The organism is Salinarimonas rosea DSM 21201, from assembly GCF_000429045.1.
In the GTDB taxonomy this organism is placed as follows: domain Bacteria; phylum Pseudomonadota; class Alphaproteobacteria; order Rhizobiales; family Beijerinckiaceae; genus Salinarimonas; species Salinarimonas rosea.
The window spans coordinates 1-91,898 of record NZ_AUBC01000020.1; the positions used below are offsets into that span (position 1 = coordinate 1).

Below are 91,898 nucleotides of genomic sequence, written 5' to 3' on the forward strand. Positions count from 1 at the left end.
CCGCCTTCGCCGATGCCCACGCCGGCTGGCGCGCGCTCCCGCCGCTCGCCCCCGCGGCGCCGTCGGAGGGCTGGGCCGAGGCCGCACCCGCCCTCGCCGCGCTGGCGCAAGAGATCGGGCGGGCGCGCGCGGCGGTCCGCGAGGCGATGCGCCGGGCGGACGTCCTCCGGGGCGAGATCGAGCGCGAGCGCGCCGCGCGGGACGCGGCGAGCGCGGCGATCGAGGCCCGCCGCGCCGAGCGGGAGGGCCACGACCGCGACGCCGCTTGCGCCCGCGAGATCGTGGCGCGCGCCGCCACCCGCCTCCCCGATCTCGCCGATCGCCGCGCCTCCATCGACCGTGCGTGGGCGCGCGGTCTCGCCGCGACGGGCATCACGCCGGCCGATCTCGACCGCGACGGAGCCGGCGCCCTGCGCGTCCTGGAGAGCCGCGCAGCCGACTACCGCGCACGCGCCGCACGGCGCGAGGATCTCCGCGAGCGGATCGCCGCCGACCGGCTCGCAGCGGCCGCCGCGACGACGTCCGCCGAGAGCGCACGCACCGCGGCCGGGACGGCGCGCGAGGCGTTCGCCGAGGCGGAGGCCGCGCTCTCCGCGCTCCTCTCCGAGCGCGCCGGCCTCCTCGACGGAGAGGCGACGGACGCGCATCGCACGCGCCATCGGGACGCGGCCGCGGCGGCGCGGGAGGCGTACGAGACCGCCCGCACCGCCTGCGAGGCCGCGCGCAGCCGCGCCGCCGTCGCCGTCGCGGCGGTGCGCGCGGGCGAGGACGCGCTCGCGAGGGCCGCGCAGCGCCGGGACGCGGCGGGCGCCGCCTTCGCCTCCGCCTGCACCGCCGCCGGCATCCCCGAGGCCGACGCGCTGGCCCTCCTCGCGGTCGACGCGCGCGAGCGCGAGGCACTGCGGACCCGGCTCGCCGCCGCCGACGACGCCGTGCGCGAGGCGAGCTCACAGCTCGGATTCTGCGAAGCGGCGCTCGCGGACGCCCTCGCCGCCGGCGTGCCCGAGGAGGAGGCCGAGACGCTGGCCACCCGCCGCGGGGCGCTCCTCGACGGCTTGGCCGCCATCGACGAGGCGCTCGTCGCCGCGCGGGTCGCGCTGGAGCAGGACGACCGCGCCCGCACGCAGGCGGGCCGGCTCGAGCAGGAGATCGCGGCGGCCGCCGTGGTGGAGACGCTCTGGCACGAGGTCTCCGATGCGATCGGCTCCGCCGACGGCTCGAAGTTCCGGCGCTACGCGCAGTCGGTCACGCTCGACCACCTGGTCGCCCTCGCCAACCGCCACCTCGCCGCCCTGGCCCCGCGCTACCGGCTGGAGCGGGCCGGCGGCGAGAACGGCGGTGGCGACCTCGGCCTGCAGATCCTCGACCGCGAGCTCGGCGACGCGCGCCGCTCGACCCGCTCGCTCTCGGGCGGCGAGCGCTTCCTGACCTCGCTCGCGCTCGCGCTGGCGCTGTGCTCGCTCGAGGGCCGCGGCTCCTTCGTCGACACGCTGTTCATCGACGAGGGCTTCGGCACGCTGGACGCCGCGACGCTGGACGTCGCCATCGACGCGCTGGAGACGCTGCAGGCGCAGGGGCGCAAGGTCGGCGTGATCAGCCACGTCGAGGCCATGCACCAGCGCATCCCGGTGCAGATCCGGGTGGAGAAGGCCGGCGGCGGCAGGAGCCGCGTGCGGGTGACCGGAGCGGGGCTGCTGGGGGCTTGAGGTGTCATCCCGGATTGCGAAGCAAGTCCGGGACCCAGAGCCACAGGTGCTCTTCGAGCGGCGCGTGAGCGCCGTGGCGGGGACGGCCGGCGGCAGCGTGCGTGGACGCGCGCGCTGGCGCGCACGCTGAGAGATGAGTCGGCGGATCTGGGTCCCGGATCGGCTTCGCCGTCCGGGATGACACGAAAAACCCCGCGGCCGTCTCCGGCCGCGGGGCTCTCGTGTCGGTACGGCGGGCCGCTCAGGCCGCGAGCGAGCGCAGCACGTAGTGCAGGATGCCGCCGTTCTTGTAGTACTCGAGCTCGTCGAGCGTATCGATGCGGCAGACGAGCGGCACCTCGATCGTCGAGCCGTCGGCGCGGGTGATCTCGGCGGTGACCGTCTGGCGCGGCTTGACCTCGGCGAGGCCGCGCAGGCTGACCTGCTCGGCGCCCGTGAGCCCGAGCGACTGCCAGGACGTGCCCTCCTCGAAGACGAGCGGCATCACGCCCATGCCCACCAGGTTCGAGCGGTGGATGCGCTCGAAGGACTGGGCGACGACCGCGCGCACGCCGAGCAGCTTCGTGCCCTTCGCCGCCCAGTCGCGGGACGAGCCCGTGCCGTATTCCTTGCCGGCGAAGACGACCAGCGGCACGCCCTCCTCGGCGTAGCGCATGGCGGCGTCGTAGATGTACATCCGCTCGCCGGAGGGGTGGTGGATGGTGTAGCCGCCCTCGACGATGGCGCCCGTGTCGTCCTTCACCATCTGGTTCTTGATGCGGATGTTGGCGAAGGTGCCCCGCATCATGATCTCGTGGTTGCCGCGACGGGTGCCGTACTGGTTGAAGTCCGCGACCGCGACCTGATGGGACTGCAGGTACGAGCCCGCCGGAGAGGCGACGCGGATGTTGCCGGCCGGCGAGATGTGGTCCGTCGTGATCGAATCGAGGAAGAGGCCCAGGACGCGGGCGTTCTCGATGTCGGTGATCGGCTCCGGCTCCTTGGTGATGCCCTCGAAGTACGGCGGGTTCTGCACGTAGGTCGAGCCCATCTGCCACTCGTAGGTCAGCCCGCCCTCGACCTCGACTGCGCGCCAGTTGTCGTCGCCGGTGAAGACGTCGGCATAGCGCTCGCGGAAGAGCTTGCGCGTCACCGTGCGGTCGATGAACTCCTGGATCTCGGAGGCCGAGGGCCAGATGTCCTTCAGGTAGACCGGCTTGCCGTCCGAGCCCGTGCCGAGCGGCTGGCTCGCGACGTCGACCAGCATCGACCCGGCGATGGCGTAGGCGACGACCAGCGGCGGCGAGGCGAGGTAGTTCGCCCGCACGTCGGGATTGACGCGGCCCTCGAAGTTCCGGTTGCCCGAGAGCACCGAGACGGCGACGAGGTCGTTGTCGTTGATCGCCTTGGAGACCGGCGGCGGCAGCGGGCCGGAATTGCCGATGCAGGTCGTGCAGCCGAATCCGACGAGGTTGAAGCCGAGCGCGTCGAGGTCGTCCTGCAGGCCCGCGTCCTTCAGGTACTCGGCGACGACCTGCGAGCCGGGCGCCAGCGAGGTCTTCACCCACGGCTTCACGGTGAGGCCCTTGGCGACGGCGTTGCGGGCGAGCAGCCCCGCGCCGATCATCACGCTCGGGTTCGAGGTGTTGGTGCACGACGTGATCGCGGCGATCACCACGTCGCCGTGGCCGACGTCGAAGTTCGTGCCCTCGACCTTGTAGCGCTTGCCGTCGAGCGCGGTCTTGAACTCGCTCTCCATGGCGCCCTCGAAGGCGGGCTTGGCGTTCGTCAGAAGCACGCGATCCTGGGGACGCTTGGGACCGGCCATGGAGGGCACGACGTCGCCGAGCTCGAGCGCGAGCGTGTCGGTGTAGACCGGGTCCGGCGTGTCCGCCGCGCGCCACATGCCCTGGGCCCGGGCGTACTCCCGCACCAGCGCGATGCGATCCTCCTCGCGGCCGGAGACCTCGAGATAGTCGATCGTGCGCTGGTCGATCGGGAAGAGGCCGCAGGTCGCGCCGTATTCCGGCGCCATGTTGCCGATCGTCGAGCGGTCGGCGACGGGCATGTCCTCGAGCCCGGGGCCGTAGAACTCGACGAACTTGCCCACCACGCCCTTCTTGCGCAGCATCTCCGTCACGGTGAGCACGAGGTCGGTCGCGGTGACGCCCTCCTTGAGCTTGCCCGTGAGCTTGAAGCCGATCACCTCGGGGATGAGCATGGAGACGGGCTGGCCGAGCATGGCCGCCTCCGCCTCGATGCCGCCGACGCCCCAGCCGAGCACGGCCAGCCCGTTGACCATCGTCGTGTGCGAATCGGTGCCCACCAGCGTGTCGGGATAGGCGACGTCCTCGCCGGTCTCGGGGTCCTTGCGCACCCAGACCGTCTGCGAGATGTACTCGAGGTTGACCTGGTGGCAGATGCCGGTGCCCGGGGGGACGACGGAGAAATTGTCGAAGGCGGACTGGCCCCACTTGAGGAAGCGGTAGCGCTCGCCGTTGCGCTGGTACTCCAGCTCGACGTTGTGCGCGAAGGCCTTGGGCGTGCCGAACTCGTCGACGATGACCGAATGGTCGATGACGAGGTCGACCGGCACGAGCGGGTTGATCCGGGCCGGATCGCCGCCCAGCGCCGCGATGCCGTCGCGCATGGCGGCGAGGTCCACCACCGCCGGCACGCCGGTGAAGTCCTGCATCAGGACGCGGGCGGGGCGGTAGGCGATCTCGCGCCCGGCCTTGCCGCGGTCGTCGAGCCACTTGCCGACGGCCTCGATGTCGTCCTTGGTCACCGTGCGCCCGTCCTCGTGGCGGAGCAGGTTCTCGAGGAGCACCTTCAGCGAGAAGGGCAGCCGGGTCACGCCCGCGAGGCCGTTCTTCTCGGCCTCGGTGAGCGAATAGTAGGTGTAGGTCTTGTCGCCGACGGTGAGAGTGCGGCGGGCGTTGAAGCTATCGAGCGACGTCACTGGCGAATCCTCGCGTGCGCGTTGAACGGACGGTTGGTTTCGGCCTGATGCGCGGGTTGCGCGCGCCGCTCCGGGGGCGCCCGGACTTCTCATGCGCGCGAAAACGGTTAGGACGTCAGTCACGCGGCACGGCGCAGCCAAGGGCCATATAGTGCATTTGCGCGCGCCGCGCTACACGTCCGGGGTCCAGTCCGGACTAATGCTGAAGTGGATTTTCGCCGTTGCGTCTCGTCGCCGAGGATCTGGAGAGCCGCCGCTCTGGCCGGCGCATCTTCGAGGGGGTGTCCTTCGCGCTCGACCCCGGCGAGGCGCTGGTCGTGACCGGGCGCAACGGGGCGGGCAAGTCGACGCTGATCGCGATCCTGTCGGGGCGCCTGCGGCCCGCCGCCGGCCGCGTGACGCTGGAGGGCGCCGGCGAGCGCACGCTCGCCGAATGCCTCCACCTCGTCGGCCATCGCGACGGCCTGAAGAGCGCGCTCACCGCCGGCGAGAACCTGACCTTCGCCGCCGACCTGCTCGGCGCGCGCGGCCTCTCCGCGCGCGAGGCGCTCGAGCGGGTCGGTCTCGCCCATGCGCACGACCTGCCGGTCGCCTATCTCTCCGCCGGGCAGCGCCGGCGCACCGCGCTCGCGCGGCTCCTCGTCGCGCACCGCCCGCTCTGGCTCCTCGACGAGCCGACCTCGGCGCTCGACATCGCCTCGCAGGAGACGCTGGCCCAGCTGATGCGCGCACACCTCGCGGGCGGCGGCATGCTCGTCGTCGCCACCCACCAGGCTTTGGGCCTCGAGAGCCCGAAGCGCCTCGTCATCGAGCCCGCCGTGGCGCGCTCCGAGGCGGCGGACCTCGACGCGGAGGGCGGCTGGTGAGCGCCTTCCTCGCCCTCGTCCGCCGGGACCTGAAGCTGTCGGCCCGCGTGGGCGGCTCCGGCTGGCTCGGCCTCGTCTTCTTCCTGATGATCGTGACGCTCGTGCCCTTCGGGCTCGGGCCGGACCTCAACCTGCTCTCGCGGATCGGCCCGGCCATCCTCTGGATCGGCGCGGTCCTCGCGACGCTGATCGGCCTCGATCGGCTGTTCCAGGCCGACGAGGAAGACGGCTCGCTCGACCTGATGACGGCCTCGCCGCTGCCGCTCGAGCTCGTCGTGCTCGCCAAGGTGATCGCGCACTGGCTCACCACGGGCCTGCCGCTGGCGCTGGCCGCGCCGCTGTTCGGCCTCCTCGTGGCGCTCGACGGCGTGGGGATGGCGGCGGTGAGCGTGACGCTTCTCGTGGGCACGCCGGCGCTCACCTTCATCGGCGCGGTCGGCGCGGCGCTCACCGCCACGATCCGCCGCGGCGGGCTGATCCTGGCGATCCTGGTCCTGCCCCTGATGATCCCGACCCTGATCTTCGGCGTCTCGGCGGCCAACGCCGCGCGCGGCGGCGACATCCCGTTCGGGACGCCGCTCATGATCCTCGCCGCGATCACGCTCGTGACCGCGGTGGTGGGGACCGTGGGAGCGGCGCTGGCGCTGAGGCAGGGGGAGTGAAGGCCGGCGTCAGCCGTCGGCCTTCCCCTCGCCCTTCTTCTGCTCCACCGCCACGATTGCGGGGTAGGCCAGATCGAAGGCCTTGACCTCCTCGATCCGTGCCACGAGCGGACCGAGCCAGACGTAGTCGAGCGGATGGAACAGCCAGAGCCGGCTCTCGGTGCGCACGGCGATCGTGCCGTCGACCTGCTCCATGGCGACGATGTCGTCCCCCGCCTCGAGCTTCGCCTCCCAGGCCTGCTTCACCGGGTGCCAGACCCAGACCTCACGGGCGGAGCGGGCGACGATGAAGTCGCGGCTCGCGGTGGCCACCTTCCAGCGGCCGCCCGGAGGCGCCTCGGCCTTCGCGGGATCGATCGCACCCGACGGCTTGGCGCCGCCCCCCGAGCCGCCGCCCGGAGGCGCCGGGAACGGCGGGAAGGGCCACCACGGCGGCCACCAGGGCGGCGAGGCCGGTGGAGGCGGCGGCGCGGGCTCGAAGCCGCGCGGGTTTCGCGCCAGCCGACCGAGGATCGTCAGCTCGTCCTCGAGATCGTCGATCTTGGCGTCGGCGATCTCCTTCTTGCGCTCGTTGAGCGTCTTGCGCGCGGACTGGAGTTGCTGGCCCAGGCTCTGCGCCTTGCCCGCGTCGAATCCGCCGATCTGCTCGATGATCCCCTCCAGGATCGCGATCTTCTTCTCGATATCGCGTTCCTGCGCCTGCAGCTCCTCGACATAGGGATCGAACGGTCCCCTGGCCTCTTCCGCCATGACGGGCCCCCTTCACGCTCCGTTCCCGGAGACTCCCCAGGGTGGAGCGTACGGCGATGCTCGACAAGCGTAGAAAACCGTAGCCGTCGCCTCCCCTCACCGCATGGGGAGGGCGGCGGGCCTGGGCGGCGGCGGCGGATCTCACCCCACCTGCGCCTCCAGCGCCTCCATGTCCTCGTCCGACAGCCCGAAATGATGGCCGATCTCGTGGATCAGGACGTGGGCGATGATGGCGCCGAGCGTCTCGTCGTGCTCGGCCCAGTAGTCGAGGATGGGGCGGCGATAGAGCCAGATCATGTTGGGGAACTGCCCGGACATCGGCTCGCCGGCCTCGGCGAGGCCGATGCCGCGGAAGAGGCCCAGCAGATCGTATTCGCTCTCGGCCTCGAGCTCGGTGAGCGTCTCCTCGTCCGGCCAGTCGTCGACGCGCACGATCACGTTCGCGGCGAGGTCGCGGAAGGTCCGCGGCAGGCGCGCGAAGGCCTCCTCGGCGAGGCGCTCGAACTCGTCGAGCGCGGGGGCCTTGAGCGCGAGCAGGTCGTCGCCGGGATGCGCCATCGTCGTCAGTACCAGCCCAGCGTCGAGCCGAGCCACACGAGGAGGAAGACGAAGAACGGCACCGCGAGCGCCCGCCCGATCCGCCGCCCCCAGACCTCCATCGGGTCGACCTCGCCGTTCGGCCCCGCGCCGGGCGCGTCGCGCCCGCCGAAGTGATCCGCCATGCGCTTGCCGATCCTGGCTCCCGCCGAGCGGCCGATCGTCTCGGTGTCCTGGTCGACGCGCTCGAGCGTGCGGCGGGATTCCGCCGCGCGGGCGTCGTCGTCGGGGTGCGGGCGACGGGTCGGGGTGGTCGGCGGGGGGATCGGCGGGGTGGTCGGCACGAGCGCCTCCTAGCGGCGGCGCCTCACTGCGCCGCCGTCTCCATTCCCGCCATCTCCCGCACGTCCACGAACCGCCCGGCGATGGCGGCCGCGGCCGCCATGGCGGGTGAGACGAGATGCGTGCGGCCCTTGAAGCCCTGGCGGCCCTCGAAGTTGCGGTTCGAGGTCGAGGCGCAGCGCTCCTCCGGGGAAAGCCGGTCGGCGTTCATGGCGAGGCACATGGAGCAGCCGGGCTCGCGCCACTCGAAGCCGGCGGCGAGGAAGATCTCGTGCAGGCCCTCGGCCTCCGCCTGCATCTTCACGAGGCCGGAGCCCGGGACGATCATGGCCGACACCGTGTCCGCCACACGCTTGCCCTCGACCACCTTCGCCACGGCCCGCAGGTCCTCGATGCGGCCGTTGGTGCACGAGCCGATGAAGACGCGGTCGAGCGTGATGTCGGTGATCCGGGTGCCGGGCTCGAGGCCCATGTACTGCAGCGCCCGCCACTTCGAGGCCCGCTTGTTGGCGTCCGCGATCTCGTCGGGGTTCGGCACGACGCCGGCCACCGAGACGACGTCCTCCGGCGACGTGCCCCAGGAGACGATGGGCGGCAGGTTCGCCGCATCGAGCACGATCTCGCGGTCGAAATGCGCGCCCTCGTCGGTCTTCAGGCTCTCCCAGTAGGCAACCGCCCGGTCCCAGGCCTCGCCCTTGGGGGCCTTGGGGCGGTCCTTCAGGTAGGCGTAGGTCTTCTCGTCGGGCGCGATCAGCCCGGCGCGGGCGCCGCCCTCGATCGACATGTTGCAGATCGTCATCCGGCCCTCCATCGAGAGCTGGCGGATGGCGGAGCCCGCGTACTCGATGACGTGGCCGGTGCCGCCGGCGGTGCCGATCTCGCCGATGATGGCGAGGATGATGTCCTTGGCGGTGACGCCGGCGGGGAGATCCCCCTCGACGCGCACGCGCATGTTCTTCGCCTTGCTCTGGATCAGCGTCTGGGTCGCGAGCACGTGCTCGACCTCGGAGGTGCCGATGCCGTGGGCCAGCGCCCCGAAGGCGCCGTGGGTCGAGGTGTGGCTGTCGCCGCACACGATCGTGGTGCCCGGCAGGGTGAAGCCCTGCTCCGGCCCGACCACGTGGACGATGCCCTGGCGCGCGTCGCGCTCGTCGTAGTACTCGACGCCGAACTCGGCCGCGTTGGTGGCGAGCGTCTCGACCTGGATGCGGCTCTCGGGATCCGCGATCCCGGCGCTGCGGTCGGTCGTCGGCACGTTGTGGTCGACCACCGCGAGGGTACGGCTCGGCTGGCGCACCTTGCGGCCGGCGACGCGCAGGCCCTCGAAGGCCTGGGGCGAGGTGACCTCGTGCACGAGGTGGCGATCGATGTAGAGGAGGCAGGTCCCGTCCGGCTGGGTGTCGACCACGTGGTCGTCCCAGATCTTGTCGTACATCGTGCGGGGCTTCGTCATCGTCTCGACCTCGTGGATACCGTGCCGCCCGAACTTAGCGACGCGCGCGCGCCGTGCAAGGCGTCCCGCCGTCGCGTGGGGCATCCGAAAAACGAAACAGCGCGGCCTCTGTGGGGCCGCGCTGCGCACACGCCTGCCGCGCCGGAGCGCGAGAGCCGGATCACTCCGCGGCGGTGCCCGCCGCGGACGCCTGCTTGGCGGCTTCCTTGGCCGCCTTCTCGGCGGCGGCCTTCTCGGCGCGGGCCTGGTTCTCGACGTCGCGCTGGCGCTGGGCGCGGCGGTCGGTGCGCTCGGCGATGCGGGCCGACTTCCCGCGGCGATCGCGCAGGTAGTAGAGCTTGGCGCGGCGAACCTTGCCGCGGCGCACCACGTCGATCGACTCGATCATCGGCGAGTAGATCGGGAAGACGCGCTCGACGCCCTCGCCGTACGAGATCTTGCGGACCGTGAAGCTCTCCTGGATGCCGCCGCCGTTGCGGGCGATGCACACGCCCTCGTAGGCCTGCACACGGGTGCGGTCGCCTTCGCGGACGCGCACGTTCACGATCACGGTGTCGCCCGGCTCGAAGTCCGGGATGGTCTTGCCGAGCTTGGCGATCTGCTCCTGCTCGAGCTGCTGAATGATGTTCATCGGTCCAACTCCTGCCGTTGCGCGGCCGTGACGACCGGCGCGGGATTTCGGCGTCCTGTTTTGAATTGTGGGGCGCTTTAGCCGATGGCGGAGGGTTTGTCGAGAGGGGTGATGCGGCTAAGCTCTCGCTGACGGGGCGGCCTCCGACGACGAGCGCTATCACGTCCGCCGCCCGCTGCAGGAGGCGTTCGCTGAGCCAGACGCGCGCTTCGTCGCGATGACAGCCGACGACGTCCGCCGGCTTGCGGCGGCTCGGCTGGGCTGAGCGGCGGGTCAGCCGAGGCCGAACCGCGATGTCGTCCGCTCGGGTCGCATCCGGCCGTGCTCGACGGCGCGGATGCGCGCGAGCGCGTCCTCGAGCTCCGCGACGCGCAGCTCGTCGAGATCGCCGCTGCGCATCCTCATCAGGCTCTCGGAAGCAAGGCCGGAAGATGTCGCCGCGTGCTGCGAGTCAGCTGGATCCCGCTCAAGGTACGACAGGATCGCCGAGGCGAGGTCCGCCTTGCGCAGCAGGACCTCCGGCTCGGGCAGGTTGAGATCCTCGAAGACGTTGCCGGTCCCGAAGGCGGCGTCCTTCGCGTCCATGAGCTCATCTCCCTCGGCCACCGAGGCCACGTTCGGCACGAGACCGATCGGCCTCGTCCAGCATAGCACGAATTTCTTGGCGACCCTCTTCGCTCTCACGAAAAGCACGAAGCCGCGCAAGCCGCGAGACAATGCGATCCAGATCCTTCTTCGGCGTTCCGACTCCCGAACTCGCCCGCTTCTCGAAGACGTCGATCACCCACAGGCCTTCCGGGAAAGAAGCGGCTACGGCCGTTCGATAGGTGTTGCCGTCTTCCCCATCGGCAACGAGCTTCACGATGCCCCGAAGTCGCCTATCCTCTCCGAATGCCCTGATGTTCTCGTCGTGAGCCTCTTCCCCGTTCTGCAGGCGCCGGAGGCGAAAGCCGATCCGCCGCTTCACATCGTCCGGAAGTGCACCGACTTCGCGACGCGACGGCCCGAACCATCGTAGCGGCCTGAGTTCAGGCATCCGTCTCCGCTCCCGTCCTGAAGGTTCACGGGGCAGAACCGACGGCAATGACCAGAACGAGCCTACCGCAGTCGATGAATGAATGCAATCTCTAATTGCTAGTTGTTGCTTCGTGTAGCCTTAGACCACCCGCGGGCGTATGGAGGGCCGTCCCGGGTGACGAGACGGCCCTCCCCTGCCCGCTCAATGCAGCGCGGCGCCCGTCGGCTTCAGCCGCGCCGCGCGGTCCTCGCCGGCCGCGTACTCGCCGATCATCAGCCCGAGCGGGCCGACGGTCACCGGCACGGTCTCGCCGTCCTTCACGGCGCCCGACAGGATCAGCTCGGCGAGCGGGTCCTGCACGGACTTCTGGATCACGCGCTTGAGGGGACGCGCGCCGTAGGCCGGGTCCCAGCCCTTCTCGGCGAGCCAGTCGCGGGCCTCCGGGGCGAGCTCGACGACGATCTTGCGCTCCTCCAGCAGCTTGGCGAGCCGGCGCATCTGGATGTCGACGATGGCGCCCATCTCGCTCCTCTGGAGCCGGTGGAAGAGGATGATCTCGTCCACGCGGTTGAGGAATTCCGGCCGGAAGGCCGAACGCACCACCCCCATCACCTCGTCGCGCACGGCCTCGGAATCCTGGCCCTCCGGCTGGTTCACCAGGTACTCGGCGCCGAGGTTCGAGGTCATCACGATCAGCGTGTTGCGGAAGTCGACCGTGCGGCCCTGCCCGTCCGTCAGGCGCCCGTCGTCGAGCACCTGGAGGAGGACGTTGAACACGTCCGGATGCGCCTTCTCGATCTCGTCGAACAGCACGACCTGGTAGGGCCGCCGGCGCACGGCCTCGGTGAGCGCCCCGCCCTCCTCGTAGCCGACGTAGCCCGGAGGCGCGCCGATCAGGCGGGCGACGGAGTGCTTCTCCATGTATTCCGACATGTCGAGCCGCACGAGCGCCGTCTCGTCGTCGAACAGGAACTGGGCCAGCGCCTTGGTCAGCTCGGTCTTGCCCACGCCCGTCGGGCCGAGGAACATGAACGAGCCGATCGGTCGGTTCGGGTCCTGGAGGCCGGCGCGGGCGCGCCGCACCGCGGTCGAGACCGCGATCACGGCCTCCGCCTGGCCGACGACGCGCTTGGCGATCGCCTCCTCCATGCGCAGGAGCTTCTCGCGCTCGCCCTCGAGCATCTTGTCGACGGGCACGCCGGTCCAGCGCGAGACGACGGAGGCGACATGGTCGGGCGTCACCGCCTCCTCCATCAGCCCCTTGTCCCCGCCATCGGCCTCGCCGCCCTTCGCCTCGATCTCCGCGAGCTCGCGCTCGAGCTGCGGGATCTCGCCGTAGGCGAGCTCGCCGGCGCGCTGGTACTCGCCCTTGCGCTGCGCCTGGGCGAGCTCGGTGCGGGCCTCGTCGAGGCGCTTCTTGATGTCGGCGGCGCGGCCGAGCTTGTTCTTCTCCGCCTGCCAGCGCTCGGTGATCGCGGCCGACTGGGACTCGAGATCGGCGAGCTCGCCTTCGAGCTTGGCCAGCCGATCCTTGGAGGCCGCGTCCGTCTCCTTCTTGAGCGCCTCGCCCTCGATCTTCAGGCGCACGATCTCGCGGTCGATCGAGTCGAGCTCCTCGGGCTTCGAATCCACCTGCATGCGCAGGCGCGCCGACGCCTCGTCGACGAGGTCGATCGCCTTGTCCGGCAGGAAGCGGTCGGTGATGTAGCGGTTCGACAGGGTCGCGGCGGCGACGATCGCGGAATCGGTGATGCGCACGCCGTGATGCTGCTCGTACTTCTCCTTGAGGCCGCGCAGGATCGAGACCGTGTCCTCCACGGTGGGCTCCGACACGAACACCGGCTGGAAGCGCCGCGCCAGAGCCGCGTCCTTCTCGACGTGCTTGCGGTACTCGTCGAGCGTGGTGGCGCCGACGCAGTGCAGCTCGCCGCGGGCGAGCGCGGGCTTCAGGAGGTTCGAGGCGTCCATCGCCCCGTCCGCCTTGCCGGCGCCGACCAGCGTGTGCATCTCGTCGATGAACAGGACGATGCCGCCCTCGGCCGAGGTGACCTCCTGCAGCACGGCCTTCAGCCGCTCCTCGAACTCGCCGCGGTACTTCGCGCCGGCGATGAGCGCGCCCATGTCGAGGGCGAGAAGGCTCTTGTCCTTCAGGCTCTCGGGCACGTCGCCGTTGACGATGCGCAGGGCCAGCCCCTCGACGATGGCGGTCTTGCCGACGCCGGGCTCGCCGATCAGGACGGGATTGTTCTTGGTGCGCCGCGACAGGACCTGGATCGCGCGGCGGATCTCCTCGTCGCGGCCGATGACCGGGTCGAGCTTGCCCTCGCGCGCCGCTTCGGTGAGGTCGCGGGCGTACTTCTTGAGCGCGTCGTAGGCGTTCTCGGCGGACGCGCTGTCGGCGGTGCGGCCCTTGCGGATGGCGTTGATCGCCTGGTTCAGCGAGGCCGCCGTGACGCCGGCCTTGGCGAGCGCCTTGCCGGCCTCCGTGTCCTTCTCCACCGCGAGCGCCAGCAGCAGCCGCTCGACGGTGACGAACGTGTCACCCGCCTTGTCCGCGGCCTTCTCGGCGGCGTCGAAGACGCGCGCGAGCGCCGGCTGGAGATAGAGCTGGCCGCCGCCGCCCTCGACCTTGGGCATGCGCGCGAGCGCCTGCTCGACGAGCTGACGCGCGACCTTGGCGTCGCCGCCGGCGCTGCCGATCAGCCCCGACGCCATGCCCTCGGGATCGTCGAGGAGCACCTTCAGCACGTGCTCGGGGGAGAATTGCTGGTGGCCCTCCCGCAGGGCCAGGGTCTGGGCGGACTGCAGGAAGCCCCGCGTGCGCTCGGTGTACTTCTCGATGTTCATGGCGCAAACCTTCATGACGGGCGGCGGGCGCCCTCCAGGGAGGCACGCGCGCCGCAGGACGCATCATCCGGCCCTCGCGACGAGCGACCGGCTCCGCTCTCACATGGGTGTGACATTTCTGCCGCGCAAGCCGGTGCGGGGCTTTACGGAGGGGCGCTCGCCCCGCCCGGCGTCACACCGTCTTCCACAGCAGCGCGCCCACGCCGGCGACGATGAGCGCCATCCCGGCGAGCTCGCGCCGGCTCGTCGCCTGCGCGAACAGGCGCCGCGAGACGATCTGGGCGAAGACGACCTCGACGAGGGCGAGCGTGCGCACGTTCGCCGCCGAGGTCAGCGCGAAGCCGAGGAACCAGAACTGCGAGGCGAGCGCGCCGAGGAAGCCCGCGCTCGCCGACCCGCGCCATTCCCGCAGCGAGCCCACGAGCGCGCGCCGGTCGAAGAGCGCGAGGTAGACGAGGAGGATCGCCGTCTGGAGCAGGAGCGCCGCGACCAGCGCGGCCGACGCGCGCACCAGGAAGCCGCCGTCCTCGAACGCGAGGATCGCGCCGCGGTATCCCACCGCCGAGAGCCCGAACCCGGCCGCCGCCAGCAGCCCCAGCAGGGCGGGGCGCAGGCCGCCTGCGGTGAGCTTGCCCGGCGTGTGCGAGACGAGGATGACGCCCGCCGTCGCGACCGCGATGGCGGCGAGCATCGGCCCGGTGACGGGATCGCCGATCACCGCGATGGCGAAGAGGGCGGTGAGCACGGGCTCGGTCTTCAGGTAGGCGGTGACGACGGAGAAGGCGCGCTCGCGCATGGCCGCCAGCATCAGCGCGGTCGCGGCGATCTGGGCCAGCGCGCCGACGACGAGGAAACCGGCGAACCCCTCGCCGGGGCGCGGCAGCGACTCGCCGGTGGCCGCGAGCGCGACGACGAGGAAGAGCGCGGCGAAGGGCAAGCCGAAGAGGAAGCGCACCTGCGTCGCCCCGATCGTGCCGATTTTCGCCGTGAGATCGCGCTGGAGCGCGTTGCGCCCCGTCTGCGCCACGGCGGCGGCGAGCGTGACCGGGATCCACAGGAGAGTGATGTCCATCGCGCGCGTCCGTCGTCCCACGCGCGGCAGGATGCGCGCGTTTCTCGCGTGCGTTCCTGTGAGCACGCGCCCGTGCGCCGGCGCAAGTGCGCAGCGGGGAGGAGAGGAATGCATGCCTGCGTCGGCCAATTCCCGCCACGATCTGGAATTAGGCGGCACGTTTCGGTATGGTCCCCTCCAGCCGCCGGTCGCCGTCGCGTCCGTCTCCCGCCCGAAGAGCCCGGAGCCCGACCCCTGCTCATGCGTGCGCCTCTCCAAGCGATCGCCGCGATCTCGCCCGCCGCGACCACCCGTGGCCTCCTCGCCGCGATGCTCCTCGTTCTCGCCACACTCGGCCCCCTCGCCGGGCCGGCGCGCGCGCAGATCGACGACGCGCCGCTGCTGCTCGCCGACCTCGACAGCGGCGCGGTCATCTTCGAGCGCAATGCCACGATGCCGTGGTATCCCGCCTCCCTCACCAAGATGATGACCGCCTACGTCGCCCTCGACGCGGTGCGCAACGGGCGCGCGGCGATGAACTCGCTCCTCGTCGTCTCGGAGAAGGCGGCCTCGATGCCGCCGTCGAAGATGGGCTTCGCGCCCGGCTCGCAGATCACCCTCGACAACGCGCTCAAGATCATCATGGTCAAGTCGGCGAACGACGTCGCCTGGACCATCGCCGAGAATCTCGGCGGCGGCTCCGTCGACACGTTCGTGGCGGAGATGAACGCGACCGCGCGCCGGCTCGGCATGACCGACAGCCGCTTCACCAACCCGAGCGGCCTGCCCGATCTCTCCAAGCGCACGACGGCCCGGGACATGGCGATCCTGGCCCAGGCCCTGTGGCGCGACTTCCCCGGCCAGCGTGCGCTCTGGGGCATGGACGCCATCACCTACGGCTCGTCGGTGATGAAGAACCACAACGGCATCATCGGCCGCTATGCCGGCGCGACCGGCATGAAGACCGGCTATGTCTGCTCGTCGGGCTTCAACGTCGTCGCCACCGCAGAGCGCAACGGCCGGCGGCTCGTCGCCGTGGTGCTCGGCCAGATGTCGTCGCACGAGCGAACGGCGCTCACCGCCTCGCTGCTCGAGCACGGCTTCCAGTCGCGCGGCCTGTTCGGCGGCTTCGGCGGCGGGCGCTCGCTGGCCTCGCTGCCGCGCTCGGCCGTGACCTCGCCGCCGGACTTGCGGCCGATCGTCTGCGATCCGAACCGGCGCCGCGGCGGCGAGAGCGACGACGACACGGACGCGATCGTCGTCGCCGGCGCGCCCCCCGGCGCCTCCGACGCGCTGGCCTTCTTCGCCCAGCAGCGCACGACGCTGCCGCGGGTCGACCTGCCGGAGCGCCGGGCGGCCGAGCCCGTGCGCGTGTTCCTCGGCCTCCCGGAGGGCGTCTCCGCGCCGCCGACGCTGGCTGCGAGCGCGACCGCGCCGCGTCCGCTCGGCGCGGGCCTGCCGCTCGACATCCTGCCGCCGCCGCGCAACGTGCCGCTGATCCCCGGCCTGCCGCCGCCGGAGGCGCCGCCCACGGTCATGACCCGGCTGCCGCCCCCGCGCCCGGCGTTCTGACGGGGCGCGGCGGCAGCCGGTGCGCGGCCTCAGAGCGGCCAGCGCTCCAGCCGGTACGCGCCGTCCCAGAACAGGTACTCGAGCCGGGTCGCGGCCGTGTAGGCCTCGTGCATGCGCGCGACGAGCGCGGGCGAGGCGTCGCCCGCGGCCTCGTCGGTCGCCTCGATCATGCGGGCGACCGCATCGTGGAAGTCCTCGCCGGCATAGGTGTCGATCCAGGCCTGGTAGGGATTCTCCGGCGCCGCGCGGCCGTGGATGTCGCGCCCGACCTCGGCGTAGATCCAGAAGCACGGCAGCAGCGCGGCGAGCACCACCTCGTAGGGCTCCGCGAAGGCGGTGGCCGTGAGGTAGGAGACGTAGTGGTGCGCGCTCGGCTGGACCGGCGTCGCCCGGAAGGCGGCGGCGTCGATGCCGTATTGCTCGAAGAACGAGCCGTGCAGCGCCCGCTCCACCACGATCGCCCCCTCCGCCGCCTTGGCGAACTGCACGATCCGCTCGGGCTCGCGCGCCTTCGCGGCGGCGAGGGCCAGCGCCCGGCCGAAGCCGATCAGGTAGTGGGCGTCCTGGACGATGTAGTGGACGAAGCGCTCGCGCGAGAGCCGGCCCTGCGCCAGCTCGGCGTTGAAGGGCATGGTGCGGATCGTCTCGTAGGCGGCGCGGTTGTGCGCCCAGGCGTCCTCGGAGAAGGGCATGACGGTCGGCTCCTCGCGGCTGGTGATCGGCGTCCCCCGCACCTCGCGCACCCGCACGGCGATTTCCAGCCCCGTCGGCGCACGCCCCGGTGGGCTCACTCCACGACGCGCAGGGCCTTGCCCTCGAGCACCCGCAGCACGCGGCCGAGCTCCTGGCCGCGCTTCATCACGAGCCCCGAGGCGGCGACGACCGCGTAGGCGCCCTGACGGCGGGCGAGCCTGGGGTCCTTCTCGATGCGGTAGAGCGGCATCTCCGAGGCGCGGCGGAAGACGGCGAAGACGGCCTTGTCCTTGCGGAAGTCGATCGCGTAGTCGCGCCACTCGCCGGCGGCGACCATGCGGCCGTAGACGTTGAGGATGGTGCGCAGCTCGTCGCGATCGAAGGATACCCGGGCGTCCTGGCCATGCGCGGCGGGGAAGGACACCACCGTCCCGCCGCGCTTCGGCTGCGCCGTCTCGCCGTCGCTCATCGCGCCTCCTCGCCTCGGCGGCCGCTCTCTCCGGCACCGCTCGGGTCGTCCGTCGTGCTCCCGTCATGATGGAGACGGCGGGCCCGCCGTGCAAGCGTGGGCGGGCCTCGCGGCCGGCGCCGCTCAGCGCTGCGGCGCGGCCGCGGCGATGGCGAGGAAGTCCGCCGCCTTCAGGCTCGCGCCGCCGACGAGCGCGCCGTCGACGTTCGCGACCGCGAGGATCTCGGCGGCGTTCCCGGGCTTCACCGAGCCGCCGTAGAGGATGCGCATGGCCGCGACCTCGTCCGCCGGCGCCTTGGCCGCGAGCGCCTCGCGCACGGCGGCGTGCATCTCGCCGATATCGTCGAGAGTCGGCACGAGGCCGGTGCCGATCGCCCAGACGGGCTCGTAGGCGATCACGGTCGTCGCGGCGGCGAGCCCCTCCGGAAGCGATCCGTCGAGCTGGCCCCGCACGACCTCGAGCGCGCGGCCGGCCTCGCGCTCCTCCCGGGTCTCGCCGACGCAGACGATGGCGACGAGCCCGGCGCGGTGCGCGGCGGCGAGCTTGGCGCGCACGTCGGCGTCGCTCTCCGCGTGGTCGGCGCGGCGCTCGGAATGGCCCACGATGACGTGGGTCGCGCCGGCATCCGCCAGCATCTCCGCCGAGACGTCGCCCGTGTGCGCGCCCGCTGCCTGCGGATGGCAATCCTGGCCGCCGACGGCGACGCCCGACCCGCTCAGCCGCTCGGCCATGCGATGGACGAGGGTCGCGGGAGGGCACAGCGCGAGGTCGACCCGCCCGGCGAGCGCGCCCGCCTCCGCCGCGACGGCGTCCGCCTCGGCGAGCGCGGCGGCGAGGCCGTTCATCTTCCAGTTCCCGGCGACGAAGGGACGGGGCTGCGGCATGTCGTGCTCCTGTTCGGCTGGTCGGGCGTCGCCGCCGTTCCTACAGCCTCTCGCGCGCGGGCTCAAATCGACGCGGCGCGCGCATCGCGTTGATTTGCGTCCGCGCCGATGCTACCTCGGAGCCGTGGCCCCTGTGGCGGAATTGGTAGACGCGCTCGACTCAAAATCGAGTTCCGCAAGGAGTGCTGGTTCGATCCCGGCCAGGGGCACCACGGCTTTCGAGGGCCGTCGGATTTCTCGCGTCTTCGGGCCGTTCGGCCCGCCTCGTCTTTTTCTACACGTGGGACAGCATTGTTGCCCGTCCGGCCGGGGACGACGCTTCGCATGGCGCGAGCACCCGTCGGCGGACACGCTTCGCTCGATCCGGGAGTGTCCGCGCGCCCCGGACGCCGCGCCCGCCGCCCGCCACGGCTCCCGGTCCCGGTTCGTGCCGGGTCGCGGGATCGCGCGGCGTGAGGCGCCTGGAGGGCGAAACCGACGTAGCGTCGTTCTCGCGTTCGAAGTACGCTTCTGGATATGCGCTTCCGCCCCTCGCTCGGCCGGCACAAGGGTCTTCCGACGCTCCTGGCGGGCCAGGTCCCGGCCGATTTCGCCGACTGGCTGGATTTCGTCGCGATCGGGGCGCTGCTCGGCTTCGTCTGGCAGGTCGAGCCGGTGGTCTTCGCCTGGCTCGGCGTGGCGATCGGGCTGCCGTACCTGATCGTCGGGCCGGTCGCCGGCGTTCTGGCCGACCGGTGGGACCTGCGGCGCGTGCTGATCCTCAGCAATCTCGGACGGGCGGTGGCGACGCTGGCGCTGGCGTTCGTCGGGTCGGTGCCGGCACTCCTCGCCGTGGCCTTCCTGCGCGGCAGCATCGATTCCTTCTTCGGCCCCGCCAAGCAGGCGGCGATCCAGGCGATCGTCCCCGAGGACGACCGGCTGGCCGCCAACGGCGTCAGCCATGCGATCAACCAGGCCTCGAAGGTCGTCGGCCCGTCGGTCGGGGGCGCCCTGCTGATCGGTCTCGATCCGCAGGCCGTGTTCCTGGCCAATGCCGTCGTGTCGGCCGTGGCGGCGGCGATCCTGATCGGGCTGCCCCGGTCGCTGAAGCCCGCTGCCCCGCCCGGCGGCCCGGACCCGCGGTCGATGATCCGCGAGCTGCGCGAGGGTTTCGCCGAGGTTCGGACGAAGCCGGTCGTCGCGGTCAGCCTGTCGCTGATGGCGGCCGGCTACTTCGCGATCTCCGTCTACGACGCGTTCATTCCCTTGCTCGTCCGCGCCTACGGCTTCGAGGAGGGGGTGTTCGCCCTGGCGATCGCCGCGGTCGGCGCCGGCGGCGTCGCCGGTGCGCTCGCGGTCGGCGCGCTGGGCCGGGCCGGCGGCGGCTTCGGCCTCATCGGTGCCGGCTGCGTCGTCGCGGGTGCGCTGGTCATGGGGCTCGGCGTGGCGCCGCTGATCGACGTGGCGATGCCGTCGGCGACCTTCGTCGGCGTCTTCGCGCTCGTCGGCGCGGCGACCGCCGTCGTCATCGTACCGTTCCGGACCCTGCTGCAGCGGCATGCCGAGCCCTCGCGCATGGCGCGCGTCTTCGCCGCCAGCGAGGCGTTGAACGTCACCGCCATGCTGGGCGCACCGTTCATCGGCGCCCTCGTCGCCGACATCGCCGGAACCGGCGCGCCGTTCGTCGCCGGCGGCGCCGTGATGATGCTTCTTGCGGTCGCGGCGGGGATCGCCGCCCTGCGATTTCGCTGACGGCGGTCCGGCGGCGCGCCGCGGAGGCGCACCGATCGCGCATCGGAGCGGCCGCTCCGTCCGCTTCCCGGATCGACTTGCCGGGTCTACCTGCCGGCCGCCTCGCAGGCGATCACGCCGCGAACACCACCTTCACGCCGCGCTGCCTGAAGTAGGCCTGCATCGTCTTGCGGCCGGACCGGTTGTTCTGCGGCAGGCGGGCCGGGTCGAACCGGGCCTCGCCGGCGCCGGCGGCGGCGAGCGCCTGCTTGAGCCGGGCGATGTGGTTGTCGATGTCCTCGTTGTCGTGCTCGAGCGACTTGTAGATGTCCTCGGTCACCGCCGCGATCGTGTCGGCATTCATCCGTGTCGTCTCCCTGGAGCCCGTGTGCGGTCCGTCGCCCCTTCTAGCCCGCTCCGCTGACCGGGGCGACCCCCGGCGACGCGGTCGCCGCTCACGCGCGCCAGCAGGCGACGGCGTGCCCCGGCGCGACGTCCGCCAGGGGCGGCACCGTCTCCCGGCAGCGATCGACGGCGAGCGGGCAGCGCAGGTGGAACGCGCAGCCGGGCGGCGGGTCCGTCGGGTCCGGCACCTCGCCGTGCGTCGGCGCCGCGAGACCGCCCCCCGCTCGCTTCGACGCGACCACCTCCTGGACCGGCCGCGGCACCGAGGCGAGGAGCGCGCGCGTGTAGGGATGGCGCGGCGCGGCGAACAGCGCGTCCGCCGGCGCGAGCTCGACGAGCTTGCCGAAATACATCACGCCGACCCGGTCGCTGACGTGGCGGACGACGGAGAGATCGTGGCTGATGAAGATCATCGACAGCCCGAGCCGTGCCCTCAGCGAGACGATCAGGTTGATGATCTGCGACTGGATCGAGACGTCCAGGGCCGAGACCGGCTCGTCGGCGATGATCAGCGCCGGCTCCAGCGCCAGGGCCCGGGCGATGGCGATGCGCTGGCGCTGTCCGCCGGAGAACTCGTGCGGATAGCGCGCGGCGGCATCCGCGGGCAGGCCCACGAGATCGAGGAGCTCGGCCACGCGGGCGCGCACGCCCGGGACGCCGTGGACCACGAGCGGCTCGCCGACGATCGTGCCGACCGTGTGGCGCGGATTCAGCGAGCCGAACGGGTCCTGGAAGATCATCTGCACCTGCCGGCGCGCCGCCTTCAGCGCGCGCCCGGAGAGGGCGGCGAAATCGACCCCCTCCATGTGGATCTGGCCCGACGTGGGCTCGATCAGCCGCATGATGGCGCGCCCGAGCGTGGTCTTGCCGCAGCCCGACTCGCCCACGACGCCGACGACCTCGCCGCGCCGGACCGTGAGGCTGACGTCGTCGAGGGCGCGCAGCGTCGCGCCGGATCCGTCCCGGTAGTGCTTGACGAGGTGGCGCACCTCGAGCAGCGGAGCGTCGGTCGCGGTCATGCGGGGTTCCAGCAGGCGAAGGCGCGGGCGCCGTCGCTTTCCCAGGGAGGCGGCTCCGAGCGGCAGCGGTCGAGCGCGGCACCGCAGCGCTCGGCGAAGGCGCAGCCCGCCGGGCGCGCGCCCGGCGGCGGGACGTTGCCGGGGATCGAGGGCAGCGGCCGTCCCGGCGGGTTCGAGGAGGGGATCGTGTCGACGAGCGCGCGGGTGTAGCGGTGGCGCGGGGCGCCGAGCGCCGCCTCGATCGTGCCGGCCTCGACGATGCGCCCGGCATACATCACGCAGACGCGGTCGCAGATCTCGGCGACGACGCCGAGGTCGTGCGTGATCAGCAGGCAGGCGAGGCCCATGTCCCGGCGCAGCCCGTCGACCAGGGCGAGGATCTGCGCCTGCACGGTGACGTCGAGCGCCGTCGTCGGCTCGTCGGCGATGAGCAGCTTCGGCGAGCAGGCGAGCGCGATGGCGATCATCACCCGCTGGCGCTGGCCGCCGGAGAGCTGGTGCGGATAGCGCGCGAGCTGCGCCTTCGGGTTGGGCAGCCCGACGCGGTCGAGGAGATCCGCGGCCCGGGCGAGCGCCGCCTTCTCCGAGAGGCCCTCGTGGATGCGGATCGGCTCCGCGATCTGGCTGCCGACGGTGAAGACCGGGTTGAGCGACGTCATCGGCTCCTGGAAGATCATGCCGATCTCGCGCCCGCGCAGGCGCCGCATCTCGGACTGGGGGAGCCGGGCGAGATCACGGCCCTCGAACAGGACGCGCCCGCCGGAGACCGCGATCGGCGGGGTCGGCAGGAGGCCCATGACCGAGAGCGCGGTCACGCTCTTGCCGCAGCCGCTCTCGCCGACGAGGCCGAGCATCTCGCCGGGGGCGACGGTGAAGGACACGTCCTCGACGAGCGGCGTCCCGCGCAGCGACAGCGAGAGGCTCTCCACCGACAGGATCGGCGCCCGCGCGCCGGCACGCGCCGAGGCGTGCTCGAGAGCGTGCTCCGGGGAGCCGTCGGCGCCGCGAGGAGTCCCGAGAACCATTCAGAGCGTCTCCGTGACCTTCTCGAGATGCGGCGGGGCGTCGGGATCGTAGCCCATGGCGCGGGCGGTGCGGGCGATCATCATATAGGCGGGCGCGAGAAACGCGATCGCGTCGGTGACGGGATGGTCGTCGCCGATCCAGGGCAGGCGCGTCGCCGGCCCGCCGGCGAGGTGGGGCGGCAGGCCGGCGGCGTCGAGCGCACCGACGAGGGCGTCCACCGCCGCCGCGGTCTCGTCTCCGACCCGCAGGGCGAGCACCGGCGTGCGCGGCCCCACGGCCGCCCGCGGGCCGTGCGGCAGCTCCGCCGCGGAATAGGCGAGAACCGGCAGCCGCAGCACCTCCATCGCCTTGAGGGCGATCTCGCGCGCGGCGGGAAAGCCGTAGCCGCGCCCGGTGACGAAGGCGGCCGACGCGCCCGCCAGCGCCGCGCCGGCAGGCGACCAGTCGAGCGCGCAGGCGTGCTCGAGCCGCTCGGGAAGCCGACCGAGCGCCGCGCGGAGCGCCTCGTCCTCGCCGACGCGCCCCACGAGGAGCGCGCCGAGCGCCATCGCGCCGACGACGGTCTTGGTCGCGGCGACGGAGCGTTCCTGGCCGGCCGCGATCGGCAGCACCCATTCCGCCGCCTCCGCCGCCGGGGACGCGTCGTCGTTGACGATGGCGACCGTCAGCGCGCCCGCCGCCCGCGCCGCGCGCGTCGCGGCAACGAGGTCGGGGCTGCGGCCCGATTGCGAGATCACGACGAAGAGCGCCCCCGCGAGATCGAGCGACCGGCCGAGCGCAGTGACCACGGACGGCGCGGTCATGGTGACGGGGATGCCCAGCCGCGCCTCGATCAGGTAGCGCAGATGCACCCCGGCATGGCCCGAGCTTCCCCGCCCGCAGATCGCCGCGAGGCGCGGCCGTCGCGCCGCGAGCGTTGCGGCGAGGGGGGCGATCCGGCCCGGATCGGCGAGCATCCGGGCGACGACGCCGGCGGCCTCGCGGGTCTCGCGCACGAGGGCGCTGGTCTCGACGTCGTCCGTGGCGCCGCCCGCGGTCACGAGCCGGTCCTCGGCTGCGGCCCGGAGCGCACGTCCCGGACCTCGGCGACGAAGTCGTAGCGGTCCCCGCGATAGGCGGACCGGGTCAGCTCGACAGCGCGCCCGTCCGGCAGGTAGGCCCGCCGCTCGATGCGCAGCACGGCGGCGCCGGTGGGGACGCCGAGGAGGCGCGCCTCCTCGCGGGTGGCGAGCGAGGCCTGGAGCCGCTGGAGCCCGCGGGCGGGCTCGAAGCCGCGCGCGGCGAGCGCCTCGTAGAGCGAGTGCGCGACGCTGTCGGGGCCGGGCAGGAAGGCGGTCGGGACCGTCGCGCGCTCGATGGCGAGCGCCTCACCGTCGGCGGTGCGCACCCGCGCGAGGCGTACGACGGGCGCGCCGAGATCGAGGCCGAGCGCCATCGCCTCCTCGGGCGTCGCCGTGCCCGCCGTGCGCTCGATCCAGACGGCGCCGGGCTCGAGCCCGCGCCCGCGCATCTCCGCCGAGAAGCCGGCGAGCAGCGCCGCGGATTGCTGGATGCGCGGCGCGATGTAGGTGCCCGAGCCGCGGCGACGCGAGAGCAGGCCCTCGCGCAGGAGGAGATCGAGCGCCTTGCGCACGGTGACGCGGGAGACGCCGCCGATCAGGCTCAGCTCGCGCTCGGAGGGCACGGCCTCGCCCACGCGGATCGCGCCGTCGGCGACGCGCGCGCGGATCTGCTCGGCGAGCTGGAGGTAGAGCGGCGTCGGGCTCGCCTGGTCGAGGGCGAGGACGAGGCCGTGCCGCAGTCCGGGTACAGGCGCTGGCGCCGTCATTGCAGGTCCGCGAGCGCGAGGCGCAGGTTGCCGGCGCTCGCGGCGAGCCGCGCGCGCGCCGTCTCCGGCCCGGCGCCGAGCACGACGAGCACCGCGACCTTGATGTCGCCGTCGGCCTCGGCGAGGGCGGCGCGCGCGACCTCCTCCTCGCAGCCGGCGATGCGCGCGACGATCACCTCGGCGCGGCGCCGGAGCTTGGCGTTGGCGGCGCGCATGTTGACCATCATGCCGCGATAGACGCGGCCCATGCGCAGCATGATGCCCGTCGAGATCAGGTTGAGCGCGACCTTCTGCGCGGTGCCCGCCTTCATGCGCGTGGAGCCGGCGATCGGCTCGCCACCGGTCTCGAGCAGGATCGCGCGTTCCGCCGCCGCGAGGAGCGGGGCGTCGGCATTGCTGGCGATACCGATGGTCAGCGCGCCGGCGGCGCGGGCGCGCGCGATGCCGGCGATGGTGAAGGGCGTCGTGCCGCTCGCGGCGACCCCGATGGCCACGTCCGCCGGCCCGAGCGCGGCGGCGTCCATCGCGGCGATCGCGGCGTCCTCGTCGTCCTCCGCGCCCTCGGCGCTGGCGACGAGCGCGCCCTCCCCGCCGGCGATGGCGAAGACGAGCCGCTCGCGGGGCCAGTCGAAGGTCGGCGTGAGCTCGGCGCCGTCCTGCACCGCGATGCGCCCCGACGTGCCGGCGCCGAGATAGACGAGACGCCCGGTCTCGCCGAGCCGCGCCGCCGCGTCGTCGACGGCGCGCCCGATCGCCGGCAGCGCAGCGCGCACGGCGGCGACGGCGGAGAGCTGCCCCTCGAGCATGGCCTCGAGCGCCTCCCCCGTCTCCCAGGCGTCGAGATCGACGTAGCGCGCGCTGATTCGCTCGGTGGACATGATCGGCTCCCCTGCGGATGAGACCAATCTAGTGCCTTTGCCCGCCGCGAACAATACCAATAGGTGCCGAGCCCACCCGCACTCGTCCAGGCTCCCAGCCGCGGGCGCCCGAGGCAAGCCCCGCTGTCTCAGATCGTGCCCGCCTCCGCCAGCCGCGCGACCTCTCGATCGTCCATCCCGAGCCATTCCGCCAGCACCTCGGCGGCGTGCTCGCCGAGCCCCGGGGCGCCGCGGCGGATGGTGGTGGGGGTGGCGTGGAGCTTCATTGCCGGGGCGGGGAACGGGACCGAGCCGAGCGCGGGATGAGGCACGTCGACGATCATGCCGCGGGCGGCGACCTGCGGGTTCTCGACCACGTCGCCGATCGTCGCGACGCGCTCGGCGGTGACCTCCGCCTCGTGGAGGCGATGCAGGATCGTCTCGCCGTCGAGACCGGCGGCCCAGTCCTCGATGATGCGTTCCAGCGCGGCGACATTCTCGTTGCGTGCGGCGAAATGCGCGAAGCGCGGATCGGCGGCGAGCCCGGGCATCTCCATCGCCGCGGCGAGGCGGGGGAAGTGCGCGTCGCTGCCGGCGACGACGTAGATCCACGCCCCGTCCCGCGCCTGGAAGCAGTGGGAGGGCGAGAGATAGCGGTCGCGGTTGCCGCGCCGGTCGGGCTCGCGGCCGAAGAGGATGCGCTCGGGGATCGCCGTCGTCAGCATCGACAGGCCGGAATCCATCAGCGTCGCCTCGACCACCTGGCCCCGGCCCGTGCGGGCCCGGGCCTGGAGCGCCGCGAGCGCCGCCATGGCGCCGTAGAGCGCCGTGGCGTAGTCGCAGACGAAGACGCCCGCCATGGTCGGCGGCCCGCCGGGCGCCCCGGTCATCGCCATGATGCCGGAATGCGCCTGCGCCGCGCCGTCGAAGCAGGGATGGCGCGCGAGCGGCCCCTCCTGCCCGAAGCCGGAAATGCGCACCATGACCAGTCCCGGGTTCTCGGCCGCGAGCGCGTCCCAGCCGAGGCCCATCGCCTCCATCGTGCCGGGGCGGAAGTTCTCGACGACGATATCCGCCGCGAGCGCCAGACGCCGCACCAGGGCGAGGCCTTCGGGATCGCGGAAGTCGACGGCGACGCCGCGCTTGTTGCGGTTCGTCGACAGGAAGAACAGCGTGTCGCCCTCCACCGTCTCGCCGACGCGGCGCCCCTCCTCGCCGCCGTCGATGCGCTCGACCTTGACCACGTCGGCGCCGAGATCGCCGAGCGCCTGGGCGCAGAAGGGGCCCGCGATGTAGCGCGAGAGATCCAGGACCTTGATGCCGTCGAGCGCCGCGCTCATGCCGATCTCCCCATGTATAGGCCGCGCCGGAACGGAAACATGTTCCGACGATCGCTTGACATATACTGTAATTATACTTCAGGATGCCGCCGATGGGAGGTCTCCATGAAGGTGTCCTACTTCTCCTGGCTGCGCACCAAGACGGGTGTCGCCTCCGAGGACGTCGCGCCGCCGGACGGCTGCCGCACGGTGGCCGATCTCGTCGCCCACCTCGCCGGCCGGCATCCGTCGCTGGCCGAGATCGCGGACGCGCCGGGCGGCATGCGCTTCACGGTCAACCGGCGCTACGTCGAGGCGCATCACGAGCTCTCCGCGGGCGACGAGGTGAGCCTGTTCCCGCCGGTGACGGGCGGCTGAGGGGCGTCGCAGACGGGGCAGCCGGCCCGGCGCGGCAGCTGCGTGTGCGCCACCTCGTGGCGCCAGGCGTCGACCATCAGCAGCGTGCCCGAGAGCCCGGGCTCGTCCTCGAGGATCTCGCGGATCACCGCCGTCGCCTGCATCGAGCCGAGGAGGCCGAGCGCCGGCCCGAGCACGCCGATCTCGGCGCACGACGGGGTGAGCGCCTGCGGGGGCGCGTCCGGGAACAGGCAGCGGTAGCAGGGGTGCGGCGGGCCGAGCCAGGCCTTGAACGTGGTCAGCAGCCCGTCCGTCAGCTGCGCGGCGGCGCTCACCAGCGGCACCCGCGCGGCGAGGCAGGCGGCGTGGACGGCGTCGCGCGTGGCGAAGTTGTCGCTGCCGTCGGCGACGATATCGTAGGCGGCGACGAGATCGGCCGCGTTGTCCCGTCCGATGGCGCAGTCGTGGCGCACGATCGTCACGTGCGGGTTGAGCGCGCGCAGGGTCGCCTCGGCGCTCTCGGTCTTGAGCGTGTCGAGACGGTCGGCGCGGTGGAGGATCTGCCGATGCAGGTTCGAGACCTCGACGAGGTCGAAGTCGACGATCCCGAGCGTGCCGACGCCGGCGCCGGCGAGATAGAGGAGCAGCGGCGAGCCGAGCCCGCCGGCGCCGATCACGAGCACGCGCGCGCCCTTGAGCCGCTCCTGCCCGGCCTCGCCGATCTCCGGCAGCACCGTCTGCCGGCGGTACCAGAGCCGCTCCTCGGCGGTCAGCGGGAGGGACCGGGTCACGGCGCGGCTCCGGATGCGAGGTGATCCCGCGCCGCCGCGCGAACGCGGCGCACGACGAGGTGCAGTCCGTTGGCGCGGCTCGGCGCGAGGCTGCGCCCGGTGAGCAGGCGGTCGATCACCGCCGGCTCGTGGGCGAGGACCTCAGCGGGCGGACGGTCGTCGTAGAGCCGCAGCACGAGGGCGAGGAGCCCGCGCATCAGGGCCGAATCCGAGTCGGCCGCGACCCTCAGGCGCCGGGTCTCGGGGTCCGCCCGGGCGACGACCCAGACGAGCGACTGGCAGCCGGCGACGCGGTTGTCCTCGCAGCAGGCCTCCGCCGGCAACCGCTCGAGCGCCCGGCCGAGCGCGACGAGATGGGCGGCGCGGGCGGAGAACTCGCACAAGGCGTCGAACTCCGCCTCGATGGCGCGCTCCACCGCCTCGATCGGCTGCGCCTCGGCGATCGCGCCCATCGCCGCCGCCCTCAGCCGCGCGCCGCGCGGGCGATGCGCCCGCCGGTCATCGGCTCGGGCGCGCCCGTCGTCGTCGGGAACGAGAGCGGCAGGCCGCGCAGCGCCCGTACCGCGAGATAGGCGAAGCACTCCGCCTCGACCGCGTCGCCGCGCAGGCCCACGTCCTCGGCGGGGACGATCTCCGCGCGGGTGCGGCGCTCGAGCTCGCGCATCAGCGCCGGGTTCTTGCGCCCGCCGCCGCACACGACGAGGCGCTCCGGACGCGTCGGCAGGATGTCGAGGCCGGCCGCCACGGTCCCGGCGGTGAAGGCGGTGAGCGTCGCCGCCCCGTCCTCGAGCGAGAGGCCCTCGGCCATGTCGGCGGTGAAGTCGTAGCGATCGAGGGACTTCGGATAGGGCGCGGCGAGGAACGGGTGCTCCAGCGCCCGGGCGAGCCGCGCCTCGTCGACCCGGCCCGCCAGCGCCAGCGCCCCGTCGACGTCCATCTCGCCCCGCTCGTGGCGGATGATCCAGTCGTTGATGGGCCCGTTGGCGGGGCCGGTGTCGAAGGCGTGGAAGTCGTCCGCGCCGTCCCACCAGGTGATGTTGGCGACGCCGCCGAGGTTGAGCGCGGCGGTCCGCGGCCCGGCGCCGATGTTGCGCAGCAGCGCGGCGTGGTAGCTCGCGGACAGCGGCGCGCCGTGGCCGCCGGCGCGCATGTCGGCGGTGCGGAAGTCGTAGACGACGTCGACGCCGAGCCGCTCCGCCATCGCGCCGCCGTCGCCGAGCTGGCGGGTGTCGCCGTGGCGCCCCGGCTCGGGTGCGCGGTGGAGGACGGTCTGGCCGTGGAAGCCCACGGCCGCGACGTCCGCCGGGTCGAGCCCGGTCTCGGCCATGAAGTCCGCCACCGCCTCGGCCTGGGCGAGGGTGAGCGCGCGCTCGGCCTCGGCGAAGATCGCGGGCTCGGGTCCCTCGAAGCGCCAGGCGAGAGCCGCGCGGGTCGCCTCCGCGAGAAGCGTGCGGATGTCGGTCTTGTAGGGCGCGAGCCGCCACGCCCCGAACTCCACCGCCCGCTCGCCGTCGGTGCGGACCGAGGCGACGTCGATCATCCCGTCGAGAACCGTTCCCGTCATCAGGCCGATGGCCCAAACCGGCTGCATGCGCGTCTCCCCAGACCGTGCCGCCTCGCGACTGGAAGGCGCCCGGCCGCGGCGGCATGCGGCCGGGCGCCGAACGGGTCACGCCGCCGCGAGGCGGTGCTTGGCGTGGATCGCCCCCTCCGGCTTGCGGCAGGTCCGGCAATGGCCGACGGCGCAGCGCCCGTCGCCGTCGAGCCGCGCGCGGAAGGCGAGCCCGCGGGCGAGGACGGCCTCGGCGCTCTCCTCGAAGAGGTTGCCGATCACGCCCTCGCGGCCGTGGCTGATGACGCAGATCGAGACCTTGCCGTCGGGCGCGAGGCACATCGTGTGGCCGGCCCAGAAGCAGGCGCCCGGCGGCACCGGCAAGCGCGGGTTGACGTCCTGCATCATGCGCTGGTGGAGGCGGTCGTCCGTCTCCAGATCGGAGAGGCTCATCACCGGGTGGTGCGCGCCGCCGGGCAGGAGCGGCGTGACGAGCACGTGGTCGTCCACCCGCGAGAGCAGCGAGACGAAGCGCGGGTCCCAGCTGTCGCGGGGCTCGCCGAGGTCGATCTGGTAGACGCCGATCTCGACGTGGTCCGCGACGCGCCTCGCCCCGCGCGCCGCGTCGAGCAGCGTCTCGAGCCCGCGCAGGGTCTTCTCGAAGGTCCCGGCGCCGCGGTTGAGGTCGTGCGAGAGGGCGTTGCCGCCGTCGATCGAGACGAAGATCTTGTGGCGCACCGGCACGGCCAGCAGGCTCGCGACGCGCTTGCCCGTCAGCATCGTGCCGTTGGTGTGCCATTGCAGCTTCGCGTCCGGCAGCGCCGCGCGGGTCACCGCCAGCAGCTCCTCGAAGCGCGGGTTCATCAGCGGCTCGCCGCGCCAGTTGAGGTGGATGCCCTTCACATCCAGCGCCGCCGAGGCGGCGAGCTTGGCGAGCGCGGCGTCGAGATCGTCCGGCTCGAGATCGAGCTTGCCGTGGCTCTGCTTGGTGTAGCACAACCGGCATTCGAGGTTGCAGCGCGTGGTCGGATCGAGCCACAGCCAGATCGGCTGCGGATCGCGATGCCGGCCTCCGTCGGCGTGGGACATGCGTCCGTCCTCCGCATCAGAGTGGTGCCATACTGGTATGATCCTACCCGGATGGCAAGATGATCCCGGCGCGCGGCGCATCGCCGCCGCACGCGCCTGCTCGTCGCCGGCTTCGCCCCTGATTGTTCTCTTGGTCCGTGAGCGTACCCCGCGCCGGAGGCGGGCGCCGTGCGCGGCCGCTCCCCCTTCCGGACTTCACGCGCATTCACTTGTCTTTTGCGCTTAACTCTACCTTGACTAGGTTACCGGACATGTACCACTACGTCAACCCGGAGATGCGGCAGCGATGCCGTCCTCCGCCCGGCCCGACAGTGCGTCGCCCCCGACGACGACACCGGTGGCGATGCGCTCGGCCGCGGTCCGCGGGTAGTAGAGCGGCACGCACCAGTGGTTCTCGGCGACCCAGTCTGTGTTCGGCAGAGCGACGTCCCGACCGAAGATCCGGTGGCAGGGCAGCTCGTAGACCCGCCCCGTGGAGCGGGCGATCGGCTCGAACACGACATACTTGTAGAGCCCGCTCGTCATGCCCGCGGGCAGGCGCACGCGGCTCGGATGACGCGGGTCGAGCACCGCGCGCGCATAGGCGTTCTTCCAGGCCACGATCTCGGGCAGGCGCCGCGCCTGCACGACCCCGAGCGCGGCGCGGAACTCGTCCATTCGGTGGTTCATGCCCTGCACGCGGTAGCGCGAGCCGCGCCCGTAGTCGCGGTAGGAGCGCAGGTGCGCGATCAGCCCCTCGTCGGCGCCCACCGCGATGCCGCCCTCCCCCGTCGAGACGGTCTTCGTGGCGTAGAGCGAGTAGATCCCCGCGAGGCCCCAGCTCCCCGGCTTCGCCCCGTTCCAGGACGCGCCGGCCGCATGCGCGCAATCCTCGAGCAGGACGATGCCCTCGGCCCGGCAATAGTCGGCGATGCGGGCGACGTCGAAGGCGATGTGGCCGCCGATGTGGACGATCCAGGCGGCCTTGGGACGCGCGGCTTGCGCCTTGGCGACGAAATCCTCGTAGGAGCCGCACAGGTCGGACCGGTTGCAGTCGTAGAAGACGACCTCGGCGCCCGCGGCGAGGGCCGACCGGGGCGTCGCGAGGAAGGTGTTGGAGGGGCACAGCACGGTCTCGCCCGCGACGCCGACATAGTCGAGCACCGCCGCGGCGGCGCCGGCCCAGTTGTCGAACGCGACCGCCGGCAGGTCGTTGAGGGCGCTCCAGGTCGCCTCGAGCTCGGTGATCTCCTCGCCGTGGCTCCAGCGGCTCGAGCGCAGCACCCGGCGCCAGCGCGCCATCACCTCCTCCTCGTCGCGCTCGTCGAAGGCGACGGTGAAGGGCAGTTCCGGCGGGGCCGTGTCGTCGATCATGCCGCGATGCTCCGATGCGCGCCCGGTCACAGGACGGTGTCCTCGCCGCCGACGCCGAGCAGCGCCGCGCCGAGCGCGCGGGCCTGGGCCTCGACCTGGTTCGCGGCGTGCTGGCGCGCGGCGGCGATGTCGGCGGTGTAGCGGCCGAACGGATGCGCGCGCGACAGGCCGGACGCGCCGCAGGCCTTGAACAGGCGCGCGGCCAGGAGCGTGCAGCGCTCGGCGCACTGCGTCGCCTGCAGCCGGTAGAGCATCCGGTCGGCGACGGGCGCCTGCCCGCCCCGCTCGGCATGCGCCATCAGGCGCGCGAAGTTGATCCGCAGCATCGCCGCCATCTCGTCGATCGCCGCCCGGGTCTCGCCCGCGACCTGCTGCGCGACGGGATCGTGCGCCACCGCCTGCCCGCCGACGGCGACGCGGGCGCGCGAATGGTCGAGGAAGGCGTCGAGAAAGCCGGCGAGCGCCCCGATCGCCGGCGTCCCGATATTGCGGAAATTGAGCTGCGGCAGCGGCAGCCGGTAGAGCGGCGCCGCGTTGACGGCGAGCCCGGGGCTCGTCCCGGCGAAGCGGTCCGCGTGGCGATGCGCCCGGTGAGCAGGGACGAAGACGTCCGCGACGCTCACGTCCTGGCTGCCCGTGGCGCGCAGGCCCGTCGTGTCCCAGGTGCGGTGGATCGCGACGTCGCGCCGCGGGACGAGAAAGACGCGCAGGTCCGGCGGGCCGTCCGCCCGCGCGACCCTGCCGGCGAGGAGGAGCCAGTCGCAATGGTCGGCGCCGCTGGCGAAGCCCCACCGCCCGGAGAGGCGCACGCCGCCGGAGACCGGCTCGGCCACGCCGGTGGGCATGTACGAGCAGGCCATCAGCGCGTCCGGGTCCGCGCCCCAGACGTCGTCCTGCGCCGCCTCGTCGAAGAGCGCGAGATGGAAGGCGAGCGTGCCCATCACCCCCTGCAGCCAGCCGGTCGACATGTCCGCCTCGGACAGCGCCATCTGCACGGCGAAGAAGGTCTCCGGCGCGGCCTCGGCGCCGCCCCAGCGCGACGGCTGGAGGAGCCGGAACAGTCCCGCGTCGCGCATCCCGGCGATCACCCGGTCCGGCAGGCGCGCCGCGCGCTCTCCCTCGGCGACGCCCTCGCGCACGAGCGGGAGGAGCGCGCGCGCCCGCGAGACGGGGTCGTCGGCGGCCGGGCCCGGAGAAGCGGGATGCGTCATCGTGCACCTCCTGCCGCGGGCGCCGCGCCGATGAGCACATCCCATCGGCGATTGCGCCATTCCACAACGACGGCGGGCGATTGCGGCGATCTCGAGGCGTGCTCGCGCGCAGACGACCGACTGTCGGTATACTACCTCCACAGGACCATTCGGTCTATGCTGGCGCCTCGACCCCTCTGCGGGAGGCCGCCGCCGTGCCCAGGTTCGCGCTCAAGGGAGCCCTCGCCGACGTCGCCCAGCTGGAGGCGCGCGCCGCCGCGCTCGTGGCCATGGGCCGCCCCGTCGTGCTGGAGCTCCACACCTTCGGCGCCCGCGACGTCGACACGGCGGAGGGCCGCGCCGCCTCCCGCGCCGCGATCGCGCGGCTGCGCGAGACCGCGCCCGACGCGCGCCTCGTCCTGCACGTGCCCGTCCAGCAGGTGCCGATCGTCACCGAGGCGTTCTTCGACGTCGGGCAATGCGCGCGGTCGATCGCGCTCGCCGGCGAGATCGGTGCGCAGGCGCTCGTGATCCACCGCTACGGCGCGCTCGTCGCCGGGAGCCGACCGCCGCGGATCGGCTCGAAGGCGGAGGCCGTCGCGCGCTTCGAGGCGATCGTGCGCGACCTCGCCCGCAGCGCGCCGGACCTGACGCTGCTCGTCGAGAACGTCGGCCACTATGCGCTCCTGCCGCGGGACGGGACGAGCTTCCTCGCCGGCCCGCTCGACCATTTCTTCCCCTGGGAGATCGCCGCCTTCCGCGCTTTCCTGGCGCGCGAGGGGATCGGCAACGTGGCGCCCTTCGTCGACGTGGCGCACGCGACGCTCTCCGCCAACCTGTTCAACCGCAAGCGCGTCTGCCCCGCCGCCTGCGCCGGGGACCCGCGCTGCGCCTGGATCGACGCGGACGATCTCGACCGCGCGGCGCGCCTCCACCCGTTCGACTTCGTCGACCCGGCCATGCCCTGGCTCCACGTCTCGGACGCGGTGCTCCTCGGCGAGGCGGAAATCGCCGACCCGCGTCTTGCGGAACCGAGGCTCGTCGAGAGCATCGTCTCGGAAGGCCTCGAGATCGGGACGGGCGACCTGCCCTTCGCGGCGCTCGCGCCGCGGCTCGGCCCGGCGACGACGCTCGTGCTCGAGGTCGAGCCCGGGCCGGGCGAGAGCCACGTTGCGAACGGCGCGCAGGTGCGCTCCCTCGCGCGGCTCGCGGCCCTGCTCGGGGAGGCGTGATATTCGGGACGGATGATGCTAGGCCGGAACGGGGGAGCGGGCGGGCGCGCCGCAGGGCGCACGGAGGCACGATGACGAGCACGGCGCGCGCGGCGCGGGCGCGACCCGACGGCGGGGCGAGACCCGACGCCAAGGCCGAGATCCTCGCGGCGCTCGACGCCCGCACCGACGCGACGCCGCGCTATCTCCAGCTCGCGAGCGCGCTGCGCCGGGCGATCCAGCGGGGCGTCTTCCGCGCCGACGAGGCGCTCGCCTCCGAGCGCGACCTCTCCGCCTGGACCGGCTTCGCCCGGATCACGGTCCGCCACGCCATCGAGGTCCTCCTGCGGGAAGGCATCCTCGTTCGCCGGCAGGGGTCGGGCACCTTCGTCACCCGCCGCATCGAGCAGCCGCTCTCGGTGCTGGCGAGCTTCAGCGAGGAGATGTCGACGCGCGGGCGCCGGGCGGGCTCGATCTGGCTCTCGAAGGAGGCCGCGCGCGTCTCCCCGGCCGAGGCGCTGGCGCTGGGGCTCGGCCCGCACGAGACGGTCGTGCGCCTCTCGCGCGTGCGCACGGCGGACGACGAGCCGCTCGCCATCGAGACGGCGGCGGTCCCGACCTGGGCGCTCGCCGGTCCGGACGCGGTCGGCGTCTCCCTCTACGCCGCGCTCGCCGCGGCCGGCTGCCGCCCCGTTCGCGGCGTCCAGCGCCTGCAGGCGTCCCTCGCCACGGCCGAGGAGGCGCGCCTGCTCGCGGTCGAGCCGGGCTGCGCCATCCTGCGCATCGAGCGCCGCGCCTTCCTCGCCGACGGGCGCCCGGTCGAGCTCACCGTGTCCGCCTATCGCGGCGACCGCTACGACTTCGTCGCGACGCTGCGCGCGACCGACCAGGACGGGGGCTGATCAGGCGAGGCCGCGCACCGGCGCCCAGTGCGGCGGCGGGACGACGGGCGCCGTGTCCGCCGCCTGGTCGGCGAAGCCGCGGGTGTGCGTGCACACGCAGCCCTCCCGCGCGCGCTGCGGCCGGTCGACCGCGCCGAGGCAGTCGCAGACGAGGTCGAGCTGGAGGCGCTCGAAGCGCGGATCGAAGCGTCCCGTCAGCCAGCCGATGGCGAAGCCCGCCGCGAGCGTGCCCCCCGTCGTCGTGATCCACGACACGGTGTCGATCTGCGGGATCGCGGTGGCGATCGGGTCCGGCCGCTCGCCCCGCGCCCGCGCCGCCTCGGCCTGGGCCTGCGCGGAGAGCCGCTCGTCCGGCGACATCAGCTCCTGGGCGACCCGTACCTCGCTGATCATGCCGCGGCAGCGCGGGCAGGGGTCGTCCGGAAGGAAGCGCACGAGCTGCACGAGCTGACCGGTGACGACGCCGTCCGCGCCCTCGATCAGCCCGCCGATGTCGATCGCCGGGATGGCGAAGCGCCGGGCGACGTCCGCCACCGCGAGGCGGCTCGAATGCTGGTCGGTGCAGCCGAGCAGCAGGTCCGCCCGGATCACCGCGTCGACGATCTCGGGCTGCGGCAGCTTGCCGATATGGGCTTCGACGACGACGTCGGGCGCGAAGGCGGCGACGTGCCGGCGCGCGATGGCGACCTTCGGCACGCGCTCGACCACGTCCTGCGGCACGCTGCCGTGCAGGCGTTCGAGGTTCGAATCGGTCGCATGGTCCGCGTCGACGACGATCAGCCGGCCGACGCCGGCGCGGGCGAGGATCGGGATCGCCGCCGAGCCCGTCGCGCCGGCGCCGACGAGGGCGACGGTCGACCGCGCGAGCCGCTGGTAGGCCTCGCGGCCGAAGGCGCTCGTGAGCCGTGCCACGCGCTCGGGCGGCATCGGCGCGGGCGCGGGACGTCGGCCCTCGGGCCAGCACACGACGTCGGGACGGCGCGCCGCCGCGACCCGCGTCACGGGGCGCCAGGCGTCGCCCGTCCGCACCCGTCCCGCGAGCGCGATCTCCGGGCCGGTGTCGCCGGCGACCCGCGACAGGATCAGGCTCGCGAAGGGACGGCCGGGCGCGAAATCGGCGAGATAGTCCCCGAGATAGGCATCCATCTCGTCGTCGGCGGCGCTCGGCCGCGGCTCGGCGCCCGCGGGATGGGCGTGGACGAGCCCGACGGCGAGCGGATGGCTCTCCGCCGCCAGCGCGACGGCACGCAGGTAGCGGCCGTCGATGCGCACGGCGTCGGCGCCGCCGGCGACGGCGCCGTCCGGCGGCGGGTCGACCCCGGCCAGCGCGAGCACGAGCCCCTGCGGCGTCTCGCGCCAGCCGAGCCGGACGAAGGTGGCGCTCTCGCGGGCGTCGTCGGCGAGGAGGCGGCGCTCCAGCGCGTCGAGCTCCGGCGCGCAAAGGCGGACGAGCACGCCCGCGCTCATCGGCCGTCCGCGGCGGGCGCACCGCCCATGACGTATTGCCGCGTGACCAGGAACTCGACGTGCGGCGCGAGCGGTGCCGGGGCGTCGAGCGCGCAGGCGACGAGGGTCCCGTCCGCGCCCTGCGCCTCCACCACCGCGTTGTCGGCGGGAACCCCGAGAAGCGCGGCGATCTGCGCTCCGGTGACGCCGGGCGCGACCGAGAAGGGCCTGCGGTTGACGCGGATCGGGACGATTGCGGCCGTATCGCCGGCCGGGGCGGGCGTGCTATCCATGTGGTCCTATTCCGCGAGGGCGCCGGATGCGGCGCGTGGTCGCGAGGGTACAACCATCGGCGGTCGTGCGCCATCCTCGCGAGAGGACCGGCGGCGCCGCAGGGGAGTGACGCGATGAGCTCGACCGGCCCCGCCGCTGACGCGCCGCCGCTCTATCTCGGCGTCGACGGCGGCGGCACCGGCTGCCGCGCCCGCGTCGAGACGGCGGAGGGGACGGTGCTCGGGCAGGGCCTCGCCGGGCCGGCGGCGACCCGCTTCGGCATCGAGCGCTCCTGGGCCGCCATCCTCCAGGCCGCCGAGGCCGCCGTCGCCGAGGCGGAGCTCGGCCCGGCCGACATCGCGCGGATCCGCGCCGGGATCGGCGTCGCCGGCATCGGCCGCAAGGGGGCGCGGGAGGCCTTCGAGGCGCTGGCGCACCCCTTCGCGGCGATCGCCTTCGCCACCGACGGTCTCGTCGCCTGCCTCGGCGCGCATGCCGGCGGGGACGGCGCCATCGTGATCTGCGGGACGGGCTCCTGCGGGCTCGGGCGCGTCGCGGGCCGCGACCTGCGCGTCGGCGGCTACGGCTTCCCGATCTCCGACGAGGGCTCCGGCGCCGATCTCGGGCTCCAGGCGATCCGCGTCGCCCTGCGCGCCGCGGACGGCCGCCACGAGGCGAGCCCGCTGACCCGCGAGGTCCTGGCGCGCTTCGGCGACGATCCGCTCGAGGCCGTGGCCTGGATGGACCGCGCCACGGCGACGGACTACGCCACCTTCGCGCCGCTCGTGATGCGCCATGCGGATGCGGGCGACCCGGTCGGCCGGCGCCTCGTCCAGGCGGGCGCCGAGCAGATCGACGGCCTGGTGCGCGCGCTCGTCGACCGCGGCGCGCCGCGGGTGAGCCTGATCGGCGGGCTGTCGAGCGCCATGGAGGCCTGGCTCGCGCCGGACGTGCGCCGGCGCCTCTCGCCGGCGCTCGGCGACGCCGTCACAGGCGCGATGCACCTCGCCGGCCGCCCCGCCGGCGACGCTTCGGCCTAGCGCGGCAAGTGGCTTGCAATTGGTATTATAGCGGACTACCAATAAAAGGGCAGGCGGCCGGGATCCGCCGACAACGGGAGGACGAGACGATGAAGCGTTTGATCTCGACGGCGGCCCTCGTCGCCGCGATGAGCGTAGGCGCGAGCGCTGCGGGCGCGCAAGTGCTCGAGCTCGCGGTGGCGGATTCCCCCGCGGGTCTCGACCCGCACATCGTGACCGCCTTCACCTCCTTCCAGGTGGTCAACGGCACCGTCTACGAGGCGCTCACCGAGGTGGGTCCCGACCTGCGCATCCGCCCGTCGCTGGCGGAGAGCTGGGAGGTCTCCGACGACGGGACGACCTACACCTTCACCCTGCGCGAGGGCGTGAGCTTCCACGACGGCTCGGCCATGACGGCGGAGGACGTCGTCGCCTCGATCGAGCGGGTGAAGGCCGAGGCCATCGGCTCGCCGCTGGCGAGCCGCGTCGCCGCCGTCGCGAGCGCCCGCGCCGTCGACGAGCGCACCGTCGAGGTGACGCTCTCCGAGCCCTCCGCGCCCTTCCTGACGCAGCTCGCCTCGATCGCCGTCGTGCCGAGCGAGTTCGAGGGCGACGCGGAGTCGCTGCAGCAGCAGCCGGTCGGCACCGGGCCGTTCGCCTTCGAGGAGTGGCAGCCGAACAACTACATCCTGCTCGGCGCCAACGAGGATTATTGGCGCGACGGCGTGCCGAAGCTGGACGGCGTGCGCTTCAACATCGTGCCCGAATCCGCGACCCGTCAGGTCGGCATCGCCAGCGGCCAGTACCAGATGCTGCCGAACATCGACGCCGCGACGGCACTGCAGCTCCAGGGCCGGCCCGGCGTGGCGCTGCAGGACACGCTCGAGCTGTCCTACACGCTTCTCGGGATGAACACGTCGAAGCCGCCCTTCGACGACCCGCTGGTGCGCCAGGCGGTGAACTACGCGCTGGACCGCGAGGCCATCGTCCAGGCCGCCCTGTTCGGGTCGGGCGTCGCCGCCGGCCCGCTCTCGCCGGCGCTGGAGGCGTGGGCGCGCGACGTCTCGGAGTTCCCCTGCTACCAGCACTCCCCCGAGAAGGCCCGCGAGCTCCTCGCCGAGGCCGGCGTCGAGACGCCCGTCAAGGTGACGATGCTGGTGCTGCCGCGCCAGGACATCCGCGACATCGCCCAGGTCGCGCAGGCGCAGCTCAACGCCGCGGGCTTCGAGGTGGAGCTCAACATCCCCGAGCTCGGCACCTTCGTGCAGGACTGGCGCAACTCGAACTTCGACATCTTCGCCTCGGCGAACGCCGGCTCGGTCGATCCGGACGACTTCTTCTACCGCGCCTTCCGCAGCGGCGGCTCCACCAACGTGTTCAAGTATTCCGACCCGCGCGTGGACGAGCTGCTCGAGACCGGGCGCACCGAGCTCGACGAGGCCGCCCGCAAGGCAGCCTACGACGAGCTCCAGGGCATCCTCGCCTGCGAGGGCCCGGTGGCGCATGTCGCCTACGGCCAGCTCTACACCGCGACGCGCGAAGGCCTCACGGGCTTCGAGATCATCGCCAACCGCTCGCTGTCGACCCTCGCCGAGACGTCGACCGCGCAGTGACGAACGGGCCTCGCGCCCAGGAGCGGCCGGGCGGCCTCGCGCCGGCCGGCCGCCTCTCTCGCCGGGACACGGGATGCGCCGCTCCTACCTCCTCTCGCGCCTGACCGACCTCGTCGTCGTGCTCTTCGGCGTGTCGGTGATCACCTTCCTGATGATCCGCCTCGTGCCGGGCGACGCGGTCGCGATCATGCTCGGCGCCAACGCCGAGGTGACGCCGGAGCGGATGGACGAGCTGCGCGCCCGGATCGGCCTCGACCAGCCCATCGTCGTGCAATACCTCGACTGGATCGGCGGCGTGCTCACCGGCGACCTCGGCCAGTCCTTGTGGACGCGCCGCCCGGCGATCGAGGAGATCGCCGGCCATATCTGGCCGACGATCCAGCTCGCGACGCTCTCCCTCGTCATCGGCGCGGCGCTGGCCGTGCCGCTCGGCGTGCTGATGGCGCGCCTGCGCGGGCGCGGCTGGGAGGTCGGGCTGCAGATCGGCTCCGTCGCGGGGCTCACCGTGCCCTCCTTCTGGCTCGGGATCATGATGATCCTGGCGCTGACCACGCTCGCGCCGGGCGTGCAGATGCTGGGCTACGTACCCTTCTCGCAGGACCCGCTCGGCAACCTCGCGCGGCTGATCCTGCCGGCGATCGCGCTCGCCCTGCCGATCCTCGCCAACCTCGCCCGCCTCGTGCGCTCGGCGATGCTCGACGCGCTCCAGCAGGACTACATCCGCACGGCCCGGGCGAAGGGCGTCTCGGAGCGGTCGATCCTCTACAAGCACGCGCTGCGCAACGCGCTGATCCCCTTCGTCACCTCGGTCGGCATCATGACCGGCTACCTGCTCTCCGGCGCCATCGTCGTGGAGCAGGTCTTCGCCATACCGGGGCTCGGACGGCTCCTGCTCGGCGCCATCGCCGAGCGCAACTATCCCCTCCTCCAGGCGACGATCCTCCTCGTCACCGTGGTCTTCGTCGCGGTGAACTTCGTCGTCGACCTCGTCTACGCCTGGATCGACCCGCGGGTGAAGACCTGATGGCCACGGCTGCTCCCGCCACGGCGCGGCGCCGGCCGCCGACCGTGCTCCTCGTCGCCGGCGGCTTCCTCGCCGCGACGGTTCTCGTCGCGCTCGCGGCGCCGCTCGTCGCGCCCTACGACCCGCTCGCCCAGAGCGTGATGGCGCGGCTGCGCGGCCCGGGCGCCGCGCATCTCCTCGGCACCGACCAGTTCGGCCGCGACCTGCTCTCGCGCATCCTCTACGGCCTGCGCGCCTCGCTCGCGATCTCCTTCGGCGCGGTCGGGCTCGCACTGCTGGTCGGCGGCACGCTCGGGCTGATCTCGGCCTACTACCGCGGCTGGACCGAGCGCATCGTCATGCGCGTCATGGACGTGCTCTTCGCCTTCCCGGTGATGCTGCTCGCCATCGGCATCATCGCCGTGCTCGGCCCCGGCGCCACGACCACCGCGGCGGCGATCGCGATCGTTTACACGCCGATCTTCGCGCGCCTCCTGCGCGGGCCGGCGCTCGTCGTCGCGACGAGCGACTACGTGCTCTCGGCGCGCTCCATCGGGGCGTCGGACGCGCGCATCATCGCGCTGCACATCCTGCCCAACCTCGCGAGCGTCGTGCTCGTGCAGATGAGCCTCTTGATGTCCACCGCGATCCTGGTCGAGGCCTCGCTCTCCTTCCTCGGCCTCGGCACCCAGCCGCCGACGCCCTCGCTGGGCATGATGCTCTCGGAGGGGCGCAACTTCCTGCTGCTGTCGCCCTGGTCGGCGGTGTTCTCGGGCCTCGCGATCCTGTTCGTCGCCTTCGTGCTCAACTTCTTCGGCGACGTGCTGCGGGACCAGCTCGACCCGCGGCTGCGCTGACACGCACGGCGATGTGAGACTGCGATCGGAGGGCGCAGAGCGCCGACGGCCTCCCCGTCTCCCGCGTGCTGGTCGCCCGCCTGTCACTGCGCAGTCGGCGGCCCGGCACGATGGCGTCGAGGAGCGTTCCCGCCCGCCGGGCGAGGCCCTTTCCTTCCCCTCCAGGGAAGGAGAGCGCCCGTGGCGACCCTCGGCGCGAACCCGCGCGTGCGGGTGCCGCGGGACTTCCGTTCACGCCCGCGTCTCCCGCCGGATCGCCGCGCCGCAGCGCACGAGCTTGCGGTCGAGCTCCTCGTAGCCACGGTCGAGGTGGTAGACGCGGCTCACCACCGTCTCGCCCTGCGCCGCGAGCCCCGCGATCACCAGGCAGACGGAGGCGCGTAGATCCGTCGCCATCACCGGCGCGCCCTTCAGCTTGCGGCCGCCGCGCACCAGCGCCGAGGTGCCCTCGAGCCTGATGTCGGCGCCGAGCCGGGAGAGCTCGGGAACATGCATGAAGCGGTTCTCGAACACCGTCTCGCGCACCAGCGCCGCGCCTTCGGCCACGCTCGCGAGCGCCATGTACTGCGCCTGCAGGTCGGTGGGAAAGCCGGGATAGGGCTCCGTCGTGACGTCGACCCCGCGCAACGGCCCGGTCCCGTCGACCATCAGCCCGCGATCCGTGGGGAAGAGCCGTACGCCGGCGCTCTCCAGCACCTCGCCCACGACCGCGAGGTGCTCGAGATGCGCACCCGAGAGTTCGAGCCGTCCACCGGTGATCGCGGCGGCGATGGCGTAGGTGCCGGCCTCGATCCGATCGGGGACGATCTCGTGGCGGGCCGCACGCCAGGTGGTCGGGCCGGCGATGCGGATGCGGTGCGTGCCCGCGCCCTCGATCGTGGCGCCCATGGCGACGAGGCAGGCGGCGAGATCCTGCACCTCGGGATCGCGCGCGGCGTTGAGGATCTCGGTCTCGCCGCGGGCGCGGGTCGCCGCCATCATCGCGGTCTCCGTCGCACCGACCGAGGGGCTCGCGAGCACGATCCGCCCGCCGACGAGCCCCCCCGCCGGCGCCTCGGCGACGATCACGCCCGCCTCGATCCCGACCTCGGCGCCGAGCGCCGCGAGCGCCTTCAGGTGCAGGTCGACCGGCCGCGCGCCGATGGCGCAGCCCCCCGGCAGCGAGACCCGCGCCTCGCCGAAGCGGGCGAGCAGCGGGCCGAGCACGAGCACGGAGGCGCGCATCCGGCGCACGCTGTCGTAGGGTGCCTCGCCGTTGCGCGCCGCGGCGGGGTCGAGCACGGCCTCGTGCGGGCCGGCGTGCTCGACCACGAGGCCGTAGCTCTCCACGAGCCGCAGCATGGTCTCGACGTCGGCGACCCGCGGCAGGCCCGCGAGCCGCACAGGGGCGTCGGAGAGGAGCGCCGCCGCGATCTGCGGAAGCGCGGCGTTCTTCGCCCCGGCGATCGCGACCGCGCCCTCGAGCCGCCGGCCACCCTCGATCACGAGCACGTCCATCCCGCCCTCCCGCGTGCGCCGGCGCTTGCCGCCCCGCGCCCTGTGGTCCTATGGTGGTCTTCGTTCGGTGGGCCCGCCCAGCGAGCCACGACCGTCGCAGGCAACGCGCCGCGAGGCAAGACCACCACGCTCGTTCCCGCAAGGGTCGTTCCCGCAGCACCCGTTCCGCAGCACCCGTTCGGAGCCGCCCATGACCGCCTTCGCCATCGCGGCCCCGCGCCTGTTCGACGGCGAGACCCTCCGGGACGAGACCGTCGTCGTCGTCGAAGCCGGGCGGATCGCCGCGATCGGCGACGCCGCCCGGGCCGAGGGCCTGCCCTGCACCCGGCTGCCGGAGGGCGCCGTCCTCGCGCCGGGCTTCGTCGATCTCCAGGTGAACGGCGGCGGCGGCGTCCTCCTCAACGACGACCCGAGCCCCGCCGCCGTCGCCACGATCGTCGCCGCCCACCGGGCGCACGGGACGACCGCGCTCCTGCCCACCCTGATCAGCGACACGGAGGAGGTGCTCGACCGGCTCGTCGCCGCCGCGCCGGAGATCGCGCGCGTGCCGGGGGTCGCGGGGTTCCACATCGAGGGCCCGTTCCTCGCGCCGGCCCGGCGGGGCGTCCACCGCACCGAGGTCCTGCGCGTGCCCGGCGAGGCGGATTTCGCCCGCCTCGCCCGGCTCGCGGCCATCGCGCCGACGATCCTGACGCTCGCGCCCGAGCGGGTTCCAGACGGCGCGATCGCGCGCTTCGTCGCGGCCGGCGTGCGGGTGTTCGTCGGCCATTCGGACGCCGACGCGGACACCGTGGCGCGCGCCGCGGCGGAAGGGGCGGTCGGCGCGACGCATCTCTTCAACGCCATGTCCCAGACGACGGCGCGCGAGCCGGGCGTCGTCGGCGCCGTCCTCGACGACGCGCGCCTCGGCGCCGGGATCATCTGCGACGGCCTGCACGTCCACCCGGCGAACCTGCGCGGCGCCTACCGGCTGATGGGCGCCCGCCGCCTCGCCCTCGTCACCGACGCGATGCCCTCGCTCGGCTCCGCCGAAGGCGGCTTCGTGCTGCAGGGCCGCCCGATCCGGCTCGAGAACGGCCGGCTCACGGCCGGCGACGGCACGCTCGCCGGCGCGCATCTCGGCATGGACGAGGCCGCGCGCAACGCGATGCGCCTGATGGGCGCATCCCTCACCGACGCGCTGAGGATGGCGACCGCCACCCCGGCGGGGCTCGCCGGCCTCGGCGGCGGGCGCGGCCGGATCGCGCCCGGCGGCCGCGCCGACCTCGTCGCGCTCGACGCGGCGCTGGAGATCCTCGACGTGTGGTCGGCCTAGGTCGCGTCGACCGCGGAACGCCGCCGCTCGGCGGCGCCTCGGACCTGCGGCCACTCCCGCTGCGGTGCGCGCAGGCGCTCGAAGGCGGCCGCCGCGCGCAGGACCGCCACGTCGGCGAAGCGCGGACCGGCGATCTGGAGGCCGATGGGCAGGCCTCCCGTCGTGTAGCCGCAATTCACCGAGATCGCCGGCTGCTCGGACATGTTGAAGCCCACCGTGAACCCGATGTGCTCGAAGGGGCGCTGCCAGTCGTTCGTCGGCGAGGCCCAGTCCGCCGGGTAGGTCGGCATCGGCGCCACCGGCGAGATCAGGAGATCGAAGGGTGCGCTCGCGGCCAGCGACGCGCGGCGCATGGCGTCGATCTGCGCGAAGCCGCGATAGACCGCCTCGCCCGACAGCTCCGCCCCGCTCTGCGCCCAGGAGAAGATGTAGGGCAGGATCGCGGCGCGCTTCGCCTCCGGCAGGCCGGCGATGTCGGCCCAGGCCCGTGCGCGCCAGAAGCGGTCGAGCCCGTCGAGCATCTCGCGGGTCAGGAACGGCCCCGCCTCCTCGACGATCGCCCCCGCCTCGGCGAAGGCGGACGCCGCCCGCTCCACCGCCGCGCGCACCTCGGGCTCGACCTCGGCTCCGACGCCGCAATCGAGCACGAGGCCGATCTTCAGCCCGCCGACCCCGTGGTCGAGGTCGAGCCAGGGCAGGTCCGCGGGCGGCAGGCACATCGCGTCGCGGCTGTCGGGGCGCGAGAGAACGCTCATGTAGAGAGCGGTATCGGCGACGGTGCGGGTCATCGGGCCGGCGACGCGGCCGAGGAAGGGCGGGTCGATCGGCACGCGCCCGAAGCTCGGCTTGAAGCCGACGACGCCGCACCAGCCCGCCGGCAGGCGGATCGAGCCCCCGATGTCGGTGCCGATATGGAGCGGTCCGTAGCCCGCCGCCGCCGCGGCACCGGCGCCCGCGGAGGATCCGCCGGGGTTGAGGTCCGTGTTCCAGGGGTTGCGGGCGAGCGCGTGGAAGCTCGACAGGCCCGACGACAGCATGCCGTAGTCGGGCATGGTGGTGCGCGCCACGATCACGCCGCCCGCCTCGCGGGTGCGCGCCGCCGGCGGCGCGTCGACGGCGGAGGGCACGAGATCGCGCGCGGCGGTGCCGAGCGGCATGCCGAGCCCCTTCGTGGCGATGTTCTCCTTGATCGTCACCGGCACGCCGTCGATCGGCCCGGCCGGCTCGCCCGTGGCCCAGCGCGCCTCCGAGGCCCGCGCCGCCTCGAGCGCGGCCTGCGGGTCGAAGGCCCAGAGCGCGTGGAGCACCGGCTCGGACGCCTCGATGCGGGCGATCACCGCTTCGGTGACCTCGACGGGCGAGAGGCGCTTCGCCTCGTAGGCGGCGACGAGGTCGCAGGCCGTGAGATCGGCGAGGTCTGTCGAGGGGGCGGTCATCGGAGCGGGTCCTTCTTCGTGTGTCATCCGTTCGCCCGCGCCGCCTCCGCCGCGCGGGTGCGGCGATGGCGGCCCGGGACGGCGTCGAGGAGCGTGCGGGTATAGGCGTGGGAGGGCGCGTCGAAGACGGCGTCCGTCACCCCCTCCTCGACGATCCGCCCGGCCTGCATGACGCAGACCCGGTCCGTGATCACGCGCACGACCGAGAGGTCGTGGCTGATGAAGAGGTAGGCGAGGCCGAGCTGCTCCTGCAGGTCCATCATCAGGTTGAGCACCTGGGCCTGAACGGAGACGTCCAGCGCCGAGACCGGCTCGTCGCAGACGATCAGTGCCGGGCGCGTGACCAGCGCGCGGGCGATGGCGATGCGCTGGCGCTGCCCGCCGGAGAACTCGTGCGGGTACTTCTCCGCGGCCGACGCCGGCAGGCCCACCTGGTCGAGCGCCTCGCGCACGCGCCTCTCCCGCGTGGACGCGTCGACCTCGGGCTCGAGCGAGCGGATCGGCTCGGCCACGATGCGGCCGACGGAATGGCGCGGGTCGAGGGAGCCGTAGGGGTCCTGGAAGATCGCCTGGAAGTGCTTGCGCTCGGCCCGCAGCTCCGCGCGCGAGAGCGCGAACAGGTCGCGCCCGCGAAAGCGCACGCTCCCCTCCTGCGGGGTCTCGAGTGCCATGACGGTGCGCGCCAGCGTGGACTTGCCGCAGCCCGATTCGCCGACGATGCCCAGGCTCTCGCCGGGGCGCAGCGTCAGGCTCACGCCATGCAACGCGGTGAAGGTCGGCGCCGGCTCGAGCAGGGTGCGCCGCGGCAGTCGGTAGCGGCGCACGAGATCGTGCACCTCGACGAGCGGCGGCGCGTCCCCGCGGATGCCGATGGCAGGAGCGTTCATCGTGCGCCCTCCGGCTTCGCGACGGGCGCGGTCGCGCCGGCCTCGGGCGGGTGCGGATGCACGCAGGCGGCGGCGTGGTCCGCGCGGTCGGGCGTGCCGAGCGGCGCGAGCGGGGGCGGCGCGACGCGGCAATCGTCCTGCGCCCGCGGGCAGCGCGGTGCGAAGGCGCAGCCCGGCGGGCGATGGCGCGGATCGGGCACCTGGCCCGGGATCGCGGCGAGCCGGCGCTTGCGCCCGCTCGCGTCCCGCGCGCTGGTCAGGAGCGCGGAGCGCGGCGACGCCGCGAAGAGCCCGCGGGTGTAGGGATGCGCCATGTGGGCGAAGACGTCGCGCGTACGCCCGCTCTCGACCACGCGTCCGGCATACATCACCATCATCCGCTCGCAGGTCTGCTCGACGACGCCGAGATCGTGGGTGATGAGGACGAGCGCCATGCCCATCTCGGCCACGAGGTCCTCGAGGAGGTCGAGAATCTGCGCCTGGATGGTCACGTCGAGCGCCGTCGTCGGCTCGTCGGCGATGAGCACGTCCGGCCCGCAGGCGAGCGCGATGGCGATGACGACGCGCTGGCGCTGCCCGCCCGAGAGCTGGTGCGGGTAGAGGTCGAGCGAGAAGCGCGGGCCGGGCAGGCCGACGCGGTCGAGGAGCGCACGCGCCCGTCCCGCGGCCTCTCCCTTCGAGAGGCGCAGGTGGAGGATCAGGCTCTCGGCGATCTGCGCGCCGATGGTCTTCACCGGATTGAGCGCCGTCATCGGCTCCTGGAACACCATGGCGATTCGCCGCCCGCGGATCGCCTGCATCTCCCGCTCGGGCGTCGCCAGCAGGTCCTGCCCGTCGAGGCGAATCGCGCCCGTCGCCCGCGCGGCGCCCGGCAGGAGCCCCATGACGGCGAGCGCCGTCATCGACTTGCCGCAGCCCGATTCGCCGACGAGGCCGAGCTTCTCGCCGCGGTCGAGGGCGAGATCGACGCCCTCCAGGATCGGCGCCGCGCCCGTCGGCGCGGGGATCTCGACGCGCAGGTCGTGGATCTCGAGGAGCCGGCTCATCGCGCACGCCTCACCTTCGGGTCGAGCGCGTCGCGCAGGCCGTCGCCGAGCAGGTTGAGGCCGAGCACGGCGATGGTGATGGCGAGGCCCGGGAAGACCGCGAGCCAGGGCGCGGAATAGATGTAGGTCTGCGCGTCGAACAGCATCTTGCCCCAGGAGGGCTGCGGCGGCTGCACGCCGAGCCCCACGTAGGAGAGCCCCGCCTCGGCGACGATGGCGAGCGCGAACTGGATCGTCGCCTGCACGACGAGCACCGCCGTGCAGTTCGGCAGGACGTGCTCGACGGTAATGGCGAGATCGCTCTTGCCGGCGCAGCGCGCCGCGAGGACGAAGTCGCGCTTCCACAGCCCCAGCGCGGCACCGCGGGTGAGGCGCGCGAACACGGGAATGTTGAAGATCCCGATCGCCACGATGGCGTTCACCGCGCCCGGCCCCGCGAGCGCGGTGATGATGACCGCCGTCAGGAGCGCCGGGAAGGCGAAGGCGAGATCGGTCGAGCGCATGACGACGTCGTCGACGAGCCCGCCCCTCGCCGCCGCCAGCGCACCGAGCGGCACGCCGATGCCGGCGCCGACCAGCACCGCCACGACCGCGACCACGATCGAGACCTGCGCGCCGGCCATGATCTGGGAGAGGACGTCGCGCCCGAAGAAGTCGGTGCCCAGCGGATGCGCGAGCGAGGGCGGCTCGAGCTTGTTGAGGATGTTCAGGGCGGTCGGCTCCCAGGGCGTCCACACGAGCGAGACGAGCGCCATGCCGACGAAGATCGCCGTGACGACGAGGCCCACGACGAGGCTCGGGCTCGCGGCCGGGACGAGCCGCCCGCGCGGCTTCTGCACCGCGCCACTCATCGCGCGCCCCCCCGCGAGAGCCGCGGATCGAGAGCGGCGTAGGCGAGGTCGACGACGAAGTTCACGACGATGACGGAGACGGCCAGGAGCGTGACGAGGCTCTGCACCGTGACGAGGTCGCGCTGGGCGATGGCCTGGAACACGAGGCGCCCGAGCCCGGGCAGGGTGAAGACGTTCTCGATGATGATCGTCCCCGCGAGCAGGAAGGAGAATTGCAGTCCCATGATGGTGACGACGGGGATCAGCGCGTTGGGCACCGCATGGCGCCACAGGGCCGCCTCCCCGGAGAGGCCCTTGGCACGCGCCGTGCGGATGAAGTCCTCGCCCAGCGTCTCGATCACGGAGGAGCGCGTCACCCGCGCGAGGATCGCCGCCTGCGGCAGGGCGAGCGCGAAGGCGGGCAGGACGAGCGCCTCGAGCCCCGCGAGGAGCCCCGCCTCCCAGCCGGGAAAGCCCGAGGCCGGCAGCCAGCCCAGCGTCAGCGAGAACAGGACGACGAGCATGAGCCCGAGCCAGAAGTTCGGGACGGCGACGCCGACCTGCGCGACCCCCATCGTCGCGAGGTCCCCCGCCCGCCCGCGCCGCGAGGCGGCATAGACGCCGACCGGAATCGCGATCAGCGTCGAGAGCACGAGGGCGAGCACCGCGAGCGGCAGGCTCACCGCGGCCCGCTGCGCCACGAGGTCGGCCACGGGGACGGAATAGGTGTAGCTCGTGCCGAGATCGCCGACGAGAAAGCCGCCGATCCAGTCGAGATAGCGCCAGACCACCGGCTGATCGAGGCCCATCTCGGCCCTCAGCGCGGCCAGCGTATCGGGCCGCGCCCCGGTGCCGAGGATGATCGCCGCGGGATCGCCGGGCAGCACGGCCATGGCCACGAACACGACGAGGCTCGCCGCGAAGGCGGTGAGGACGAGCGCGATCGTGCGGCCGAGGAAATAGCGGGGCAAGTCTTCTTCATCCTCTCGGCTGCGCCTCCTGTCGTCCCGGGCGCCGAAGGCGACCCGGGACCCGGAACCGCAGGTGTCCGGTGGAGCGGCGTGACGACGTCGCGGCCACTGGACGCCCGCATCGGCGCCGCGTGGACGGACGCGCTCTCGCGCGCCCTGAGTGAAGCGGCACGTGTTCTGGGTCCCGGGCCCGCTTCGCGACCCGGGATGACGGAGGTGGCGCCCTCGGAAGAGCGCCCCTCCCCCTCACTGCGCCCAGCGCGCCTCGGTGGCGTCGTTCGCCGGGATCGGCTGGTTGGTCCACAGGCCCTCGAGGTCCGCGCGCCAGACGCCGATCTTGGGCAGCGCGTAGAGGAACACCGCCGGCTGGTCCTCCGAGAGGATGCGCTGGAGCTCGCCGGCGATCTCCGCCTGCTCCTCCTGGTCGGTCGCGGCCAGGTAGCGCCGGTAGGCCTCGCGGTAGGCCTCGCTGCCGTAGTTGAAGTAGTATTCGTCGCGCGCGAAGATATCGAGGTCGCGCGGCTCGGTATGCGCCACGATCGTCGCGTCGAACTCGTAGCCGCGGAAGACCTGCTCCAGCCACTGCGCCCACTCGATCGGCACGAGCTCGACGTCGAGCCCGACCTGCTGGAGGTAGGCCGCCGCGACCTCGCCGCCGCGCCGCGCATAGGCCGGGGGCGGCAGGTGGATGGTGAGCGAGGCGCCCGCGGCGCCGGCCTCCTCGAGCAGCGCGCGCGCCCGCTCGGGATCGAAGGGGTAGGCGTCGGAGAAGTCGACGTAGCCCGGGCTCGCCGGCGTCGAGAAGGAGCCGATCGGCGTGCCGAGCCCGTTCTGCACGGCCTCGACCATCGCCTCCTTGTCGATGGCGTGGGCCAGCGCCCGGCGCACGCGCACGTCGTCGAGCGGTGCGCGCGCATTGTTGAGCGACAGCAGCACCTCGCCCTCCGTCGCACCGACGGCGACGGTGAAGCGGTCGTCGTTCTCGAACTGCGGCAGCGCCTCGGGCGCGGGGAAGTTCGGGAAGGCGTCGAGGTCGCCGGCCAGCATCGCCGCCGTGGCGGCGGACGGGTCCGAGATGAAGCGGATGACGAGGTTCTCGATCGCCGGCGCGTCGCCCCAGTAGTCGGCGTAGCGCGTCATCTCCACCCGGTCGCCCTGCACCCAGCGCGCGAAGCGGTAGGGGCCGGTGCCGACCGGATTCGTCTTGTTGGTCTCCGCCGAGCCCGGCGCCACCATCACGGCGTCGCCCCAGGCCATGTTGAACAGGAAGCGCGAGGAGGGCTGGCTCAGCGTCACCACGGCCGTGTACGGGTCGGGGCACTCGGTCGAGGCGATCGGCTCGAACAGGCCCTTCTGGGCGTTGGTCGAATCGGGCGCCAGCGCGCGCTCGTAGGAGAACTGCACGATCGAGCAGTCGAACGGCGTGCCGTCGTGGAAGGTGGCACCCTCGCGCAGGTCGAACGTGTAGACGAGCCCGTCGTCGGAGACCTCCCAGCTCTCGGCCAGCGCCGGCACCACCGACCCGTCGCCGGCGATCTGCACCAGGCCCTCGAAGATGTTGGCGTAGGTCACCTCGCGGATCGCCGCGGCCGCGCCGGCGGTCGGGTCGAGCATCGGTGGCTCGAGCTGCATGCCGAGCCGGAGCGTGTCGCGATCCTGCGCGAGCGCGCCGGCGGCGCCGAGCGCCAGCAGGCTCGCGGCGAGGGCGAGGGTGTTGAGATGCGAGGAGCGCATCGGCCGATCTCCTTCCCGTGTTCGTCGGCCGGCCCGCGGCCGGCTGCGGCGGCGATCCGCCGAGACTGCGCCGACCATGCCCGAACCGCGGCCGTTCACGCTAGCCGTTCGGCTCGTGCAGCCGCGCCCGATCATCCTGCGCGTCACGCCACGGACGTCAATCGCGCGCGGCCCTCACGGGTACAGCCGCTCCCGCGTCCAGCCGCCACCTTCGGTGGGCGTGAACACCACCCGGTCGTGCAGGCGGAACGGCCTGTCGGCCCAGAACTCGATTCGCATGGGCAGGATGCGGAAGCCCGTCCAGTGCGGCGGGCGGGGGATCTCACCCACGGCGTACCTGGCGGCGTTCGTCGCCACCGCCCTCTCCAGCGCGAATCGGCTCTCGAGGGGGCGCGACTGGCGGCTCGCCCAGGCGCCGATCCGGCTCTGGCGCGGGCGCGAGGCGAAGTAGGCGTCGGCCTCCGCGTCCGTGACGCGCTCGACCGCGCCGCGCACGCGCACCTGCCGGCGCAGGCTCTTCCAGTGCAGGCACAGCGCCGCCTGCGGGTTGGCGGCGAGCTCCTCGCCCTTCTGCGACTGCGTGTTCGTGTAGAACACGAAGCCACGCGGATCGTAGCCCTTCAGCAGGACCATGCGCACGTTGGGCAGGCCGCTCGCGTCCGCAGTGGCGAGCGCGATGGCGTTGGGGTCCTCCGGCTCGGAGGCCTTCGCCTCGGAAAACCAGGTCTCGAACAGGGCGTAGGGCTCGTCCGCCTGCGTGAAGTCACCAGCCGTTAACTCGTCCACGATTCACTCTCCGGGCCAGGAGCATCGCCCCGGGGTGCCGTCGCGGGCGCCGGCGGGACGATGCGGGACACGAGCACCCGGCGCGCCGCGCCTCGTGGGAACGAGGCGGCGCCCCGGACGGCCGCGCGAGAAGGACCCGACATGCCCCTCCCGCACGGGGTCTCTTCCGGACATGATAGGGCGAAACCGCGCCGCGGCACAGGCGCGCCGCGCGCCCTCGCGGTCGCGGGATCGTTGTGGCTCGGCGCCTGCGCGGGCCCGGGGCCGCTCGCGACCCTGGTGCCGGGAGAGCCGCTGACCACGGGCTCGATCGCCGCCGGATCGGCGGGGCGCGCCCTCACGCTCGGCCTCGGCGGCGTCGCGTTCGCGCAGGCGAGCCTCGCGCTCGCCGACGCGCTCGACCCGATGGGCGGCGGCGAGGCCGTCTCCTGGACCGACCCGGCGAGCGGCGCGCGCGGCACGATCGCCGCCGCGGGGCCGCCGCGCGTCGAGGGCGCGCTCGTCTGCCGGCGCTTCGACGCACACACGCTGCCCGTGCCGGGCGCGACGCCCACCACCGAGGCCGTCCGGCACGAGGGTCGCGCCTGCCGCGTCGCAGCGCGGACCTGGCGAATCGAGGAGGCGGCTCGTGCCGAGGCGGAGGCGGAGGGTCTCCCCGGTGCGGCGGCGACGGGGCTGCCGACGGATCTCCTGCCGCGCCCCTCCGGGTGATTGCGCAGGCGCCGGCGCGGACAGTTGCGCGCGCGCAACACCTCTCCCATATCCTCCCGCAGGGGCACGGCCGCGCCGGCCACGCCCCCGAGAGCCCGACGACCCGAGCCGCACAACCGATCACCAGGTACGAGCGATGCGCGATCCCTACGACGTCCTCGGCGTGTCCCGCCAGGCGAGCGAGGCCGATATCAAGAAGGCCTTCCGCAAGCTCGCCAAGCAGCATCACCCCGACCAGAGCAAGGACCCCAAGGCGAGCGCGAAGTTCGCGGAGCTGAACACCGCCTACGAGATCCTCGGCGACGCGGACAAGCGCAAGCAGTTCGACCGCGGCGAGATCGACGCCGAGGGCAAGCCGCGCTTTCGCGGTTTCGAGGGCTTCGGCGGCGGCGGCGCGCGCGGCGCGGGCGCGGGGCCCCAGGGCTTCGAGGGGTTCGAAGGGTTCGCCCGCGGGGCGCGCGGCGCGGCCGGGGCGGCCGGGGCGGACGACCTGTTCTCGCAGATCTTCGGCGAGGCCTTCCGCCAGGCGGAGGCCCGCGGCGCGGGCGCCGGCCCGGGCGGCTTCGGCGGCTTCTCCGGCGCGCGCGGGCCGGGTGCGGGCGGGAGCCGGCGCGCGGCCGCCAAGGGCGAGGACGTCGAGGCGACGATGAGCGTCACGCTCGAGGAGATCGCGGCGGGCGCCACCAAGCGCGTGCGCCTGCCCACCGGCCGCGAGGTCGAGGTGATGGTGCCCAAGGGCGTCTCCGACGGCCAGGTGATCCGCCTGCGCGGGCTCGGCCGCGCGAGCCCGCTCGGCGAGCCGGGCGACGTGATGCTCACCGTCGAGATCGCCCCGCACGAGCGGTTCTCGAAGGAAGGCGCCGACCTGCGCGTGCGCGTCCCCGTCCCCCTCGAGGACGCGATCCTCGGCGCCTCCGTGCGCGTGCCGACGCTCGGCGGCGCCGTCGAGATGAAGATCCCCGCGATGTCGTCCGGCGGCCGCACCTTCCGCCTGCGCGGCAAGGGCCTGCCGACCAAGACCGGCACCGGGGACCTCCTCGCCGTGCTCGAGATCCGCCTGCCGGAGGAGGCCGACGAGGCCTTGATGGAGTATGCGCGCCGCAAGCGAGGCGTGAAGGCGTGAGCCGGCTCCGTCGCCCCCGCACCTCCCCCGTCGAAAACCACCCCGTCGCCGCAACGCGGGCGCGTGAGGGGCGATTGGCGCTTTCCTGTGGCCGCCCGGTCGGCTAAAGAAGCCGCGCAGACGGCCCGGGGGGCTCCAACTAGTCGGGTGTTTCATGGCGGACGAGACCACCGCCGGCATTCTCGCCGGAAAGCGCGGATTGATCATGGGGGTGGCGAACAACCGCTCCATCGCGTGGGGCATCGCCAAGGCCGCGCACGACCAGGGTGCCAAGCTCGCCTTCACGTACCAGGGCGACGCGCTCAAGAAGCGGGTGGCGCCGCTCGCCGCGGAGCTGGGCGCGGATCTCGTCGGGCATTGCGACGTCACCGACGCGTCGACGATCGACGCCGTGTTCGCGCAGACCGAGAAGGCGCTCGGCACGATCGACTTCGTCGTCCACGCCATCGCCTTCTCCGACAAGGACGAGCTGACCGGCCGCTACGTCGACACGAGCGAGGGCAACTTCAACCGCTCGCTCGCGATCTCCTGCTATTCCTTCACGGCGATCGCCCAGCGCGCCGAGAAGCTGATGCCCAACGGCGGGTCGCTCCTGACGCTGACCTACTATGGCGCCGAGAAGTGGATGCCGCACTACAACGTCATGGGCGTCGCCAAGGCCGCGCTCGAGGCGTCGGTGCGCTACATGGCGGCCGATCTCGGGCCGCAGAACATCCGCGTCAACGCGCTCTCGGCGGGACCGATCAAGACGCTGGCGGGCTCGGCGATCGGGGATTTCCGATACATCCTCAGGTGGAACGCCTACAACTCGCCGCTTCGCCGCAACACCACGATCGAGGAGGTCGGCGAGACGGCGGCCTTCCTCCTGTCGGACATGTCGCGGGGCATCACCGGCGAGACGATCCACGTCGATTCGGGCTACCACATCGTCGGCATGAAGAACCCGGACGCCCCGGACATCGCGCTCGACAGGGACTGAGCCGCCAACCGGCCGAAGCGAGGGGAGGCACGCGCCGTGGCGGGACCCGTCCTCTACTACGTCCGCCACGGCGAGACGGACTGGAACGCGCAGGGCCGCCTCCAGGGCGGTCGGGACACCGAGCTGAACGCGCTCGGGCGCGTCCAGGCCGAGACGGCCGGGCGCATCCTGCGCGGCCTCGTGCGCGGGGACCCCGGCCGGCTCGACTTCGTCGCCTCCCCCATGCGCCGCACCCGCGACACGATGGAGATCCTGCGCGGCACGATGGGCCTGCCGCGCGACGCCTACCGGCTCGACCCGCGCCTCGTCGAGATCTCCTTCGGGGACTGGGAGGGTCGCACCTGGCCGGAGCTGCGCGACCACGATCCCGAGGGCGCCGCGGCCCGGGAAGCCGACAAGTGGGGCTACGTCCCGCCCGGCGGCGAGAGCTACGCCATGCTGGCCGAGCGCCTCGCCCCCGTCGCCGCGGAGATCGCGCACGACACGGTGATGGTCGCCCACGGCGGGGTCGCCCGCGCCCTCCTGACGCTGATCGCCGGCGCCCCGCCCGAGCGCGCGCCGCACTACGACATCTGGCAGGGACGTGTGCTGGTGGTGCAGGACGGGCATTGGCGCTGGGTCTGAGCGGCGGGCGCGGATCATCCCCCTTCACCCGCGCCGCAAAACCCCATACATCCGGCCCATGGCGCTCCCTCCCCTGCTCACCCTCCAAGACGTCGCCCTCACCTTCGGCGGCACGCCGCTGATCACCAGGGCGGAGCTGTCCGTCGCGGCCGGGGAGCGGGTGGCGCTCGTCGGGCGCAACGGGTCCGGCAAGTCGACGCTCCTCAAGATCGCGGCCGGGCTGATCGAGGCGGATGCGGGCCGGCGCTTCGTGCAGCCGGGCGCGACGATCCGCTACCTGCCGCAGGAGCCGGACTTCTCGGGCTTCCCCACCGTGCTCGCCTATGTCGAGGCCGGCCTCGAGGAGGGCGACGACCCGTATCGCGCCCGCTATCTGCTGGAAGAGCTCGGGATGACCGGCGAGGAGCCCACCGCGAGCCTGTCGGGCGGCGAATCGCGCCGCGCCGCGCTCGCCCGCACCCTCGCCCCCTCCCCCGACATCCTGCTCCTCGACGAGCCGACGAACCACCTCGACCTGCCCGCCATCGAATGGCTCGAGACCGAGCTGAAGGCGCTGCGCGGCGGGCTCGTGCTGATCAGCCACGACAGGCGCTTCCTCGAGACGCTGTCGAAGGCCACCGTCTGGCTCGACCGCGGCGTCACCCGGCGCATGGAGGAGGGGTTCTCCGGCTTCGAGGCGTGGCGCGACGCCGTGCTCGAGGAGGAGGCGCGCGACCGCCAGAAGCTCGCCCGCAAGATCGCCGCGGAAGAGGACTGGATGCGCTACGGCGTCACCGCGCGGCGCAAGCGCAACATGCGCCGCGTCGGGCTGCTCCAGGACATGCGCCGCCGGCTGCGCGAGGAGCGCCGCGCCGTCGGGCAGGTGCAGATGACGGCGTCGGAGGGCGAGACGTCGTCGAAGATCGTGATCGAGGCGAAGGGCGTCTCCAAGGCCTACGGCGGCCGCGACGTGGTGAAGGACGTCTCGATCCGCATCGCGCGCGGGGACCGGCTCGGCATCGTCGGGCCGAACGGGGCGGGCAAGACGACGCTGCTCAACATGCTCACCGGCGCGCTCGCGCCCGACACGGGATCGGTGACGCTCGGCGCGACGCTCGAGATGGTCACGCTCGACCAGCGGCGCGAGAGCCTCGACCCGCACTGGACGCTCGCGGAGGCGATGACCGGCGGGCGGGGCGACCACGTCATGGTCGGCGGCCAGCCCAAGCACGTGGCGAGCTACATGAAGGACTTCCTGTTCTCGCCCGAGCAGGTGCGCACGCCCCTGCGCGTGCTCTCCGGCGGCGAGCGCGGGCGGCTGATGCTGGCGCGGGCGCTCGCCAAGCCGTCGAACCTCCTCGTCCTCGACGAGCCGACGAACGACCTCGACCTCGAGACCCTCGACCTGCTCGAGGAGCTGATCGCGGACTATGCCGGCACGCTGATCCTGATCAGCCACGACCGCGACTTCCTCGACCGGGTCGTCGGCTCGACGCTGGTGGCGGAGGGCGACGGGCGGTTCGTCGAGTATGCCGGCGGCTACTCGGACATGGTCGCCCAGCGTGGCCGGGGCATCGGACCGCGCACGGTCTCGCCGGCGCCCAAGGCGTCATCTCGCGAGGAGCCGGCGGCCGGTGAGACCGCCACACGGGACGCGGCCCCGCGGGAGAGGAAGCGCAAGCTCTCGGGGAGCGAGAAGCACCAGCTCGAGACGCTGCCCGGCCTCATGGCCGCGCTGGAGCGCGACATCGCCAAGCTCCAGGCCGCCCTCGACGACCCGGACCTCTATGGCCGGGACCCGGCGCGCTTCGAGAAGCTCACGACGCTGATGGGCAACGCCCAGGCGAAGCTCGCGCAGATCGAGGAGCGCTGGCTCGAGCTCGAGATGCTGCGGGAAGAGCTGGAAGGGTGAGACGCGCCCCACCGTTGTCGTCGCAACGGCGGGAGCGCGCACAAAAAACGCCGCTCAGCGGCGGCGTGGGAGGGGGTCAGTCGTCGCGATGGACGCGCTCGTTGCGCTCGTGGCGCTCCTGCGCCTCGAGCGAGAGCGTCGCGATCGGTCGGGCCTCGAGGCGCTTGAGCGAGATCGGCTCGCCGGTCTCCTCGCAATAGCCGTACGACCCGTCCTCGATGCGCGAGAGCGCCGCGTCGATCTTGGCGATGAGCTTGCGCTGACGATCGCGGGCGCGCAGCTCGATGGCGCGATCGGTCTCGGAGGAGGCGCGATCGGCGATGTCCGGGTGGTTCTCGTTCTCGCTCTGGAGGGTCGCGAGGGTCTCCGAGGACTCGCGGATGATGTCCTGCTTCCACTGGAGCAGCTTGCGCCGGAAGTACTCGCGCTGGCGCTCGTTCATGAAGGGCTCGTCCTCGGTCGGACGGTACCCTTGGTCGATGAGGGTGTTCGACATGTCGGACCTTCTCGCTGCCGCCGCGCCCGAGCCTGCGCACTTCGAACCCGCCCGCGGGCGCGGCTCCTTATAGCGGAGCGGTCGCAACGGGACAATCGACAAAAGGCGGCGATTTTCGGCGGCAATCGAGGGGTTTGCACTGCACAATCGGCGCGGAGGCGCGGTTCAACCGATTGGCCTCGCGCATTCCCGAAGAATCGATGCCGGCGGCTCAGGCGCGCCCGCCGCGACCATCGCGGGCCGCGAGCTTGGCGATCTCGACCTCGGCGCGCAGCTCGATCTGGGAGAGGATCGCGTCGAGCCGCGGGTCGCCGCTCGCCTCGCGACGCTCGGCGAGGCGAGCGGCAACGCGCTTCATGTCCTCCGGCGGCACCCGCCCGCCGAGGATCGCGGCCTTGAGCCGGTCGAGGTCGTCGAGCATGTCCTGTCCCCGCCGCGCCGCCCTGCGGCGGCGTTCGGCAGGGTCCTCCTCGCCCTGGAGCGCGAGGATGGCGTCGAGGCTCGTCGTGGGGCCGACGGACGAGGCGCGCGCGCTCGACGCGCTGCTCGGCCCCTCGTCGGCGACGGCGAAGCTCGCCCCGCCCTCGCGGCGCCGCGTCCCGGAGACCGACGTCAACGGCACGCCGGGCTTGCCCTCGATGCGCATGATCCACCCTCCGCTCTCGCCGACGACGCCCCGGAGGATGGCGCGATCATGGTTAACGAAGCGTTGACGGCCCGGCAGCTCCTGCCGGTCGCGGGACGATCGTGCCGTCCCCGCACGGGAACCGCACGCCGGCTCCGCCGGTCGATTCCTTGCGCCGCCTGCGTTCTGCGCCTGGCACGGCCTTCGCGAGGGGATTGGCGTCCAGGAGGAGGACATCATGGTCCCGTCGACCTCGCGTCTCGCCGCCGTCCGTTCCGCAGCGCTCCGTCTCGTCCGCGGCGCGGTCGTCGCGCTCGCGGCGCTGGCGATCGTGCTGCCCCCCGCCCCCGCGGCGGCGGAGGCGGTGCGCCCGCTCACCACGCTGTCGCGGATCAAGGATCTCGCCGACGTCGAGGGCGTGCGCCAGAACCAGCTCGTGGGCTACGGCCTCGTCGTGGGCCTCAACGGCACCGGCGACGGCCTCAACAACTCTCCCTTCACCCGCCAGTCGCTCACCGCGATGCTGGAGCGACTCGGCGTCAACACCCGCGGGCAGAACCTGCGCACGGCGAACGTCGCCGCGGTGATGGTGACGGCGAACCTCCCCGCCTTCTCCACCCAGGGCACCCGGCTCGACGTCACCGTCTCGGCGCTCGGCGACGCCTCCTCGCTGCAGGGCGGCACGCTCCTCGTGACGCCGCTGCTCGGCGCCGACGGCGAGGTCTACGCCGTGGCGCAGGGGCCCGTCGCCATCGCCGGCTTCGCGGCAACAGGCGCGGCCGCCTCGATCACGCAGGGCGTGCCGACGGTCGGGCGCATCGCCAACGGCGCCTTGATCGAGCGCGAGATCGAGTTCGCGCTCGACGCCCAGCGCGGCCTGCGGCTCGCCCTGCGCAACCCGGACTTCACCACCGCCCGCCGCATCGCGGCGGCGATCAACGCCTTCATGGGCGCGGGCGTGGCCGAGCCGCTGAACCCGTCCTCGATCGCGATCGTGCTGCCGCAGAACTATCCCGGCAACATCGTGTCGCTGCTCACCGACATCGAGCAGCTGCGCGTCGAGCCCGACCAGCCCGCCCGCGTCGTCATCGACGAGCGCTCGGGAATCGTCGTCATGGGCCGCGACGTGCGGGTCTCGACGGTCGCCGTGGCGCAGGGGAACCTGACCGTGACGATCAGCGAGCAGCCGCAGGTCTCCCAGCCGGACCCGCTCTCGCTCGGCGAGACGGTCGTCGTGCCGCGTACCGGCGTGCAGGTCGACGCCGACGGCGACCAGCGCCTCACCATCGTCGACACCGGCGTCTCCCTGCGCGAGCTCGTCGACGGGCTCAACGCGCTGGGCGTCGGCCCGCGCGACCTCATCGCCATCCTCCAGGCGATCAAGGCGGCGGGCGCGCTCCAGGCCGAGATCGAGGTGATGTGATGAACCCGGTTCTCTCCGCCTACACCGCGGGCCAGGCGAGCCTCGCCGGCCGCCTCGAGACCGCCCGCTCCGGTCTCGCCGACGCCGGGCCAGCCTCCTCCGATCGCGCCGCGCGCGCAAGAGAGACGGCGAAGGAGTTCGAGACGATGATGCTCGAGGAGATGCTCGGGCGGGTGTTCGAGAGCGTCGGCGAGGTCGGCCTGTTCGGCGAGGCCGGGCCGGGCGCGGGGATGTACCAGTCGATGCTGGTGAAGGAATACGCCGGCAAGATCGCCGAGCGCGGCGGGATCGGCCTCGCCGACGGCGTCTATGCCGAGATCCTCAAGCTGCAGGAGACCGCCTGACATGTGGGCCGACCAACAGGACAAGCCGCCCGAGCCCGTGCCGCACGTCGGCACCGTGGCGGCCGCGCAAGCGCTCGTCGCCGAGGTGCGGGCGGTCATGCAGGAGCTCGAGAAGCTGCTCGAGGTGGAGACCGCGCACGTGCGCGCGGGGCGCATCCGCGACGGCCTCGCGCAGGAGGCGCGCAAGAGCGCGCTGACCTCGCGCTACGTCCTGGGCCTGGAAGCGCTCAAGGCCAACGCGATCGCGCTCGCGCGCTTCGTGCCGGATGCGCTGGAGCGTCTCAAGGCCGAGCACGACGCCTTCCAGCGCACGATCGAGACGAACCAGATCGTGCTCGCCACCGCCCGTGCGGTCTCGGAGGGACTGGTGCGCTCGCTCTCCGGCGAGCTCGGCGGCGGGACGACGGCGGCCGGCTACGGGCCGGGCGGCGCGGCGCGAGGCCCCGGCGGCGGCTACGGCGCGCCGGTGGCGAGCGGCAACGGCTCGCTCGTTCTCTCCAGGAGCTTCTGACCTCTGGTGCCTCTGCCCCTCGGGCAGCCTGCGAGCGGAATCGCCGCGGCGTTTACCTTTTCCTTAAACCTCCGATTCAGCGGCCCGCGCTAGGGTCGACGACGGCCGGAAGGCCGTTTGGACAGGAGGTCCGTCATGGACGTCGGCAGCGTTCAGAAGACGCCCGCCGCCGCGAGCGCGCGGCAGGCGGCGAGCCAGACCGTCGTCGCAGCGGTGCAGCGGCCCGACACGGCGACGCCGGCGCGGCCGGTGGCCACCGAGCTCGACCCCTCGCGCAGCGTCAGCCAGATCGCGGAGAGCGAGGCCGTTCGCCTCGACACGAGCCCCGGCGCCGAGGACCGGGCCGCGCTCGACGCGGCCATGAAGCGCGTTCTCGCGCGGCGCACGGAGATCGACGAGGCGACCCGCGCCGTCGTCACGCTCACCGTCGATACGGAGTCGGGCGAGGTCGTGGATCAGGTCCCGGCCGAGATGCTGCTCAAGCTGCGCGCCTACATCCGCGGCGCCGAGCCCGGCCGCTGAAGCCGGGCGCGCCCGCGGCGCCCCGGCTCGCGCTTCGACGACGGAGACGATCGATCAGGCCGCCGCCTGGCCCCTGAGGCCGGCGGCGATGTCGACGTTGATGGACACGAGGATGTCGAGGCGCTCGGCCGCGGGCTTCTCGTAGATCTCGTCCATGCGCCGGAACACGAAGACGCCGAGGCTCGCGAGGTTGCCCTTGAGCTCGATCGGCAGCGGGTTCGACTGGTCGACGATCGACGGCAGGAAGACCGACCAGATGCGCTTGTTGTACTCGAGGGCCTCCTCGCGGAGCTCGGCCTCGGAGAAGCGCTCGCGAGCGGCCTGCAGCTTCGCGGCCGCGCGCATGAAGAGGTTGGCCTCCAGCTCGCGCTGATCGACCTTCGCCGTCTTCGCCGTGCTGGCGTAGGCCTGGGCGGCGTTGTTCATCCTTGGAACCCCCGACTGCACTGTCCCACGATCATGGTCGATCGGGATTAAGTTTGGGTTGCCGACGTAAACGCGATGCGCGCGATCTCACGCGGCCTGCGCGTGGGCGATGATCGAGCCCTCGTAGGCGATCAGCTTGCGGCAGATCTTCAGCGCCCCGTAGAGGTTCTGCGCGACGAAGCGCTCGGCGATGGCCGCGAGGAAGCGCTTGGTGCTCGGCGCGGCGCCGACGATCTCGGCCGCGAGCGCGTTGAACGCCGGCGCGGCCTCCTCGAAGGAGACCTCCTCGAGATAGACGCGCTCGATGACGAGGTAGAGCTTCTTGCAGACGGTGTCCGCCTGCTCGGGCGTGATCACGTCCTTGCAGCGCAGGATCGGCGCGCGGCCGTCGACGACGAAGGTCGTGCGCGTCGGCCCGTTGGTGAGCGCCACCTTCCCGATGATGATCCGCTCGTGCGGCTTGAGCTCGATGCGCAGCGCCATGTCGGCCCCCTTCGGTTCTGCATCGCGGAGCCTAGGCCCGACGTGGTTAAGCAATGCTTAAACGGCGAGCGCCGCGCCCCTTTCGAGGCGCGGCGCTCGATCTCGAGGATCGCGATGGATCAGAACAGCCGCAGCACCGACTGGTCGCGCTGGGAGGCCAGGGCGAGCGCGGTCTGGGCGATCTGGTTGCGGGTGTTGAGCGAGGTGAGCTTGGCGCCTTCCTCGTTCAGGTCCGCGAGCGTCCAGTCGTCCGCGCCGGCGCGCAGCGTGTTGATCATGTTCGAGGTGAACTCCTGGCGCGCCGTGACGATGGCGTTGTTGGCGCCGAGCCGGCTCGCCTCGGAGCGCAGCGAGGTGATCGCCGTGCGGATCGAGGTGAGCGCGGTGGCGATGTTGGCGTTGCCCGCCGTCCCGAGCGTGCCCGCCCCGTTCGTCCAGGAGCCGACCGCGCCGGTGGTGACGCCCAGCGTCGCGGCATTGAGCACCGTGCCGCTGTTGACCGACAGCGCCAGCGAGGCGGTGGTGTCGGACGCGTCGAAACGCACGTTCAGCGTGCCGCCGTTGAGCAGGTTGACGCCGCCGTAGCCGGAGTTGCGCATCAGGTCGTCGACCTGGCGCACGACTTCGTTGAACTGCGTCTGGAGCGTGTTGCGCGCCGTGCTGTCCTGCTCGGCGGCGGCCTGGTTGGCGAGACCCTGGGCGGTCTCGAAGAGCTTCTTCATGCCCTCGATGCCGTTCGTCGCCGCGGAGATCGTCCGCGTCGCCTGCTGCATCGAATCCTGGAGGCCGGCGAGGTCGTTCGACCGGTCGCGCAGACCGGCCGCGGAGAAGAACGCGAGCGGGTTGTCGACGGCCGAGCTCACCTTGAGGCCGGTGGCGAGGCGCTTCTCCGCCTGGTTCGCCGCCTGGGTGGTCTGCTGGATGGTGAGCAGCGTGTTACGGATGCCCGAGGAAAGTGCGATCTGCATGACGAACTCCTTCTGTGTCGTCGATGAGGCTCTTCTAGCCTCTGACGCAGATTGGCCCGACACGAGTAAAGGAGCGGTTCAAGAACGTGCCTAACGTGCATTAAGACTTCCACGCGCGCACGAAAAAGGCCCGCGCGGGGCGGGCCTTCGAGTACGCGGTGAACGAATGCTTGCGGCGAACGCCGCGATCGGCGCCGTCAGATCGAGATTCGCCGCATCACGGCGGCGACGTCGACGACGATGTCGTCCGGGTGGTCTCCGGGCTCGCGCTTGCGGTTCATGCCGAGGAAGGCGGTGCGGCCGCGGCGCGCGCCGTCCCAGTCCGATGCGCAGATCGGCTCCACCCCGTGGCGCTCGAGATCGATGACGTTGAGGTAGATCGAGAAGAGCTCGTCGGCGAGCACGACGTCGCTCGCCCCGAGCAGCGTCGCCTCGCGCAGGGCCGCGTCCATCGCCGCGAGCGAGAGGAGCTCGTGCATCGTGCTCTCGGCCACGACCGAGTGCGCGTAGGCCTTCAGCCGGCGGCACAGGTACCAGGCCTTCTCCCAGGCGCGCGCGCCGAGCAGCATGTGGACGGCGACGTGCATGCGGTCGAGCACGAAGGCGTCGAGCCGGCGCAGCGCCTCGCTCCAGTCCGCGTCGGGCTCCGCGTCGCGGGCGCGGCCGAGCAGGAACTCGAGCCCGCCGCGATACATGTCCCAGCCGCTCGCGGTCTCGCTGTTGCCTTGGTGCTTGCCGTGGCGCGAGATGCCCGTGACGATCGCGTGCGGGCGGTCGGAGAAGACCACGCGCCCCGCCTCGACGGCGCGGGCGAGCGTCACGAAGAAGTGGTAGGCGGTGGGATCGGCGGGGCCGATGATCTCGGGCACGAGATCGGTGCGGATCGCGAAGACCTCGGGGAAGATCCGCTTCTCCAGCACGAGCTCGATCGCCCGGCGATAGTCGCCGCGGGCGATCTCGACGGGGCCGTCGAGCATGTAGGCGGCGCCCATGATCTTGTTGCGCTCGCGCTCGTTCATGACGAACCACGGCGCCTGGACCATCACGAGCTCGGGGTCGGCGTCGAACATGCCGACGTAGGCGGCGACGCTCTCGGGGATGAGCAGGTCGTCGTCACCGGTCGTCACCACGATCCTGCCGGCGGCGTGGCGGTGCCCGTAGTAGAAGTTGCCGAGATAGCCGAGGTTCTTCGGCTGCGTCACGCAGCGCACGCGCGGGCTCTTCTCGCACCAGCGCGCGACGACGGCCTTCGTCTCCTCGCCGGACGCGTTGTCGCAGACGAGGATCTCGTAGTCGAGGCCGGCGGCGTCGAAGTGCGCGACGTGGTGCTTGAGGCAGGTCTCGAGATAGGTCGGCCGCTCGTAGGTGGGCAGCAGGATCGTCAGGTCCGGCCGCTGCCCGCGTCCCGCCGTCGAGGTCGCCGGCGTGCTCTCGCGCGTCTTCATCGGCGGATCTCCCCTGCCCGTCAGCCGCCGGATGCGGCGAGGCCCGCCTGCATCTCGTCGAGCGTGTTCATGAGATGCACGGTGTAGGACAGCTTCGCCAGCTCGCAGGCGAGCGCGTAGCGGTCCCAGGTCTGGAAGTCGGCGAGCAGGCGCGTGCGATCCGGCTGGAGGCGCGCGTGCGGCGGCTTGCCCTCGCGCGCGGCGCGGTGGCGGTCGAGCTCGATCAGGAGGTCGACGAGCTCTGCGGCGAGCGCCGGCACCTCCCACGAAGACAGCACCTCGCGAAGCCGCATCTCCTCGGGCTCGACCAGCGCGGGACGCACCTTCGCCGGGTCGTCGAGAACCGGCACGGGGAAGGAGGCGATCGTGTCGATGTCGGGGATGAAGCGGGCGCGGGCGCAGTCGACGGTGATGCGCTTGTAGCGGAAGTCCACGCCGGTCCAGGCCTCGAACTCGGGCAGCCCGCGCGCCTCGCCGAGCCCGAACAGGTCCAGGTCGACGAGGATCGGCGCGTCGAGCACCGTCGTGTGGCCGGTCATGTGGTTGAAGCGGTGGAAGGCGCGGCCCGTCCACTCGTTGTTGCGCATCGTGAAGGAGAGATCGGTCATGTCCCCGCGCTTGACGCGGTTGTCGCGCTTGTACTGGTGCCAGATCGCGCGACGCGGCGCCGACCAGATGTCCCAGCCGTGCGTGAACAGGCGCAGCGCGTAGCTCACCTCCTCCGTCGAGAAGGCGGCGTAGGGATCGTAGGGGATCTCGGCGATCAGGCGGCCGGGGGCGAAGAGGCAGCCCGCGAGCAGGAAGGGCATGCGCACATGGCGCTCGAGCGGGGTCGCGAGCCACAGCCCGGTGAAGCGCAGCGCGCCGCTCGACTCGAAGCCGTCGGTGCGCAGCACGCCCGGGAAGAGGTCGGACAGGGTGTCGCCGGGCGTCAGGTACGGCGGCGGCGCGGAGGCGATGACGCTGTTTTCCGTCGGGCAGCCCTCGAGGTCGCCGATCAGGATCTCGTCCCAGCCCTGCTCGAAGCGCATGTGCGAATCGATCTGGAGGAAGTAGTCCTCGCCGCGCCACAGCGCCTGCGCCAGGAAACGCGCCCAGCACACGCCGAGACCGTCGCGCCAGTCGACGCGGATCTCGCGCACCTGGCCGGCGCGCGCCGGCTCCGGCACGAGGTACGCCGCGTCCTCGACGGCGTCGTGCTGGCGGATCAGCCCGACATGGACGCGGTCCGGACGCGCCGCCTTCTCGAACAGGTCGACGAGCGTCTTCTGGCACTCGGGGTCGCGGAACGAGGCGACGGACACGAAGATGCGGCCGGCCCCCCAGCCCGCGTCGAACGCCTCGGGATCGTCGGGCGCACGCAGCGCCCGCGCCGCCTCGTACTGCGCCTGCAGAGCGGGATCGTCGAGCGGGTGGGCGAGGTCGAGCGACATCGTGCGGTCTCCTTCGTCTCGCCCGGCGTCTCGTCCGGGCGAGCGCGGCCGATCAGCCGAACAGCCGCAGGACCGACTGATCGCGCTGCGAGGCCAGCGCCAGCGCCGTCTGGGCGATCTGGTTGCGGGTGTTGAGCGAGGTGAGCTTGGCGCCCTCCTCGTTCAGGTCCGCGAGCGTCCAGTCGTCCGAGCCGGCGCGCAGCGTGTTGATCATGTTCTCGGTGAATTCCTGGCGCGTCGTGATGATCGCGTTGTTGGCGCCCAGGCGGCTCGCCTCGGACCGCAACGTCGTGATCGCCGTGCGGATCGAGGTCAGCGCGTTGTTGATGGCGACGTTGCCCGCGGTCGAGACCGTGTCGGCGTTCGACCAGGAGCCGACGGCACCGGTCGTGACGCCCAGCGTCGCGGCGTTGAGCACCGTGCCGCTGTTGACCGTGAGCGCCAGCGAGGCGGTCGTGTCGTTCCCGTCGAAGCGCACGTTCAGCGTGCCGCCGTTGAGCAGGTTGACGCCGCCGTAGCCCGAGTTCCGCATCAGGTCGTCGACCTGGCGGATGATCTCGTTGAACTGCGTCTGGAGGGTGTTGCGCACCGCGCCGTCCTGCTCGGCGGCGGCCTGGTTGGCGAGGCCCTGCGCAGTCTCGAAGAGCTTCTTCATGCCCTCGATGCCGGAATTGGCCGCCGCGATGGTGCGCGTCGCCTGCTGCATCGAGTCCTGCAGCCCGGCGAGATCGTTGGAGCGGTCCCGCAATCCCGCGGCCGTGAAGAAGGCGAGCGGGTTGTCGATCGCGGAGTTGACCTTCAATCCCGTCGCCAAACGCTGCTCGGACATGGTCGCCGAGCGCGTCGTCCGCTGGATCGTCAGAAGGGTGTCGCGGATACCCGCGGACAGAGCAACTTGAGACATCGGCGCACCTCGATGACGCACGGAAGGGCTATTTCCATTAAGGTTGACCGAAATGGTAAAGATTCCGTTTCGACGTGAATTCGATTCACCATGTCTCGTCCGTTCCCGCGTCGGCGGCCCTCCCCGCCTCAGCCGCAGAACGCCCGCGCATTCGGGGTCCAGGCGCCCATGCCGCTCGAGACCATGTGGCGAATCACGGCGCAGACGTAGCGCTTCTGCGCCGGCGTGTTGCGCGGGCCGGCGTGGTAGCGCGCGACCGCGAGCGTCCAGGAGCCGTGGCGGGCGCGCAGCTGCTTGAGGAAGAGCGCCGCGTAGGCGACGTTCTTCTCCGGGTCGAGCATGTCGCCGACGGTGTCGAACTCCTGCCCGTGCCAATAATGGTTGATCTGCATGCAGCCGAGGTCGATCAGCTTCACCCCGGCCGCCCGCGAGCGCTCGAACTCGGCGAGCGCCTCCTCGCGGCTCCCCCCGAAGAACGAGCGCCCAGCGATATTCAGCGCGAACGGGTGCAGGTCGCCGCGCCGGCCCGTCTCGGTCAGGCCCACCGCGAACAGGACGGCCAGCGGCACATCGTGCGCGGCGGCGGCGCGGATCATCTCCGCCTCGCAGATGTTCTCCTCGGCCCGCGCGGGGGAGGCGTCAGAGATAGACCCCGCCGTCAGCGTCGCCGCCGCGACGAGGGCCAGGAGCGCTCGGCGCATCATCGTCGGATCTCCTTTCCAGGGTGAAGCTCTCGGGTCCGGGACGGCCGCTCTCCCCGCGGGCGTGGCCGCCGGCGGAGCCGCCGTTGGCGTGAGCGCTCGCCTGGCCGTTGCCCTGCGCGGCCGGGTCGCCCCCGGCATGGGCCTGGGACGCGGCGCGCGGGGCGTCCGCGGTGTGGATGGCGACGATCTCGCCGGCGAGGCCGGTGCGGCGCACGGCGTCGACGATGAGCTTCTCGTCCGCCCGCAGCATCGCGGCCGCCTTGGCGTCGGCGGCGGTGATCTCCATCGCGACGCCGTCGGCGGTGAGCCTGAGCGCGATCGTCACGGTGCCGAGCGAGATCGGCTGGAGCTGGACCGTGAGCACCTTCACGGGCTTGGCCGAGAGGCTCGCCTGGGCGCCGGCGGCGGCGAGGTCGGGATGGAAGGCGAGGTTCGCGCGGCCCGATCCTTCACCGCGGCCCTCGCCGAGGAGCGCGGTGGCGCCCTCGACGACGGCGGCGAGGTTCGCCGTGCCGAGCGCCGGGGGCAGATGCGTCGCCTGCGAGACGACCGTCGCCTTGAGCGCCATGCCGACGCTCGGCTCGGGCTTCGTCGCCAGGGCGAGGTCGGCGCTCTCGGGGAAGAGGGCGCGGGCCCGGGAGACGGGCGCGTCCGCCGCGTCGGGCATGCCGTCGGCGGACGGATCACCGGCGCGGGCGGCGTCGGCCTGCGCCCGCGCGGCGGCGAGCGCGGCACCGCCGCGGGCGGATCCGTCGCCGGGCCCTGCCGGCGCGGCGGACGATGGGCGGCCGGCACCGGCCCCGACCGCGATCGCGGCGAGCACCGCCAGCGGGCTCCCGGGATCGCGCGCCGCATCCGCGCCCGCATCGCCTTCCGGAGGCGGGTCGCCGTCGTGCCCGCCCTGCCCGTCCGGGCCGTCCTCGGGCGGCACGCCCTGCGCCTCCCCCTGCGCCTGGAGCGCGAGCGCGCCGGGGCGGATCGGTAGCGAGGCCTTCCCGGCGAAGAGCGAACGAAGCGCCCCGTCGTCCTGCCTCCGCGCGGGGCCGTCGTCGGCCCCCTCCCGGGCCGCCGCGCCCTCGGCCGCGGGGCGGTCGCCCTCGCGGGCGCGCCCGCCGACGTCGTCGAGCGCCGCCCCGAACAGGGCGCCGAGCCCGGAACCGCCCTTGCCGGCGCCTCCGGCCCCGTCCTGGCCGTCGAGACCGCCCTTGCCGGCGGCCCGCTCGCCGCCGCGCGGCTGCACGAGGGCGGAGAGATCGGCTCGGATCATCGACGTGCCTCCGTCAGCAGGAGATCGACCTCGGCCAGCGCCGACTCGGCGCGGCGCATGGCGGGGGTGGGCTCCGGGGTCGCGGAGCCGGGGGCTTCCGGGGCCGCGACATCCGTCGCGTCCGCGAGCGGGTCGTCCGTCGGCGGATCGTCCGGCGGCAAATCGTCCGCGGGAAGATCGGCTGCGGGCGTCTCGACCGGAGGCTCCTCGGCGTCCGGCGCGTCGACGGCCGTCACCTCCGCGAGGACTTCCGCGAGGACTTCCGGCGGCGCCTCCTCCTCCAGCACCAGCGGCGCGCCGATCCGGATCGCGAGGTCGATCACCGTCTCGAGCAGGGCGACGTCGGCCGGAGGCAGGCGCGCCGGATCGATGTCGGCGAGCGTCTCGGCGGCGAGCGCGAAGCGGTCCGTCGTCACCTGCGAGGCGGCGGCGTAGAAGGTCGCGCGCCATTCCTCGCCGGAATCGCCCGCGGCGAGCCCGTGCGCCAGCGTCGCCGCGCGCCGCGCCACCTCGGGCCGCCCGTGGACGAGGGAGTGGCGGGCGAAGAACAGGTAGAGGTCGCGCCGGCTCTCGCCGTCGAAGCGCTCGAGCATCGCCTCGAGCCTCGAGAAACGCGCCAGATCGCCGTGGAGGTCGAGCGCGGTGAGGAGCGTGGCGAAGCGCTGGCGGAAGTTGCCGGCGTAGATCGAGTGCCGGAAGCGGCGCAGGTATTGGATCGCCAGGAACTCGAGCCGCTCCACATCCCCGCTCTGGCCGGCGACGAAGACCTCCCGGCGCAGCGCCGCCTCCTCGATCAGCGTGCCGGGCGCGAGCAGCCGCGCCACGGCGAGGAGCCGCATCGCCTCCGCGGGGTCCTCGCGCACCGCGAGCGCGGACCGGGCGAGGGCGAGCTGGCCGCCGAGCATGCCGCCGATCGCGAGCGTATCGGCGTCGCGCCAGGCCTCCCGCGCCTCCGCCTCGCGCCCCTGCAGGAACGCGAGCGCGCCCAGCGCGAGCGTGCGCGGCGCGCCGAACTCCGCGCCCGAGGCGAGGATCGCGGCGAGGCTCTGCGGCGGGCCGCCGCCCAGGACGAAGGCGATCGCGGCATGCGCGTTGCGCGCGTCCGCCCAGGCCGACGGCGGCGCGGCCTCGAAGCCGAGGGCGATGTGCCCGATGAGCGCCCGCTGCGCGCGGTGCGCCTCGACGTCGCCCTGCGCCACCCGCTCCTGGAGCGCCTGGAGCGTGCGCACGAGGGCATAGGGCTCGGGCATGCCGCCCGGCGCCGCGGGCGGGACCGCGGGCACCTCGACCGGCGACACGGGCGGGGCGGTCTGCGCCGCCGCCGGAGCGGCGGCGAGCAGGCAGGCGAGGGCGAGCGGGAGCCGGAGGCGGATCACGAGCGCGCCTCCCGCAGCAGGATCTCGATGCGCCGGTTCTCGTCGGCGTAGGGGTCCTCGGCGACCTTGAGCATGCGGTCGGCGTGGCCCTCGACCCGCAGGATGCGCTCCTCGGCGAAGCCGCCGCGCACGAGCATGTAGTAGGCCATGTGCGCGCGGGCCGAGGAGAGCCGCCAATTGTCGTACGTCTCCGAGCGGAAGGGCCGCGCGTCGGTGTGGCCGCGGATGACGAGGACGCCGGCCTCGGCGGCGAGGATCGGCGCGATCTCCTCGACGACGCGCACCAGCTCCGGGCGCGGCTCCGCCGAGCCGATGGCGAACATGCCGAAGTCGGCGTCGTCCGTGAGGGAGACGAGGAGGCCCTCGGGCGTCGCCGAGACCTCGATCGCCGGGACATTCTCCGGCACGGCGGCGCCGGTCGCCTGCGCCATCGCCGCAGCGATGCGCCTGCGCAGGGCCGCGGCGCGGGCGAGCGCGGGATCGGGCGCGGGCTCCTCCGCCGCGAGACCCTCCGCGACGCGGGGCGCGTCCCGCGGCTCCTCGGTCGAGGGCTCCCCGGTGGTGGGCTCCCCGGTGGAGGGCTCCCCGGCGGGCATCTCCGCGGCGGGCATCTCCTCGGACGGCGTCTCGGCCGCCGCGACGGCGCGGATCGGCTCCGCGTCCCGCGCGGCCTCGACCTCGGCCTCGGCGACGGCCTCCGCCGCGGGCGCCTCCTCGATCACGACCGCGGCCGGGACGGCGGCGACGCCGGCCATCGCCCGCGCCTCGCCGTCGAGGGCGAGCGCGCCCTCCACCGGCAGGGCCGCGGCCTCGGTCGGCGCCGGCGCGGCGGGCGCCTGCACGTCCGAGCCGGCCGGGCCGCCGAGGCCGAGCGGCGCGGCGGCGTCCGGCAGGCCCATCGGCCCGCCGGTCCCGTCGCCGTCGGCGCGGCCCACCGCGACCTGCGGGGCGAGCTGCCAGTAGACCGGGTCGAACGGGTCGCGGAAGGCGTCGCCGCCCACGAGCCCCGGCTCGCCCCGCTCGCCGGGCGTCACGTCGATGCCGGCGGCGGGCGTCGCGGGCGCGAACGCCGCCTGGGCCGAGAGCTCGGCGAGGACGGCATAGGGGTCCTGGAACAGCGCCGTCTCCGAATAGCGCCGCTCGAAGGGCTGCTGCGACGAGGGCGCCTCGACGCGCTCGTCGTCCGCCTCGGTGACGGGCGCGTCGGAGCGCTCCTCGAGGTCGACGCCTTCGGAGGCGGCGTCCGGGTCGCGCAGGCCCTTGCGGTCGCTCGTCGCCTCGGCGAGCCGGATCGGGTTGAAATAGCTCGCGACGACCTCGCGGGTATCCTGGTCGGTGGCGTTGATGAGCCACATCACCAGGAAGAACGCCATCATCGCCGTCATGAAGTCGGCATAGGCGATCTTCCAGACGCCGCCCTTCGGCTCGTCCGCCTCGGCGTCCGGGCGGCGGCGGATGATGACGAGCTCGTGGCCCTGGTTCTCCTGCACGGCACGCGCTCCTTCAGGCGGCCTCGGCGGCGACGCGCCGGGCCCATTCCGATAGACGGGTCTCGATCACGACGTCGTCGCCGACCACGACGACGTCGGTCGTCTCGGACGGGGTGAAGCGCACGGCCGACGCGACGTCGCCGAGCCGCGCCAGCAGCGCCTCGCCGAGATCGGCGGGCCCGCTCGCGGCGAGGACGAGCGTCGGCTCGGCGCGCAGCAGCGTCGCGATGCTCGCGGCGAGGGCCGTGAGCGCACGGTCGCGCGCGGCGGCCTCCAGCAGCGGCGCCAGCGCGCGGGAGGCGGCCTCGGCGATCCGCTCCTCGATCGCCGCGAGCCCCTCGCGCACGCCCTCCGCCAGCCGCTCGCCCTCGTCCCGCGCCCAGGCGGTGCGGCAAGCTGCGAGGGCCGCCTCGCCGGCGGCGGCCGCCCGGGCGCGCTCGTGCTCGAGCACCTGCGCCCAATGCGCCTGCGCCTCCTCTCGGGCGGCGGCCGCGGCCTGCGCCGCGGCCTCCGCGATCCGCGCCTCGATCTCCTCGGGGGCCGGGCCCCGAGGGGCGAAGGCGGGGGCGATCTCGGGCCGGGGCGCGGACGGCTCCTCCCGCACGGCCTCGGCCGCGCCGAGACGGGCCGGTGCCGACCGGCGCGGGTCGATCTCGGCGAGGACGTCGATCAGGGAGGCCGGCATGTCAGGCGGTCTCCCCGTGCATCCACTCCTTGAGGATGTTCGCCGCCTGGTCCTCGTTGCGGGTGACGATCTGCTCGAGGCGCTTGATCGTGGCGGCACTGACCGAGGTCGGCAGGGCCGCGATCGCGGCGGTGGCCGCCTCGATCTGCGCGGCATGCGGCTCGCCCCGGCCCGAGGCGTCGGCGATCGCCGGCGTCGACGGCCCGCCCTCCCCGGCCTGGCCGTCGGCGAGCGCGGGGAGCGTCTCCTCGACCTGCGCCTGCTTGGGCCGATCCAGGATCGCGGCGAGCGCGGGGCGCAGGCCGAACCAGACCAGGGTGAGCGCGACGAGCAGGATCGCGAGCGCGTTGACGATGTTGCCGGCCTGGGCCATCAGCACCTCGCGCACGCCGACCTCGGGCGCCGGCTCCATGTCGACGCCACCGTCGAGGAAGCTCACCGCCGACACCTTCACCGTGTCGCCCCGCGCGGCGTCCGCACCGGCGGCGGTGGCGGCGAGCGCCTCGATCTCGGCGATCTCCGCCTCCATCAGCTCCGGCGTCGCGTCGGGTCCGAGCGCGTCGGCGAGCCGTGCGCGGTTGACGAGAACCGCGATCGAGAGCTGCTCGACGGCGAAGCCGTCGGAGGAGACCTGGACCTGGCGCGACGAGATCTCGAAGTTCGTCAGCTCCTCGCGGCGCTGCATCTCCTCGCTCGACTGCTCCCCGCCCTCGGCGGCGACGTCCTCCTCCGGCAGGTTCTGCTCGACGGTGACCGGGGTCTGGCGCGAGAGGTTCGTCGCCGCCTCGTTCTCGCGCACGATGCGGATCGAGCGCTCGACCCGGCTGTCGGGATCGAAGATCGTCTCGCTCGTCACCCTGCGGTCGGTGTTGATGTGCGCCGCGACGCTGACCTGGAAGTTCTCGAGCCCGAGATAGGGCGCGAGCGTGCGCCGCACCGAATCCTCCAGCTCCTGGTTCACCTCGCGGTTGAGCGCGGTGATGCGCCCGGTCGCCGCGCCGGCGGCGTCGTCGCCGGACGCCAGCAAGGTGCCGTCGGAGGTGAGCACGGTGACCCCCGCGACCGTCATGCCCGGGACGGCGGCGGCGACGAGGTGACGGATCGCCTGCGCCTGGCCGGCGATGTCCGCCGTCTCGGCGCGGACCACGACGGAGGCCGAGGGCTGGCGCGCCTCGCGCCGGAAGGAGCCCGGGTCCGACAAGACGATGTGCACGCGCGCGGCGACGATCCCGCGCATCTGCTGGATCGTGCGGGCGATCTCGCCCTCCAGCGCGCGCACGCGCGTCACCTCCTGCATGAACGAGGTGATGCCGAGCGAGCCGAGATTGTCGAACAGCTCGTAGCCGGAATTTGCCGAGAACGGCAGGCCCTTCTCCGCGAGCAGCATGCGTGCCCGCGCCGTCTGGGCATGGCGTACCATCACGGCGTCCCCTGCCGAGGAGACGTCGAAGGCGATGCCGGCGTCGTTGAGCGCCGAGCCGATGCGCGAGACGTCGTCGCGCTCGAGCCCGGCATAGAGCACGGTCATCTCCGGCCTGCCGAGATAGTAGGCTCCGGCGACGACGGAGACGATCACGGCGATGCCGATCGCGGCGAGCGTCAGGAGGCGCTTCGTGCCGAGCTCCAGGAGGTTGCCCCACAGGCGATCGGCGTGCTGGTAAGCGGTCATGTCCGGCCCTGGTGTCCTCGACGGCGCGGCGCACGGCCGCTTCTCGTCGGGAACCCTGGCGGGCGAAGCTTGCCCGAGCCTGACAGCCGGGCGAACCGGCGATCAGCCGTAGCGCAGCTTCAGGGCGAGGATGGTCGAGACCAGCAGGAAGGTGAGCGCGTTCGCGACGATGATCGGCCAGGAGCCGATGGCGAGCCCGTAGACGAGCCACAGGGCGAGCCCGATCGCGAACAGGCCCTGCGTCAGGGCGGAGATGGCGCGGGTCTCGCGGGTGCGGATCGTGCGCACGGCCTGGGGCAGCCAGCAGATCGTGGTCAGCGTCGCCGCGAGCGCGCCGACGATCTCGAACGACGGGAGGAGTGTCATGTGGGTCGTGCCTCGGGGGGCGGCGAAGGCTCCTCCATCGGGCCGTTCGCGCCCGCACGCAAGCGGCGCGGAATGCGCGCCTTCCATGCATCGCACGCGTATCTCGCGGCGCGGGCGGGCCGGCGAACCGCCCTCCCCCTTCGATCGTTGCCGTGGCGACATCCGTTCCACGCGCACCCGAGGGGACCGACCATGGAGATCGCGCTCGAGAAGGTCTGCGACCTGATCGTCCACGCCAGAGCCTTCGACGTGAAGGAGGGCATGACCGACCCGCAATCGGGCTCGAACGAGACCGACGACCGCAATTTCGGCTCGCTCGCCGAGAGCGGCACCGACCGTGGCGAGGAGGAGATGCGGCTCGTCATCGACGGGCTGAACACGGACGAGGCCGCCTCGCTCATCGCGCTCGTCTTCGTCGGGCGCGGCGACATGGAGGCCGCGGAATGGCCCGACGCCTACCGCCTCGCGCACGAGCGCATGGCGAGCGGCGCGCTGACGCCCGCGGACTACCTGATGGGCATCCCCAATCTCGGCGACCTCCTCGACGAGGGCCTGGCGGGGCTCGGAATGAGCTGCACCTGAGGCGGCGCGACCCTCGGCGCTGTTGACACGACGGCGCCCGGCGCCTACCCGCCGGCCTCGTCCCCCGCCCGCATGCGCCCGAGAGCGAGCCCCCGATGTCCGAAGCCAACGCCCCCGCCGCCCGCGCCGCCGCCGAGGCGGTCGCCTTCATCCCGGGCTTCTCGGCCGTTTCGGAGCGCTACGACGTCGCCCTGTGCGACGTGTGGGGCGTCGTCCACAACGGGCTCGCCGCCTATCCCGGTGCCTCCGACGCGCTCACCCGCTTCCGCCGCGCCGGCGGCACCGTGATCCTCGTCTCGAACGCCCCGCGTCCGGGCGTCAAGGTGATGGACCAGCTCGACCGGCTCGGCGTGCCGCGTACCGCCTACGACGACGTCGTCACCTCCGGCGACCTCACCCGGATGCAGGTCGAGACGCGCATCTCCGAGCCGGTCTTCCACATCGGCCCCGAGCGCGACCGCCCGATCTTCGACGGCCTGCCGGTCCGCTTCGCGACGGCCGAGGACGCCGCCTACGTGATCTGCTCGGGCCTGTGGGACGACCGCGCCGAGACGCCCGACGACTATCGACCCCTGTTCGCCCGTCTCCAGGCCCGCGACCTGCCGATGATCTGCGCCAACCCGGACATCGTCGTCGACGTGGGTGGGCAGCTGATCTACTGCGCGGGCGCGCTCGCGGCGCTCTACGAGGAGATGGGCGGCGAGGCGACCTACATGGGCAAGCCGCACCGGCCGGTCTACGAGGAGGCGCTCGGGCGCGCCGCGCGCATCCGCGGGGCAAAGATCCCCACCGCCCGCGTGATCGCCATCGGCGACGCGATCCGCACCGACATCGCGGGCGCCCGCGGCATCGGCGCCGACGCGCTCTTCATCGCCAAGGGCATCCACGCCGAGGAGCTGCGCCTCGACGGCAGCGGCCTCGATCCTGCGGTCGCCGGGCCGTGGTTCGAGGGCCAGGCGCACCGGCCGACCGCGGCGATGGAGCTGCTCGCCTGGTGACTTCCCTCTGAAGACGGGTTGTGACGCGGGGCTGGCGGCTCCGTCTCTCCGCGCCGGCAGCGCAGGCCCTGCGCGCCTTCCCGCCCGCGCGCATCGGCTTCGCGCGGGGAGTGTTCCCGTAGGCGACGTTCTCGCACAGCGCGCCAGCGGGGTGCACGAGGGACGTGCGGCCGGCGGCGCAGGGGCACGTCCCGGCACGCCAGGGTTGGTCGTGATTGCTTTCTCACGCCGATGCTTATTCTGGTTGCCACCTGAAGCACCCTCATCCTAGCTTCGATCGCCGATTGCGCACGCCGGCACGACGTGCGCAGGGCGAGGCCGTCCTCGCCCGGCAGGAACGGGGGAGCGGCATGAGCGACGGGTGCTGGGTACAATTCTGGGACGACAAGGGCTGCATGGGCGCGACACTGCGGTTCGACGCGCAGGAAGGGACGCTCTACGTCGCCGACCTGGACGACTACACGCAGTCGGACGGCGACAAGGAAGGCGACGAGCCGGATTCGCTGATGACGGGCACGCGCGCCTGGCTCGTCGTCTACAAGGACGACGGGTTCGAGGGCAAGCAGGCCATGTTCGGCCCCAACACGAAGGTCGACGACCTCGATCTCTACGGCATGGGCGGGAACATCAGCAGCTTCCGGCTCTACGACACGCGGCCGACCGGGTTCGTCGAGGCGACGCCCGGCGATCCCATCGCGGCGGAGACGAGCACGGGCGTCGTCGACTCGCAGACCGTGAACAACATCTTCCGCACCGTCACCGCCGCCGCCTTCGCGCTGATCCCGCGGATCGGCGGCGCCATCAGCGGGCTCGTCCGCGGCCTGTGGCCCGACGTCGACCAGAAGGATCAGGTCTGGGGCTCGTTCCAGAACTACCTGAACCAGTTGATCGCAGGCGTCTACTGGCAGATCACCTACGAATCGCTCAACGATATCCTGGAGACGCTCTACAAGGCCGCCAGCGATTTCGCGGAGACGCCAGACTGGGAGCCGATCAAGAAGGACAATTTCAAGAACCTCTACGAGCTGGTGAACAATTACGAATCCTTCTTCGTCGATGTCGACGCGCCGGAGAAGCGGTTCTACTTCCTGGTGCCCTTCGCGACCCTGCGCCTGGCGACGCTGCGCGAGAACCTGCAGCACTACGCGTACTACTATGGCAGCGAGCCTTCGCAGGCCGAGATCGACATCCTGACGACCGAGCTGCGCGACTCCATCGCGCTCTACCAGAACCTGCTGAGCGAGGGACGCGACCGTATCCTGCAGCGCCGCGACCAGATGATCTACGTGGACGACGAGACCGTCATCGATTCCTACAACGGCAAACGGATGCCGATGTCGATGCCGGACGATCTCGATTCACGGCGGTACTACGCCGAGAAAGTCCTCAACGCGCTCGCCCTGAAGCTCGACGAGCACATCGCCGTCAGCCAGCTCTGGCCGCATTTCGACCCGGCGGTGACGGGGCCGGTCGAGCCGCCGATCCTCGACTACGTCGACGGGCCGACGGGCTATTTCTGGTACGGCGTGGCGAATTTCAGCGAGATGGCGTCGGACGGGCGGATCACCGCGGTCACCCTGTGGACGATCGACGGCGGGAACAACCCCGCCGAGCAGAACGGCCTGGAACTCTCCGTCGACGGGGACGGCCTCGGCCGTGTCGGCGGCGAGGGCGGGACGGCGTCGACCCTCGCGCTCGCCGCCGGGGAGACCGTCGTCGCGGTCGAGGGCACGACCGACCTGCGCTACCTGCGCTTCCTCTCCAGCACCGGCGCGGATGCGGCGGCCGGCGACCCCGGCCGGGAGGGAAGCCGGTTTCGCTTCGACCCGCTCCCGGGCACGATCGACTGCCGCGTGGTCGGCGTCACCGGCTCCGCCGGCTACGCGCCGGACGAGCCGTCGTCGTTCGCGTCCGTGCGGGCGATCTCCGTGCACTGGCGCTGCGCGCTGCCGATCACCGCGCCGAGTGTCGAGCTTCTCGAGTAACGATCGACCGAGTGACGATCGAAGGCGAGCCTGGGCCCGTGACGGCATGCCTGCCGTGCGACGTGCTCGCGCGCACTGCACGGCAACGGTGACGGCCGGGGTCACGCCTCCGTCCGCCCGAGCCACATCGTCGCCTCGTCCGCCAGCGCCTGCGGCGCCCCGATCCGGGCGAAGCCGCAGGCGGACCAAAAGGCGAGCGCGCCCGCGTTGCGCGGGTGGACACCGACATGCACGGGCCGTTCGGCCACGCTGACGGGCCCGCCCTCCGCCGCGGCGAGCCGCTCCAGCCATGCGGCGAGGAGGCGCCGGCCGACGCCGCGGCCCCGGGCGCGGGGGAGCAGGTTCAGGTGCAGGTGCGCCGGATGGCCGGCGACCACGGCGTCGGGCACGATCCGCGGCGCGTGGAAGCGGGCGACACGGCGCTGATCCGCGTCCCAGCACGCGGGATCGCCTCCGGAATGCGGATGGGCCTCACGCAGGGCGGGCCACCAGTCGCGCTCGAGCCGCGCCTCGAAGGCGCGCGTCTCCGCCGTCCCCACGGCGAATCCCACCACGCCCGCGTCGTCTTCGGCGACGAGGGCCAGCCCCGGCTCCAGCGCCAGGTACGGCGCGGAATAGATCAGCCCGACGAGCCGCCCGTCGCAATGCAGAGGCGCCGCGTCCCCACCGGCGTCCCCGGTGGCCAGCGAGATCGCGAGCAGCGCCTCGCGGTCAGCGGGACGAGCCGGGCGGATCCGCATCGACGTCGTCCTGCGAGCGCAGATCGTCCGCGCGCGTTCGGACAGCCGCCTCCACGCGCGTCCGCCACGCCTCCGGCGCCTCTCCGGGCCGCGGCTCGACTACGTCGTCGTCGAAGACAACGTCGAACACCGCCTCGCCCAGAGCCGGATCGGAACCGCTCCAGAACGCGTCCCCGAGCTCCGGGCCGCTCCAGCCCTGCGGGCTGGAACGGCGCTCAGCCCTTCGGCTCTGCGCCGCCGGCTTTGCCGGCGAGATACGCTTGGTAGATCTCATGAAGTCGCCTCCCTCCCCGCCAAGCCGTGATGAGGCGCGTCGCATCACCGCGCTTCGTGTGGACGACAACGTAGAGCTCGCCTGCGGACATTCCGACCGAGACGTACCGCTCCTCGCCGTAGTGACGCCGCGTATCGGTGCGGGTCAGTGGGTCGCAGTTCAATATGCGCGCGGCGACGAGAATGTCCACGCCACGCTCGCGCAGGAGCCTCGCCCGCTTTGCCTCGTCGTACTCAAAACGCATCCGGCGCGCCTTGGATCGATGGGAGCTCGAGCCGAAGCGAAGCCCGATCCTCAGGATGCATCGAAGCAACTCAGTTGTGCAACAGAAAGTATTTAACAACCCTTACCCGCACCGCCCCACCACCCTCGCACAAGCTTCCCCACCTACACCTCTCACCACGACGCGCACGCATCAGGGGAGGCACCGGCCTTGGCTGTCATCATCGGCATCGTCATCACGATGGCCTCGCTGCTCGGCGGCTTCGCCGCCATGGGCGGGCACATCCCGGTCATCTGGCAGCCGTGGGAGTTCGTCATCATCGGGGGCACCGCGGTGGGCACGTTCATCATCGCGAACTCGCTGAAGACCGTGCGCGACACCGGCCGCGCCACCGTCGAGGCCATGCGCGGCCAGGTCCCGAAGTCGCGCGACTACCTCGACCTGCTGGGCCTCCTCTACGTGCTCACCCGCGAGATCCGCGCCAAGGGCCGCAACGAGGTCGAGCCGCACATCGACGCGCCGCAGGAGAGCGAGATCTTCCAGCGTTTCGCGCGCGTGCTCGCCAGGCCCGAGCTGACCGGCTTCGTGTGCGACTACGTGCGCCTGATGATCATCGGCAACGCGCGGCCCCACGAGATCGAGTCCTTGATGGACGAGGAGATCCAGACGCAGCGGCGCGAGAAGCTCAAGCCCTACTTCGCGCTGATGACGGTGGCCGAGGCGCTGCCGGCGCTCGGCATCGTCGCCGCGGTGCTCGGCGTCATCAAGGCGATGGGCGCGCTCGACCAGTCGCCGCAGCTGCTCGGATCGCTGATCGGGGCGGCGCTGGTGGGCACCTTCGCCGGGATCTTCATGAGCTACGGCCTCGTCGGCCCCCTCGCGCTCAAGATCAAGCACACGCGGGAGCACCAGATGCGGCTCTACCTCATCACCAAGCAGACGCTGCTCGCCTTCATGAACGGCGCGCTGCCGCAGATCGCCGTCGAGCACGGCCGCAAGGCCATCGCCGCCTCCGACCGGCCCAGCATCGACGAGGTCGAGAGCGAGACGATCTCGCAGTCGGCCCGCGGCGCGCCCGCCAACGACCGCGCCGCCATGCAGGGAGCCGCGTGAGATGAACGTCGAGAGCTTCCAGACCGCGGCCGCCGCCGGCGGCGTCTCCGACCGCCTGCTCGACGCCGCCGGGATCACCATCGACCGGCTGCCGATGCTGCACGTGATCTTCGATCGCGTGGCCACCTACTGCGCCGACGGCCTGCGCCACATGTCGGCCTCGCCCTCCTACTTCTCGGTGTCGAACATCGAGAGCGGGCGCATCGGCGACATCCTCGAGGACTACGAGTCGAACGCGGTGGCGGCGATGTACCACGCCGTCGACTGGGACACGCGCATCCTGGTGGGCTTCGACCGCGACTTCGTCTTCACGATGATCGAGGTCCTGTTCGGCTCGGACGGCTCTGAGCCGCCGGTGGACGACGAGCGCGGCTTCTCCAACATCGAGATGAAGGTCGCCCAGGCGCTGTTCGAGGAGGCCGGGAAGGCCGTGCAGGCCGCCTTCGCGCCGATCTCGCGCACGCAGCTCAAGCTCGAGCGCACCGAGACGCGCATGGACTTCGCCATCATCGGGCGGCGCAACAACCTCGCGGTCGTGGCCAAGCTCCTGATCCAGGCGCTGGGGCGCGGGGGCGAGATGTTCGTCATCATCCCGCAATCGGCGCTCTCGCCGATGCGCCAGAGCCTCGCCCACGTCGTCTCCGGCGACGTCGCCACCGCCGACCCGCGCTGGTCCAAGCAGATGCAGTCGGAGGTCTCCCGCACCGCCGTCTCGCTCGAGGCCGTGCTCGAGGAGCGCACGGTCGACCTCGGCGAGGTCGCGGCCTTCCAGGTCGGGCAGGTGATCGAGCTGCAGGCGACGCCGCGCTCGAAGGTGCGGCTCGACTGCAACGGGCAGGCGCTGTTCCGCTGCCGCCTCGGCCAGTCGCAGGGCGTCTACGTGCTCGAGGTCGAGGACGTGATCGACGAGGACCAGGAGTTCATCGATGACCTCGCTTCCGATTGAGACGCTCACGCTGCTCGATCTCGTGCTCGTCGCTGCGCTGCTGGCGACGGTCGCCTACGCGATCGGCCTGCGCCGCGAGTTCCGGCGCTTCCGCGGCTACAACGCCGACTACGCGGCGATCCTCGCCCAGACGGGACGCGCCGTGGAGGGCGTCGAGCGCGCCGTCGAGAGCGTCCAGACCGAAGGCGCGTCCGTCCTCGCGGCGCTGGGCGAGCGCATCGAGGAGGCGCGCGGCGTGATGGAGCGGCTCGAGGCCGCCCGCGACGCCGCGCCGGCTCCCGCGCCCGCCCGCGAGCCGATCGGCCCCCCGGGCGACGAGCCCGCCGAGACGCCCCCGCCCTACCGGCCGCGCCCGGACCAGAAGCCCAAGCCCTTCGCCTGGCCCACGGTCGTCGTGAGGCGCCTGCCCGACGGCGCCTGAGCCACGCCTGCCCTCGAGCCCCCCGATTTCGCGAGAGAAACCCGCCATGCCCGTGAAGAAGACCACCGCCAAGCCCGCCGATTTCGCTGCCGATCTCGCCGCCGACGCGCCCGAGACGGAGGCGCACGAGACGATCGACCTCGGCAAGGGGACGATCGACAGGGGCCGCGCCGCAGGGGCCGCCGCCGACACGATCGGCCAGGCGCGCGCCCACGGCAACCTCGACGCGATCATGCGCATCCCCGTCTCGCTCCAGGTCGTGCTCGGCTCGGCGACGATGCCGGTCGCCAACCTGATGAAGCTCGGCCGCGGCGCGGTGGTGCCCCTCGACCATCGCGTGGGCGAGCCCGTCGACGTCGTGGTGAACGGCCGCGTCGTCGCCCGCGGCGAGGTGGTCGTGGTCGAGGACGACAATTCCCGCTTCGGCGTGTCGCTGACCGAGATCGTCGGCACGCCGACGCCGGGCGCCTGAGGGGGACGACGACGATGGCGATCCCCGCGACGATGACCGGCGGCCTCCCCGGCCCGCGCGTGCTGCAGGGTCCCGAGAAGGTCGCGGCACTCCTGCTCGCCCTCGGCAAGGACGTCGCGGGGCGCCTCCTCGCCCGCTTCGATCCCGAGGAGCTCAAGAAGATCTCCCGCGCCGCCGCCGATCTCGGGCCGATCTCCGCGCCCGAGCTCGAGAGCCTCGTCGAGGAGTTCGCCGCCGACATCACCAACGGCACGAGCCTCTACGGCACGGCGCACGAGGTGGAGCGGCTCCTCACCGGCGTGCTGCCGCCCGACCAGGTCTCCGAGATCATGTCGGACGTGCTCGGCAACGCCAACCGCTCGATCTGGGAGCGCATCTCCGGCGTCTCGGAATCGATCCTCGCCGCCTACCTGCTGAAGGAGCACCCGCAGACGGCGGCGATGATCCTCTCCAAGGTCAAGCCCAGCTGCGCCGCCAAGGTGATGGGCCTGCTGCCGCACGACATGCGCAACTGCCTCATGCGCCGGATGCTGTCCTTCAAGCCCGTGGTCGAGGACACGATGCGGATCGTCGAGAAGACGCTGCACGAGGACTTCATGCTCAACTTCGCCCGCAACATGGGCACCGACACCCACGCGCGCATGGCCGACATCATCAACAAGATGGAGCGCGAGCAGATGGAGGACGTGCTCACCTCCCTCGCCGACACGCGGCCGAAGACGGCGGAGGTGCTCAAGGGGCTGCTCTTCACCTTCGAGGACGTGATCAAGCTCACGCCGCGCGCGCGCATGGCGATCCTCGACCAGATCGCGACGGACCGGATCGTCACGGCGCTCAAGGGCACCGACACCTCCTTCCGCGACGCGATCCTCTCCTCGCTCGGCTCGCGGGCGCGGCGCATGGTCGAGCACGAGCTCGTCTCGGGCGAGCCGGTGCCGCAGCGCGACGTCATCGAGGCGCGCCGCGCCATCACCGACCTCGCGCTCGAGATGGCCGGGCGCGGCGAGATCGAGCTCAACGCCGACCAGGAGGACCGCGCCTTCTACTCGTGACGGAACGGCTCGCGGGCGGAGGGGGCGATGGCCGACGACGAGGACAAGAGCTCCAAGACCGAGGAGCCGAGCGAGAAGAAGATCCGGAACGCGCTCGACAAGGGCAACGTCCCGGTCTCGAAGGAGGCGACGACCTTCGCGGCCGTGCTCGCGGCGCTCACGATCGGCCACTTCGTCATCGCCAGCGACGCGCGGGAGCTCGTCGAGTTCCTGGCACGCATGATCGACGATCCGGGAGGGCTCGCGCTCCATGACGGCACGGACGCCACCAAGCTCATGCACGTGGTCGCCCTCGGCGCGGGCGCCTTCCTCATGCCGATCGTCGCGACCCTGTTCGTCTTCGGCCTCTCCGCGAGCGTCCTGCAGAACGCGCCGCGCTTCGCCAAGGACCGCATCCAGCCGAAGCTGTCGCGCCTGTCCCCCGCCAAGGGCTTCGAGCGCATCTTCGGCGCCCAGGGCTGGATGGAGCTCGCCAAGGCCGTCTTCAAGTTCCTCGTCGTCGCCGCCGTCCTCGCGCTGCTCGCGCGCGCCGACGCCTGGCGCGTGGTGAGCGCCATGTACGCGGACCCGACCCAGATCCCCGAGATCATCCTGTCCCTGACGATCCGCCTGCTCGCCGCCGTGTGCGTGGCGATCGTCCTCCTCGTCGTCGCCGACATCGCCTTCTCGCGCCTCAAGTGGCGCAAGGACCTGCGGATGTCCAAGCGCGAGCTCAAGGACGAGCACAAGCAGGCGGAGGGCGACCCGCTGGTGAAGGCGCGCATGCGCTCGCTCGCCCGCGATCGCGCCCGCCGGCGCATGATCGCCGACGTGCCGCGCGCCACCATCGTCATCGCCAACCCGACCCACTTCGCCATCGCGCTGCGCTACGTGCGCGAGGAGGGCGGCGCGCCGGTGGTGGTCGCCAAGGGCCAGGACCTCGTCGCGCTCAAGATCAGGGAGATCGCCGAGAGCCGGGGCATTCCCGTGATCGAGGACAAGCCCCTGGCAAGGTCCATGTACGACGCTGTGGAGGTGGACCGGCCGATCCCGGCGGAGTTCTACCGCGTCGTTGCAGAACTCCTGTACTTCTTCTACTATCGCAAAAGCGAGAGAGCGAGCTGAGAAAGCGTTAACTCTATGAGTGGCAAGCGGCCGAGGTTGAAGGAACGCGAGAAGATCCTCGCCGACGCCATCCAGGGCGTCGCGGCCGAGCTGCGCCTCGTCGACCTCGCGGTGCTCGCCCGCTACGTCCATGCCGAGCAGCACGGCAACATCGACGACCTCGTCGCCTCCTCGACCGAGCTGTTCTTCAAGCCGGGCACCCTGCGCTACGGGCTGCGCGCCGACGTCGACCTGCGCTGGGGCGGCACGCCGGCGGTCTCGCTCGACCTCGAGTTCGCGCACCAGGACGTGACGGTGTTCTTCAACCTCGTGCTGGGCTCGCTCAACGCGGGCGTCGACATCCAGGCGGTGACCTTCGACGGGCCGCCGCGCTCGCCGCAGGACAACACCCGCCGCCTCGCGGAAGCGCTCGCCGACGCGCGCATCGCCCCCTGGGCCGCGGGCGCCGCCAACCAGGGCGAGGGCGACGGCGACCGCGCGTGACCCGCCGGGCCGTGCGAGGGCAAGCCGATGACCATCCTCTACATCGACGCCGACGCCTGTCCCGTGAAGGACGAGGCCTACGCCGTGGCCGCTCGCTTCGGCGTGCCGGTGAAGGTGGTCGCCAACGCGTTCCTGCGCGTGCCGCCCGATCCCACGATCGAGCGGGTGATCGTGCCCGGCGGCCTCGACGTCGCCGACGACTGGATCGCCGAGCGGGTCGCGCCGGGGGACGTCGTCGTCACCGCCGACGTGCCGCTGGCCGATCGCTGCGTCAAGGCCGGCGCCGTGGCGCTCGCGCCGACGGGAAAGGTCTTCGACGCGGCCTCGATCGGCATGGCGCGGGCGGTGCGCGACCTGATGAGCGACCTGCGCGAGGCGGGCGCCGTCACCGGCGGGCCCAGGCCCTTCTCGCCGAAGGACCGCTCCGCCTTCCGCGCCGCGCTCGACCGGGAGCTGCGCCGGGCGACGCGCTGATCAGGCGGCGCGGGCCGCCTCGCGGGCGAGCTTCGCCAGCCGGCGGGCCTCGGCCAGCGTCTCGGCCGCCTCGCAGACGAAGCGCTCGGGCAGCTCCACCACGAAGCTGCAGCTCTCGGGAAAGCGCGCCTCGCGCATCAGCCGCTCGAGCGGCAGGCCGCCCCACCCCAGCGGCAGGTGCAGGTCGCCGAGCCCGAAATGCATCTTCTCGGCCTCCGTATAGGCCCAGAACGTGTCCTCGGGCACGCCGAAGGAATCGTGCAGGTGGACGTGCGCGGCGACCTCGGAGAGCGTCACCGCCTCGGCGAAGGCGTCGCCGCCCCGCGCGCCGGCGTGGAGGAAGCCGTGGCCGACGTCCAGAGTGGCGCGCACGTGCGCGTCGCCGAGGGCCGCGATCTCGCGGGCGAGGCGCGCCGGCGAGGCCGTGTGCACGCCCGGACCGAAGGGGAAGATGTTCTCCACGCAGATCACGAGGTCCCGCGCCGCCGCCTCGACGCCCGCGCGGGCGAGCCACGCGCGCTGGCGGGCGTAGCGATCCTCGAGATCCGGAGCGTCGCCCGCGCAGAAGCCCGAGTGCATCACCACGTGCCGCGCCCGGAGCCGCGCCGCGACGTCGAGGCTCGCGCGCAGCACGTCGAAATGCAGCGGCAGGTGCTCGGGCGCGCCGAAGAAGTTGAGCCCGATCGCGGCGTGGACGCTGAAGTCCGGCGCGCGCCCCGCGCAGGCCTCGACCAGCCGCCCCAGAGGTCCCGGAAGGATTCGCGCCCGCGCCATCACGTCGAGCGACAGGAGCGGGATCTCGACCAGGTCGACCCCGAGCCGCTCCAGCCGATCGAGTTCGTGCGCCAGCGTCGTCCCGTCCGGGCGCGCCACCTGCGCCGTCATCCCGACGATGATGTCCGTCATCCGTTGCCTCCTCGCCCCGCCTCTCCGCGCGGCGCGGTGAGACCACGCGGCGATGACGGCGTGATGAAGGCGGGATGCCCGTGAGGACGCGGACGGCCCTTCGTCACCCCTTCGGCAGCATCTCCTTCACCAGCGCGCTCGCCTTGGCGAAGTTCATCCGCCCGGCGTACTCGCCGCGCAGCTTGCCGACGACCTTGCCCATGTCCTTCATCGAGGTCGCGCCGGTCTCGGCGATCGCGGCCTCGATCGCGGCGCGCATCTCCGCCTCGTCGAGCTGGCGGGGGAGGAAGCCCTGGATGATCTCGGCCTCCTCGCGCTCCTGGGCGGCGAGCTCCTCGCGGCCGTTCTCGGCGTAGACCTGGGCGCTCTCCTGGCGCTGCTTGATCATCTTCTGGAGGAGAGCGAGGATCTCCTCGTCGGTGGCCTCGCCGCGGTTGGCGCCGCGGGCCTCGATGTCCTTGTCCTTCACCGCCGCCTGGATCATGCGCACGGTGCCGAGCTTGCGCTTCTCGCCCGCCTTCATGGCGTCCTTGATTTCCTGTGTGAAGCGCGCGCGCAGCGACATCGTCTCTCTCCTGGGGTGGCCTCGTCTCGTGCGAGGCCGGGGTCGCGATTGACGGGGCGAGGCCCCGTGCTTAAGTCCAGGCCGCAAGGACCGACGCCGAGGACCCGACGCCGCGGCCGTGCCGGCGCGGCGGGATCGACCGGCTTCGCCGCCGGTCGGCCCGGATGCCGGCCCCCCATCTACGAGAGAACCCTCCGATGCCGCAAGAGACACGCCAAGCCCCGCCGCCCGCCCCCTCGCCCGCGCAGGGTTGGGAGGAGCCGAAGGCGACCGCCGTGCTCGTGCTCGAGGACGGGACCGTGCTCGAGGGCCACGGCATCGGTGCGGTCGGCGAGGCCGCCGGAGAGGTCTGCTTCAACACCTCGATGACCGGCTACCAGGAGATCCTGACGGACCCCTCCTATGCCGGGCAGATCGTCACCTTCACCTTCCCCCACATCGGCAATGTCGGCGTCAACGACGAGGACGTCGAGACGGTGAACGCCGCCGCCTCGTCGGGCGTGCGGGGCGTCGTCATGGCCGCCCCGATCACCGATCCGTCGAGCTGGCGCGCGAGCCGCGACCTCGACGCCTGGCTGAAGGCGCGCGGCATCGCCGGCATCAGCGGCATCGACACGCGCGCGCTCACCGCGCTGATCCGCGACAAGGGCATGCCCAACGCCATCATCGCGCACGATCCGGCGGGACGCTTCGATCTCGACGACCTGAAGGCGCGCGCCCGCGTGCTGCCCTCGATGGCCGGGCTCGACCTCGTGCCGCTGGTGGCGGCGACGCAGCGCTTCGAATGGGACGAGACGACCTGGGAGCTCGGCCGCGGCTACGGCCGGCGCACCGACGCGCAGCACCACGTGGTCGCCATCGACTACGGCGTGAAGCGCAACATCTTGCGCCTCCTCGCCGACGCCGGCTGCCGCGTCACCGTCGTGCCCTCGACGGCGACCGCCGAGGACATCCTGGCGCTCGAGCCCGACGGCGTCTTCCTCTCCAACGGCCCGGGTGACCCCGCCGCGACGGGCGAGTACGCCGTGCCGACGATCCGCGCGATCCTCGACAAGAAGATCCCGACCTTCGGCATCTGCCTCGGGCACCAGATGCTCGGCCTCGCCATCGGCGCCAAGACCAAGAAGATGATGCAGGGCCATCACGGCGCGAATCACCCGGTGAAGGACAAGACCACCGGCAAGGTCGAGATCGTGTCGATGAACCACGGCTTCGCGGTGGACACCGCCACGCTGCCGGCGGGCGTCGAGGAGACGCACGTCTCGCTGTTCGACGGCTCGAACTGCGGCATCGCCCTCACCGACGCGCCGGCCTTCTCCGTGCAGTATCACCCGGAGGCCGCGCCCGGCCCGCGCGACAGCCATTATCTCTTCGGCCGCTTCGTGTCGTTGATGAGGACGAACGCGGCGGCTGCCTGAATTCCGCCGCGTTAAACATACGTTAACCATGTCGGACCACCGTTGCGCCGACGCCCCGTTCCGGGGCGCGGCCTCGAGGAGATTCGTCATGCGTGCCGGCCCCCTGATCAGAGCGATGCTCGTCGTCCTCGTCGGCGGCTCCATGGTGGTCGGCTTCGCGCGCGCTCAGGGCGACACGGGCGACATCGCGCGGGGAGAGCGCATCCTCGGGCAGAACTGCGCGATCTGCCACGCCATCGGCGAGACCGGCGAGAGCCCGCACCCGTCGGCCCCGCCCTTCCGCACGCTGTCGGAGAACTACCCCGTCGAGGCGCTCGAGGAGGCGCTCGGCGAGGGCATCCTCGTCGTGCACGACGGCGTCCAGCAGATGCCGCAATTCGTGTTCTCGCCGGAGGACGTCGGCGACATCATCGCCTACCTGCGCTCGGTTCAGCCGGAGGGCTGAGGGCCGCCGGTCGGCGGCGGCCCGAGCGTCGCGGGCGCGCTCTCGCTGCGGCCCACCAGCCCGAGCTGGCGCTCGATCTCGCGCTTGAGCGCGTCCTTGATCGGCTCCACCGCCTCGAACAGCGCCTTCGCCTCGAAGAACTCCAGCACCCGGAAGGCCTGCACGGGCGGGCGCAGCATGATCTGCGGGCAGGCGAGCTTGAGCTTCGCCTGGACGATCGCCTCCTGCATGATCTCGACCGCGCCGAAGGAGACGTCGATGCCGCTCACGAGCCGCGACGGGTCGAGCGCCGGGCCGGCGGCGACGTCGACGGCGACGACGACGTCGGCCTTGCCGATGAGGTTGTCGAAGGGCAGCGGGTTCACCGCCCCGCCGTCGATGAGCGTGCGGCCCTCGAAGGCCACCGGCTTGAACAGGCCCGGGATCGCCATCGACCCCGCCACCGCGGGCACGAGGCGCCCGCGGGCGTAGGTCACCTCCGAGCGGGCGAAGAAGTCGCAGGCCACGGCCTCGAAGGGGATCTCGAGCTCCTCGATCCGCGCGGGCACGCCGCCGGGCCAGAACGCGTCGAGGATCTTCTCGCCGTCCAGGAGCAGCGGGTTGCCGAGCCCGTTGAAGACGTCGACGAGCCGCCCGACCCGCGCCTCGACGAGCCGCGCCATCACCCGCGCACGATCCTCCATGGCGTCGAGCACGTGCTGGCGCAGCGCCCGCGCCGGGATCCCGGCGCAATAGGCGGCGCCGACGACGGCCCCCATCGAGCACCCGACGATCGCTGCGGGACGGATGCCGATCTCGTCGAGCGCCTCCAGCACGACGATGTGCGCGAGCCCGCGCGCGCCGCCCGAGCCGAGCGCGAGGCCGACCGTCGGCCCGCCGTTGCGCGGCACGAGCCGGCCCTCGCGCTCGCGGGGCGTGAAGGCGGCGCGGCGGCGTGCGGCCTGGGCGCGCGTGGGGCGCAGGTCCGAACGACGGCTCACGCCGGCGTCTCCAGGAGGTCGCGGATCACGGCGAGCGTGCCGGCGGGGTCCTCCTCGGCGACGAAGTGCCCGGCCTCGACCTGCCGGCCTCCCGCGTGCGGCGCGAAGCTCGCGCGCCAGACGTCGAGCGGCGTCGGCCCGCCCTCGTCCCGGCCGGTGAGGAAGAACGTGCCCCAGGCGAGCGCCACCGGGCACAGGATGGTGCGCCCGGCCGCGAGGTCCGCCTCGTCGGCCGCGCGGTCGAGGCTCGCGCCGGCGCGGTAGTCCTCGCACATGGCGTGGATGCGCGAGGGCTCGTTGGCGCCCTTGCGGTAGGCGTCGAGCGCGCGCGCATCGAAGGGCGCGAGCGACCCCTCGCGGGTCCAGCCGGCCATCAGCTTGTCGAAGAAGGCCGCGGGATTCTTGCCGATCGCCTCCTCGGGCTCCGGCGCGGGACGGGCGAGGAACTCCCAATGCGCGGCGGGGAAGCGCCCGGCGTCGATCTCGCGCCAGACGTGGAACGTCGGCAGGATGTCGAGCATGCCCAGGTGCGACAGCCGCCCGGGATGATCGAGCGCGAGCCGGTAGCCGACCCGCGCGCCGCGGTCGTGGCCGACGAGGGCGAAACGGGCGAAGCCGAAGTCGGACATGACGCGCACGGCGTCCCGCCCCATCGCGGCCTTGGAATAGGTCTCGTGGCGCGCGTCGCCCGCGGGAGCGCTCGACCAGCCGTAGCCGCGCAGGTCCATCAGGACGACGGTGTGCGTGCGCGCGAGATCCGCGGCGATCCGGTGCCACATGACGTGCGTCTGGGGGAAGCCGTGGAGGAGGAGCACCGGCGGCCCGTCCCCGCCCTTGCGCACGAAGGCGCGACCGATCTCGGTGTCGAGCCAGTGCGAGGTGAAGCCTGGGAACAGGTCCGACATGCGCGCGCCTCCGGGCTTGCGTCGTTGATGTCGTACCCTAACGCGCGAGCGCCCGCCAACCGATATCCCGCCGGCAAAAACCCTCCGGCCAGTCGACGGCGTCGACCCCGGCATAGGCGCGCTCCCGCGCCTGCGCCACATCGGCACCGAGCCCGACCACGGAGAGGACGCGTCCGCCGCTCGCCAGCACCCGCTCGCCGTCGCGCCGCGTGCCGGCGTGGAAGACCCGCACGCCCGGCTGCGCGGCGGCCGCCGCGAGGCCGCGGATCTCGCTGCCCGTCTCGACCGCGCCGGGATAGCCGTTCGCGGCCAGCGTGACGACGAGCGCCGCCTCGTCCCGCCAGCCGAGGGAGACCTCGGCGAGGCGCCCCGCGCAGGCGGCGAGCATGGCGGCGAGGAGATCGCCCTCGAGGCGCGGCATCAGGGCCTGCGCCTCCGGATCCCCGAAGCGCACGTTGTACTCGACGAGCCTGGGGCCCTCGGCACCGATCATCAGGCCGGCGTAGAGCACGCCGACGAAGGGCGTGCCGCGTGCGCGCATCGCGGCGAGCGTGGGCTCGACGATCTCGGCCATGGCGCGGGCCCGCAGCTCCGGCGTGAGCACCGGCGCGGGGGAGTAGGCGCCCATGCCGCCGGTGTTGGGGCCCACGTCGCCGTCGAAGGCGCGCTTGTGGTCCTGCGCCGAGGCGAGCGGCAGCGCCGTCGTCCCGTCGCAGAGCGCGAACAGGCTCACCTCCTCGCCGTCGAGGAAGTCCTCGATCACCAGCGCGTCGCCGGGCCCGGCGAGCATGGCGCGCACCGCCTCCTCGGCCTGGGCCGTGCTCTCCGCGACGACGACGCCCTTGCCGGCGGCGAGGCCGTCGTACTTCACGACGATGGGCGCGCCGCGCGCGCGCACGTAGGCCAGCGCCGGCTCGGCGGCATCGAAGCGGGCATAGGCGGCGGTCGGCGCGCCGGTCTCGTCGCAGATCGCCTTGGTGAAGGCCTTCGAGCCTTCGAGCCGGGCGCCCTCCTTCGTCGGCCCGAAGGCCCTGATCCCGGCCGCGGCGAGATCGTCGACGAGCCCGGCGACCAGCGGCGCCTCGTTGCCGACGACGACGAGGCCGATCGTCGACGCGCGGCAGAAGGCGATCACGGCGGCGTGGTCGGCGACGTCGAGGGCGACGTTCGTCGCCACCTCCGCCGTTCCCGCGTTGCCGGGCGCGCAGAAGAGGGCACGACAGAGCGGGCTCTGCGCGAGCTTCCAGGCGAGCGCATGCTCGCGCCCGCCGGATCCGATGAGGAGGACGTTCATGGCGATCCGTGTAGCGCAGGGCGCGGCGGCCGTCCACGCTCCTCCCCCGAGCTCCTCCCCCATCGGGGGAGGTGGCTCGGCGGCGAAGCCGACGAGACGGAGGGGGGGCGCCGAAGGCGCGCTTCGGCGGAGCCGAACAGAGATGCGTCGCGCCGGAGGACCCCGCCCCCGATCCGCTCCGCGGATCGTCCCCGCCCCGAGGGGGCGGGAGGCGCTGTGTAGGGCCGGACAGAAGTGAGACGGAGGGGACTTGAACGGGATCGGGGATCCCGGAAGCTTGGGTTTGCGACAACACGAGCTTCAGGAGA

The 91,898-nt window shown here is 72.7% G+C and carries 94 protein-coding genes and 1 tRNA gene; 36 read left to right on the forward strand and 59 right to left on the reverse strand.

Going from position 1 to position 91,898, the window contains the following annotated elements; translation table 11 throughout:
- Positions 1–1,706: SbcC/MukB-like Walker B domain-containing protein (locus G407_RS0115930; RefSeq protein WP_029031620.1), on the forward strand; the 1,706-nt coding region annotated here is incomplete at its 5' end.
- Between the two features lie 241 nt (positions 1,707–1,947).
- Here G407_RS0115930 and acnA read toward each other — a convergent pair.
- Positions 1,948–4,647 (reverse strand): aconitate hydratase AcnA, encoded by a 2,700-nt coding sequence (acnA, locus tag G407_RS0115935; RefSeq protein ID WP_029031621.1) that lies wholly within the window; start codon positions 4,645–4,647, stop codon positions 1,948–1,950.
- Positions 4,648–4,868: 221 nt separating this feature from the next.
- Between acnA and ccmA the strand changes: the two genes are divergently transcribed.
- Together ccmA and ccmB are read left to right on the forward strand one after the other, a co-directional pair.
- Positions 4,869–5,513, forward strand: coding sequence for a heme ABC exporter ATP-binding protein CcmA (gene ccmA, locus G407_RS0115940; protein ID WP_029031622.1), 645 nt, complete (start codon positions 4,869–4,871; stop codon positions 5,511–5,513).
- The gene (gene ccmB, locus G407_RS0115945) at positions 5,507–6,175 is read left to right on the forward strand and encodes a heme exporter protein CcmB (RefSeq protein ID WP_029031697.1); all 669 of its coding nucleotides are present in this window, start codon (positions 5,507–5,509) and stop codon (positions 6,173–6,175) included. The genes ccmA and ccmB overlap by 7 nt, the downstream gene beginning before the upstream one ends.
- A gap of 9 nt (positions 6,176–6,184) precedes the next feature.
- Here the strand turns inward: ccmB and G407_RS0115950 are convergent, their stop codons facing one another.
- From G407_RS0115950 to G407_RS0115985, 9 genes are all read right to left on the reverse strand, one after another.
- Positions 6,185–6,925, reverse strand: coding sequence for a hypothetical protein (locus G407_RS0115950; protein WP_029031623.1), 741 nt, complete (start codon positions 6,923–6,925; stop codon positions 6,185–6,187).
- A gap of 141 nt (positions 6,926–7,066) precedes the next feature.
- Positions 7,067–7,483, reverse strand: coding sequence for a metallopeptidase family protein (locus tag G407_RS0115955; protein WP_029031624.1), 417 nt, complete (start codon positions 7,481–7,483; stop codon positions 7,067–7,069).
- 5 nt (positions 7,484–7,488) lie between these two features.
- A complete protein-coding gene (locus tag G407_RS28100; RefSeq protein ID WP_245259103.1) occupies positions 7,489–7,806 on the reverse strand; it encodes a hypothetical protein in 318 nt (105 codons plus the stop codon).
- Between the two features lie 23 nt (positions 7,807–7,829).
- On the reverse strand, positions 7,830–9,257 hold the full coding sequence (gene leuC, locus G407_RS0115965) for a 3-isopropylmalate dehydratase large subunit (RefSeq protein ID WP_029031625.1): 1,428 nt from the start codon (positions 9,255–9,257) through the stop codon (positions 7,830–7,832).
- 160 nt (positions 9,258–9,417) lie between these two features.
- Positions 9,418–9,888 (reverse strand): 50S ribosomal protein L19, encoded by a 471-nt coding sequence (rplS, locus tag G407_RS0115970; RefSeq protein ID WP_029031626.1) that lies wholly within the window; start codon positions 9,886–9,888, stop codon positions 9,418–9,420.
- Between the two features lie 273 nt (positions 9,889–10,161).
- Positions 10,162–10,473, reverse strand: a complete 312-nt coding sequence (locus G407_RS0115975; protein WP_084327569.1) for a hypothetical protein — start codon at positions 10,471–10,473, stop codon at positions 10,162–10,164.
- Between the two features lie 4 nt (positions 10,474–10,477).
- Positions 10,478–10,924: a type II toxin-antitoxin system RelE/ParE family toxin gene (locus G407_RS31245; RefSeq protein WP_084327570.1), complete on the reverse strand. Its 447-nt coding sequence runs from the start codon at positions 10,922–10,924 to the stop codon at positions 10,478–10,480.
- A 183-nt stretch (positions 10,925–11,107) separates the two neighbouring features.
- Positions 11,108–13,753, reverse strand: coding sequence for an ATP-dependent chaperone ClpB (gene clpB / locus G407_RS0115980; protein ID WP_029031628.1), 2,646 nt, complete (start codon positions 13,751–13,753; stop codon positions 11,108–11,110).
- Between the two features lie 172 nt (positions 13,754–13,925).
- Positions 13,926–14,825, reverse strand: coding sequence for an EamA family transporter (locus G407_RS0115985; RefSeq protein ID WP_029031629.1), 900 nt, complete (start codon positions 14,823–14,825; stop codon positions 13,926–13,928).
- 240 nt (positions 14,826–15,065) lie between these two features.
- Between G407_RS0115985 and G407_RS28105 the strand changes: the two genes are divergently transcribed.
- Positions 15,066–16,376, forward strand: a complete 1,311-nt coding sequence (locus G407_RS28105) for a D-alanyl-D-alanine carboxypeptidase family protein (RefSeq protein WP_052341453.1) — start codon at positions 15,066–15,068, stop codon at positions 16,374–16,376.
- Between the two features lie 29 nt (positions 16,377–16,405).
- Here the strand turns inward: G407_RS28105 and tenA are convergent, their stop codons facing one another.
- From tenA to tpiA, 3 genes are all read right to left on the reverse strand, one after another.
- Positions 16,406–17,068: a thiaminase II gene (gene tenA, locus G407_RS0115995; protein WP_029031630.1), complete on the reverse strand. Its 663-nt coding sequence runs from the start codon at positions 17,066–17,068 to the stop codon at positions 16,406–16,408.
- 95 nt (positions 17,069–17,163) lie between these two features.
- A complete protein-coding gene (locus G407_RS0116000; RefSeq protein ID WP_029031631.1) occupies positions 17,164–17,538 on the reverse strand; it encodes a DUF2794 domain-containing protein in 375 nt (124 codons plus the stop codon).
- A 123-nt stretch (positions 17,539–17,661) separates the two neighbouring features.
- Positions 17,662–18,423, reverse strand: a complete 762-nt coding sequence (gene tpiA, locus G407_RS0116005; protein WP_029031632.1) for a triose-phosphate isomerase — start codon at positions 18,421–18,423, stop codon at positions 17,662–17,664.
- A gap of 127 nt (positions 18,424–18,550) precedes the next feature.
- Between tpiA and G407_RS0116010 the strand changes: the two genes are divergently transcribed.
- Positions 18,551–18,635 (forward strand) — tRNA-Leu (locus G407_RS0116010).
- A gap of 304 nt (positions 18,636–18,939) precedes the next feature.
- Positions 18,940–20,154 (forward strand): MFS transporter, encoded by a 1,215-nt coding sequence (locus G407_RS0116015; RefSeq protein ID WP_029031633.1) that lies wholly within the window; start codon positions 18,940–18,942, stop codon positions 20,152–20,154.
- A 112-nt stretch (positions 20,155–20,266) separates the two neighbouring features.
- Here G407_RS0116015 and G407_RS0116020 read toward each other — a convergent pair whose 3' ends face one another.
- From G407_RS0116020 to G407_RS0116050, 7 genes are all read right to left on the reverse strand, one after another.
- Entirely contained in the window at positions 20,267–20,497 is a 231-nt protein-coding gene (locus G407_RS0116020; RefSeq protein ID WP_029031634.1) for a hypothetical protein, read from the reverse strand.
- 91 nt (positions 20,498–20,588) lie between these two features.
- Complete coding sequence (locus G407_RS28110) at positions 20,589–21,557, reverse strand: ABC transporter ATP-binding protein (RefSeq protein ID WP_043539990.1); 969 nt, start codon at positions 21,555–21,557, stop codon at positions 20,589–20,591.
- Complete coding sequence (locus tag G407_RS0116030; RefSeq protein ID WP_084327572.1) at positions 21,554–22,582, reverse strand: ABC transporter ATP-binding protein; 1,029 nt, start codon at positions 22,580–22,582, stop codon at positions 21,554–21,556. Before G407_RS0116030 ends, G407_RS28110 begins: the two co-directional genes overlap by 4 nt.
- Positions 22,583–23,623, reverse strand: coding sequence for an SIS domain-containing protein (locus tag G407_RS0116035; RefSeq protein ID WP_043539992.1), 1,041 nt, complete (start codon positions 23,621–23,623; stop codon positions 22,583–22,585).
- A complete protein-coding gene (locus G407_RS0116040) occupies positions 23,620–24,411 on the reverse strand; it encodes a GntR family transcriptional regulator (RefSeq protein WP_052341454.1) in 792 nt (263 codons plus the stop codon). Before G407_RS0116040 ends, G407_RS0116035 begins: the two co-directional genes overlap by 4 nt.
- Positions 24,408–25,289, reverse strand: a complete 882-nt coding sequence (locus G407_RS0116045) for an N-acetylmuramic acid 6-phosphate etherase (RefSeq protein WP_029031638.1) — start codon at positions 25,287–25,289, stop codon at positions 24,408–24,410. The genes G407_RS0116040 and G407_RS0116045 overlap by 4 nt, the downstream gene beginning before the upstream one ends.
- 128 nt (positions 25,290–25,417) lie before the next feature.
- The gene (locus tag G407_RS0116050; RefSeq protein ID WP_029031639.1) at positions 25,418–26,608 is read right to left on the reverse strand and encodes a CaiB/BaiF CoA transferase family protein; all 1,191 of its coding nucleotides are present in this window, start codon (positions 26,606–26,608) and stop codon (positions 25,418–25,420) included.
- 105 nt (positions 26,609–26,713) lie between these two features.
- Here G407_RS0116050 and moaD point away from each other — a divergent pair, with 105 nt between their 5' ends.
- Positions 26,714–26,965 carry a molybdopterin converting factor subunit 1 gene (gene moaD / locus G407_RS0116055; RefSeq protein ID WP_029031640.1) on the forward strand — a complete coding sequence of 84 codons (252 nt, stop codon included), beginning with the start codon at positions 26,714–26,716 and terminating at the stop codon, positions 26,963–26,965.
- On the opposite strand, the gene G407_RS0116060 is transcribed toward moaD, so the two are convergent.
- From G407_RS0116060 to G407_RS0116085, 6 genes are all read right to left on the reverse strand, one after another.
- The gene (locus tag G407_RS0116060) at positions 26,908–27,735 is read right to left on the reverse strand and encodes a HesA/MoeB/ThiF family protein (RefSeq protein WP_084327573.1); all 828 of its coding nucleotides are present in this window, start codon (positions 27,733–27,735) and stop codon (positions 26,908–26,910) included. The genes moaD and G407_RS0116060 overlap by 58 nt on opposite strands.
- Positions 27,732–28,187, reverse strand: a complete 456-nt coding sequence (locus G407_RS0116065; protein ID WP_029031642.1) for a SufE family protein — start codon at positions 28,185–28,187, stop codon at positions 27,732–27,734. Before G407_RS0116065 ends, G407_RS0116060 begins: the two co-directional genes overlap by 4 nt.
- A gap of 11 nt (positions 28,188–28,198) precedes the next feature.
- Positions 28,199–29,326 (reverse strand): anhydro-N-acetylmuramic acid kinase, encoded by a 1,128-nt coding sequence (locus G407_RS0116070; protein WP_029031643.1) that lies wholly within the window; start codon positions 29,324–29,326, stop codon positions 28,199–28,201.
- A 78-nt stretch (positions 29,327–29,404) separates the two neighbouring features.
- Entirely contained in the window at positions 29,405–30,376 is a 972-nt protein-coding gene (locus tag G407_RS0116075) for a radical SAM protein (RefSeq protein ID WP_029031644.1), read from the reverse strand.
- 264 nt (positions 30,377–30,640) lie between these two features.
- Positions 30,641–31,729: a DegT/DnrJ/EryC1/StrS family aminotransferase gene (locus tag G407_RS28115; protein ID WP_084327577.1), complete on the reverse strand. Its 1,089-nt coding sequence runs from the start codon at positions 31,727–31,729 to the stop codon at positions 30,641–30,643.
- A 26-nt stretch (positions 31,730–31,755) separates the two neighbouring features.
- Positions 31,756–32,940, reverse strand: coding sequence for an acyl-CoA dehydrogenase family protein (locus G407_RS0116085; protein ID WP_029031645.1), 1,185 nt, complete (start codon positions 32,938–32,940; stop codon positions 31,756–31,758).
- Between the two features lie 194 nt (positions 32,941–33,134).
- Here G407_RS0116085 and G407_RS0116090 point away from each other — a divergent pair, with 194 nt between their 5' ends.
- Together G407_RS0116090 and G407_RS0116095 are read left to right on the forward strand one after the other, a co-directional pair.
- On the forward strand, positions 33,135–34,151 hold the full coding sequence (locus G407_RS0116090; RefSeq protein WP_029031646.1) for a hypothetical protein: 1,017 nt from the start codon (positions 33,135–33,137) through the stop codon (positions 34,149–34,151).
- Between the two features lie 71 nt (positions 34,152–34,222).
- Positions 34,223–35,032 (forward strand): GntR family transcriptional regulator, encoded by an 810-nt coding sequence (locus G407_RS0116095; RefSeq protein WP_084327576.1) that lies wholly within the window; start codon positions 34,223–34,225, stop codon positions 35,030–35,032.
- Here the strand turns inward: G407_RS0116095 and G407_RS30595 are convergent, their stop codons facing one another.
- Entirely contained in the window at positions 35,033–36,487 is a 1,455-nt protein-coding gene (locus tag G407_RS30595) for a ThiF family adenylyltransferase (protein WP_169728794.1), read from the reverse strand.
- Between the two features lie 8 nt (positions 36,488–36,495).
- A complete protein-coding gene (locus tag G407_RS0116105) occupies positions 36,496–36,771 on the reverse strand; it encodes a multiubiquitin domain-containing protein (protein ID WP_029031649.1) in 276 nt (91 codons plus the stop codon).
- A 114-nt stretch (positions 36,772–36,885) separates the two neighbouring features.
- Here G407_RS0116105 and G407_RS0116110 point away from each other — a divergent pair, with 114 nt between their 5' ends.
- The 4 genes from G407_RS0116110 (at position 36,886) to G407_RS0116125 (ending at position 41,243) form a co-directional block, all read left to right on the forward strand.
- On the forward strand, positions 36,886–37,791 hold the full coding sequence (locus tag G407_RS0116110; RefSeq protein WP_029031650.1) for a glucosamine kinase nucleotide-binding domain-containing protein: 906 nt from the start codon (positions 36,886–36,888) through the stop codon (positions 37,789–37,791).
- Positions 37,792–37,880: 89 nt separating this feature from the next.
- The gene (locus G407_RS0116115; protein ID WP_029031651.1) at positions 37,881–39,383 is read left to right on the forward strand and encodes an ABC transporter substrate-binding protein; all 1,503 of its coding nucleotides are present in this window, start codon (positions 37,881–37,883) and stop codon (positions 39,381–39,383) included.
- A 73-nt stretch (positions 39,384–39,456) separates the two neighbouring features.
- Positions 39,457–40,407, forward strand: coding sequence for an ABC transporter permease (locus tag G407_RS0116120; protein WP_029031652.1), 951 nt, complete (start codon positions 39,457–39,459; stop codon positions 40,405–40,407).
- Positions 40,407–41,243, forward strand: a complete 837-nt coding sequence (locus G407_RS0116125) for an ABC transporter permease (protein WP_052341455.1) — start codon at positions 40,407–40,409, stop codon at positions 41,241–41,243. The genes G407_RS0116120 and G407_RS0116125 overlap by 1 nt, the downstream gene beginning before the upstream one ends.
- Positions 41,244–41,474: 231 nt before the next feature.
- On the opposite strand, the gene murA is transcribed toward G407_RS0116125, so the two are convergent.
- Positions 41,475–42,740 (reverse strand): UDP-N-acetylglucosamine 1-carboxyvinyltransferase, encoded by a 1,266-nt coding sequence (gene murA / locus G407_RS0116130; RefSeq protein ID WP_029031653.1) that lies wholly within the window; start codon positions 42,738–42,740, stop codon positions 41,475–41,477.
- Between the two features lie 190 nt (positions 42,741–42,930).
- Here murA and nagA point away from each other — a divergent pair, with 190 nt between their 5' ends.
- Positions 42,931–44,055 (forward strand): N-acetylglucosamine-6-phosphate deacetylase, encoded by a 1,125-nt coding sequence (gene nagA, locus G407_RS0116135; protein WP_029031654.1) that lies wholly within the window; start codon positions 42,931–42,933, stop codon positions 44,053–44,055.
- Here nagA and G407_RS28125 read toward each other — a convergent pair.
- The 7 genes from G407_RS28125 to pdxH all read right to left on the reverse strand — a co-directional run bounded on the left by G407_RS28125 (position 44,052) and on the right by pdxH (position 51,745).
- A complete protein-coding gene (locus G407_RS28125) occupies positions 44,052–45,491 on the reverse strand; it encodes an amidase (protein ID WP_052341456.1) in 1,440 nt (479 codons plus the stop codon). The two genes, nagA and G407_RS28125, sit on opposite strands and share 4 nt — an antisense overlap.
- A gap of 23 nt (positions 45,492–45,514) precedes the next feature.
- Entirely contained in the window at positions 45,515–46,378 is an 864-nt protein-coding gene (locus G407_RS0116145) for an ATP-binding cassette domain-containing protein (RefSeq protein ID WP_052341457.1), read from the reverse strand.
- Positions 46,375–47,424, reverse strand: a complete 1,050-nt coding sequence (locus G407_RS0116150; RefSeq protein ID WP_029031656.1) for an ABC transporter ATP-binding protein — start codon at positions 47,422–47,424, stop codon at positions 46,375–46,377. Before G407_RS0116150 ends, G407_RS0116145 begins: the two co-directional genes overlap by 4 nt.
- Positions 47,421–48,275 (reverse strand): ABC transporter permease, encoded by an 855-nt coding sequence (locus G407_RS0116155; protein WP_029031657.1) that lies wholly within the window; start codon positions 48,273–48,275, stop codon positions 47,421–47,423. The genes G407_RS0116150 and G407_RS0116155 overlap by 4 nt, the downstream gene beginning before the upstream one ends.
- Positions 48,272–49,225 carry an ABC transporter permease gene (locus G407_RS0116160; RefSeq protein ID WP_029031658.1) on the reverse strand — a complete coding sequence of 318 codons (954 nt, stop codon included), beginning with the start codon at positions 49,223–49,225 and terminating at the stop codon, positions 48,272–48,274. Before G407_RS0116160 ends, G407_RS0116155 begins: the two co-directional genes overlap by 4 nt.
- A 246-nt stretch (positions 49,226–49,471) precedes the next feature.
- Positions 49,472–50,959 carry an ABC transporter substrate-binding protein gene (locus G407_RS0116165; protein ID WP_029031659.1) on the reverse strand — a complete coding sequence of 496 codons (1,488 nt, stop codon included), beginning with the start codon at positions 50,957–50,959 and terminating at the stop codon, positions 49,472–49,474.
- Positions 50,960–51,133: 174 nt separating this feature from the next.
- A complete protein-coding gene (gene pdxH, locus G407_RS0116170; RefSeq protein ID WP_029031660.1) occupies positions 51,134–51,745 on the reverse strand; it encodes a pyridoxamine 5'-phosphate oxidase in 612 nt (203 codons plus the stop codon).
- A gap of 234 nt (positions 51,746–51,979) precedes the next feature.
- Here pdxH and G407_RS30600 point away from each other — a divergent pair, with 234 nt between their 5' ends.
- The 5 genes from G407_RS30600 (at position 51,980) to G407_RS0116195 (ending at position 57,073) form a co-directional block, all read left to right on the forward strand.
- Positions 51,980–52,456, forward strand: a complete 477-nt coding sequence (locus G407_RS30600; protein WP_052341458.1) for a hypothetical protein — start codon at positions 51,980–51,982, stop codon at positions 52,454–52,456.
- A gap of 136 nt (positions 52,457–52,592) precedes the next feature.
- On the forward strand, positions 52,593–53,579 hold the full coding sequence (locus tag G407_RS0116180; RefSeq protein WP_029031661.1) for a DnaJ C-terminal domain-containing protein: 987 nt from the start codon (positions 52,593–52,595) through the stop codon (positions 53,577–53,579).
- A gap of 154 nt (positions 53,580–53,733) precedes the next feature.
- Complete coding sequence (gene fabI / locus G407_RS0116185) at positions 53,734–54,558, forward strand: enoyl-ACP reductase FabI (RefSeq protein ID WP_029031662.1); 825 nt, start codon at positions 53,734–53,736, stop codon at positions 54,556–54,558.
- 36 nt (positions 54,559–54,594) lie between these two features.
- Entirely contained in the window at positions 54,595–55,182 is a 588-nt protein-coding gene (locus G407_RS0116190) for a histidine phosphatase family protein (protein ID WP_029031663.1), read from the forward strand.
- A gap of 58 nt (positions 55,183–55,240) precedes the next feature.
- Positions 55,241–57,073, forward strand: coding sequence for an ABC-F family ATP-binding cassette domain-containing protein (locus G407_RS0116195; RefSeq protein ID WP_029031664.1), 1,833 nt, complete (start codon positions 55,241–55,243; stop codon positions 57,071–57,073).
- A gap of 76 nt (positions 57,074–57,149) precedes the next feature.
- Here the strand turns inward: G407_RS0116195 and dksA are convergent, their stop codons facing one another.
- Together dksA and G407_RS0116205 are read right to left on the reverse strand one after the other, a co-directional pair.
- Positions 57,150–57,569 carry an RNA polymerase-binding protein DksA gene (dksA, locus tag G407_RS0116200; protein ID WP_029031665.1) on the reverse strand — a complete coding sequence of 140 codons (420 nt, stop codon included), beginning with the start codon at positions 57,567–57,569 and terminating at the stop codon, positions 57,150–57,152.
- Positions 57,570–57,780: 211 nt separating this feature from the next.
- Positions 57,781–58,215, reverse strand: a complete 435-nt coding sequence (locus tag G407_RS0116205; protein ID WP_029031666.1) for a flagellar assembly protein FliX — start codon at positions 58,213–58,215, stop codon at positions 57,781–57,783.
- A 217-nt stretch (positions 58,216–58,432) separates the two neighbouring features.
- Between G407_RS0116205 and G407_RS0116210 the strand changes: the two genes are divergently transcribed.
- The 4 genes from G407_RS0116210 to G407_RS28135 all read left to right on the forward strand — a co-directional run bounded on the left by G407_RS0116210 (position 58,433) and on the right by G407_RS28135 (position 60,994).
- Positions 58,433–59,617: a flagellar basal body P-ring protein FlgI gene (locus G407_RS0116210; protein WP_043539995.1), complete on the forward strand. Its 1,185-nt coding sequence runs from the start codon at positions 58,433–58,435 to the stop codon at positions 59,615–59,617.
- On the forward strand, positions 59,617–59,961 hold the full coding sequence (locus tag G407_RS0116215) for a rod-binding protein (RefSeq protein ID WP_029031668.1): 345 nt from the start codon (positions 59,617–59,619) through the stop codon (positions 59,959–59,961). The genes G407_RS0116210 and G407_RS0116215 overlap by 1 nt, the downstream gene beginning before the upstream one ends.
- 1 nt (position 59,962) lies before the next feature.
- Positions 59,963–60,472, forward strand: a complete 510-nt coding sequence (locus tag G407_RS0116220; protein ID WP_043539996.1) for a hypothetical protein — start codon at positions 59,963–59,965, stop codon at positions 60,470–60,472.
- 135 nt (positions 60,473–60,607) lie between these two features.
- Positions 60,608–60,994, forward strand: a complete 387-nt coding sequence (locus tag G407_RS28135) for a FlaG family protein (RefSeq protein WP_043539998.1) — start codon at positions 60,608–60,610, stop codon at positions 60,992–60,994.
- A gap of 54 nt (positions 60,995–61,048) precedes the next feature.
- Here G407_RS28135 and flaF read toward each other — a convergent pair whose 3' ends face one another.
- From flaF to G407_RS0116290, 13 genes are all read right to left on the reverse strand, one after another.
- A complete protein-coding gene (flaF, locus tag G407_RS0116230) occupies positions 61,049–61,420 on the reverse strand; it encodes a flagellar biosynthesis regulator FlaF (RefSeq protein ID WP_029031670.1) in 372 nt (123 codons plus the stop codon).
- Between the two features lie 87 nt (positions 61,421–61,507).
- Positions 61,508–61,903 (reverse strand): flagellar biosynthesis repressor FlbT, encoded by a 396-nt coding sequence (locus G407_RS0116235; protein WP_029031671.1) that lies wholly within the window; start codon positions 61,901–61,903, stop codon positions 61,508–61,510.
- Positions 61,904–62,022: 119 nt separating this feature from the next.
- Positions 62,023–62,871, reverse strand: a complete 849-nt coding sequence (locus G407_RS0116240; protein WP_029031672.1) for a flagellin N-terminal helical domain-containing protein — start codon at positions 62,869–62,871, stop codon at positions 62,023–62,025.
- A 197-nt stretch (positions 62,872–63,068) separates the two neighbouring features.
- Positions 63,069–64,316, reverse strand: coding sequence for a glycosyltransferase family 2 protein (locus G407_RS0116245; RefSeq protein ID WP_029031673.1), 1,248 nt, complete (start codon positions 64,314–64,316; stop codon positions 63,069–63,071).
- 20 nt (positions 64,317–64,336) lie between these two features.
- A complete protein-coding gene (locus tag G407_RS0116250; RefSeq protein ID WP_029031674.1) occupies positions 64,337–65,749 on the reverse strand; it encodes a GlcNAc-transferase family protein in 1,413 nt (470 codons plus the stop codon).
- A 52-nt stretch (positions 65,750–65,801) separates the two neighbouring features.
- The gene (locus G407_RS0116255) at positions 65,802–66,653 is read right to left on the reverse strand and encodes a flagellin N-terminal helical domain-containing protein (protein ID WP_043540003.1); all 852 of its coding nucleotides are present in this window, start codon (positions 66,651–66,653) and stop codon (positions 65,802–65,804) included.
- 128 nt (positions 66,654–66,781) lie between these two features.
- Entirely contained in the window at positions 66,782–67,357 is a 576-nt protein-coding gene (locus G407_RS0116260) for a transglycosylase SLT domain-containing protein (protein ID WP_169728796.1), read from the reverse strand.
- Positions 67,293–68,624 (reverse strand): flagellar hook-length control protein FliK, encoded by a 1,332-nt coding sequence (locus tag G407_RS0116265; protein ID WP_029031677.1) that lies wholly within the window; start codon positions 68,622–68,624, stop codon positions 67,293–67,295. The genes G407_RS0116260 and G407_RS0116265 overlap by 65 nt, the downstream gene beginning before the upstream one ends.
- Positions 68,621–70,000, reverse strand: coding sequence for a hypothetical protein (locus G407_RS31815; RefSeq protein WP_052341460.1), 1,380 nt, complete (start codon positions 69,998–70,000; stop codon positions 68,621–68,623). Before G407_RS31815 ends, G407_RS0116265 begins: the two co-directional genes overlap by 4 nt.
- Positions 69,997–71,490 (reverse strand): MotB family protein, encoded by a 1,494-nt coding sequence (locus G407_RS0116275; protein ID WP_029031678.1) that lies wholly within the window; start codon positions 71,488–71,490, stop codon positions 69,997–69,999. Before G407_RS0116275 ends, G407_RS31815 begins: the two co-directional genes overlap by 4 nt.
- Before the next feature lie 13 nt (positions 71,491–71,503).
- Positions 71,504–72,175: a hypothetical protein gene (locus G407_RS0116280; protein WP_029031679.1), complete on the reverse strand. Its 672-nt coding sequence runs from the start codon at positions 72,173–72,175 to the stop codon at positions 71,504–71,506.
- A gap of 1 nt (position 72,176) precedes the next feature.
- Positions 72,177–73,844 carry a flagellar basal-body MS-ring/collar protein FliF gene (fliF, locus tag G407_RS0116285; protein WP_029031680.1) on the reverse strand — a complete coding sequence of 556 codons (1,668 nt, stop codon included), beginning with the start codon at positions 73,842–73,844 and terminating at the stop codon, positions 72,177–72,179.
- A gap of 102 nt (positions 73,845–73,946) precedes the next feature.
- A complete protein-coding gene (locus tag G407_RS0116290) occupies positions 73,947–74,210 on the reverse strand; it encodes a SemiSWEET transporter (RefSeq protein WP_029031681.1) in 264 nt (87 codons plus the stop codon).
- Positions 74,211–74,402: 192 nt separating this feature from the next.
- Between G407_RS0116290 and G407_RS0116295 the strand changes: the two genes are divergently transcribed.
- The 3 genes from G407_RS0116295 (at position 74,403) to G407_RS0116305 (ending at position 77,775) form a co-directional block, all read left to right on the forward strand.
- On the forward strand, positions 74,403–74,792 hold the full coding sequence (locus G407_RS0116295) for a DUF3775 domain-containing protein (protein ID WP_029031682.1): 390 nt from the start codon (positions 74,403–74,405) through the stop codon (positions 74,790–74,792).
- A 95-nt stretch (positions 74,793–74,887) separates the two neighbouring features.
- Positions 74,888–75,790: a TIGR01459 family HAD-type hydrolase gene (locus tag G407_RS0116300; protein WP_029031683.1), complete on the forward strand. Its 903-nt coding sequence runs from the start codon at positions 74,888–74,890 to the stop codon at positions 75,788–75,790.
- Positions 75,791–76,140: 350 nt separating this feature from the next.
- Positions 76,141–77,775 (forward strand): insecticidal delta-endotoxin Cry8Ea1 family protein, encoded by a 1,635-nt coding sequence (locus tag G407_RS0116305; RefSeq protein ID WP_156917611.1) that lies wholly within the window; start codon positions 76,141–76,143, stop codon positions 77,773–77,775.
- Positions 77,776–77,876: 101 nt separating this feature from the next.
- Here the strand turns inward: G407_RS0116305 and G407_RS0116310 are convergent, their stop codons facing one another.
- Genes G407_RS0116310 through G407_RS0116320 form a run of 3 tightly spaced genes read right to left on the reverse strand, consistent with a single transcriptional unit; the run spans position 77,877 to position 79,033 of the window.
- Positions 77,877–78,515, reverse strand: a complete 639-nt coding sequence (locus G407_RS0116310; protein ID WP_043540006.1) for a GNAT family N-acetyltransferase — start codon at positions 78,513–78,515, stop codon at positions 77,877–77,879.
- A complete protein-coding gene (locus G407_RS31820) occupies positions 78,487–78,789 on the reverse strand; it encodes a hypothetical protein (RefSeq protein WP_156917612.1) in 303 nt (100 codons plus the stop codon). Before G407_RS31820 ends, G407_RS0116310 begins: the two co-directional genes overlap by 29 nt.
- Positions 78,731–79,033 (reverse strand): BrnT family toxin, encoded by a 303-nt coding sequence (locus G407_RS0116320; RefSeq protein ID WP_029031686.1) that lies wholly within the window; start codon positions 79,031–79,033, stop codon positions 78,731–78,733. The genes G407_RS31820 and G407_RS0116320 overlap by 59 nt, the downstream gene beginning before the upstream one ends.
- Positions 79,034–79,222: 189 nt before the next feature.
- On the opposite strand from G407_RS0116320, the gene motA reads away from it, so the two are divergent.
- The 8 genes from motA to G407_RS0116360 are packed head-to-tail and all read left to right on the forward strand — an operon-like array spanning position 79,223 to position 85,077.
- On the forward strand, positions 79,223–80,125 hold the full coding sequence (gene motA, locus G407_RS0116325; RefSeq protein ID WP_029031687.1) for a flagellar motor stator protein MotA: 903 nt from the start codon (positions 79,223–79,225) through the stop codon (positions 80,123–80,125).
- 1 nt (position 80,126) lies between these two features.
- The gene (locus tag G407_RS0116330; protein ID WP_029031688.1) at positions 80,127–81,071 is read left to right on the forward strand and encodes a flagellar motor switch protein FliM; all 945 of its coding nucleotides are present in this window, start codon (positions 80,127–80,129) and stop codon (positions 81,069–81,071) included.
- A complete protein-coding gene (locus tag G407_RS0116335) occupies positions 81,052–81,492 on the forward strand; it encodes a hypothetical protein (RefSeq protein ID WP_029031689.1) in 441 nt (146 codons plus the stop codon). Before G407_RS0116330 ends, G407_RS0116335 begins: the two co-directional genes overlap by 20 nt.
- Positions 81,493–81,538: 46 nt before the next feature.
- Positions 81,539–81,964 carry a flagellar motor switch protein FliN gene (gene fliN, locus G407_RS32595; RefSeq protein WP_245259105.1) on the forward strand — a complete coding sequence of 142 codons (426 nt, stop codon included), beginning with the start codon at positions 81,539–81,541 and terminating at the stop codon, positions 81,962–81,964.
- Positions 81,965–81,978: 14 nt separating this feature from the next.
- Complete coding sequence (locus tag G407_RS0116345; protein WP_043540009.1) at positions 81,979–83,016, forward strand: flagellar motor switch protein FliG; 1,038 nt, start codon at positions 81,979–81,981, stop codon at positions 83,014–83,016.
- Positions 83,017–83,043: 27 nt separating this feature from the next.
- The gene (flhB, locus tag G407_RS0116350; RefSeq protein ID WP_029031691.1) at positions 83,044–84,120 is read left to right on the forward strand and encodes a flagellar biosynthesis protein FlhB; all 1,077 of its coding nucleotides are present in this window, start codon (positions 83,044–83,046) and stop codon (positions 84,118–84,120) included.
- Positions 84,121–84,156: 36 nt separating this feature from the next.
- Entirely contained in the window at positions 84,157–84,603 is a 447-nt protein-coding gene (locus tag G407_RS28155) for a hypothetical protein (protein WP_245259106.1), read from the forward strand.
- 27 nt (positions 84,604–84,630) lie between these two features.
- On the forward strand, positions 84,631–85,077 hold the full coding sequence (locus G407_RS0116360) for a YaiI/YqxD family protein (protein WP_029031692.1): 447 nt from the start codon (positions 84,631–84,633) through the stop codon (positions 85,075–85,077).
- Here G407_RS0116360 and G407_RS28160 read toward each other — a convergent pair whose 3' ends face one another.
- Positions 85,078–85,983 (reverse strand): sugar phosphate isomerase/epimerase family protein, encoded by a 906-nt coding sequence (locus tag G407_RS28160; RefSeq protein WP_052341461.1) that lies wholly within the window; start codon positions 85,981–85,983, stop codon positions 85,078–85,080.
- 103 nt (positions 85,984–86,086) lie between these two features.
- On the reverse strand, positions 86,087–86,548 hold the full coding sequence (locus G407_RS0116375; RefSeq protein ID WP_029031693.1) for a GatB/YqeY domain-containing protein: 462 nt from the start codon (positions 86,546–86,548) through the stop codon (positions 86,087–86,089).
- A 197-nt stretch (positions 86,549–86,745) separates the two neighbouring features.
- Between G407_RS0116375 and carA the strand changes: the two genes are divergently transcribed.
- The gene (gene carA / locus G407_RS0116380) at positions 86,746–87,966 is read left to right on the forward strand and encodes a glutamine-hydrolyzing carbamoyl-phosphate synthase small subunit (RefSeq protein ID WP_029031694.1); all 1,221 of its coding nucleotides are present in this window, start codon (positions 86,746–86,748) and stop codon (positions 87,964–87,966) included.
- 88 nt (positions 87,967–88,054) lie between these two features.
- Positions 88,055–88,411: a c-type cytochrome gene (locus G407_RS0116385; protein WP_029031695.1), complete on the forward strand. Its 357-nt coding sequence runs from the start codon at positions 88,055–88,057 to the stop codon at positions 88,409–88,411.
- On the opposite strand, the gene G407_RS28165 is transcribed toward G407_RS0116385, so the two are convergent.
- The 3 genes from G407_RS28165 to purD are packed head-to-tail and all read right to left on the reverse strand — an operon-like array spanning position 88,396 to position 91,590.
- Positions 88,396–89,391 carry a patatin-like phospholipase family protein gene (locus G407_RS28165; RefSeq protein WP_245259107.1) on the reverse strand — a complete coding sequence of 332 codons (996 nt, stop codon included), beginning with the start codon at positions 89,389–89,391 and terminating at the stop codon, positions 88,396–88,398. The genes G407_RS0116385 and G407_RS28165 overlap by 16 nt on opposite strands.
- Entirely contained in the window at positions 89,388–90,296 is a 909-nt protein-coding gene (locus tag G407_RS28170; protein ID WP_043540011.1) for an alpha/beta hydrolase, read from the reverse strand. Before G407_RS28170 ends, G407_RS28165 begins: the two co-directional genes overlap by 4 nt.
- 37 nt (positions 90,297–90,333) lie before the next feature.
- Entirely contained in the window at positions 90,334–91,590 is a 1,257-nt protein-coding gene (gene purD / locus G407_RS0116400; RefSeq protein WP_029031696.1) for a phosphoribosylamine--glycine ligase, read from the reverse strand.
- Between the last annotated feature and the right edge of the window lie 308 nt (positions 91,591–91,898).

Excerpts from the sequence above, each read along its gene's own strand:
- G407_RS0115985 (WP_029031629.1), bottom strand. The coding sequence starts at position 14,825 with ATGGACATCACTCTCCTGTGGATCCCGGTCACGCTCGCCGCCGCCGTG.
- G407_RS0116020 (WP_029031634.1), bottom strand. The coding sequence starts at position 20,497 with ATGAATGCCGACACGATCGCGGCGGTGACCGAGGACATCTACAAGTCG.
- G407_RS0116305 (WP_156917611.1), top strand. The coding sequence starts at position 76,141 with ATGAGCGACGGGTGCTGGGTACAATTCTGGGACGACAAGGGCTGCATG.
- G407_RS0116045 (WP_029031638.1), bottom strand. The coding sequence starts at position 25,289 with ATGTCCACCGAGCGAATCAGCGCGCGCTACGTCGATCTCGACGCCTGG.
- G407_RS0116310 (WP_043540006.1), bottom strand. The coding sequence starts at position 78,515 with ATGCGGATCCGCCCGGCTCGTCCCGCTGACCGCGAGGCGCTGCTCGCG.
- carA (WP_029031694.1), top strand. The coding sequence starts at position 86,746 with ATGCCGCAAGAGACACGCCAAGCCCCGCCGCCCGCCCCCTCGCCCGCG.
- G407_RS0116070 (WP_029031643.1), bottom strand. The coding sequence starts at position 29,326 with ATGCAGCCGGTTTGGGCCATCGGCCTGATGACGGGAACGGTTCTCGAC.
- fabI (WP_029031662.1), top strand. The coding sequence starts at position 53,734 with ATGGCGGACGAGACCACCGCCGGCATTCTCGCCGGAAAGCGCGGATTG.
- G407_RS0116220 (WP_043539996.1), top strand. The coding sequence starts at position 59,963 with ATGTGGGCCGACCAACAGGACAAGCCGCCCGAGCCCGTGCCGCACGTC.
- G407_RS31245 (WP_084327570.1), bottom strand. The coding sequence starts at position 10,924 with ATGCCTGAACTCAGGCCGCTACGATGGTTCGGGCCGTCGCGTCGCGAA.
- G407_RS0116040 (WP_052341454.1), bottom strand. The coding sequence starts at position 24,411 with ATGACGGCGCCAGCGCCTGTACCCGGACTGCGGCACGGCCTCGTCCTC.
- G407_RS0116065 (WP_029031642.1), bottom strand. The coding sequence starts at position 28,187 with ATGGGCGCGATCGCCGAGGCGCAGCCGATCGAGGCGGTGGAGCGCGCC.
- G407_RS28105 (WP_052341453.1), top strand. The coding sequence starts at position 15,066 with ATGCGTGCGCCTCTCCAAGCGATCGCCGCGATCTCGCCCGCCGCGACC.
- G407_RS0115955 (WP_029031624.1), bottom strand. The coding sequence starts at position 7,483 with ATGGCGCATCCCGGCGACGACCTGCTCGCGCTCAAGGCCCCCGCGCTC.
- G407_RS0116180 (WP_029031661.1), top strand. The coding sequence starts at position 52,593 with ATGCGCGATCCCTACGACGTCCTCGGCGTGTCCCGCCAGGCGAGCGAG.
- G407_RS0116030 (WP_084327572.1), bottom strand. The coding sequence starts at position 22,582 with ATGGTTCTCGGGACTCCTCGCGGCGCCGACGGCTCCCCGGAGCACGCT.
- G407_RS28115 (WP_084327577.1), bottom strand. The coding sequence starts at position 31,729 with ATGATCGACGACACGGCCCCGCCGGAACTGCCCTTCACCGTCGCCTTC.
- purD (WP_029031696.1), bottom strand. The coding sequence starts at position 91,590 with ATGAACGTCCTCCTCATCGGATCCGGCGGGCGCGAGCATGCGCTCGCC.
- G407_RS0116105 (WP_029031649.1), bottom strand. The coding sequence starts at position 36,771 with ATGGATAGCACGCCCGCCCCGGCCGGCGATACGGCCGCAATCGTCCCG.
- G407_RS0116375 (WP_029031693.1), bottom strand. The coding sequence starts at position 86,548 with ATGTCGCTGCGCGCGCGCTTCACACAGGAAATCAAGGACGCCATGAAG.
- G407_RS0116295 (WP_029031682.1), top strand. The coding sequence starts at position 74,403 with ATGGAGATCGCGCTCGAGAAGGTCTGCGACCTGATCGTCCACGCCAGA.
- G407_RS0116360 (WP_029031692.1), top strand. The coding sequence starts at position 84,631 with ATGACCATCCTCTACATCGACGCCGACGCCTGTCCCGTGAAGGACGAG.
- G407_RS0116235 (WP_029031671.1), bottom strand. The coding sequence starts at position 61,903 with ATGGCGCTGCGCATCGAGCTCAAGCCGCACGAGCGGATCATCATCGGG.
- G407_RS0116250 (WP_029031674.1), bottom strand. The coding sequence starts at position 65,749 with ATGTCGCTCGACCTCGCCCACCCGCTCGACGATCCCGCTCTGCAGGCG.
- G407_RS31820 (WP_156917612.1), bottom strand. The coding sequence starts at position 78,789 with ATGAGATCTACCAAGCGTATCTCGCCGGCAAAGCCGGCGGCGCAGAGC.
- G407_RS0116050 (WP_029031639.1), bottom strand. The coding sequence starts at position 26,608 with ATGAGCGCGGCGCTCGACGGCATCAAGGTCCTGGATCTCTCGCGCTAC.
- G407_RS28110 (WP_043539990.1), bottom strand. The coding sequence starts at position 21,557 with ATGACCGCGACCGACGCTCCGCTGCTCGAGGTGCGCCACCTCGTCAAG.
- murA (WP_029031653.1), bottom strand. The coding sequence starts at position 42,740 with ATGGACGTGCTCGTGATCGAGGGTGGCCGGCGGCTCGAGGGCGCGGTC.
- rplS (WP_029031626.1), bottom strand. The coding sequence starts at position 9,888 with ATGAACATCATTCAGCAGCTCGAGCAGGAGCAGATCGCCAAGCTCGGC.
- G407_RS28160 (WP_052341461.1), bottom strand. The coding sequence starts at position 85,983 with ATGACGGACATCATCGTCGGGATGACGGCGCAGGTGGCGCGCCCGGAC.
- G407_RS0115950 (WP_029031623.1), bottom strand. The coding sequence starts at position 6,925 with ATGGCGGAAGAGGCCAGGGGACCGTTCGATCCCTATGTCGAGGAGCTG.
- G407_RS0116255 (WP_043540003.1), bottom strand. The coding sequence starts at position 66,653 with ATGTCTCAAGTTGCTCTGTCCGCGGGTATCCGCGACACCCTTCTGACG.
- G407_RS0116345 (WP_043540009.1), top strand. The coding sequence starts at position 81,979 with ATGGCGATCCCCGCGACGATGACCGGCGGCCTCCCCGGCCCGCGCGTG.
- nagA (WP_029031654.1), top strand. The coding sequence starts at position 42,931 with ATGACCGCCTTCGCCATCGCGGCCCCGCGCCTGTTCGACGGCGAGACC.
- G407_RS0116075 (WP_029031644.1), bottom strand. The coding sequence starts at position 30,376 with ATGTCCCACGCCGACGGAGGCCGGCATCGCGATCCGCAGCCGATCTGG.
- G407_RS0115975 (WP_084327569.1), bottom strand. The coding sequence starts at position 10,473 with ATGGACGCGAAGGACGCCGCCTTCGGGACCGGCAACGTCTTCGAGGAT.
- G407_RS0116205 (WP_029031666.1), bottom strand. The coding sequence starts at position 58,215 with ATGCGCATCGAGGGCAAGCCCGGCGTGCCGTTGACGTCGGTCTCCGGG.
- G407_RS0116280 (WP_029031679.1), bottom strand. The coding sequence starts at position 72,175 with ATGCCGGCCTCCCTGATCGACGTCCTCGCCGAGATCGACCCGCGCCGG.
- G407_RS0116015 (WP_029031633.1), top strand. The coding sequence starts at position 18,940 with ATGCGCTTCCGCCCCTCGCTCGGCCGGCACAAGGGTCTTCCGACGCTC.
- G407_RS0116385 (WP_029031695.1), top strand. The coding sequence starts at position 88,055 with ATGCGTGCCGGCCCCCTGATCAGAGCGATGCTCGTCGTCCTCGTCGGC.
- G407_RS28125 (WP_052341456.1), bottom strand. The coding sequence starts at position 45,491 with ATGACCGCCCCCTCGACAGACCTCGCCGATCTCACGGCCTGCGACCTC.
- G407_RS0116260 (WP_169728796.1), bottom strand. The coding sequence starts at position 67,357 with ATGATGCGCCGAGCGCTCCTGGCCCTCGTCGCGGCGGCGACGCTGACG.
- dksA (WP_029031665.1), bottom strand. The coding sequence starts at position 57,569 with ATGTCGAACACCCTCATCGACCAAGGGTACCGTCCGACCGAGGACGAG.
- tpiA (WP_029031632.1), bottom strand. The coding sequence starts at position 18,423 with ATGCCGCAGCCCCGTCCCTTCGTCGCCGGGAACTGGAAGATGAACGGC.
- G407_RS0116240 (WP_029031672.1), bottom strand. The coding sequence starts at position 62,871 with ATGCAGATCGCACTTTCCTCGGGCATCCGTAACACGCTGCTCACCATC.
- G407_RS0116330 (WP_029031688.1), top strand. The coding sequence starts at position 80,127 with ATGAACGTCGAGAGCTTCCAGACCGCGGCCGCCGCCGGCGGCGTCTCC.
- G407_RS0116215 (WP_029031668.1), top strand. The coding sequence starts at position 59,617 with ATGAACCCGGTTCTCTCCGCCTACACCGCGGGCCAGGCGAGCCTCGCC.
- fliN (WP_245259105.1), top strand. The coding sequence starts at position 81,539 with ATGCCCGTGAAGAAGACCACCGCCAAGCCCGCCGATTTCGCTGCCGAT.
- G407_RS0116115 (WP_029031651.1), top strand. The coding sequence starts at position 37,881 with ATGAAGCGTTTGATCTCGACGGCGGCCCTCGTCGCCGCGATGAGCGTA.
- G407_RS0116300 (WP_029031683.1), top strand. The coding sequence starts at position 74,888 with ATGTCCGAAGCCAACGCCCCCGCCGCCCGCGCCGCCGCCGAGGCGGTC.
- G407_RS0116145 (WP_052341457.1), bottom strand. The coding sequence starts at position 46,378 with ATGAACGCTCCTGCCATCGGCATCCGCGGGGACGCGCCGCCGCTCGTC.
- G407_RS28135 (WP_043539998.1), top strand. The coding sequence starts at position 60,608 with ATGGACGTCGGCAGCGTTCAGAAGACGCCCGCCGCCGCGAGCGCGCGG.
- G407_RS0116290 (WP_029031681.1), bottom strand. The coding sequence starts at position 74,210 with ATGACACTCCTCCCGTCGTTCGAGATCGTCGGCGCGCTCGCGGCGACG.
- G407_RS0116155 (WP_029031657.1), bottom strand. The coding sequence starts at position 48,275 with ATGAGTGGCGCGGTGCAGAAGCCGCGCGGGCGGCTCGTCCCGGCCGCG.
- G407_RS0116195 (WP_029031664.1), top strand. The coding sequence starts at position 55,241 with ATGGCGCTCCCTCCCCTGCTCACCCTCCAAGACGTCGCCCTCACCTTC.
- G407_RS0116110 (WP_029031650.1), top strand. The coding sequence starts at position 36,886 with ATGAGCTCGACCGGCCCCGCCGCTGACGCGCCGCCGCTCTATCTCGGC.
- moaD (WP_029031640.1), top strand. The coding sequence starts at position 26,714 with ATGAAGGTGTCCTACTTCTCCTGGCTGCGCACCAAGACGGGTGTCGCC.
- G407_RS0116245 (WP_029031673.1), bottom strand. The coding sequence starts at position 64,316 with ATGAAGACGCGCGAGAGCACGCCGGCGACCTCGACGGCGGGACGCGGG.
- G407_RS0116265 (WP_029031677.1), bottom strand. The coding sequence starts at position 68,624 with ATGATCCGAGCCGATCTCTCCGCCCTCGTGCAGCCGCGCGGCGGCGAG.
- G407_RS0116125 (WP_052341455.1), top strand. The coding sequence starts at position 40,407 with ATGGCCACGGCTGCTCCCGCCACGGCGCGGCGCCGGCCGCCGACCGTG.
- G407_RS0116335 (WP_029031689.1), top strand. The coding sequence starts at position 81,052 with ATGACCTCGCTTCCGATTGAGACGCTCACGCTGCTCGATCTCGTGCTC.
- G407_RS28170 (WP_043540011.1), bottom strand. The coding sequence starts at position 90,296 with ATGTCGGACCTGTTCCCAGGCTTCACCTCGCACTGGCTCGACACCGAG.
- clpB (WP_029031628.1), bottom strand. The coding sequence starts at position 13,753 with ATGAACATCGAGAAGTACACCGAGCGCACGCGGGGCTTCCTGCAGTCC.
- G407_RS0116320 (WP_029031686.1), bottom strand. The coding sequence starts at position 79,033 with ATGCGTTTTGAGTACGACGAGGCAAAGCGGGCGAGGCTCCTGCGCGAG.
- G407_RS0116120 (WP_029031652.1), top strand. The coding sequence starts at position 39,457 with ATGCGCCGCTCCTACCTCCTCTCGCGCCTGACCGACCTCGTCGTCGTG.
- G407_RS0116000 (WP_029031631.1), bottom strand. The coding sequence starts at position 17,538 with ATGAGCGACGGCGAGACGGCGCAGCCGAAGCGCGGCGGGACGGTGGTG.
- G407_RS0116150 (WP_029031656.1), bottom strand. The coding sequence starts at position 47,424 with ATGAGCCGGCTCCTCGAGATCCACGACCTGCGCGTCGAGATCCCCGCG.
- G407_RS0116210 (WP_043539995.1), top strand. The coding sequence starts at position 58,433 with ATGGTCCCGTCGACCTCGCGTCTCGCCGCCGTCCGTTCCGCAGCGCTC.
- G407_RS0116165 (WP_029031659.1), bottom strand. The coding sequence starts at position 50,959 with ATGCGCTCCTCGCATCTCAACACCCTCGCCCTCGCCGCGAGCCTGCTG.
- G407_RS0116095 (WP_084327576.1), top strand. The coding sequence starts at position 34,223 with ATGACGAGCACGGCGCGCGCGGCGCGGGCGCGACCCGACGGCGGGGCG.
- flaF (WP_029031670.1), bottom strand. The coding sequence starts at position 61,420 with ATGAACAACGCCGCCCAGGCCTACGCCAGCACGGCGAAGACGGCGAAG.
- leuC (WP_029031625.1), bottom strand. The coding sequence starts at position 9,257 with ATGACGAAGCCCCGCACGATGTACGACAAGATCTGGGACGACCACGTG.
- flhB (WP_029031691.1), top strand. The coding sequence starts at position 83,044 with ATGGCCGACGACGAGGACAAGAGCTCCAAGACCGAGGAGCCGAGCGAG.
- tenA (WP_029031630.1), bottom strand. The coding sequence starts at position 17,068 with ATGCCCTTCTCCGAGGACGCCTGGGCGCACAACCGCGCCGCCTACGAG.
- G407_RS0116085 (WP_029031645.1), bottom strand. The coding sequence starts at position 32,940 with ATGACGCATCCCGCTTCTCCGGGCCCGGCCGCCGACGACCCCGTCTCG.
- fliF (WP_029031680.1), bottom strand. The coding sequence starts at position 73,844 with ATGACCGCTTACCAGCACGCCGATCGCCTGTGGGGCAACCTCCTGGAG.